Source organism: Sphaerisporangium cinnabarinum (assembly GCF_055567015.1).
The window spans coordinates 96,745-209,388 of sequence record NZ_JBVHRG010000011.1; the positions used below are offsets into that span (position 1 = coordinate 96,745).

Below are 112,644 nucleotides of genomic sequence, written 5' to 3' on the forward strand. Positions count from 1 at the left end.
CGACGAGGCGTTCGCCGACGTCGCCGCGGCCGTCGGGCCGGAGACCGACCTCGAGGCGCTCGCCACGGGGATCCGCGAGCGGGCGCGCGAGCTGAGCGGCCTGCCCGTCTCGCTCGGGCTCGGGCGGTCCAAGCTCGTCGCGAAGCTCGCCTCGGAGGCCGCGAAGCCGGGCGGCGTCCGGGTCGTCGGGGCCGACGACGAGGACCCTTTCCTGCTCGACCTGCCCGTGCGGGCGCTCTGGGGCGTCGGTCCGGTGTCGGCCGCGCGGCTCGACGAGCTCGGGGTGCGCACGGTCGCCGACCTGCGCCGTCAGCCGCTCGACACGCTGCTCCTCGTCGCGGGCGAGGCGGGCGGCACCAACCTCTACCGGATCGCGCGCGGCTGGGACGACCGCCCGGTCTCCACGGTCCGTGAGCGCAAGTCCGCGGGCGCGGAGCACACGTTCGACACCGACCTCCACGGCCGGTCCGCGATCGCCGCGGCGCTCGATCCCGTGGTCGACGCCGCGCTCGCCCGCCTCGAGCGGCACGCCGTCGCGGCGCGCACCGTCGTGGTCAAGGTGCGCCTCGCGTCGTTCACGACCCTCACCCGCTCGGTCACGCTCTCCCGCCCGACGACCGACGAGGGCGCCCTCCGCGACGCGGCCCACCGCGCGCTCCGCCTCGCGGACGTCACCGAGCCCGTCCGTCTGCTCGGGGTCGCGTTCCACGCGCTGTCGGAGCACGCGCAGCTCATGCTCCCGCTCGGCACGGACGCGCCGGAGGACCCTGCTGGTCCGGTCGCTGCCGGGACGGTGGGTGCTGAGGCGGTGGGCGTCGAGGCTCTGGCCGCTGAGCCAGCCGACGCCGGGGCGACCGGTGCGGAGCAGGTGCTACCGCCGTCCGCCCCGGGGCCCGTCCGGGCGACGGCCGCCCTTCTCGCGCCCGGCCTCGACGTCGCGACCCCGGCCGACGGGCGCGGGTGGGTCGTGCGCGTCGGCGACGACGGCCGCGTCGCGGTCCGCTTCGAGACGGCGCGGACCGGACCGGGCTACCAGCGCTGGGTCGACCCGGAGGCGGAGGAGCTCGCGCTCGTCGAGCCGCTCGGCCCGGACGGCGAGCCCGTGCGCACCTCGCCCGCGGACGACGACGCGTAGCCAGGGACCGCTGCGCCCCTGCACGCGGTGCGCGTCCGCGCACCGTCCGGGCCTGCCGTCCCCGTCCCGGTCCTGCCCGACGCCGGGCCCTCGGCGCGCTGCGGACCTGGCCCCGGGCCGTCGGGCAGCCGCGGGACGACCCCGGCCGCGACGAGGAGGAACGCCGCGCCCACCCAGAACGCGGCCTGCGGCCCGACGACGTCGCTCAACCCGCCCGTCGCGAGCGCGCCGACCGCCTGCCCGCCTGTGAGCGCGACGAAGAGGGTCGCGGTCGCGCGCCCGGCGGCGTGCGGGCGCAGCACGGTGCCCCACGCGATGAGGACGCCGCTCAGGGCGGTGTAGGCGCCGCCGAAGAGCGCGCCCGCGACGGCGACGACGGGCACGCTGCCCGGGGCGAGGGCCAGCGCGGCGGTGCCGGCCGCCGTCGCGACGGCCGTCACGACCCAGGCGCCGTGGAGGCCGAGCACGCGGACGGCGTCGCCGCTGAACGCGCCGAGGACCGCCGCCACGCCGAGGAGGCACCAGAGGGCCGCCGTCGTGCGGCCGGGGAGGCCACCGGTCACGGTGACGAGGTCGCGCCCGAACGTCCAGACGGCCGCGCTGCCGATCCCGGCCACCGCAGCGGCGACGCCGGCGCGCCCGAGCGACCGCCCGCCCGCGCCGCGGGACGCGGGCGGCATCTCGGGGGCCGCGGGCCAGCGCGCACTCCGGTCGACGAGCGCCGCCGTGACGATCGCCCCGACCGCGGCAGCGAACCACGCGGGCCGCCAGACGTCGGGCGCGACGAGCGTCGCGGCGCCCACGAGCGCGACACCCACGCCCGTTCCCGAGTTCACGACGGCCTGCGCGCGCCCGGCCCGACGGCGGTCGACCGTCGAACCGACCGCGGCGACGAGGGCGGGCGACGCCGCACCGGCGGCGCTGCCCGCGACGAGGACGCCCGCCGCGAGGCTCGCGGACGACCACGACAGCCCGACCAGGACCGCCCCGGCCGCGGCGAGCACCGCTGCGGCCCGGACGACCGCGCGCGGGGAGCGTCGGGCCAGCACGCGCTGGGCCCCGAGCGCGGCTGCGCAGTAGGCGGCGAAGCTGCCCGCGGCGATCGCGCCCGCGGTGGCGGACGAGAGACCGAGCTCGCTCGTGAGCGCCGGGAGCTGGAGGCCGTACCCGTAGCGGACGACGCCGTACGTCACCGCGATGAGGCCGGTCCCCGCGGCGACCAGACGACCGGGGGCGGGTGCGGCTGAGTGTAACGATCGTTTCAGCATAGTGATCGTTACGCTATCCCCATGCCCCGGACCGACGCACGCCGACCGGCCCGCGACCGCCTGCTCGATGCCGCGGAAGCGCTGTTCGTCGAGCACGGCATCGCGGCGACCGGTGTCGACGCCGTGCTCCGCCGCGCCGAGGTCTCCCCCGCGACCCTGTACGCGCACTTCGCCGGCAAGGACCACCTCGTCGCGGCCTACCTGGAACGGCGGCACGAGCGCTGGCGCGCTGTCTGGGACGCGGCGCTGGACCGCTGCGGGGACGACGCGGACGCGCGGGCGCTCGCCGTCTTCGACGCGCTCGACGGCTTCCCCACCGCGACGAGCACCCGCGGCTGCGCGTTCCTCGCCGCCGCGGTCGAGGTCACCGACCCCGAGCACCCCGCGTACCGGTGGCTCGCCGCCGACACCCGGCTGCTCGTCGACCGGCTGCGCGACCTCGCCGCCGCGACCGGCGCCGCGGACCCCGACGCCCTCGCGGCCGAGCTCCTGGCGCTCTACGACGCCGCGCTCGCCTCCCGCGCGCGCTGCGCCGTCGCGGGCGACGACGGCCCGACGCCCCTCCCGTGGCGCGACCTCGCAGCCGGGGCGGTCGCGCGCTACCGCGCCTGACCTGCCCGGCGCTGCTGATGCGCTCCCCTGCGCTCGCGACGATCCTGGACGCAGGGCCGCGTCACGACACGAGGGAGGCCCCGTGGAGTCCGTGCAGGGGAACGCGCCGCAGACCGAACCGCCCGAGGACGACGAACCCGCCGTCGACCCGCGGGCCCACGCCAACCGGTGGCGCGCGCTCGTCGTCCTGGCGGTCGCGCTGTCGATGGTCGTCATCGACGGGACGATCGTCGCCGTCGCCGTCCCGGACATCGTCGCCGACCTGAACCTCGGGCTGAGCGAGGCGCAGTGGATCAGCGCCTCGTACGCCGTCGTGCTGGCCGCGCTGCTGCTCTCGTCGGGCCGTCTCGGGGACCGGCTCGGGCGACGACGGCTCCTCGTGGTGGGCGTCGTCGTCTTCCTCGCCGGGTCGCTGCTCGCCGCCGCGGCCGACGACGGCGGCTCGCTCATCGTCGGGCGGCTCGCCCAGGGCCTCGGCGCGGCCGCGATCCTGCCCTCGACGCTGTCGACCGTGAACGCGACGTTCCGCGGCAAGGACCGGGCCGCGGCGTTCGGGGTGTGGGGCGCCGTCATCTCCGGCGCCGCCGCGGTCGGCCCGCTCGCGGGCGGGTGGATCACGACGTCGTTCACGTGGCCGTGGATCTTCCTCGTCAACGTCCCCGTCGGCGCGCTCGTCGTGGTCGGCGCCTACCTCTGGGTACCCGAGACCCGGGCGCACGCGTTCGCCCCCGGGCTCGACCTCGTCGGGCTCCTGCTGTCTGCGCTCGGGTTCGGCGCGCTCGTGTTCGGGCTCATCGAGGGCCAGACGTTCGGCTGGTGGAGCCCGAAGGGTGACGTCGAGCTGCTCGGGGCGACCTGGCCGGCGTCCGCGCCCGTCTCGCCGACCCCGGTCTTCCTCGCGGCCGGGCTGCTCCTGCTCGTGCTCTTCGTCGTGTGGGAGCGGCACCGCGCGCGGGTGCGGCGGTCCGCGCTGCTCGACCTCACGCTCTTCCGCATCCCGACGTTCCGGTGGGGCAACGTCACCGCGACGACCGTCGCCGTCGGCGAGTTCGGCATCATCTTCGTCCTGCCGCTCTTCCTCGTGAACGTGCTCGCGCTGTCCACCATGGGCGCCGGGCTCGTGCTCGCGGCCATGGCGCTCGGCGCGTTCCTCTCCGGCGCGTCGGCGCGTCACCTCGCCGCCGCCGTCGGCGCCCCGCTCGTCGTGGTCATCGGCCTCGCGCTCGAGATCGTCGGGGTCGCCGCCGTCGCGCTCACGGTCACCGCGACCGTCTCCCCGTGGCTGCTCGCGGCCCTGCTCGTCGTCTACGGCGTCGGGCTCGGCCTCGCCTCCGCGCAGCTCACCAGCACGACCCTCGTGCAGGTCCCCGCCGAGGAGTCCGGCCAGGGCTCCGCCACGCAGTCGACGGCGCGGCAGGTCGGCTCCGCGCTCGGGACCGCGCTCGTCGGGACCGCGCTCGCCGTCCTGCTCGGGAGCGCCGTGCCCGCGGCCCTCGACGGCGAGGGCCTGCCCGACGCCGAGGTCACGCGCCTCGCCGACGCGACGAGCGGCTCCGCCGGCGACGTCATCGCAAAGCTGCGCGCCGAGGGCACCCACGGCGAGCTCGGCCCGCAGGAACCCGAGGTCGTCGACGAGCTCGCGTCCGGGTTCGCCGACGCGACCCGCGGATCGCTGCTCGTCGCCGGAGCGTTCCTCGTGCTCGGTCTCGCGTCCGCGACGGCCGTCGTGCGGGCGTCGCGCCGGTCGGTGTGAGGGTCGCCCCGACGCCGGAGCGAGGGTCGAGCCGGCGCGGGGTCACGTCAGGCGGTGCCAGACGCCCTCGGACACGACCTCGACCGCGCCGTCGACCACGAACGCGGTCTCGTCGTCGACCGCGTAGGCCGGCCTGCCCAGGGTGGCCGCCCACCGCCGCGCCGCGGCCTCCGTGTTGTCGGGCAGGTCCGGGTGGCCCAGGTGGGGGAACATCGAGAAGTCGACGAGCCCCAGGGGCGTCGCGTCCTCGCCGTCGAGGGGCTCCCACCCCACGAACTCCTCGCCGATGCGCGGCGTCAGGGCCATGCTGCCGCCGCTCATCCCGACGTAGACCGTGTCGGTGAGCGACGGCACGAGGTCCGCGAACCCCGACCGTCGCATCCAGTACGCCAGGTACCCCGCGTCACCGCCCGCAGCCAGCAGCACGTCCGTCTCCCGGACGAGCGGCACCCAGCGGTCCGCGGGGATGCTCGGCAGCGCCGTCAGCTCCAGCACGCCGACCGACCCCCACCCCAGACCCGCCATGTGGTCCGACTCCCCCGTGATGAAGTCCCGGGCGTTCTTCCCCGGCCCCACCCACGGGTGGCCGTACAACGCCGTCGGGATGCACAGCGCCGAGCACTCACCGATCGGCCGGCCCAGCAGCCCGACGAGCGCCCCCTCGATGGTCGGGTTGGTGACTCCCCCTGACGTGAGCAACAGCTTCATCGCGTCCTCCTTGGCTCCGGCGGTCTGCACGGCAGACCGCGGTGCGGAGGGGAACTCATCGCGCCGCGTCGTTGGCGTACGCCCCAGCGCGACCGGGTACGACGAAGGGCCCCACAGCCGCAGGTTTCTGCGGGTGGGGCCCTTCGGGTGGCGGTAGCGGTGGGATTTGAACCCACGGTGGACTTTCACCCACACACGCTTTCGAGGCGTGCTCCTTAGGCCGCTCGGACACGCTACCTCGCCGGGATACCCGGCCCAGGAAGGATACCTGGTCACACCCCCGGACACCGAATCGGCCGGTCAGCCGGTCCTGCGCCGGGTCACACGCGCCCCGCCCGAGCCCGCGCGAAGCCGGACCACCCGGCCCACGCCGCGTCGTCGGGCCGCACCCGCCGCCGGACCGCGCCGGCGTCGCGCACTCCGTCGGAGGGCACGGGCGTCACTTCCCGGCGAGCGCCTCGGCGAACAGCGGGGTGACGTTGTCGATCGCGTAGATCACGGCCGTGGGCGTGCCGAGCGAGAAGGCGTTGGAGAGGTCCTTGTCGTCGAACACGACGTAGCGGCCGTCGGCGACGGACGGCACGGTCTGGAAGATCGGGAGCGCCTCGACGTCGGCGGCGGTGAAGCCGATGGGCTGGATGACGGTGAGGTCGGCGTCGAGCAGGTCGACGTTCTCGGTGCCCAGCGTCGCGGAGAACTCCTCGCCGGCGGCCTCGTCGATCTCGGGCTTGGTGTCGAACCCGAGGCCCTGCATGAACTCGCCGCGGCTGGAGGTCGAGACGTAGGCGCCGAAGCCCTCGGCCCAGTACGACCCGATGACGGCGGTCTTGCCCGCGAACTCGGGGTGCTCGTCGCGCGCGGCGGCGAACGCGTCGTCGACCTCGGCGAGCAGCTCGTCGCCGGCCTCGCTGCGTCCGAGGGCGGCGGCGATCATGCCGACCTGGTCCTCCATGGGCGTGAGGTAGGCCTCGCCGCCCTCGGGGATGGCGACGGTCGGGGCGATCTCGGAGAGCCGCTCGTACCGCTCGGGGTCGCCGGACGACTTCACGTCGAGGATGACGTCGGGGTCGAGCACGGCGATCTGCTCGTACGACGGCTCGAGGGTGCCGATGATCTCCGGCGACTCGTCGTACGCGTCGGCGAGCCACGGGCCGACGCCGTCGCCGCCGAACGCGAGCCAGTCGCTCGCGCCGACGGGCTGGACGCCGAGCGCGAGGGCGGTCTCGGCGTCGCCCCACCCGAGCGCGACGACGCGCTCCGGCTCCTCGGGGATCTCGACGTCGCCGAACGCGGTGGGGATGGTCACCGGGAAGGTGTCCGCGGCGCCGTCGGTGGTCGCGCTGCCCGAGGGCGACACCTCGGCGTCGCCTTCGCCGGACGAGCACGCGGCGAGCGCGAGGACGGCGAGCGCGGACACGGCCGCGAGCGCGCGGCGGGGACGGGTGGTGCTGGTGCGGTGCATGGGACTCCTCAGTCCTCGAAGATCTGGCCGACGGGCTCGCGCTTCTCCGCCTGGAAGCGGTCCTCCGCGCGGCCGTAGGCCCAGTAGCCGGAGAGCGACAGGTCGGAGCGCGGCACGCCGCGCTCGGTGAAGACGCGGCGCAGGGCCTTCATGGCCCCGCGCTCGCCGTGCGCGAAGACGTGGACGCGGCCCTCGCGCCACGGGAGGTCGGCGACGGCGTCGGGCAGGAGCGTCGTCGTCCCGGCGGGCGCGTCGCCGCGCAGCACCCAGGTGACCTCGACGCCGTCGGGCGCCTCGAGCGGCAGGCGGTCCGCCTCGGTCCCGACCTCGAGCACGGCGTGCCCGACGGCGTCGCGCGGCATGGCCTCGAGCGCGGCGGCGATCGCGGGGAGCGCGGAGTCGTCGCCGGCGAGCAGGTGCCAGTCGGCGGCCGGGTCGGGCAGGTACCCGCCGCCGGGGCCGGAGAGGACGAGGCGGTCGCCGGGCTTCGCGCGCGCGGCCCACGGCCCGGCGAGGCCCTCGTCGCCGTGCACGACGAAGTCGATCGCGAGCCGCTGCGCCGCCTCGTCGACCCAGCGCACGGTGTACGTGCGGGTGACGGGCACGTCCTCGGGCGCGAGCGTGTCGCGCAGCGCCGCGACGTCGTAGGGCGGCTCGAGCCCGAGCTCGGGCTTGGCGAAGTAGATCTTGACGTACTTGTCGGTGTGCTCGTTCGTCGTGAACGCGGCGAACCCGTCGCCCCCGGCCACGACGCGCACGAGGTGCGGGGAGAGCCACGCGGTCTCGAGGACCTCGAGGACCGTCTGGGGGCGGGCGCGCCGCGGGGCGGGCGCGGTGGTGGTCGACATGACAACCTCTCGTCGGTGACTTAGGTGAGGCTAACATCACCGCCTGGGCGCGAGGTCGTGACGCCGGTCACCACCTGTGCCGAGCAGCGTGGATCGCGCGGTCGAGAGGCCCCGAGGGAACTCATACACACGCCCTGTGCCCTCCACAGCGGTCGCACAGGGTCGACCGGCGGAATGGGGGACGTCCTCGACCACGGCGCCCAGCGCCCCGGCACCCGGAGGCCTCGTGTCCCAGCCCGTCCTGTACCTCGTCGACCTCGTCGCGGTCACCGTCCTCGCGTTCGGCCTCTACTTCCCCCGGCACCGCCGCCGCGACCTCGTCGTCGCGTACCTCGGCGTCAACGTGGGGGTGCTCGCGGTCGCGGCGACGCTCGCGACGAGCACCGTCGGCGCCGGTCTGGGGCTCGGGCTCTTCGGCGTCCTGTCGATCATCCGCCTCCGCTCGACCGAGCTCTCGCAGACCGAGGTCGCCTACTACTTCGCCGCCCTCGCGCTCGGCCTGCTCGGCGGCCTCGGCGCGACCACCGGCTGGCTGTCCCTCGCCGGCATGGCGCTCGTCGTCGGGGTGATGGCCGTCGTCGACCACCCGCGCGTCCTGCGCCGCGCGCAGAGCCAGACCGTCGTCGTCGACCGCGCCCTCGCCGACCCGGCCGAGCTCACGCGCTACCTGGAGGAGCTGCTCGGCGCCGAGGTCCGCGGGGTGAGCGTGCAGCGGCTCGACCTCGTCAACGACACGACCTGGGTCGACGTCCGCTGGACCGCGCCGCGTACGCCGCGCCGGGGCACGCGCCCGGCCCGTCCCGCGGTCCTGCCCGACGACGTCCCCCCGCTCGCGGCCGAGGCCGCGCCGCTCCGCGTGGCCGCCACGGCCCCGGACGGTCTCCCCGCCCGGACGGGGGTGCGCGCATGAGCCCGCAGACCCTCCCGGCCGACGACCGCGTGCGCGCCGCCCTGCACCCGCTCGCGGGGGTGGACCTCGACGAGCTCGTCGGGACGGCCGCGCTGCTGACCCGGGTCGACCGCAAGTACGTCCTGCCGGTGGACGACGCGGTCGCCGTGCTCGACGCCCTCGCCCGCACGACCGCCGCGCGCGTCCTCGAGATCGACGGCGCGCGCAGCTCGGCGTACGAGTCGGTGTACTTCGACACGCCCGACCTCGCGTCGTTCCGCCTCACGGCGACGCGCCGCCGTCGGCGCTTCAAGGTCCGCACGCGCACGTACCTCGACTCCGGGACGAGCTTCCTCGAGGTCAAGACGCGCGCCGCGCGCGGCACGACGCTCAAGCAGCGCGTCGCGCACGACTGCCCGACGGCGCTCGACGGCGGGCAGGAGTTCGTCCACCGGACGCTCACCGCCGAGGGCATCGACGGCGTGCCGGAGCACGCGCTGGCACCCGGACTCGTGTCGCGGTACCGCCGCACGACACTCCTGCTCCCCCGGCCCGACGGCGCCGCGCGTGCCACCGTCGACACCGGGCTCACGTGGGAGCTCGACCGGCCCGACGGCGCTCGGCCCCTCTCCTGGCCCGTCACCCAGCTGGCGGTCGTCGAGACGAAGGGCGGCTCGACGCCGTCGGACCTCGACCGGCTGCTGTGGCGGCACGGGCACCGCCCCGAGCGGATCTCGAAGTACGGCACCGGGCTGGCGCTGCTGCGCCCCGACCTGCCCGACGGCCCCTGGCGGCGCGTGATCCGCCGCCACCTCACCCCCTCCCCGGGCAGCACGACGTCCGACCGGACTCCCGACCACCACCTCGCCCGACACCCCGCCCGCACCCCCGGGCACGACGACAGGAGCCTGTGATGCGCATCCGACGACCCCTCACGTACCTCACCGCGGCCGCGGCGGCCGCCGTCCTCGCCGGCTGCTCGGTCCTGGGCAGCGACGCCGCCACGGACGACACGTCCGCGAGCGCGAGTACGACCGCGAGCGACAGGACGACCGCCGCGTCCGACGCCGTCGCCGGCCTCACCCCCGAGGAGTCGCGCGCCGACAACGCCGAGGTGACGGTGGACGACGCCGACCTCGCGGTCGACGAGGCGTCGGCGACGACCGTCGCGCTCGACGGCGGCACCGCCACCGTGGACGGCGACGGCGTGACCGTCGACGGCGCGACCGTCACCGTGACCGCCCCCGGCACGTACGTGCTGAGCGGCACGCTGGAGGGCCAGGTCGTCGTCGACACCGCCGAGGACGGACTCGTCCAGCTCGTGCTCGACGGCGCCGAGATCACCGCGACGACCAACGCCGCCGTGAACGTGCAGGACGCCGAGAAGGTGGCGGTGGTCCTCGCCGACGGCTCGACGAACAGCCTCACCGACGCCGAGACCTCCTCCGACCAGGACGCCGACGGCGAGCCCGACGGCGCGCTGTTCTCGACGGCCGACCTCGTGGTCGGCGGCGACGGCGCGCTCAGCGTGACGTCGCACGCGGACGACGGCATCGTCTCCAAGGACGGACTCGTGGTCGCGGGCGGCGACCTCACCGTCGACGCGGGCGACGACGGCCTGCGCGGCAAGGACTACCTCGTCGTCACGGGCGGGACGCTCGACGTCACCGCCGCGCAGGACGGGCTGAAGTCGACCGAGGACGGCGACGAGACCCTCGGGTTCGTCGACGTGCGCGGCGGGGACGTCACCGTCACGTCCGGCGACGACGGCGTGCAGGCGGTGACGGACGTCGTCGTCTCCGGCGGCACGCTGACCGTCACCGCGGCCGGCGGCGCGGGCGCCGACCTGAGCGAGGACGCCTCCGCGAAGGGCCTCAAGGGCGACGTGGGGGTCGTGGTCGGCGACGACGCGACGGTCACCGTCGACGCCGCCGACGACGCGCTGCACTCGGACGGCGCCGTGTCCGTCTCGGGCGGGACCGTCGAGCTGTCGTCCGGCGACGACGGCGTGCACGCCGACGGCGACGTCACCGTCTCCGGCGGCGATCTCACCGTCACGACGTCCGTGGAGGGCATCGAGGGCGCGACTCTCACGATCTCCGGCGGTGACGTCCGCGTGACGGCGAGCGACGACGGCCTCAACGCGACGGTCGGGTCGACGACCGCCACCGGCGAGAGCGACACGGCAGCGGGCGACAGGTCAGCGGACGGCACGGCAGCGGGTGACACCGCAGGGGGCAGCGCGGCATCGGGCGGCTCGCCCGACGGCACGATGCCGGAGCCGCCGGACGGTGCACCGGGCGGCACGACCGGCGGCACGCCCCCGGAGATGCCGGCCGACGGCGAGCTGCCCGAGCCCCCGCAGGGCGGCGAGCTGCCCGACGGTACGGAGCCGCCCGACGGCGCCGACCTGCCGCAGGGTGGCCCCGGCGGCGGGAGTGGCGGTGCGGGCGGCGGTGCCGGGGGGATGGACGCCGACGACGGCTCGTCGCTGACGATCTCCGGTGGCACGCTCACGATCGACGCGGGCGGCGACGGGATCGACTCGAACGGCTCGCTCACGGTCACGGGCGGCGAGACGGTCGTCCAGGGCCCGACGAACGACGGCAACGGCGCGCTCGACGTGAACGGCACGTTCACCGTCAGCGGCGGCTCGCTCGTCGCGGCGGGCAGCGCGGGGATGGTCGTCGTCCCGGCCACGGACTCCGAGCAGGGCTGGCTCGCCGCCGACGTCTCCGCGAGCGCCGGCGACACCGTCACCGTCACGGCGGCCGACGGCACCGTCGTCGCCGAGCTCTCCGTCACGAAGGCGACGGCGAACGTCGTCGTCTCCTCCCCCGACGTGTCGACCGGCGAGACCTACACGGTGACCACTCCGGCCGGCTCGGTGGCCGCCGTCGCGGGCGAGTGGACCGGCGGCGGCATGGGGGGCCGCCCCACCCGCCCGGGCACGCAAGACGGCACCACGGCCCAGGACGGCACGGCCCAGGACGGCACCGCGGCCCAGGACGAGACCACCGAGTCCTGACCGCGAGTCGTCCGATGCGGGATCCCAGCCCGAGCGCTCTGCCGAGGTAGAGCCCTGGTCCCGCGAGGCAGAGCCGTGGTCCTGCGCAGCAGACCCGTTCTCACGCGAGGTAGAGCCGTGGTCGCGCGAAGTAGAGCCGAGGTCATCCGCGAGAGAACCGCGGCCGGGCACCGGAAGGAGTGCGCCAAGGATCTTTCCCACTCCGGTCCGCGCGGCCTCATGGTCGCGGGGAGCCCTTGCCCTGGTCGTGCCGCGTCCTCGCGTTGGAGCACCGTCGTGCCCGACGGCGGTCGGTCGCCCGCGGTGAGTGCGCCTCAGCCGGCCACCAGCGAGGCGGCACCACCATGCGGACCCGACCCCGCGCCGTCGGGCACAAGACCACGGCTCTACCTCGCGGAACCACGGCTCTACCTCGCGGAACCACGGCTCTACCTGGGCAGGCCTCGGGTCCACCTCGCGGGGCCTCGGGGCTCCCTCGGGGTGACCAGGGCTACCTCGGCGGACCGGGGTTCGTGCGCCGCTCCCGTCGTACCGTGGGAGACGTGCCCACCGACCCGACCGCACCGTCCCCGACCGAACCGACGACCGCCTCCCCCGCGCACGTGGCGACGTCGGCCGCCGACCTGCCGTCCGCCGTCCCGACCCTGTCGTCGCGCCTCGCGTGGCGGCCGAGCCAGCCGCCGGCGGGCGCGGAGCCGGCGCCGCGGACGGGGACGGTCGAGGACGCGGTGGAGCTGCTGCGCGGGCGGCGGGTCACGGCGCTCACGGGCGCGGGCGTGTCGACGGACTCGGGGATCCCGGACTACCGCGGCCCGGACTCCCCGCCGCGGAACCCCATGACGTACCAGCAGTTCGTGCAGGACGAGGCGTTCCGCCGCCACTACTGGGCGCGCAACCACGTCGGCTGGCAGCACGTGCACCGCACGCACCCGAACGCGGGCCACCGCGCGCTGGCGCGGCTGGAGGACGCGGGCGTGCTCGTCGGGCTCATCACGCAGAACGTGGACCTGCTGCACGAGGACGCGGGCAGCCGCAACGTCATCGACCTGCACGGCCGCTACGACCGGGTGATCTGCCTGCAGTGCGGACGCGTCATCTCGCGCGAGCACCTGGCCGAGCGCCTGACCGCCCTCAACCCGGGGTTCCTGGAGAGCGTCGGCGACGTCGGCGACGTGGAGATCGCGCCGGACGCGGACGCGGTGATCGAGCAGACGTCGCACTTCCGGCCCGCGCCGTGCGAGTTCTGCGGCGGGGTGCTCAAGCCGGAGATCGTTTACTTCGGGGAGAACGTGCCGCGCGAGCGGGTCGACCGCGCGTTCGCGATGGTCGACGAGGGCGACGCGCTCCTCGTCGCAGGGTCGTCGCTCACGGTGCTGAGCGGGCTGCGGTTCGTGCGGCACGCGGCGAAGGACGGCAAGCCGGTCGTCATCGTCAACCGCGGCTGGACGCGCGGTGACCCGCTCGCGACGCTCAAGATCGAGGCCGGCACCACGGAGACCCTCACCGCCCTCGCCGAGGCGCTCGCGCGCTGAGGCCACCGACCCACGAGCGGTGGGGAGGAAGGACGGCGCTGGGTCGTGGCGGGCCTGGCGGGAGGCGCCGAGGAACGAGGCGCCGGATGGTAGACCCGGCGCCGTCCTTCCTCCCCACCGCGACCGCGACGACAGGGGGTGCGCTCAGCGCTGCGCGCCGAAGAAGTCGCGGAGCAGCCGCGCGCACTCGTCCTCGCGCACGCCGCCGACGACCTCGACCGCGTGGTTCGCGCGCTGGTCGCGCACGAGGTCCCACACCGAGCCGGTCGCACCGGCCTTCGGGTCCCACGCCCCGAGCACGAGCCGCTCGACGCGCGCCAGCACGAGCGCGCCCGCGCACATGACGCACGGCTCGAGCGTGACGACGAGCGTGCAGCCCTCGAGGCGCCACTCCCCCCACGTCGCGGCGGCCTGACGCAGCGCGAGCACCTCGGCGTGCGCGGTCGGGTCGCCCGTCTCCTCGCGCCGGTTGCGCCCCACGCCGAGCAGCCGCCCGTCCGGCCCGACGACGACCGCCCCCACGGGCACGTCGGCGCTCGCGAGCGCGTGGGTCGCCTCGTGCAGCGCGAGACCCATGAGGGCGTCCCACGTGCGGCGGCGACCCGCGACCGTGTCGGGCGGGAACGCGCCCTCCGTCGCGGGGAGCGCGAGCCCGCGCGGCACGGTGCCCGACGCCGTCCCCTCCTCCGGGTGCACGGGGTCACCCCGGTGCGCGGGATCGCCCGAGCGGGCGGGGCCGCCCGGGTGGGCCGGCTCGCCGGGGTGGGCGACGTCGTCGGGCACGGGACCTCCGGTCGGTAAGGGCGGGCCGCACCAGGCTAGCGACCGGGCGCCTGCCCGCGCGCGGATCCGTTACCGGCCGGTACGGCAGACGGCCCGCGGTCCGATACCGTTGTCACCATGCGCCTGCACGTCGCCGACCACCCGCTCGTGGCCCACAAGCTGACCGTCCTGCGGAACAAGGAGACGACGTCCTCGACGTTCCGGCTCCTCGTCGACGAGCTGGTCACGCTCCTCGCGTACGAGGCGACGCGGGACGTGCGCGTCGAGCCGCACGAGATCGAGACGCCCGTGACCACGACGGTCGGCGTCCGCCTCGCGGAGCCGCGCCCCCTCGTGGTGCCCATCCTGCGCGCGGGCCTCGGCATGCTCGACGGCATGACCCGCCTCCTGCCCACCGCGGAGGTCGGGTTCCTCGGGATGCAGCGCGACGAGGAGACGCTCGAGGCGGTCACGTACGCGAACCGTCTCCCCGACGACCTCACGGGCCGCCACGTGTTCCTGCTGGACCCGATGCTCGCGACGGGCGGCACGCTCGTCGCCGCGATCGACTACGTCTTCGCGCGCGGTGCGCGCGACGTCACGGCCGTGTGCCTGCTCGCCGCCCCGGAGGGCATCCAGGTGCTGGAGCAGGCGGTCGGCGAGCGCGTCGACGTCCAGCTCGTGGTCGCCGCGGTCGACGAGCGGCTCGACGAGAAGGCGTACATCGTGCCCGGGCTGGGCGACGCGGGCGACCGCCTGTACGGCGTCGTCTGACGCTCCCACCTGCACCGACGCTCGCCGGGACGCCCCGGCACCCGCTCAGCACGACCGGAACGCGAGATCGCCCCGGTCCGCATGCTGAGAACTTCCGCGGCTCCTCTTGGCGTGCCGTGCGCTCCGCTGCCATGCTCGCTCCCGTGAGCACCTCGACCCGTCCCGTCAGCGCGCCGTCCGGCGTGCTCCCGGGCGCGGTCGTGTGCGTCTGTTGTCAGGCCTGAACCCTCTCCCGCACCTCGGTTCAGCCCTCGACCCCTGCCGACCCGCCGGATGTCCGGCGTCGCCGTCGGCCCGACGCACCCGGAGCCACCCATGACGCTCACCGCTACCCGTCCCGCCCGCCGTACGCCGTCGGCCCGCGTCCCCGCCCCCCGGGCGGCCACGCCGCGCCCCGCGACCCCCCGCCCCGCCCCGGCGCCCCGCCCGGCAGCACCCGAGCCCGCCGCCCCGCGGCGCAACCCCGGCTTCGTGCTCTACGTGGGCGTCGACGCCGCCCCGGGCGAGCAGCCGCAGGCGCAGCTCGTCGAGCTCGCCGAGGCCCTGGGCGAGCTCGCGCGCGACTGGCTGCCGAGCGCCGAGACGTACACGGCGCTCGCGCTCGCCGAGCCGACGACCGCGACGACGTCGCCCGTCCAGGACATCGCCGCGTTCCGCGAGCGGCTCGCGACCCTCTCGCCCGTGCCGCGCGTCGTCATCGACCCGGCCGGGCGCACGGTCACCGTCGAGGGCCGCTCGGCGCGCCTGACGTCCCGCGAGCTCGAGCTGCTGTCGTACCTGGCGCGCACGGCGCACCGCGTCGTGACGCGGGCCGAGCTGCTGGAGACCGTGTGGGCCGACCACGAGGTCGCGAGCGGCAGCCGCACCATCGACGTCCACGTGCGACGCCTCCGCGAGAAGCTCGGGCTGGAGCACGTCATCACCACGGTCCGCGGGCTCGGCTACCGGTTCGACCCGCAGACCCCCGTCGTCCTCGGCGGCTCGGGGGACGCCGCCTGAGGACCGCGCTGCCGGGCCGCGGTCGACGTGGGGGTACGTGGGGGACCACGCGCCCGGCAGCGCAACCCCTCCTGTGACGACCCTCGCACGCGGCCCGCTCGCCGGGCGCGGACGCCCCCGCGGCGATACGTTCGGCCCATGCGCACAGTCATCGCGGGAGGTCACGGCCAGGTGGGCCGTCGCCTGGCCCGGACGCTGGTGGAGCGCGGGGACGACGTCGTCGCCTTCGTGCGGTCCGCCGCGCAGATCACGGATCTCACGGAGCTCGGCGCGCACGTCGCGCTCGTCGACCTCGAGAAGGACGACGCCGTCGCGGTGTCGTTCGAGCTCGAGGGCGCGGACGCCGTCGTGTTCGCCGCGGGCGCCGGACCCGGCAGCGGCGCGCCGCGCAAGGACGCGGTCGACCGCGCGGGCGCGGCCCTCCTGGCGGACGCGGCCGAGCGCGCCGGGGTGGGCCGCTACGTCCTCGTGTCGTCGCGCGGCGTCGAGGCGGCGCGCGCCGACGAGCGCCCGGACGGCGTCGACGACGTCTTCTGGGCCTACCTGCGCGCGAAGGCCGCCGCGGAGGACGACCTGCGCACGCGGGCCGACCTCCGGTGGACGATCGTCCGGCCCGGCCGCCTCACCGACGAACCGGGCGTGGGCCTCGTGGCGCTCGCCCCCGTGGGCGACGGCGACAAGCCCCGCGGCAAGCGGCGCAAGCCCGGTGCCGCGGTGGGCGAGCGGTCCGACGTGACGCGCGACGACGTCGCGCTCGTGCTCGCGGCGGTGCTCCACGAGCCCCGATCGGCCGGACTCGTGCTCGACCTCGTGGGCGGCGACCGCCCGGTCGAGGACGCGCTCGCCGACGTCCTGCCCTGACCGCCCGGCCCGACGACCGCCGTCGGGCGCGTCAGGACCCGCAGCGGGACCCGCGCTGCCAGAACACCCCGAGCGGGTCGCGGTCCGGCCGCACGAGGATGTTCGCGATCCGCGCCGTGTAGTTCCACCCGTCGTAGGACACCTGGTCCTCGTAGCCGTACCACTCGCCGGACTTCCATGCGGCGTAGCACGGGGGCGTCGCGCTGAACGGGTCGACCGCGAGCTGCTCCGACCAGGACCCGGCGTGGAGGACGTACTTCGCACCCGTCCCGGGGGCCTCGCCCAGCTCGACCGTCCGGCGCTCGCCCGCCGCGAGGTCCCACTGCCCCTTCGCCTGACCCGTGATCCGGAAGGTCAGCGGGACGTTCGAGCCCGCGTTGTCGAGGACCACGGACACGGTGCGGAACGACGCGCCGCGCCGGGCGTCGTAGTACGGGTCACCGAGGACGAGGCTCGCGTCGGGAGCCGCGACCGCACAGTCGAGCGCGTCGAACCGGGCCGTCACCGTCTCGGTGAACGGGGTGCCGAGGACCGTGCGCGAGAGCTCGAACGTGACCGCACCGGGCCGCACCGCGAGCGCGCCCGCCGGCAGGTCGACGCTCGCGCTCGCACCGGGCGCGACCTCACCGAGGTCGCGGGTGCCGAAGGGGGTGCGGACGACGACGCGGGTCGGCTCGTCGGCGTCGTTGCGCAGACCGGTCGTGAGGACCACCCCGCCGGCGCCGGGCGCGCACTGCGTCGTCGCCGTGAGCGTCGCCGCCCAGTCGGGCACGTACGCCGCACCCCGGTAGGTGGCCGCGAGGGTGGAGTCCTGGAACCCCTTCCCGAGCACCCAGCGGTACTGGCGGAAGGTCACCTTCCCGGCCTTGACGTCGAGCGCGCCCGTGTCAATCGTGAAGGTCGCCGTCTCCCCCGGCCTGATGCCGCTCACCGGGGCCGAGTCACCGACCGCGCCGCCGAGCATCCGGGCGTCGAGCGTCTCCGCCGTGTCGTTCGTCAGGGTGCCGACGAGCCGGATCGAGCCGTCCTGCCAGCGCGCCTCGACCGTCGCCGTGCGTGCCCAGGACGGCGCGTAGGTCGTCGCGGCGTACGACGCGGTCACCGTGCTCGCCGCCAGGCCGGGGGCGTGCGCCCGCTCGACCGCGAACGTGACGGTCCCGGCCGGGACGTCGCGCAGGCGGGTGTCGACCGCGAGCGTCGCGGTCGCGCCCGGGGCGACCTCCACGGGCGCGGCGCCGCCGTAGGGCGTCGTCATCGCGACCCGCAGCGTCGTCGCCCGGTACGGGTTGTGGAACGTCCCACGCACGACCGACGAGCCCGCGCCCGCGCCGTCCGGCACGACCCACGTGGCGGTCGCCGACGCGGCGCCGTCCGCGGCGGACCAGTCGAAGCAGTCGACACCCGGGACGTCGTGGCTCGCGAGGGCCGCGCCGTCGGCGAGCACGTCCAGCGTCAGCGACGCCTCCCCCACGCCGCCCGGCACGTCGACCACCACGTCCCGGCCGCCGTCGACCGTGCGCGTCAGGTCGTCGCGACCGGCGACGGCGAACACCACTGGGACGGTCGAGCGCGTGTTGTCGTAGCGCAGCGTGACCGGGGCGGACGACCGCTCGGTCGCCGGGTCGAGCACGCACGCCCCGACGGTCGGCGCGTCCACCGCGGGCGCGTGCCGCACGGCGTCGTAGGTGGCGGTCACGACGTGCGTCCGGCCCGATCCGTCGAGCCGCGAGACCCGGAACGCGACCTCTCCCGCGGCGACCTGCCGGGACCCGGTGTCGAGGGTCAGCACGGCCTCGGTGCCGGGGGCGACGTCGACCGCGCGCGTCGTGCCGAGCTCGCCGCCGTCCAGGGCCACGCGCAGCGTCGCCGCCGCGTGGTCGTTGCGGAAGGTCCCGCTCACCACCACGGAGCCGCCGCCCTCGGTGGGCGCCCACTCCGCCGTCGCCGAGCCCTCGACGTCCCACGTGAAGCAGTCGACGCCGTCGACCACGTGCCGCGCGACGGTCTCCCCGTCCGCGACGACCGTGAACGTCGCGTCCCGCGCGCCGACGCCACCGGGCACGACGACGTCGCGCACCTCGCCGCCCGCGAGCGTCGCGGTCAGGTCGTCACGACCGACGACCGAGAACGTCACCGGCACGGTCGACGACCCGTTGTCCAGGTGCAGCGTCACCGGCGCGGACGACGTGTCCGTCGCCGGGTCGAACACGCACGCACCGACCGTGGGCTCGCGCGACGCCGACGGCGCGTGACGCGCGGCGTCGAACGACGCCCGCACCTGGTGCGGCTCCGCACCGGGCGCACCGACGCGCACAGCCCGGAACGTCACCGACCCCGCCGCGACGTCCCGCGAACCCGTGTCGACGACGAACGACACCTCACCGCCCGGGGCGACCTCGACGGTCTCCGCAGCACCGTGCCGACCCGCGGACAAGGAGACGCTCAGCGCCGCCACCGCGTGGTCGTTGCGGAACGTGCCCTCGACGACGAACGACCCCGTCTCCGGCGACCAACGCGTCGTCGCTGAACCCTCGACGCGCCACTCGAAGCAGTCGACGCCGTCGACCACGTGCCGCGCGACGGTCTCCCCGTCCGCGACGACCGTGAACGTCGCGTCCCGCGCGCCGACACCGCCGGGCACGACGACGTCGCGCACCTCGCCGCCCGCGAGCGTCGCGGTCAGGTCGTCACGACCGACGACCGAGAACGTCACCGGCACGGTCGACGACCCGTTGTCCAGGTGCAGCGTCACCGGCGCGGACGACGTGTCCGTCGCCGGGTCGAACACGCACGCACCGACCGTGGGCTCGCGCGACGCCGACGGCGCGTGGCGCGCGGCGTCGAACGACGCCCGCACCTGGTGCGGCTCCGCGCCCCGGGCGCCGACGCGCGTGGCACGGAACGTCGCGGACCCCGCCGCGACGTCCCGCGAACCCGTGTCGACGGCGAACGACGCCTCCGCGCCCGGGGCGACCTCGACGGTCTCCGCAGCACCGTGCCGGCCTGCGGACAGGGAGACGCTCATCGCCGCCACCGCGTGGTCGTTGCGGAACGTGCCTTCGACGACGAACGTCCCGGTCTCCGGCGACCAGCGCGTCGTCGCGGAGCCCTCGACGGCCCACTCGAAGCAGTCGACGCGGTCGACCACGCGCGAGACGAGCGGGTCGCCGTCGGCCCGGACCGCGTAGGTCGCGGCCGCGGCGCCCGCCTCGGGGAGCTCGACCTCGGCGCGGGCGTGCGCCGGGACGGTCTGCGCCAGGCCCGGGTGCCCGTCGACCGCGAACGCGACCGGGAGGGTCGAGGCCGAGTTGTCGTAGGTCAGGGTCGCGCCGGCGGACGACGTGTCCGACTTCGGGTCGAACACGCACTGCGCGACCGCCGCCTCCGGGACGACGGGCGCGATCGTCTGGCCGTCGAGCGCGAGCGCGACCCCGCTCGGCGGCCGCGAGACGACCGCCTCGCCGCCCGACCCCACGAGCAGCCGCTCCTGCGAGAGCACGAGCATGCTCGCAGGCACCGCGGGCGCGTTGACGTCGACCACGAGCGAGGCGCTCTCGCCCACGCTCGTGCGCCCGGGGAGGTCGGCCGCGTGCCACGCGGGCGTGTCCGGCGCGGCGAGGCCGACCGTGACGGGCGCACCCGTCCCGTTCGCGACGTCGGCGGTGTACCGCACCGTGCCGTCCGCGTTCTTCGCGCGGACCTGGACGTCGTCGGCCCCGAGCCACGCGAGCGGCACCGCCGCGCTGAGCGTGCGGCTCGCGGTAGCCGCCTGGTCGTCGGCCCCGGCCCGCACCTCGACGGGGACGGCCGCGGGGAGCACGCGGAGCGCGCCGTCGTCGCGCTGCTGGACCTCGGGCACGAACGAGCCGTCCGCGCGGAGCTGCACGGCCAGGTCGACCGCCGGCCCGGCGGACGCGCCGCGCGCCGGCGCGGGCAGCACGGTGTCGCTCGCGCACTCGAGCGCGGCGCCGTCGCCCGGGGTGGTGCAGGTCCAGTCGTCGTCCACAGGGCGGAGGGACAACCCCTCCGGCAGCGTGGGCACGGTGAAGCGCACGCCGCTGGCGTCGCGGTCGCCGGTGTTGGCGGCCGTGAACGTGAGCGTCGCGGTCCCGGGGTTCGCCGCGAGCGTCACGCGCTCGTCGTCGAGCCGGACCTCCGCGCCGACGTACTTCAGGGGCGGCGGCGTGAGGTTGCGCTCCACCGTCCGCAGCCCTTCCGCCTTCACACGTGCGGGGAACTCGTAGACACCGCCGCCGCGGGCCGTGACCGTGACGACGAGGTCGCGGGCCTCGCCCGGCGCGAGCACGCCCACCGCGCACGCGAGCGTGCCGCCCTCTGCGGCGGGGCCGCACGGGAGCGCGGCCGTGCGCAGCACGGGGGCGACCGACGCGCCCCGCGCGACGACCGACGACGTGACGGCCTCCACGCCGGCCGGCAGGTCGACCTCGACCGTGACGTTCTGCGCCGCCTTCCCGCCCGAGTTCGACACCGTCAGCCGCACGTCGGCGGGCTTGCGCGCCTCCATCTCGATACCGGTCCCGAGCGCGACATCGAGCGCGGCCGGTGCAGGCTCCGGCGTCGGGTCGACGGGCGTCGGCTCGCCGGTCCCCGGGTCGGTGGGCCCGACGGGTGCGGGGTCGACGGGGGCGGAGCCGACCGGGCTCGTGTCGCCGGGCGGCGTACCGCCGGCGGGCGGAGTCGCCCCCGCATCAGGCGTGGTCGGGTCCGTCGGCGCCGGCGGGATGTTGGTGGGCGACGTCGGGTCCGTCGTGGGGTCGGACGTCGGAGCGGTCGTCCCCGCGCTCGGCGAGGGCGCCGGAGACGGCGACGAGCCGGACGGCGACGGGGACGACTGCGAGGACGGCGACGGCGTCGGCTCGGGGGTGAAGGCCCCGAGCGCGCCCGCGACGCCCAGCCCTGCGACGGCGAGGACGCCCACGGTGACCGCCGCCGCGGCGATCGGCGCGGACGCGACCAGCGCGAGCAGTCCCCCGGCCCCGGCCGCGGCCAGGGCGCCACCGCCCGCCGCGGCACCGCCGACGGCTGCCGCTCCGCCCACCGCCGCAGCCCCGGCACCTGCACCGGCCCCGGCACCGGCCGCGCCTCCGGCGACGCTGCCCGCGGCGCCGACGGCTCCCGCCGCCGCGCCGGCACCACCGATCACCCCGGTCCCGGCGGCACCCGCGCCGGCGCCGCCGCCGACGCCCGCACCGGCACCGGCACCGGTCGCCGCACCGGAACCGCCCGCCGCACCCGAGCCACCTGCCGCACCCGAACCGCCGGCCGCGCCGGACCCGCCGGCGCTCGAGCCTCCGGCACCCGACCCGCCCGCGCCACCCGAACCACTTGCGCCCGAGCCACCCGCACCCGCGCCGCTCGCCGACCCGCTGCCGGACGCGCCCTGGAGCGCGGCCGCGACGCCGCCGGCGACGGCTGCGCCACCCGTGGTCGGCAGGGCCGTCCCGACGAGACCGAGCGCGCCCACGCCGAGCACGAGCGGGGCGATGACGGCGCGCATGCCGTGGGACACGTCGCCCAGCTCGAGCACGAGCCCGCGGCAGTCGTCGCAGCCCTCGAGGTGCGACTCGACGCGCGCCGTCTCGCGCTTGGCGAGGCCCCCGCGCACGTAGGACCCGAGGAGCGCGTTGACCGTGCGGCACTCCTCGGCGGGGACAGACGTCAGGTGCTGCTGGAGGTACGCCTGGCGCAGCCCCTCGCGGGCGCGGTACGCGAGCGCGGAGACGCCGTTCGCGGTGAGGCCGAGGAGCGGGGCGATCTCGGCCGGGGACAGGCTCTCGACCTCGGTGTACCAGAGCACGGCACGCCACCGCTCCGGCAGGTCCTGGTAGGCGCGCGTGACCGTCGAGCGCTCGAAGCCCTCGAGCGTCGGGTCCTCCGTCGAGGCCATCGGGCCGAACGCCGACTCGAACGTGCGCTCGTCGTCGGTCGGCTGCGTGCGCCGGGCGCCGTTCACGAGGTCGTACGACAGCCGGCGGACGACGGTGAAGAGGTAGGCGCGGAAGGTGACGTCCGGGCCGCCGCCGCTCTGCAGCACAGAGAGCGTGCGAGCGAACGCGTCCGACACCACGTCGTCGGCGTCGGCGCTCGAGCGGACGTACTGGCGCGCGACCGTGCGCGCGGCACCGGCGTGCCGTTCGTAGAGCACCCCGTAGGCGCCCGTGTCTCCCGCACGCACGGCGGTGATGAGCTCGGCGTCGCTGAACGCCTCGCTCTCCACCCGTTCCTGTGCCTGCGTCATCGTCACCCGCCCCGGAGACCGCCCCGAACCGAGGCTACGGTGGCCATAGTAGACGCCCGTCCATCTCACGGGCAGAGGCATCCCGCCACCGGAACGAAAGGAGTCGCACTTCCTCCGGTTCGCCCCTTTTCACCCGGGACGCGAGGTCCTGGAAACTTCCCGCGGTTCTCGCGTCATGGATCCCGCGGCCGCACGTCTCATCTACATGGACCACCTCCCGGGGTACGCCGTGCCCGCGACCGACGCCGTGCGCGAGCGGTGGCGGCGCGCGAGCGCCGACAGCGTCTGGCTACGGCCGGGCGACTGGTACCACCCTGCCGTCGACGCGCTCGTCGAGGCGTTGTGCGAGGAGCGGGACGCGACGCCCGCGGCCGAGCGGCTCGGCCGTGTCCGCGCCGAGGCCGGGGTCGGGATCGGCGAGGCCATCGACGACGTCGTCTGCCTGTACCGCGCGCACGACCGCGAGCCGGTCCTCGACCTCGTCCGCGGCGTGGCGGTCGGCTGGTCCGAGGGGTACGAGGCCAATCCCGTGGCACCCGAGGTCCTGGACCCGGAGTCCGGTCTCGCCACGACCCAGTACCTGGTGCACCGGCTCCGCGAGACGTACGGTGCGGCCGAGCGCGCGGGCCTCGACGCGACCCGGACCCACGGGCTGCTCGTCGTCGACGTCGCGCTCGACGACCTCACGGGGTGGCAACGGTTCGCGCGGTCGGCCGCGATGGGCCGCGCGCTCACCCACACGTTCGGCGAGGGCCACCCCATGGCGTCGATGGGCAACGGGCTCTTCGTCGTGCTCGGCGAGCGGGACGCGGACGACGACGTCCTGCGCACCGTGCTCCGCCACAACATCGAGCGCACGGGCCTCGCGCTGGGGGTCACGGCGATCCTGCGCCGGCCGCCGCGCGTCTGGCTCGAACCGCTCCCGCGCACGCACACGGCCGCCGTCCAGCTCCTCGACACGCTCCAGCGCTGACACGACGACGCCCCGTCCCACGCGGGCGAGCACGTGGTCCGGGGCGTCCGGGGGCGTCTGCGGCTGGCAGGTGACCGACCGCCCGCGAGCAAGGCGGCGACCGCGTGTCAGCGCGGCGTGAAGGTGAGGCAGTCGGCCCGGTCCTCGCCGGACGCGCCCGCCCCGACGCGGATCGACGGCGCGGAGCACTCGAGCGAGGCGTTGTGCACGCACTCCGTGCGCTGGCAGGCCCCGACGTGCGCGAGCACCTTCTCCAGCCCGCCCTTGGTGCCCAGCGGGATGAAGGTCGCGCACTCGGCGTCGCCCGTGTGGCCGGCGATCGTCACGGCGCCCGCGTGGCACCCGTGGTCGTGGTTGTAGCCGCAGCCGTCGATGGAACACTCGACGACCTGGGGCATCTCCGTGAGGCTGCTCATCGCGATCTCCTGTCTCCGAGGACCCCTCGTGGGTCGGTCTCCGCGTTCCACGGTATTCCGGGAATTCCTCGGTGTATAGCAAGGAAGGCCTTGCTCAGAAATGCAGGAATGCGCAGCAATTACCGCACGGCATTCTTGCGGAAATGCTTCGTCGCAGGTCAGTTGTCGGTGCCGTCGGCCCGGGGCCGCCAGATGACGAGCGCGCGCGCCTCGCCGTGCTCGACGAGCGTCTCGCGCAGCGCCTCCTCGACCCCACGCCGCACGCTGCGCCCGCGGGGCACCACGACGACGTCGCCGCTCGCCGCGGCGGCGAACACGCGGCCGCCCGGCTCGACGCGCGCCGAGAGCGCCTCGATGCGCCGCTCGAGCCGCTCGACCTGGGACTCGAGGGCCAGGATCCGCTGGATGCCGGCGAGGTTGATGCCCTCGTCGTGGCTGAGGCGCTGCACCTCGAGCAGCTTCGCGACGTCGCGCAGCGAGTACCGCCGCCCCCGGCCCGCGGTGCGGCGCGGCACCACGAGGCCGAGGCGGTCGTACTGGCGCAGCGTCTGCGGGTGCATGCCCGCGAGCGCCGCGGCCTGCGAGATGACGAGGACGGGCGCGTCCTGGTCGACGTCGGGCGTCACGTCCGGACCCGTCCGGGCGTCGTCCGTGCGGTACGCGGTCATCCGGGCCTCCTTCCCGAGCCGGCGCCCCGGGCGCCGGTCACTCCGCGGCCTGGCGGACCAGGTCGGCCCGCACGTCCTGACCGTCGGTCGCGGCGGCGAACGTCTCGACCGCCTCGCGAGCGGCCTTCGAGAGCTTCTGCGGCACCGCGACCTGGACCGTGACGAGCAGGTCGCCGGTCGACTTCGCGGTCTTCACGCCCCGGCCCCGGACGCGCAGCGTGCGCCCCGACGGCGTGCCGGCCGGCACCTTGACCTTGACGGTCGAGCCGTCGAGCGTCGGCACGGCGATCGTCGCGCCGAGCGCGGCCTCGGGGAAGGTCACCGGGACCGTGATCCGCAGGTTGTTCCCGTCGAGCGAGAACACCGGGTGCGGGGTGACGTGCACGGTGACGACGAGGTCGCCGTCGGGCCCGCCCGCCGTGCCCGGGCGGCCCTTGCCGCGCAGGCGGATCTTCTGGCCGTCGCGGACGCCCGGCGGGATGCGCGTCGTGACCGTGCGGCCGTCGACGGTGAACGTCACGGTCGAGCCCTCGACCGCCTGCCGGAAGGGCAGGGTCGTGGCCGCCGCGAGGTCCGCGCCGGCGCGGGGCCGGGGGCCGCCGAACTGCTGGCCGGCCCCGCCACCGCCGAACATCGAGCCGAGGATGTCCTCGAAACCGCCCGCGCCCTGGCCGCCGGTCGAGTAGCGGACCCGGGTGCCGCCCGGGCCCCCGCCGCCGAACATGCCGCCGAAGACGTCCTCGAAGCCCGCTCCCCCGGCGCCGCCGGGGCCCGCGGAGAAGCGCGCGCCCCCGCCCGCCATCGCCCGGATCGCGTCGTACTGCTCGCGCTCCTTGGGGTCCGACAGCACGGCGTACGCCTCGCCGATCTCCTTGAACTTGGCCTCGGCGCTCGCGTCGCCCTGGTTCTGGTCGGGGTGGTACTTGCGGGCGAGCTTGCGATAGGCCTTCTTGATCGCGGCGTCGTCGGCGTCCTTGGGGACGCCGAGCGCGGCGTAGAAGTCCTTCTCCATCCAGTCCTGTCCGGTCACGGCGCCTCCCTCCTGTCGGTGGTCGTGGTCCTGGTCCTTCGTTCCATGGCTGCTGCCGGTGGGTCTGCTGCTGGTGATCCTCGCGTGCCCGACGGCGGAGCGCACCTCCGCGCGGGAGGTGCGCCCGCGCCGTCGGGCACGAGGAAGGGGTGGCTACTGCGGGCCGACGACCGAGACGCGCGCGGCGCGCACGACCCGCTCCCCGATCCGGTAGCCGGGCTCGATGACGAGGTTCACCGTGGTGGCGGTGGCCTCGGGGTCGGGCTGATGCATGAGCGCCTCGTGGACGGTGGGGTCGAACTCGTCGCCCACCGCGCCGTAGCGCTCGATCCCGAACTTCTCGAGCGACGCGTCGAGCTTGTCGGCGATGGCCGCGAACGGCCCCGTCAGCTCGCCGTGCTGCCGCGCGCGGTCGATGTCGTCGAGGACCGGGAGGAGCGCGGTGAGCACGTCCTCGATCCCCTTCGTGCGCGCGGCCTCCTGGTCGCGCAACGACCGGTTGCGGTAGTTCGTGAAGCTGGCCCGCTCACGCTGGAGCGCGTCGAGGTGCTCCGCGGCCTCGGCCTTCGCCGCGAGGACCGCGGCGTCGACCCCGGCCTCGTCGGACGGCTCGAAGTCGAGGCCCGCGAGCGGGTCCGTCTCCGCGTCGTCGCCCGCGGAGCCGCCGGCCTCGCCCTCGGGGCGAGGCCGACCGCTCTCCGGGTCGACCTTGCGCTTGTCCGTGAACTGGAAGGGCTTGTCGTCGGAGCCCTGGCCGGGCTCGCGCCCGGCCTGCTCCTCGGGGCCCTGCGGGTCGGTCGGTCCGTCGGCCGTCACTTGCGCTCGTCCTCCTCGTCCACGATCTCGGCGTCGACGACGTCCTCGTCAGGGGCGGACGTCGCGCCCGCCGCGGCGGTCGCGTCGTCCTGCGCGGCGCCGGGGTTGCCGGCGGCCTGCTCCTGCTCGGCCGAGGCGTAGAGCGCCTGGCCGATCTTCTGCGAGGACGCGACGAGCTTCTCGTGCGCGGTCTTCACGGCGTCGGCGTCCTCGCCCTCGAGCGCGGACTTCACCGACGCGATGTCGGCCTCGACCTCGGTGACGACGTCGGCGGGGAGCTTCTCCTTGTTCTCGGAGACGAGCTTCTCGGTCGAGTAGACGAACGCCTCGGCCTGGTTGCGGGTCTCCGCGTCCTCGCGACGCTTCTTGTCCTCGGCCGCGTGCTCCTCGGCCTCCTTGACCATGCGGTCGATGTCCTCCTTGGGCAGCGCCGAGCCACCCGTGATGGTCATCTTCTGCTCCTTGCCGGTGCCGCGGTCCTTCGCGCCGACGTGGACGATGCCGTTCGCGTCGATGTCGAAGGTGACCTCGATCTGCGGCACGCCGCGCGGGGCCGGCGCGATGCCGGTCAGCTCGAACGTGCCGAGCGGCTTGTTGTCGCGCGCGAACTCGCGCTCGCCCTGGAACACCTGGATGAGCACCGACGGCTGGTTGTCCTCGGCCGTCGAGAAGATCTCGCTGCGCTTGGTCGGGATGGCCGTGTTGCGCTCGATGAGCTTGGTCATCACGCCGCCCTTGGTCTCGATGCCGAGGGACAGCGGGGTGACGTCGATGAGCAGGACGTCCTTGCGGTCACCGGAGATGACGCCGGCCTGCAGGGCCGCGCCGACGGCGACGACCTCGTCCGGGTTGACGCCCTTGTTCGGCTCCTTGCCGCCCGTGAGCTCCTTGACGACGTCGGTCACGGCCGGCATGCGGGTGGAACCACCCACGAGCACGACGTGGTCGATGTCGGAGACGGAGACGCCCGCGTCGGAGATGACCTTGTGGAACGGGGCCTTCGTCCGGTCGAGGAGGTCCTGCGTCATCTGCTGGAACTGGGCGCGCGTGAGCTTCTCGTCCAGGTGGATGGGGCCGTTCTCGCTCATCGAGAGGTACTGCATCGAGATGGTGGTGCTCGTCGCGGACGAGAGCTCCTTCTTCGCCTGCTCGGCGGCCTCGCGCAGACGCTGGAGCGCGATCTTGTCCTTCGACAGGTCGACGCCCGAGCTGTTCTTCACCTGCTTGATGAGGTGCTCGACGATGCGGTTGTCCCAGTCGTCGCCACCCAGGCGGTTGTCGCCCGAGGTCGCGCGGACCTGGATCGTGGAGAAGTCGTCCTCGTCCTTGCCGACCTCGAGGAGCGAGACGTCGAACGTGCCGCCGCCCAGGTCGAAGACGAGGATGAGCTCGTCCTCCTTGCCCTTCTCCAGACCGTACGCGAGCGCGGCCGCGGTGGGCTCGTTGACGATGCGGGTCACGTTGAGGCCCGCGATCTGCCCGGCGTCCTTGGTCGCCTGGCGCTCGGCGTCGTTGAAGTACGCCGGGACGGTGACGACCGCGTCGGTGACGGGCTCGCCCAGGTACTCCTCGGCGTCGCGCTTGAGCTTGCCCAGGATGCGCGCGGAGATCTCCTGCGCGGTGTACTTCTTGTCGTCGATCTCCACCGACCAGTCGGTGCCCATGTGGCGCTTCACCGAGCTGATGGTGCGGTCGACGTTCGTGACCGCCTGGCGCTTGGCGACCTCGCCGACGAGGACCTCGCCGGTCTTGGAGAAGGCGACCACCGACGGCGTCGTGCGCGACCCCTCGGCGTTCGCGATGACCGTGGGCTCTCCGCCCTCGAGGACGGCGACCACCGAGTTGGTGGTGCCGAGGTCGATCCCGACTGCTCGTGCCATGTGTGTGCCTCCGTCGTTCTGGGTGCCCGACGGCGCTGCTGCGCCTCGGCACACCGGGTTGAGTCTGCTTCACTCAAGGTAGATCCGTGGTCGGTGCTCGCGCAACCTCACCCGGCTCAACTTGAGTCCATCAGGCTCAACCTTCACGCGACCCGCACTATTCCCCGCTCGCGGCCGCCCGGGACCGCGCCTGCTGGCGCGCCCGCTGCTGCGCGTAGCCCTCCTGCCAGTCGGCGGCGAGAGCCATGTCGCGGCGGCGGACCTCGTCGACCGTCAGCTCGACGGGGAAGCCCCAGGTGTCGGCGAGCACGAACAGGTGGTCGCCCGTGACGGTCGTGCCCCGGAGCCTCTCGAGCTCTCGGAGGCCCCGGTGCACCGTGCGCCGGAAGCGCGACTCCTCGTCCCGGAGCACGCCGCTCAGCTCCTCGCGCCGGCCGACCAGGCGCGGGTAGGCGTCGCGGTACGTCTCGGCCACGACCGCGACGAGGTCGTCGACGAACCGGTCCTCCAGGCCGAGCCCGAGCGCGTGCACCACGGCCCGACGCACGAGGCGCCGCAGCACGTACCCGTGGGCCTTGTTGCTCGGCCGCACGCCGTCCGCGGCGAGGAACGTCGCGGCGCGCACGTGGTCCGCGATCACGCGGAACGGGCGCGGATCGTCCTCGTACGTGCGACCGCTCAGGTCCTCGAGCCGGTCGACCAGGGGGCGCAGCAGGCTCACGTCGAACACGTCGGGGGTCGCCGTCGCGGCGGCGGCGATGCGCTCGAGCCCGCCCCCGAAGTCGATGCTCGGCTCGTCGAGGAGGACGAAGCCCTCGCCCGTGCGGCGGTAGCGCATGAACACCTGGTTGCCGATCTCGACGAACCGTCCCCCCTCGCTCGCCGGGTGCGGCTCGCCGACGGACGGGTCGTGGAGCTCCGGGCCCAGGTCGTAGAAGACCTCCGAGTCCGGCCCGCACGGGTCGCCCACGGGCGTGCCCTCCAGGCCGCCGCCCCGGCTCCACCAGTTCTCCTCGGCGTCGTAGAGGAAGACGCGGCCGCCGCGCATGCCGTCGCGGTCGCCGTCCGCACGCGACCCGACGTCCACGACCGGCGCCTCGATGCCGTGCTCGGCGAACACCGTGACCCAGGCCTGGGCCGCCGCGTCGTCCCGAGGGATGCTGTGCTCGGACGACCCGCGGAAGCACGTGACGTAGAGGCGCGAGAGGTCGACGCCCACGAGCGCGAGGAACTCGGCGAACCACCGGACCTGACGCTCCACGTCGGCGGTCCCGAGACTCCAGTTCCCCAGCATCTCGAAGAACGTCGTGTGCCGTCGGTCGCCGACCTCGTCGATGTCCTGCGACCGCAGGCACGGCTGCGAGTCGACCAGGAGCCGCCCGGCGGCGTGCGGTCGCACGCCGAGCAGGTAGGGCATCAGCGGCTGCATGCCCGCGCCCGTGAACAGGGTCGTCGGGTCCTCCCGCAGCACCAGGGGCGCTCGCTCGATCACGGCGTGCCCCCGGGTGGCGAAGAAGTCGAGGTAGGCCGAGCGGATCTCCTGGGCGTCCATCCGTCGACCCTAGGGACGGGGACCACCGACTTCCAGGGCAATCCCCCGGCGCCCGGCGAGGACGACCGCGCCCCGCCGCCCCTCGCTCAGATCAGCTCGACGCCGTCGGCCTGCGGCCCGCGGTCGCTCTGCCGGATCTTGAACCGGACCCGGTCGCCCTCCTCGAGCTCCTCCCCGCCGCGCACGACGGACACGTGCACGAACAGGTCCTCGCCGCCGGCGTCGGGCGTGATGAAGCCGAAGCCGCGGTCGGCGTCGTACCGCGCGACCGTGCCCTCGCCGCCGCGCACGCGCCCGCCGGACGCCGGACGACCGCGGTCCGAGCCCGGGCGGCCGCGGTCGGCGCCCGGTCGGCCGCGGTCCGGCCCCGGGCGCCCGGAGCCGCCCACGAGCTGCACGTTCCGGGCGTTCGGGCCCTTGTCGCCCTCGACGACGTCGTACGTCACGCGCGCGCCCTCGGCGAGCTCGGTGAGCCCGCGGCCCAGGGCGCTGACGTGCACGAACACGTCGTCGCCGCCGCCGTCGGGAGCGACGAAGCCGAAGCCCTTGACGTCGTCGTACCAGGACACGGTGCCGTCGGCGCCGTCCGCCGCGGGCTGCGCGGCCTGCGCGCCGAGCGGCAGCAGGTGGTCCGCCTGCGGACCCTTCTCGCCCTCGACGACGAGGAACGCCACGCGCTGCCCCTCCGTGACGACGCCGCCCCCGACGATCGCCGAGCTGTGCAGGAAGATCTCGTCGCTGCGCCCGTCGGGCGTGACGAAGCCGTAGCCCTTGGCCGGCTCGTACCAGACGACGGTGCCGAGCACGCCGAGGGGCGCGTCGGCGGCGCGGTCGCCCGTGACGCGGACGCGCCGCGCCTGCGGGCCGCGGTCGCCGGTGCCCATCTCGAACTCGACGACCTGCCCCTCGCGGAGCTGCTTCGGGCCGTCGTCACCGACGATCTCGGACGCGTGCACGAACAGGTCCTCGGCCTCGTTCCCGAGGTCGATGAAGCCGAACCCTCGGTCGGCGTCGAACCATCGGACTGTTCCCTGGGGCACCTAGGACTCCTTGCATCGACAGACAGTGCTGCTCCTAGTGTCCCCGACGACGCCGCGCCCCGGCGCCGCGGGACCGCTCGGCCGGGCCTCGGCCGCGACCCGCAGCTACGGCGTCGCGGCGGGGACGGGCTTCCCCTCGTCCGCCGGGTCGTCCGCCGGGTCGTCCGTCGAGCCCTCCGCGGGGTCCGCCACGGCCGGGCGGACGTCGTGGTCCGCGGCGGACTCCTCGACCGGGACGCGCTGTGCGGCCGCCGCACGACGGCGGCGCACCACGAGCACGACCGCACCGGCGAGCGCCGCGACGACGAGCAGCACCGCGCCGATCCCCACCCACGGCGCGACGGCGGCGCGCGACGACGCGTCGTCGGCCGCGGCGGCGGCGTCGTCGAGGCGACCGGCGTCGAGCGCCGCGCGCGCGTCCGCGTTCGAGCCGTCGACGTCCAGCAAGAGGCGGCCGAGGTCGGCGAACGGGCCGCCGCCGGTGCTCGCGGCGACCGCGTCGCCGACCGTCCCGACGACCTCGACCGTGCGCGGCAGCACGGTCGCGAGCGCCGCGTACTCCTCGGCGGTGCGGGCGCCCTCGTACTGCGCGCGGACGGCGGCCGGGTCGGGCAGGCCCGCGTCCTCGGCGGCCTGCTGGACCTGGCCGGCGGTCGCGGCGGCGTCGGGCCCGATCGCCTCCCGAGCCGCGTCGGCGTCCGCGAACGCCCAGTCCGTCATCGCGGTGCGCAGCCCCGCGGGCGGGAGCCACGCGCCGTCGGCCGCGTCGAGGGCGACGTAGGCCTCGCGGGCCGGGCCCCGCGCGTCGAGCAGGGCGGTCTCCTCGGCGTCGGCGACCCAGGTGCGGTACGCCGCCTGGGCGTCGGGGACCTCGCCGCGCACCTCGACGAGGTCGAGGAAGCGACGACCGTCGGTGAGGCCGGGGCGCCCGGGCTCGCCGGGGGCGGCGTACGCGCTCTCCCCCGCGTACGCGGCCGCGACGAGCGACCCGAGCGCCTCGTCGTCGAGCCCGCCGACGAGCGCGGACACGGCGGTCCACGCCGCGGCGTACGCGTACTCCTCGGTGGCGTCGGTGCCGTCCTGCACGTCGACGTCCGCCCAGGCGACGAGCGGGAGCGCGTCCGCCGCGTCGCGCGCGGGGGCCGGGAACGTCTCGGTCGGGCCGCCGGTCTGCGCGGCCACGCGCTCCCCCACGACCTCGGCCAGACCCTCGGACACCCACCGGTCCACGAACCGGTCCCCGGCGAGCCACGCGTGCGAGAGCTCGTGGAAGAGCAGCCCGGCATCGAGGTCCTCGGGGATGACGATCTCGCCGGAGCCGCGGTCGAACCACGCGTACCCCAGCACCTCGGGCGACACGTCCTCGCGGATGCGCTCGAGGTTCCCCGGCCACGGCATCCCGACCACGCGCTCGAGCGCGGGCAGCCCGGCGGCGACCTGCTCCGCGACGAAGGCGCTCCACTCGGCGTCGCCCGGGAAGCTCTCGAGCACGAGCTCCGTCCCCGCCGCGTCGACCGTCGTCGTGTCCACCTGCGCCGGGTCCCGGAGCGAGACGAACGACCACGTGCCGAGGTCGTCGGTGCTCTCCGTCGCGCGGTGCGTCCGCGTCGTGCCCTCGAGGATCGGGGTGAACCCGTCCCACGTGCTGTCGAAGTCCATGGACGTCGGGGTGACGATCTCGACGGTGACCTGGCCCGGGTCCCCGGGCGCGCCGACGGCGAACGTCGCGTACCCCGGCCCGACGCGCGTGTACCCCTCCGAGCGGATCGGCTCGCCCGGGATCGTGTACGCCCACTCCACGGTCCGCTCGCGGCCGTAGTTGAGCGGCGAGAACGAGACCCGCGCGGCGCTCGTGGCCGGGTCCTCGGTCGGCTCGAGCGTCACGGGGAGCGTGGCGCCGCCGCTCGTCGCGGTGACGTCCGTCGCGCCCGCCGGCACGGGGATGCCGTAGGCGTCCCAGTAGTAGAAGTACTGGCCGCTGTCGGGCTGCTCGTTGCGCAGCGTGGTCGTCACCCGGACCCGGACCGGGCCGGTGCCGTCCACCTCGTAGCGCGTGTGCGACGTCTCGGACAGCCCGTTGGCCGGGTCCGCGCTCGCGACCGCCGGCACCCCCACCACGACCGCGCCCGCGAGCACGCCGACGAGCACGGCGCACGACGCCGTCCGCCCCGCACGCCGCCCGTCGCCGGACCCTCCTGAGACCACCCCTGCACCGCCGTCCTCGCCGAAGCGCACAGCCCGTCGCCCCCCGTTCGTCGGGACCGGTCGACGACGACCGGGACGGGGCACCGGCGGGAACTGTACCGGCTCCCGGGGACGCTCCCTGCCACGCCCGGGGCCGGTGCCGGGGCCGCCGTCGGACACCTCGTGGACACCTGGTCCTGGCACGCTGTGCGGGTGACCACCGCTCCCGGCCAGCCGTCGCTCGCCCGCCGTCTCGGCACGACGGACGCCGTCGTCGTCGGGCTCGCGTCCATGGTGGGCGCGGGCGTGTTCTCGGCGTTCGCGCCCGCCGCGGCCGCGGCGGGGACGGGCCTGCTCGTCGGGCTCGCCCTGGCCGCCGTCGTGGCGTACGCGAACGCGACGTCGTCGGCCCAGCTCGCCGCGCAGCACCCGACGTCCGGCGGCACGTACGTGTACGGGCGCGAGCACCTCGGCCCCTGGTGGGGCTACGTCGCGGGGTGGGGCTTCGTCGTCGGGAAGACGGCGAGCTGCGCCGCCATGGCGCTCGTCCTCGCCGCGTACGCCGCGCCGCCCGGGTGGGAGCGTCCCGCGGCCGCCGCGGCGGTCGTCGTGCTCACCGCGGTCGGCTACCGCGGCGTGACGCGCACGGCCCGCGTCGCGCGCGGGATCGTCGCGGTCGCGCTGCTCGCGATCGCGACCGCGGTCGTCGCGAGCCTCGCGGGGACGACGCCGCGGTGGTCCGCCGTCCTCGACCCCGACGGCGCGCACGGCGGCTGGTACGGCGTCCTCCAGGCCGCCGGGCTGCTGTTCTTCGCGTTCGCCGGGTACGCGCGCGTCGCGACGCTCGGCGAGGAGGTGCGCGACCCGCGCCGCACCATCCCGCGCGCGGTGCTCGTGTCGCTCGGGACGGTCGTCGTGCTCTACGCCGTCGTGGCGGTCACGCTCCTCGCCGTGCTCGGGCCCGCGCGGCTCGCCGCGTCCGCCGCGCCGCTCGCCGACGCCGTCGCCGCCGGGTCGTGGTCGTGGGCGGGACCGGTCGTGAGCGTCGGCGCGGTCGCCGCGAGCGCCGGCGCGCTCCTCGCCCTGCTGGCCGGGGTGAGCCGCACGGGGCTCGCGATGGCCCGCACCGGCGACCTGCCGGGGTGGTTCGCCGCGGTGCACCCCGTGCACCGGGTGCCGCACCGCGCGGAGCTCGCCGTCGGGGCGGTGGTCGTGGCGCTCGTGCTCACGACGGACCTGCGCGGCGCGATCGGGTTCTCGTCGTTCGGGGTGCTCGTGTACTACCTCGTCGCGAACCTCTCGGCGCTGCGCCAGACCGCACCGCACCGCTTCTACCCGCGTGCGCTCCCGGTGCTCGGCGCGCTCGGGTGCGTCGCGCTGGTCGTCACGCTCCCCGTCCCGAGCATGGTCGCGGGGGTCGTGGTGCTCGCGGTCGGCGTCGTCCTCCGGGCCGTGCGCGTCCGGTCGTAGCCTTCCGCGCTGCTCACCGTCCGGCTGCAAGACCCGCGGGCCCCGGGACACGAGCGAGGTATGAGCGGACACCGGACCGTGCGTGCGTCCGCGGCGACGATCGCCACCCTCCTGGCGGTCGGTGTCGCCGTGGGCTGCGGCGCCCCCGACAGCACGACCCCCGGGGCGCCGGGCGCGTCCGGGTCGGACCCCGTCGGGCTCGTCGGGATGTGGCGGGTCTCGGGGGCCGACGGCGAGGGCCCCGACACGTGGCTGCGGCTCGACGCCGGGCAGTACATGCTGTGGGGCGAATGCGACGCGTACGTCGAGGGCGGCTGGGAGGCGGCAGGCCGGGCCTTCGTCGCCTCGGACCCGTACGCCGCCGCGGCGGCGTGCGGTGCGGCGGGGATACCCGAGATCCCGTGGCTGCGCACGGTGGTCGCTTACGAGCCCGACGGCGAGGGCTGGCGACTGCTCGACGCGGACGGCACGGTCGTCGCCGGGCTGCAGGTCGACGGCGCCCCGGCCCCGATCCCCGACGCCGCGGAGCACTTCGCGGAAGCCCCCGAGGTGACCGACGACGTGCGGGCGGCGTTCGACGCGCCCGCTGCGCTGCCGCGCGGCCTCGCGCCTGCGGAGGTGCGGGACCTCGTCGGGCGGTGGGAGCCGGCCGGGCGCTCCTCCACCGACCCGCACGTCGTCTTCCACGAGGACGGGACGTGGTCCGGCTCCGACGGGTGCAACGGCGGGGGCGGCGCGTGGGCCCTGGACGACGGCGGTCGCCTGCTCGCGACGACGGGCCTCCAGACCCTGATGTGGTGCGAGGGAGAGAGCGTCCCGGGCTACGTCGCCTCGGCCGCCCGTGCCGGTCTGGACGGCGGCCGGCTGGTGCTCGTCGGCTCGGACGGCGCGGAGATCGCCCGTCTCGTCCGAGGCTGAGCCCCGCGCCGTCGCGAGATCGGCCCGCGCGTCCGAGATCGACCGTCAGGAGGTCGACCCGGCGACGGGCGGGCCGATCTCGGCGTCAGGACTCGGGCTCGGGCTCCGGGGGCGTGCCCGTGGCGTCGTCGGACTCGACGACGCGCGACGACTCGCCCTCCTCGCCCGCGGGCGGCAGGCCGCGCTCGTCGGGCTCGTAGTAGCGGCCGGTGTAGCGGGGGCGCAGGAAGTTCTCCGTGGTCAGCACGGCGTCGACCTGTTCGGCCGTGAGCAGGCCGTGCGCGACCACGACGTCGCGCACGGAGGCCCCGGTCCGGGCGGCCTCCGCGCCCACGAGGTCGCCGTTGCGGTGGCCGATGATCTCGTTGAGGTACGTGACGATGCCGATGGAGTCGAGCACGTGCCGGCGGCACACCTCGACGTTCGCCGTGATGCCCGTGACGCACTTGGTGCGCAGCGCGACGCACGCGTTGGTCAGCAGGTGCAGCGACTCGAACATCGACTGCGCGAGCCCGGGCTCCATGACGTTGAGCTGGAGCTGCCCGGCCTCGGCGGCGTGCGTGATCGTCACGTCGTTGCCCATGACCTTGAAGCAGACCTGGTTGACGACCTCGGGGATGACCGGGTTCACCTTGGCGGGCATGATCGACGAGCCGGCCTGGAGCTCGGGCAGGTTGATCTCGCCGAGGCCCGCGCGCGGCCCCGACGACAGCAGGCGCAGGTCGTTGCAGATCTTCGACAGCTTGGCCGCGAGCCGCTTGAGCGCGGAGTGGACGGCGAGGTAGGCGCCGTTGTCGTAGGTCGCCTCGACGAGGTTCTCGGCCGGGACGGTGTGCAGGCCGCTCACCTCGGCGAGCCGGCGCGTCGCGACCTTCGGGTAGCCGGGCGGGGTGTTGAGCCCGGTGCCGATCGCGGTCGCGCCGAGGTTGACCTCGAGCAGCAGCTCGCCCGCGACCTCGAGCCGGCGGATCTCCTCCCCGACGTTCACGGCGAACCCGGCGAACTCCTGGCCGAGGCTCATGGGGACCGCGTCCTGGAGCTGGGTGCGGCCCATCTTCAGGACGTCGGCGAACTCCGACGCCTTCTCGTCGAACGCGCGCTCGAGCCGCCGCACCTCGTGCTGGAGCCGCACGACGAGCTCGTGGACCGCGAGCCGGAACCCCGTGGGGTAGGCGTCGTTCGTCGACTGCGAGCGGTTGACGTGGTCGTTCGGGTTGATGACGTCGTAGCGGCCCTTCTCGAACCCGGCGAGCTCGAGCGCGAGGTTGGCGACGACCTCGTTGGTGTTCATGTTGACGCTCGTCCCGGCGCCGCCCTGGAACACGTCGACGGGGAACTGGTCGAGGCACCGACCGTCGCGCAGGATCGCGTCGCACGCGGCGACGATCGCGTCGGCGACGTCGCGCTGGATGGTGCGCAGCTCACGGTTCGCGAGCGCCGACGCCTTCTTGACCATCACCATGCCGCGCACCATCTCGGGGACGTCGCTCACCGTCGTCCCCGAGATGCGGAAGTTCTCCATGGCGCGGACCGTGTGGACGCCGTAGTAGGCGTCCGCCGGGACCTCCTTCGGTCCCAGCAGGTCCACCTCGGTGCGTGTCCGTTCGCTCGACATGCCCCGACCGTAGCCCGGCCGCGCGCTCCCGCACGCCCGGGCGGCGCGTCAGCCCACCGGCTCGTACACGAACCGCTCGACGCGCACGGCGGACGCGCTCGGGCGGCCCTCGCTCGTCGCGTGCACGCCGAGCCAGAGCCCGAGGAACCCGCCCGCGGCGGCGCTGTCGAGCGTGCGCCCGTCGACCGTCGCGACGTCCACGACCGGCCCGTCCGCGGGCCCGGCGACGAGCCCGTAGTCCTGCCCGCGCACGCGCAGCCCGACGACGACCGGCTCCCCGGGGGCGGCAGTCACCGTCGTCTCCCCGACCACCGCGTCCGTGCCGCCGCGCCGGTGCACCGCGACGACGCGCCGCTCGTCCCCCGGGCCGCCGTCGACGAGGAGCCGCACGTGGTCGTCCTCGGACTGCCGCACGACGACGCCCGCGCGCTCCCCCGCCACGGCCGGGGCCTGCAGGGTGACCGTCACGTCGACGTCGCGGTGCTGCTGGCGCACGCCGAGGAACGCGGGCGCGCCCGGCTCGGCGAGCGTCGTCGGGCGCACCGGGAGGTCCCAGCCCTCGCCCGCCGGGGTGGCGACGTCGCGCGGCAGGGCGCGCACCGCCGTCCAGCGCGGGTCGTCGGGGCGGACGACGCCGCTCGCCCCGCCCTGGACCTCCGTCCGGGGTGCCGGGCTCGCGAACGGGACCTCGACGGCGTCGGGCACGCGGCCCTCCCCGGGCGCGAGGACGGGCCAGCCGTCCTCCCACACGACCGGGACGAGGAACGTCTCGCGGCCGAGCGGGTAGTGGTAGCCGCCGTAGACGCGCATCGCGAGCAGCACGGCCCACCACGAGCCGTCGGGCGCCTCGACGAGGTCGGCGTGGCCCACGCCGACGACGTCCACGCCCCGCCCGAGGTGCCTGTGCGTGAGCACGGGGTTGGCCTTGTTGCCCTCGTACGGCCCCGTGACCGACGACGCGCGCGCGACGGACACCGCGTGGTGGAAGTCCGTCCCGCCCTCGGCCGCGAGCAGGTAGTACGTGCCGTCGACCTTGTACAGGTGCGGGCCCTCGGCCCACACCGCGCCGCGCACGGCCCCCGTCCACACCACGTGCTCGGGGCCGACGAGCGTGCACGTCGCGGGGTCGAGCTCGCGCACCCACACCTCGGTCTGGTGGAACCACTCCGGCTCGGGCGCGAGGCGCGTGCCGTGCAGCCAGACGCGGCCGTCGTCGTCGAAGAAGATCGACGGGTCGATCCCCGCGACCCGCTCGCCGTCCTCGACGCGCAGCCACACCGGGTCGGACCACGGCCCGGCCGGGGCCGTCGCGGTCATGACGAAGTTGCCGCCGCGGGTGTCGTCGTCCGGGTCCACGAGCGTGCACACGAGCCAGAACGTGCCGTCGTGGTGCCGCAGCGTCGGGGCGAACAGGCCGCCCGACGACCGGATGCCGTCGTAGTCGAGCTGCCCCGACCGGTCGACGACGTCCCCGACGTGCTCCCACGTCGCGAGGTCGCGGCTGCGCAGCACCGGCAGGCCGGGCAGGTACTCGAACGTCGAGGTGACGAGGTAGAAGTCGTCGCCGACGCGGCACACCGACGGGTCGGGGTTGCACCCGGGCAGCACCGGGTTCTGGACGCGCGTCATGCGCGCTCCCCCGCCTCGACGCGTGCGGACACCTCGACGGCGACGAGCCGCTCGTCCGCGGCCGTGACCTCGTGCACGGGGCCCGTGACGGCGAGCGTCGCACGCGCGGTCGCGGCGCCCGGCACCACGTGCCGCGCGGCCGGCGCGGACTCGTTGACGATCGCGCCGCCGGTCGTCGACCCGAGGTCGCCCGCACCGGGGGCGGAGTCGACGGCCGCCGCGTGCGCGCCGACCCAGACCTCGACGTCGCCCGGCTCGACCACGCGCACGAGGCGGCGGTCGGAGAACGCGAGGCGCGTCGTCGGGACGCGGAACGTCACGCGGCGCGACTCGCCCGCCGCGAGGTCGACGCGCGCGTAGCCGAGGAGCTGCGCGACGGGCCGCGGCACCGAGCCGACGACGTCGCGCGCGTAGAGCTGCACGACGTCCGTCCCCGCCGTCGCGCCCGTGTTGGTCACGGTGACCGCGGCGCGGAACGTCCCGCCCGCGGCGACGGCCGTGTCGACCTCGAGGTCCGCGTACGCGAACTGCGTGTACGACAGCCCGAACCCGAACGGCCGCACCGGCGTCGGGTCGGTGGACGTCACGTCGGACGGCCCGCCGAGCACCGGGTGGAGGTAGGTGTACGGCTGCGCGCCGCCCGCGCGGGGCAGCGACACGGGCAGGCGGCCCGACGGGTTCACCGCGCCGACGAGCACGTCCGCGACGGCGCGGCCGCCCTCCTCGCCGGGGAAGAAGCCCTGCACGACGGCGGCCGGCACGCCGCCGCGCGACGACGCCGCGTCGAGCGCCCAGCCGATCGCGTAGGGGCGGCCGGTGAGCAGCACGAGCACGACCGGCGTGCCCGTCGCGACGACCTCCTCGACGAGCCGCCGCTGCACGCCCGGCAGCTCGAGCGACTCGACGTCGTTGCCCTCGCCGACGGTGCCGCGCCCGAACAGCCCGGCCTCGTCCCCCACGACGACGACCGCGACGTCCGCGTCCCGCGCGGCGTCGACCGCGGCCGGGATCTCCGTGACGTCGTCGCCCTCGACCGCGCACCCGCGCACGTACGTCACGTCGGTGCCCGCCCCGGCGAGCGCGTCGCGCAGCGACTCGAGCACCGTCGGCAGCTCGATGCCCGCCGGGGTGCCCGGGTGGTGCGCGAGCACGTGGTTGACGAACGAGTAGCAGCCCATGAGCGCCTCGGCCGAGTCGGCGTCCGGCCCGACGACGGCGACGCGCCGCGGGGCGGCCGGCGCGCCGTCGGCCCCGGGCCGCACGAGCGGGAGCACGCCGTCGTTCGCGAGCAGCACGAGCGACTCCTGCGCGAGGCGGCGCGCGGTCGCGCGCTGGCGCGGGGTGTCGAGGTCGACGGCGGTCGGCGGCTCGTCGGCGTAGGCGCCGGGGTCGAGCAGGCCGAGCTCCTCCTTCTGGGTGAGCAGGCGCAGCACGGCGCGGTCGACCCACGCCTCGTCGAGCGCCCCCGACCGCACGCGCTCGGCGAGCGGCGCGAGGTACGCGTCGCCCGTCGGCAGCTCGACGTCCAGGCCCGCCCGGAGCGCCTGGGCCGCCGCCTCGCCGCGGTCGGCCGCGACGCGGTGCATCACCTCGAGGAACGCGACGCCGAAGTAGTCGGCGACGACGACGCCGTCGAACCCCCAGCGCCCGCGCAGCACCTCGGTGAGGTGCTCGGTGCTCGCGTGCAGCGGGACGCCGTCGACGTCGACGTACGACGCCATGACGGACCGGGCGCCGCCGTCGCGCACCGCCATCTCGAACGGCGGGAGGTAGACGTCGGCGAGCTCGCGCGGGCCCGCGCTCACGGGCGCGTGGTTGCGCCCCGCGCGGGAGCCCGAGTACCCGACGAAGTGCTTGAGCGTCGCGTGCACGCCCGCGTCCTGGAGACCGCGCACGTACGCCGTGCCGACCGTGCCGACGAGGTACGGGTCCTCGCCGACGCACTCGTCGACGCGCCCCCAGCGCGGGTCGCGCACGACGTCGAGCACGGGCGCGAGGCCCTGGTGGACGCCGAGCGTGCGCATCGACTCCCCGACCTCGCGCGCCATCTCCTCGACGAGGTCCGGGTCGAACGACGCGCCCCACGCGAGCGGCGTCGGGTACGTCGCGGCCTGCCACGCGGCGAGGCCCGTGAGGCACTCCTCGTGCACGATCGCCGGGATCCCCAGCCGCGTCTCGGTCCGCAGCCGCCGCTGCTCCGCCCACAGCCACGCCGCGCGCTCCGCCGGGTCGACGGGGCGCGTGCCGTACACGCGCGTGTAGTGCCCGATCCCGTGCTGCGTGATCTCCGCGAGCCGGCCGCCGTCGGCCTGGCCGGCCGTCATCTCCGACTGCATCGGGGCGACGGTGCCGTTCTGGTCGAGCCAGTAGCCGACGAGCTGCGCGAGCTTCTCGTCGAGCGTCATGCGGGCGTGGAGCGCGCGCACGCGCTGGGAGACGGTGGGCATCTGCGGGGGTGCGGGGCGCGGGGTCGGCGCGGGGTCGGTGCCCGGGGTCGGGCTGCCGAGGGGTGCCGTCGGGACGGCAGGGACGACGTCGGTCACGGGACCGTTCTCCTTCGGTGGTGGCCCCGTCCCGCGCACGGCGCGGGACGGGGCAGGGTGCGGACGGGCGTGGTCAGCCCTTCACGGCGCCGGTGAGGCCGCCGACGATGCGCCGCTCGAACAGCGAGAAGAAGACGAGCGCGGGGATCATCGACAGGGACGTGAAGGCGAGCACGCGGGCGGTGTCCACGGAGTACTGCGACGCGAACGCCTGCACGCCCAGCGGGAGCGTGTACGACGTCTCGTCGTTGAGGATGAAGAGCGGGAGCATGTAGCTGTTCCAGCTCGCGACGAACGCGAGGATCCCCACGGTGATGACGCCCGGCAGGGACAGCGGCACGACCATCCGGAAGAAGAAGCCGAGGCGGCTCGCGCCGTCGATCGACGCGGCCTCCTCGATCTCGCGCGGGATGGCGCGCAGGAACGGCACGAGGATGATGACGGTCGTCGGGAGGGCGAACGCGATCTGCGGGAGCACGAGGCCGCCCACGGAGTTCATCAGCCCGAGCGAGCGGATCATGATGTAGAGCGGCGTGATCGCGACCGTCATGGGGAACATCAGGCCCGCCGCGAACAGCGCGTAGAGCGCCCCGCGCCCCACGAACGAGTAGCGCGCGATGACGTAGCTCGCCATGAGGCCGAGCACCACGACGCCGAGCGTCGTCAGGAGCGCCGCGACGAGCGAGTTCCCGAGCTGCTGCCAGAACAGCGAGCTCGACAGGACCTCGACGTAGTTGACGACCTGCCACGGGTCGGGCAGGCCCGACGGGTCGGCCGTGATCTGCGCGTTGGTGCGGAACCCGCCGACGACGATGTACGCGATCGGCGCGAGGCACACGCCCACGAGCAGCCACGCGACCACGTAGGTCAGCGGGCCGCCCCGGCCGATGCCGGAGCCGCGCGGCTCCTTCGGGGTCTTGACGCCGGCGGCACGCTCGGGCGCGGGTACGGCGGTGACGGTGGCCATCACTTCTTCCCTTCCGTGATCGCGCCCTCGGTGTCACGGCGCAGGACGTACCGCTGGTACACGAGCGCCACGGCGAGGGAGATGAGGAACAGGACGACCGCGACCGCGCTGCCGTACCCGTAGTTCCCCGCGTTGCGGCCGTTCGCGACCATGTACGTCGCCATGGTCGACGTGCCGGCCGTCGAGGCCACGTACTGGCCCCAGATGATGTAGACGAGGTCGAACAGCTGGAGCGAGCCGATGATCGACAGGAACGCCCAGATCCGGACCGTCGGGCCCAGCAGCGGGAGCGTGACGTAGCGCTGCGCCTTCCAGTACGACGCACCGTCGATCGCGGCGGCCTCGCCCAGCTCGTCGGGGATGCCCTGGAGGCCCGCGAGGAAGAGGATCACGGCGAAGCCGATGTACTTCCACGTGATGATGAGCAGCAGGGTCCAGATCGCGACGTCGGGGTCGGCGAGCCAGTCGACCGAGAGGAACCCGAGGCCGATCTTCTCCAGCAGGTCGTTCACGGCGCCGGTCGTCGAGAGCATGAGGCTGAACCCCGTGCCGACGATCACCTCGGACACCACGTACGGCACGAACACGAGCACGCGGACCACCGAGCGGCCGCGCATGCGCCGGTTGAGCATGAGCGCGACGACCACCGCGACCGGGCCCTGGAGCACGAGCGACATGAGCACGATGAACCCGTTGTGCCGCAGCGCCGCGAGGAACTCGGGGTCGCGGAAGATCGTGAGGTAGTTCTCGAACCCCACGAAGTCCGTCGGCGGGCCGAAGCCCTTCCACTTGAAGAACCCGTAGTACGCCGCCATCAGCACGGGGACGATGACGAACGTGAGGAAGACGACGAGCGCCGGCCCGGCGAGCACCGCGATCTCGGCTCGCTGGCCCCAGCGGCCGCGGCGCGGGCGGCGGGCCCGCGCCGCGGCGGCCGGGGGCGGCCCTGCCACGGCGCCAGCGCCGCCCCCGGCCCGGTCCTCGGGCGTCGTCGTGCTCGGCGAGGTCTCGCCCTGGGACACGGTCATGGCTCCGGCTACTCCTTGGCCGCTGCGGCGTTCGTCGTGTCGACGATGTCCTGCGGCGTGCCCTTGCCGGCGAGCAGGTTGACCACGGAGGTGTTGAGCGCGTTGCCGACGTTCTGCCCGAACAGCGTGTCCAGCCAGACGGTGACGTACGGCGCCTCGTTGTAGGCCTCGAGGATCGAGACGAGCGCGGGCTCCGTCACGACGCCCTGCGCCTCCTTGCTCGCGGGCAGGGTGTGGAACGCGGTGGCGTACGCCTCCTGCGACTCCTTCGACATGATGAAGTTGAGGAACTCCGCGCACTCGGCGGGGGCCTGGGCCGAGCAGGAGAAGCCGTCGACGCCGCCCATCATGGCGCCGGGCTCGCCGTCACCGCCCTCGACCGCCGGGAACGGGAACCACTGCAGGTCCGCGAGCGGCTTCTCGTCCGGCGTGAGCGACGCGATGACGCCGGGGTTCCACGCGCCCATGAGCTCCATGGCCGCCTGGTGGTTCGCGATGAGGCCCGCGGACGAGCCCGCGCCCTGCTGCGCGGAGGTCGTGAGGAAGCCCTGGTTGAAGGGCTCGGTCTCGGCGAAGGCCTGGAGGTCCTCGCCGGCCTTGAGCCAGCACGGGTCGTCGAAGCTGCGCTCGCTCGCCGCCGTGTTGATGGTGTCCTGCGAGCACTCGCGCAGGGCGAAGAAGTAGTACCAGTGGGCGGCCGGCCACGCGTCCTTCGCGCCCAGCGCGATCGGCGCGACGCCCGCCGTCTTGAGCTGGTCGACGACGCCCTCGAGCTCGTCGACCGTCGTCGGGTTCGCCGTCACGCCGGCCTGCTCGAACAGGTCCTCGCTGTAGTAGACGCCGCCCGGCAGGATCGAGACCGGCATCCCGTAGACCTTGCCGTCGACCGTGAAGGCGCTGAGCGCCGCGTCGCCCACGGCCTCGCGCGTGGTGTCGTCGATCGCGTCGGTGAGGTCCATCGCCTGGCCGGCCTCCACGACGTCGGCCAGCTTGCCGCCGCCGCGCGCCATGAAGATGTCGGGCGCGTCGCCCGAGTTGAGGGCCGTCTGGAGCTTGCCGTCCATGTCCTCGTTCTGGATGGCCTGGATCTCGATCGTGACGCCGGGGTTCGCCTCCTCGAACGCCGCGACCGTCTCCTCCCAGTAGGCCTTGCCCTCACCGGTCGTGGAGTTGTGCCAGAAGGTCATCGAGACCGAGCCGTCGTCCGAGCCGGAGTCGCCTCCGCCTCCGCAGGCCGTGAGCACGAGCGTGCCCGCCAGGGCGACGGCGGTCGCCGTCAGGAGCTTTCGAGCCTTCATCGTTCCGTCCTCTTCGTCGAGTCGCACCGGGGCGCACGCTGCCTCGAGCGCGCCGGGCCGCCACCGCTGTGGGGCCGCCGGTAGCGACTCTGGCAGCCGCGACCCGGTCGTGTCAATCGTTATCGATAACGTTTTACATACGACGTGGCACGGGCCTCCGACGGCGCCCGCCAGGGGCTACTGTCATCCCCATGCGCTCCACGGGAAGAGTCACGATCGGCGACGTCGCGCGCACCGCCGGCGTCTCCGTCGCGACCGTCTCCAAGGTGATCAACGGTCGCTACGGCGTCGCGCCCGAGACCTCCCGCCACGTCCAGGCGGTCATCGACGACCTCGGGTACGAGTCGTCGATCGTCGCGAGGAGCCTGCGGAGCAGCAGGACCAACGTCATCGGGATCCTCGTCGCCGAGTTCGAGCCGTTCTCGACCGAGCTCCTCAAGGGCATCTCCGAGGCCGTCGACGGGACCGGGTACGAGCTCCTCGCCTACTCCGGCGGGCTGCGCCGCGACGACCGCGTCGGCTGGGAGCAGCGCTCCCTGTCCCGCCTCGGTGGCACCCTCATCGACGGCGCCATCCTCGTCACGCCCACCGTCGTCGCGCCCGGCAGCTCGATCCCCGTCGTCGCCGTCGACCCGCACCGCGGCCCGTCCGACCCCCCGACCGTCGACTCCGACAACCTCGCCGGCGGCCGCACCGCGACGCAGCACCTCCTCGACCTCGGCCACCGCCGCATCGGCTTCCTCGCCGGCCGCCCCGACCTCGAGTCAGCGCGCCTGCGCGAGCAGGGGTACCGCGAGGCGCTCGCCGACGCGGGCATCGCCTTCGACCCCGACCTCGTGCGCGTCGGCGGCTACCGCCCCGACCTCGCGGACTCCCCCGCGCACGAGCTCCTCTCGCTCCCCGAGCGTCCCACCGCGATCTTCGCCGCCAACGACCTGTCCGCGATCCGCACCATGGAGGTCGCCGCCGAGCTCGGCCTCCGCGTGCCCGACGACGTCTCCGTCATCGGCTTCGACAACGTGCCCGAGTCCGCGCTCACCACCCCGCCCCTGACGACCGTCGACCAGCCCATCCACCGCATGGGCACCGAGGCCCTGCGGCTCATCGTCGACCTCGTCGAGGGCCGGACGCGCGAGCCGCACGTCCGCCTCCCCACGACCCTCGTCGTCCGCGGCACCACCCGCGCCGTCTGACCCATCGGCCCGCAGGACGGCGCCGCCATCGCGCGGGAGAGCCGTGGTCCCGCGAGGTAGAGCCCTGGTCGGCCGAGGTAGAGGCGAGGTCCCGCCGAGGTAGATCCGTGGTCCCACGGGGTAGAGCCCTGGTCGGCCGAGGTAGAGCCCTAGTTCCGCGGTAGAGCCGTGGTCACACCCGACGCCGCGGGCTCGCCGCAGCATCCAGGCTGGCCGTGCCCGACGTCGGCCGGGCACCCGGGGCGGCCAGGTCGCCCGTCGGGACCGGGGGTGGGCCGACCAGGTCATCCGGGCAGCGCGAGCAGGCGGTTCCGGCGCGTCCGTCGGCCAGGACGCACCCGATCCACCTGCTCGGCACGACGGCGGTCGGTCCGCGCCCGGCGACCGTGGCGCCGCCGCGGGAGGTCGCCCGGGCGGTTCTCGCCTGCGAGAACACGAAAGGCGGGGCGACCCCCGCCGTCGGCCCGGCGACCCGGGCTCTACCTCGCGGGACCACGGCTCTACCCCGCGGGACCACGGCTCTACCCCGCGAAGCCAAGGCCCTACCTCGGCGGGGCGGCGGCGTTGGAATCCTGGGCGCCCCGTCGTCGTTATGTCATCAGTACCACTGTCGACAGACCTTGAGGAGGTCAGGTGGCCCGCCTCGCACGCCGCGTCCAGGTCGAGAACGACTTCGGCGAGATCATGCACTACGACCGTCACACCGGCGGCGGCTTCGTGTCGCCGCACGCCCGCGTCCCCGAGTCCGTGCCCGTCGGGTGGGGCACCTACGTCGAGAAGGGCGCCGTGGTGGGTCACGGCTGCCGGCTCGGCGACGGGACCTGGATCGACCGGGACGTCGTCCTCGGCCGCGACGTCCGCGTCGGCGACAACGTCCGCATCGCCCCCGAGGCACGCGTCGGCGACCGCGCCCGCGTGGGCAGCGGCGCGCGCGTCGGGCGCCGGGTGCTCGTGGAGGCCGGCGCCGTCGTCCCGCCGGACGAGATCGTGCCCGACGACGCGACCGTCCGCCGCCGGGGCGGCCTCCGCTCCGGGTACGACGTCGCCGCGTAGCCCCACTTCTCCCGGCGGGCCCCACCACCGCGGGCCGGCGGGCGTCGTCCGCCACGGCGTCCCCGGCGACGCCTCCGAGCGCGCCGCGTCGCGCGGCGCGCCGGGCGGACGCCTTCCCGCGCCGCCCGCCGGGTGCGTAGCCTTACCGCCCGTGACCTTCCCGCCGCACGGCCCGGCCGTCCCCCCGCCCCAGCAGCCGCCGCACCCGCTGGGCCCGGCGGGTGCCGCCGTCCCGCTCGACCCGCGCGCCGTGCTCGAGGGCCGGCCGCCGGGCCGCGCGCGCGTCGGCGCCATCGTGACGATCGCCGTCGCGAGCCTGTGCCTGCTCGTGGGCCTCGTGCTCGCGGCGCTGTCCGGGGTGGGCACGTTCACGGTCGGGCTGCTGCTCGCGCTCGTGCCGCTGGGCATCTGGGTGCCCGTCGTGCTCGCGCTCGACCGCCTGGAGCCCGAGCCGCCGAGCGCGCTCGTCGTCGCGTTCCTCTGGGGCGCGGGGATCGCGACGCTCGTCGCGGGGATCCTCAACACGCTCGGCCTCGAGCTGCTCACCGCGCCGCTGTTCGGCGAGGAGGTCGGCTGGTACGTCGTGGCGTCGTTCGGCGCGCCGTTCGTCGAGGAGATCCTCAAGGGCGCGGTGCTGTTCGGGATGCTCTGGTTCCGGCGCCACGAGATCGACGGCTGGACCGACGGCGTGATCTACGCCGCGATGGTCGCCCTCGGGTTCGCGGCGGTCGAGAACGTCACGTACTTCATCATGGCCGCGCAGGACGGCACGCTCGGCCCGACGTTCGTGCTGCGCGCGATCGTCACCCCCCTGCTGCACCCGCTGTGCACGGCGCTCACGGGCCTCGGCGTCGCGAGCGCGGCCACGAGCCCGCCCGGGCCGCGCCGTGTGCTCGCGCCGCTCGGTGGTCTCGCCGCGGCCATCGCCCTGCACATGCTGTGGAACGCCTCGACCGGCTTCGGCCCGCTCGCGCTCGGGGTCGCGTACCTCGCCGGGCTCGGGGTGCTGGTCACGCTGGTCGTCCTGCTCGTCCGGGACCGACGCCGCACGGTCGCGACGATCCGACGCCAGCTCGTCCCGTACGTGCCGACGGGCCTCGTGACGCCCGCCGACCTCGCGATGCTCTCGACGCTCGCCGCTCGCCGTCAGGCGCGCGACTGGGCGCGTCGCACCGGTGGCGCGGGGGCCGCGCACGCGATGCGCGACTACCAGCAGGCCGCGACGGAGCTCGCGCTGCTCCACGACCGGGTCGAGCGCGGCGCGGTCGAGGCGTGGCGCGTCGAGGGGCAGCGGCGCGCGCTGCTGCAGCTCATGCTCACGGCGCGCCAGGCGTTCCTGGTGCGGGCTCCGCAGCCGCCGCCGGCGCCGTGGTCGCCGGGTGCGCCGTCGGGGTTCACGTCCGGCGCGTGGGCGCCGAGGGCCGGCCTGCGGTAGCGGACCGTCCGCCGCGCGGCGGGGTGCGGATGACGAGCACCGCGTCCACGGGCGCGCCGTCGAGCGCACGGTAGGAGTGCTCGGCGTCCGACACCCAGCGCAGCCCGTCCCCCACGGTCACCACGGCCTCGGCACCACGACGGCCCGCGCGCACGCGGCCGGAAGTCACGAGCAGGTGCTCGACGACGCCCGGCCCGTGCGGCGGCGACGTGCGGTCCGCGGACGCCGCGAGGTGCAGGTGGTAGACCTCGACGGCCGTGCCGTCGGGCAGGTGGTGGGCGTCGAGGAGGCGGGCCCGGACGCCCTCGGACGACACCTCCGAGCCCGGCCGCTCGGCGAGGAGCGTCGCGAGCGGGACGCCGAGCGCCCCGGCGAGCGCGTAGAGCGTCGCGAGCGTGGGGTTGCGCGCGCCGTGCTCGATCTCGGAGAGCGAGCCCTTGCCGACGCCCGCCGCCGCCGCGAGCGCCGACAGCGACAGCCTGCGCTCGGCCCGCAGCGCCCGGATCTGGGCGGCGACCGCGGCGAGGGTCTCGTCCCCGCGGCGGTCCGACGGCGCGGGGGCGCCACCGCCCGGGCCGTCGTCCGACCCTGCGCTCGCCCCCGTGCTCGCCCGCGCTCCCCCGTCGCTCACGCGCGGCAGCCTACCGGCAGCGTCGCGGGCCGCTCTGGTAACGTTCCGCAAACAGAACGGCTCGGCACGTCCGCTGGAGCAGCATGGAACCCGACCCGGAGCGCCTGCGCCCCGTCCTCGCCGGGCTCGTCACGGCCCTCGTCGGCTTCACGAGCTCGTTCGCCGTCGTGCTCGCGGGCCTGCGCGCCGTCGGCGCCACGCCCGACCAGGCCGCGTCCGGGCTGCTCGCCCTGTGCGTGACGCAGGCCGTCGGCATCCTCTTCCTGACGACGCGCCACCGCACCCCGCTCACCCTCGCCTGGTCCACGCCCGGGGCCGCGCTGCTCGTCAGCACGGGCGCGGTCGCGGGCGGCTGGCCCGCCGCGGTGGGCGCGTTCTGCGTCGTCGGCGGACTCGTGCTGCTCACCGCGCTCTGGCCGCGGCTCGGCGACCTCGTCGCCGCGATCCCCACCCCGATCGCCCAGGCGATGCTCGCGGGCGTCCTGCTCACGCTGTGCCTCGCGCCCGTCCGCACGTTCGTCACGACGCCGCTGCTCGTCGCGCCCGTCGTGCTCACGTGGCTCGTGCTGCTGCGGGTCGCGCCGCGCTGGGCCGCGCCGGCGGCGCTCGCGGTCACGCTCGCGATCGTCGGGTACGAGGCCGTGGGGAGCGGCAGCGTCGCCTGGGCCGACGCCGTCCCCCGCCTCGACCTCACCGCCCCGACGCTGTCGTGGCAGGCGGTCGTCGGGCTCGCCGTGCCGCTCTACGTCGTGACGATGGCGTCGCAGAACGTCCCGGGCGTCGCGGTCATGGCCTCGTTCGGCTACCGCGTGCCGTGGCGCGAGACCATGACCGTCACCGGCCTCGCGACCCTCGCGGGCGCCGCTGCGGGCGGGCACGCGATCAACCTCGCGGCGATCTCCGCCGCGCTCGCGGCGGGCCCCGAGGCGCACCCCGACCCCCGACGGCGATGGGTCGCCGCGCACACCGCGGGATGGGCCTACCTGGTGCTCGCCGTCGGCTCGGCCGGGCTCGCCGCGCTGGTCGCGGCCGCGCCCGCCGGGCTCGTCGAGGCGGCCGCCGGCCTCGCGCTCGTCGGGACGCTCGGCGCCGCCGTCGCGGGCGCGGTCGCCGAGCCACGGGGCCGTGAGGCGGCCGTCGTGACGTTCCTCGTCGCCGCGAGCGGGACGGTCGTCGCGGGCATCGGCGCCGCGTTCTGGGCCGTGCTCGCGGGCCTCGCCGTCCACGCGGTGCTCACCGTGCGCCGTCGGGCACGCACCCCCGCCACCCCCGAGGCGGCACCCCGACAGCGCGAGGTAGAGCCCCGGTAGCGCGAGGTAGAGGCGTGGTCGTGACCACGCCTCGACCTCGGCGGACCGGGGCTCTACCTCGGCGGGACGACGGCGCCCGTCGGCTCGTCCGTCGGGTGCGGCCCGAGGACGGGCAGGTTGTCGCGGAAGACGTTCGTCGGGTCCACGCGGCGCTTGACCTCGCGCAGCCGCTCCAGGGTCGCGGGCGGGAACGCGTCCGTCACCCGCTCGGTGCGCAGGTCGGTGTCGAAGCTGAGGTACGTGCCGTCGAACAGGTCGGCGAGCGCGTCCCACCGCGCGTCGAGACGGGACCGGCTCGCCCCCATCGCGACGACCGAGAAGTTCGCGGATCGGTGCGCGTACGCCGTCGCGTCGGCGGGGACGTCCGACGCCGCACCGCCCGTCGAGCGGATCTGGAAGAAGTACGTGTCCCCGCTGGCGACGAGGCCCGCGAGCCGTGCCGACGCCTCCGGCGTGAGGTGCTCCAGCAGCCCGGACCGCGACACGGGCTCGCCCTGCCCGCCGTGCGGGCCGGGCGGGGGCGCGGAGACGACGGCGTCGTACGGCACGATCTGCGCCGTCGCCCGGGCGAGCAGCGGGGAGATCGCCGCGAACGGCTGGAGCCGCGCGAGGACGGTGTCCGGGTCGTCCGAGTCGACCATCGTCATCGACTGCGCGACGACGGGCTGCCCGGGCCGCGGCCGCCCGACGACGAGGAAGCTCGTCGTGTCCCGCGGCGAGGCCTCCACCGTGGCGCCCCAGCGCTCGAGGAACCCGGCGAGGTCCGACGCGTCGTGCACCATCTGCGCGAACCCCACCGCGGACACCTCGTCCGCGACGAGCTCGAACGACGTGACGATCCCGACCTGCGCCCCGGCGCCGCGCACGGCCCAGAACAGGTCCGCGTTCTCGTCGTCGCTCGCGCGCACGACCGAGCCGTCCGCGAGGACGACCTCGACCGCGCGCACGTGGTCGATCGTCAGGCCGTGCGCCCGGCCGAGGAAGCCGATGCCGCCCGCCGTCGCGAGACCGCCCACCCCGACACCGCCGGAGTCGCCCGACGTGATCGCCCAGCCGCGCGGCGCGAGCGCCGCGGCGACCCCGCCCCAGCGCGCGCCCGGACCGACGCGCACGAGGCGCGCGGCGTCGTCGAGCACCTCCACGTGGTCGAGGGCGGCGAGGTCGAGGACGATGCCGCCGTCGTTCGTGGAGCGCCCGCTGATGCCGTGCCCGCCCGAGCGGACGGACAGCGGCACCCGGCGCGTCACCGGCTGGGCGCGCGCGAACGCGAGCGCCTCGACGACCTCCGCGGTGTCGCGCGGGCGCAGCACGAGGCCCGGCGAGCCGCCGCGCAGGTAGTTCGAGCGCACCCCCGCGTACGTGGCGTCGCCCGGCTCGACGGCGCGCTCCGCGAGCGAGGCGGGGACGTCGTCGTACGCGATCCCGTCGCGACGCGCGGCCCGCACGGCGAGCGGCACGACGCGCGACGTGTCGGTGCCCCGCTCCGCGCGCGCGGCGTCGACGGCGTCGCGCAGGGCGGGCGCGACCTCGTCCGCGAACCGGCGGGTGGTGCGCTCGTCGTCGGTCGCGAGGATCAGCGTGGAGACGCCCTCGTCGAGGACGAGCGGCAGGAGCCGCTCGACCCAGGCCGCGGGCGGCCCGGAGAGGTCGGGGGCGCCCCCGAGGCCGGACGCTCCGGCGTCCGCCTCGAACGTGCCCGACACGTTGAGCAGCCGCGTCACCTCGCGCGGGTCGCGCCCGACGGCGGCCGCCGCCTCGTCGATGCGCGCGTTGCCCGCGCGCAGCCCGTCGAGGCCCACGCGGCCCAGCGACGGGAGCCAGCCGTCGGCCTTCTCTCCCACGAGGCGCAGCATCCGGGGGCCGAGCGCGCCCAGCCACAGGGGGATGCGGCGCGTGGTGCCCGGACCGGGCGTCGCGCCGTCGAGCCGGTGGTGCCGACCCGGCACGAACAGCTCGCCGTCGCCGTCCTCGCCCCAGATCGCGCGGATCACCTCGATGGCCTCGGCGAGCGCGTCGACGGAATCCCCCGGCGTGAGCCGGCGCGTGCCCATCGCCGCCATGGCGTCCCAGAAGGCCCCCGCTCCGAGGGCGAGCTCGACGCGACCGTCGGAGAGCAGGTCCAGGCTCGCCGCCGCGCGCGCCAGGACGGCGGGCGGACGCATCGGGACGTTGACGACGTCGGGCGCGACGTGGATGCGCTCCGTCGCGGACGCGACGTACGACAGCAGCGTCCACGTGTCGAGGAAGCGCGGCTGGTACGGGTGGTCCTGGAAGGTCACGAGGTCGTAGCCGGCGTCCTCCGCGAGGCGCGCGAGCCCGACCGTCGCCTCCGGGTCCTGCGCCGACGGCGTGACGAACGTGCCGAACCGGAGCGGGTGGCCGTAGTCGGTCATGCGCGGGCCCCGCCGTCGGTCGGTCCGACCGGTGCCGCGCCGCCGGTCGTGCCGCGGGCCGCGGCGACGAGCTCGCGCGCCGCGGGCGCGACCTCCTGGCCCACGACGGCGAGCGTCGTCGGGTCGTCGCCGCCGATGATCCACGTGGACACGCCGTGCTCGAGCGCCACCTCCGCGACCTGCTCGGCCCACTGCCGCGGCGACCCCTGGAGGAACCCGGCGCCGCCGTCGGCGGTGAACCGCCCGCCGACGTTGAGGAGCCGACGCACCGCGCGCGGATCGCGGCCCGCCTCCTGCGCGGCGGCGTCGATCGTCGCGTTGCCCTGCGCGAGCGCCTCGAAGCTCTGCAGGTACGCGAGCGACGGGAGCCAGCCGTCGGCCTGCGCACCGACGACGCGCAGCATGCGGGGCTTGAGCGCCCCGACCCAGATCTCGACGTCGTGCGCGGGGGCGGGACCCCGCTTGGCGCCGTCGACGTGGTGGTACGCCCCGCCCACGTCCAGGCGCTCGCGCGTGGACGTGTCCCACAGCCCGCGGATGACGTCGATGCCCTCGGAGAGCGCGTCGACGGACTGCCCCGGCGTGAGTCGCTCGCCGCCCATCGCGACGATCGGGTCCCAGAACCCGCCCGCGCCGAGGCCGAGCTCGACGCGCCCGCCCGACAGCCGGTCGAGGCTCGCGACGGCGCGCGCGAGCACGGCCGGCGGGCGCAGCGGCAGGTTGAGCACGTTGCCCGCGAGGCGGATGCGCTCGGTGCGCGCCGCGACCCACGACAGCAGGGTCCAGGTGTCGAGGAACGCCGCCTGGTACGGGTGGTCCTGGAAGGTCACGAGGTCCAGGCCGACCTCCTCGGACAGCTGCGCGAGCGCGACCGCCTGCTGCGGCGCTGCGGCGGTGGGCGTGACGAAGGACCCGAAGCGCAGGTCGTGGCCGTAGTCGGGCATGGCTCCTCGCGATCTCAAGATACGTTGTTGAGCAGAACATATCGAGAACAGATAGGTGGTGCAACCGCATTCCCGCGGTACCCTGAGCGGATGAGCACGAGCGCGACGACCGCCGCACCCACCGGCCCGGCCGAGCTCCCCGGCCGCCTCGAGGACCTCGGCTGGCACCTCGGCGTCCTGCTGCGCGCCTACCGCGCGACCGTCGAGCAGGCGCTCGACGACGTCCCGCACGGCACGCGCGGCTACCAGGTCCTCGTGACCGTCGCGCAGGGCGACCACCCCACGCAGCTCGCGCTCGCCGAGCACCACGGCATCGACCGCACCGTCATGACGTACCTCGTCGACGACCTCGTCGCGTCCGGCCTCGTCGAGCGGCAGCAGAACCCCGCCGACCGCCGCGCCCGCCGCGTCGTCGCGACGCCCGAGGGCCGCCGTCGTCTCGCGGGGTGGGCCGCCGCCGTGCACGACGCCGAGGAGCAGCTCCTCGACATGCTCGCGCCCGACGAGCGCGGCACCTTCCGCACCCTCATGCGCCGCGTCGCGTGCGACCTCCGCGACATCGACGCCGGCACCGACCCGTGCACCGTCGCCGAGCACACCCTCCGCGGCACCACCACCCCGCCCAGGTAGAGGCAGGGCCCGCCGAGGTAGAGCCAGGGTCCGCCGAGGTAGAGCCGTGGTGCGCCTCGCGCGCAACCACGGCTCTACCTCGCGTGACCGAGGCTCTACCTCGCGCGACTACGGCTCTACCTCGCGTGACCGGGGCTCTACCTCGGCCGACCGGGGCTCTACCTCGCGGGGCGGGGGGCTACCTCGGGAGGGGGTCCGCGGCGGTGGGTGACGCGTCGGCGTCGGCGAGGGCGGCGTCGGTGCCCTCGGGGTCCCGGCCTCGCAGGGGGTAGAACCAGAAGCACACGAACGCCAGGGCGGCGATGAGGACGGGGACGCCGCCGAGCAGGAGGCGCACGCCCGTCGCGACGCCGTCCGGCTGCACGACGTCGCCCGTGCCCTCGACGTACCCGCTCGCGGAGAGCACGGCCGCGACGAGGACGGCCTGCACGATCACGGACCCGCGCACGACGAACCCGTTCGCGCCGAAGTACATGCCCTCGCGGCGCAGACCGGTACGACGCTCGTCGTCGTCGATGACCTGCGCGAGCGCGACCTCGAGCACCTGCATGAGCCCGGCCACGCCCACGCCGACGGCCAGGCCCGCGAGCGCGGCGCCGAGCACGGTGGTCGGCACGAGGTAGAGGCACGTCGCGAGCCCGTACACGGCGACGACCCACAGCATCGTGGAGCGCGGGCCGATGCGGCGCACGACCCACGACCACCCGACGATCGCCGGGATGGCCGCGACGAAGATCGGCGCGAGGAGGAACGTCGCGTCGGCCTCCGCCCCGCCGAGCACGTAGCGCACGTAGAACGGCACGGCGGCGAGCACGATCGCGGTGGTGCTCTGGAGCAGCAGCGACCCGAGCACGTAGGTGACGAACGCACGGTTCGCGAACGTGTAGCGCAGCTGGGCGCCGAGCCCGACGGCGGCCTCGCGCTCGCGCACCGCCGCGACGTCGACGGGACGCTCGACCATGCCGGCGAGGGACCACGCGAAGAACCCGAGGCTCACGACGGCGAGCAGCAGCGCCATCCACGTCCACCCGAGCGTCCCGTACAGCAGCGGGGCGCCGGCGGTGCCGAGGATCATGCCGACGAGGCCGAAGATCTGGCGCGGCGCGTTCCCGCGGGCGCGCTCCGCCGTCGTGCGGAAGATCTCGGGGAACAGCGCGGAGACGTTGAGCACGACGACGACGTACGCGACGTCGTACACGGCGACGACGACGAGGAACCACACGACGAGCCCGGTGGGGCTCAGCGCGGGCGGCACCCACACGAGCGCGAACGCGACGACGAGCGGCACGACGCCGAGCCCGATCCACGGCACGCGGCGGCCCCAGCGGGTACGGCGCCGGTCGGAGGCCGCGCCGACGAGCGGGTTGAGCACCGCGTTGAGGATGCCGTGCGCGACCATGGCGCCCGCGACCCAGCCGGCGGGCACGCCGAGGTGGTCGACGTAGAAGTAGACGACGAACGCGGAGAACGTCTGGAGCAGCAGGTTCGCGGGGAACGCGGACGCGCCGTAGGCGACGGTCTGCGCACGCGTGGCCGCGCCCACCAGGCGGCGGTCCCGCACGCGGGCCAGCAGCCCTCCGGTCGGCGCCCCTCCGCTCGGCGCCGTGCCCGACGGCGTCCCGGCCGGCGCGCTCATCGCTCGCCCCGCTGGACCGCGCGCAGGTCGCGCCAGCCGACGCGGACGAGGCCTTCCTCGGCCACCACGGCCGCGACCGCCGGGTCGGCGAGGAGGCGGCGCTCGAACCCGCGCTTCGGCGCGGCGTAGTCGGCGACGTCGCCGAGCTCGTCGTCGTCGAGCATGGGGTGCAGGTAGATCTCGGTGACGCCGGGCGGCACGCGGCGCAGCAGGTCGAGGAAGCCGTCACGGACGTCCTCGTAGCCCTCCGCGTCGTCCGTGCCCTCGCCGGCGAGCTCGAACGGGTGCGTCCACAGGCGGTCGACGAGCACGACCCCGAGCGCGTCGGCCGCCGCGGTCGCCTCGTCGAGGAGCGGCTGGAAGTCGCCGGGCGGCAGGAGCATCCCGTCGGTCGTGCGCGGCAGGCGGAACGGCAGCCCGTGCCGGGCCGCGAGCTCGAACACCTGCGGCAGGAACGAGCGCCCCGTCTCGAGCCCGTAGACCGAGCCCATGTGGTTGTCGAGGTGCGAGACGTCGACCCCGGCGGCGAGCGCCGCGTCGAGCTGCGCCGCGAGCTCGGCCGCGACGTCCTCGGCGCGCGCCCGCTGCTCGACGGTGCGGACGTCGCGCGGGAAGTACCCCGCGGCGTCGACGAGCGAGGTCCCCGCCCCCGTGAGGGGCCGCCACCGGTAGCGCGTCCACTCGCTCGTGAGCACGAGGTGGACGCCGACGTCGACGGGGTGCGCCGCGGCGAACGCGAGCGCGTCCGGCGCCCAGCCGCACGGCACCATGACGGTCGCGGAGTCGAGGTGCCCCGCGAGGAGCAGCTCGGAGATCGCGCGGTTCGCCGCCCGGCACATGCCGTAGTCGTCGGCGTTGAGGATCACGGCGCGCGCGTCGCCCGCGAGGCCCAGCCGGGACACCAGGTCCGACGGCGGCCCGCCCGCCGCGGGCGTCGTCACGACGCGGCCTCCGCGTGCTCGTCGTCGGCCTCGCCGCTCTCGCCCGGTGCGGAGTGGGCCGCGGCGGCGCGGAACACCTCGTCGCGCAGGGCGTCGCTCGCGGACCGGGCCGCGCCCACGACGACGGCGTCGCTCGTGAGCTCCGACGGGACGACCCGCACGGGCAGCACGGCCAGCTTCTCGCCGAGGAACCGCTGCACGCGCTCGGCGATCGGGGGGCGCGCGGCGTGGTTGGTGAGGACGAAGAGCTCCGGCTCGACGACGAGCGCGACGGCCGCCGCCACGACGCCGATGCGCTCCGCGACCTCGTCCAGCACGTCGCCGGACGCGCCGTCGCCCTGCGCTGCGCGGTCCACGATGTCCTTGACCGCGATGTCGTCCGGGAGGCCGTTCTCCTTGGCGATCGCCGCGATCGACGACGCCCCGAGCGTCTCCGAGCCGAGCGACCGGCCGGGGTGCGGGAGGAACGACACCTCGCCGGCACCGCCCGCCGCGCCGCGGTGCAGACGGCCGTCGAGGACGAGGCCGGCGCCGAACCCGTCGCCGAGCCCCAGCACGACGAACGTCCGGACGCCGGCGGCGACGCCGTCGCGCTGCTCCGCGATCGCCGCGAGGTTGAGGTCGTTCTCGAGCGTCACCGGGCAGCCGAGCGCGTCGACGAGGGCGTCGTGGAGGTCCGTGCCGCCCTTCTCGAAGCCCGGCACCCGGCGGATCGTCGCGTGGTCCGGGCTGATGATCGACGGCACGGCCGCGACGGCGCGCGTCACCTCGACGCTCGCTCCCTCGGGCAGCCGGGCCTCGACGTCGGTGATGCACGCACGCGCGAGCTCGGCCGCGGCGCGGGCGCGCGCCGTCGGGGTCGGCCGGACGTCGCGCCGCTCGGCGCGGGCGCGGACCGCTCCCGTGACGTCGACGAGCGCGACCCGCACGCGGTCGCGCGCGACGTCGATCCCCAGCCCGAACGCGTAGTCCGGGTCGACCCGGTACAGCGTCGCGGCCGGGCCCCGACGGTCCCGGTCGAGTCCCGCCTCCGTGACGACGCCCGTCGCCTCGAGCGCGCGCAGGGTCTGCGCGACGGTCGTCTTCGACAGACCGGTCGCCGCGACGACGTCGGGGCGCGCGACCTGCGCTCCGGTGCCGAGCACGTCGAGCACGGCGCGCGCGTTGAGGGTGCGCAGGAGGGCGGGGGTTCCGGCGGGAGTGGTGTCCATCTGGTCTCCGTCGAGCAGTGGGTGGTCGAGCGGACATGTCCGGTCCGAGCAGGTAGGGCGGGAAGTTTCCTACCCGCCGGAGACTAACCGCGCCGTCTGCGGTTGTCGACGGCGGCCGCCGCGCGTCTCCCACCCTGTAGCGTGTCGTCGTGATCCGCCGAGCCCTCGCCCGCGCCTTCTGGGCGACCAGCCGGTGGAGGCTGCGCTCGCAGCCGTACGACACGAGCCGGCCCACCCTCCTCGTCGGAGCCCCGCACACGTCGAACTGGGACTTCGTGCTCATGCTCGCGATCGCCTGGAGCACGGGCATCCACGTGCGCTGGCTGGGCAAGCACACGCTCTTCGCCGGCCCCGCGGGTCCGCTCATGCGCGCGCTGGGCGGCATCCCCGTGGACCGGCGCGACCCGAGCCGGGTGGTGAACGACGTCGTCGGCCGCCTCCGGGCGGGCGAGGTGTTCTCGCTCGTCGTCACGCCCGAGGGCACGCGCGGCGCCGGGTCGTACTGGAAGTCGGGGTTCTACCGGATCGCGCGCGAGGCGCACCTGCCGGTCACGCTCGGCTACGTGGACCGCACCACGATGACGACGGGCCTCGGCCCGACGATCGACCTCACCGGCGACGTGCGCGCCGACATGGACGTCGTGCGCGCGTTCTACGCCGACAAGTCGGGCCTCCGGCCCGCGCTGCGCACCGAGCCGCGCCTGCGCGAGGAGGACGCGCCCGCCTGACGGGCAGCCCGACGCCCGCGCTCTCGGACGCTCGTCCAGCTTCGGGCCACCGTCACGTCCGGTGCCCCGGCGCCCTACGTAGTCCCCACACTCTTCACCCGCCGGACGGATGCCCCGGGCACCTCGCGGGAGGGTTCTGGACCCCGGTCGAGCCGCACGAAGACGCCCTCCGCAGGACGTCGCGTACGGGACATCCCGTACTCCGGAGCGGCCCTGCGTAGGCGTTGGAGCCTCGTCCTCCACCTGCATACGGTCCCCTCGTCACGGTCGACGGTGCGGGCTCCGCACGACGTCGGCCCTCCCCCGACACAGGAAGCGAGTCCCCCGATGAAGCGACTCCGCGCGGCGCTCCTCGCCGCCGTCGTGGGCGCGACCGCGATCATCGCCCCGATCGCGATCGCCCCCAGCGCCTCGGCGCACGGCTGGATCACCTCTCCCCCCAGCCGGCAGGACAACTGCGCGAAGGGCACCACGTCCTTCGACTGCGGTTCCATCAAGTACGAGCCGCAGTCCGTCGAGGCCCCCAAGGGCTCGATGAAGTGCTCCGGCGGCAGCGGCTACGCGATCCTCGACGACGCGAGCAAGCCCTGGCCCCGCACGACCACGGGCCGCGACGTGACGTTCCAGTGGAACCTCACGGCGAACCACGCCACGAGCGTGTGGGAGTACTTCGTCGACGGCCAGCTCTTCGCGACGTTCGACGGCGGCGGCGTCCAGCCCCCCAAGAACATCTCGCACACCCTCAAGGGCCTGCCGCTCGGCAACCACACGATCCTCGCGCGCTGGAACGTGTCGAACACGGTCAACGCGTTCTACAACTGCGTCGATCTGACCGTCACGGCCGACGGCACCAACCCCGGCGGGGGCACCCCCGGCGGCGGCACGCCTGGTGAGGGCGGCACCCCCGGCGGCGGCACGCCGGGCACCTGCGCGGACCCCGCGTGGGCCGCGACGTCGACCTACACGGGCGGCGCGAAGGTCTCGTACGCGGGCAACGTGTACGAGGCGAAGTGGTGGACGCAGAACAACGTCCCCGGCTCCGAGGCATGGGGCCCGTGGAAGCTGATCGGCGCCTGCTGACCTGCTGAACCCCGCGACGGCGGGTGGTCTCGTCCGACGGGCGAGGCCACCCGCCGTCGTGCGTCGCCGACCCGGCGACGAGGGCGCGCCAGGCGCGCGTACGCGGAAGCACGTACGGGCTTTGCCCAATTGTCCGGCTCTCCGCCCGTTTCGTAGCGTCGAGGTGCCCGATCCGAGAAGCGGCCCGCGAGGAAGCGCGCCGCAGGACCCACGCACCACCGGATGGAGAGCGAGACATCTCATGCGAAGACTGAGAGCGGTACTCCTGGCAGCCGTCGTCGGCGCGGTCGCGATCATCGCGCCCGTGGCCGTCGCGCCCAGCGCGAGCGCGCACGGCTGGATCACGTCGCCGCCGAGCCGGCAGGACCACTGCGCGAGGGGCACGACGTCCTTCGACTGCGGCTCGATCAAGTACGAGCCCCAGTCCGTCGAGGCGCCCAAGGGCTCGATGCAGTGTTCGGGCGGCAGCGGCTTCAGCATCCTCGACGACGCGAGCAAGCCCTGGCCGCGCACGCAGACCGGCACGTCGGTCACGTTCCAGTGGAAGCTCACCGCGGCGCACAACACGAGCACGTGGGAGTACTTCGTCGACGGCGTGCTGTTCAAGACGTTCAACCAGAACGGCGCGCAGCCGCCCAGCAACATCTCCCACACCCTGACGGGCCTGCCCGAGGGCAACCACACGATCCTCGCGCGCTGGAACGTGTCGAACACGGTCAACGCGTTCTACAACTGCGTCGACCTGAAGATCGGCAGCGGCGGGACCGACCCGGGCAACCCGGGGAACCCCGGGAACCCGGGCAACCCCGGCACGTGCTCGGCCCCGGCGTGGTCGGCGAGCGCCGCGTACGTCGGCGGCGCGAACGTCTCGTACTCCGGTCGCAACTACCAGGCCAAGTGGTGGACGACGGGCGAGAACCCGTCGCAGAGCGGCCAGTGGGGCGTCTGGAAGGACCTCGGGGCCTGCTGACGCACTGATCCCGGGAGCCATCCCGACAGCCATCCCGACAGTACTGCCGACGGCCGGCGGACGCGTGCACGCGCGCGACCGCCGGCCGTCGCGCGCGACGGGCGCGGTCCCGGGTCAGAGGCGCCCGGGGGTCAGCCCCGGCCCCGCAGCCGGTCGAGGTCGCGGCGCTCGCGCTTCGTGGGACGGCCTGCGCCGCGCTCGCGGACGGCGACGCGCACGGTGAGCTCGCGGGGCGGCGGGGGCGGGCTCTGGTCGTCGACCGCCTGCGCGGCGAGGGTGGCGGACACCCGCTTCACGAGCACCTTCTCGACGACGAGGATCCGCTCCACGGGACCGCCCCGCACGACGACGCGGTCCTTCACCTTCACGCTCGTCGCGGGCTTCGCGCGCTCGCCGTTGACGCGCACGTGCCCGGCCTTCACGGCGGCCGTCGCCTGCGAGCGGCTCTTGAACACGCGGACGGCCCAGAGCCAGCTGTCGACGCGTGCGCTCGTCGCCTCGGTCGTCACCACCCTCCGAGCCTACGAGACCGCGCGCGGCGCGGTACCGGCGGGGCCGTGCGGCCCGCAGACCGCCGTCGGCGTGCGAGAACCGGGCACCCGTGCCACGGTGGTGCCAGGTCATTCGGGGCAAGAGTCCTTTTGGCCGGATCTGTCCCTACGGGAAACGGAGACGTGACATGGGCATCATCGGCTGGATCCTCATCGGCCTCATCATGGGTGCCATCGCCCGCGCGATCGTGCCGGGCAAGCAGAAGGGCGGCTGGATCGTCACCCTGCTGCTGGGCATCGTGGGCGCCCTGCTCGGCGGGTTCATCGCCTCGGCGGTGTTCGGCACCGACGTCAACGAGGAGTTCTTCGACCTCGGCACGTGGGGCTTCGCGCTCATCGGCTCCATCATCGTGGTGTTCATCTGGTCCTGGTTCACCAACCGCAAGCGCGCCTGACGGCGTCGGCCGCACCGGCGGCCCGCTTCCTCGGACGGCCCGGTCCCCTCAGGGGGACCGGGCCGTCCGTGCGTTCCCGGGGCGTATTGCCGTGGACGCGCCGCCCGTGCGCCGGACACGCTGGACCCATGAGCGCCGTCGCCCCTCCCGTCCCGGACGTCTCTCTCCCGCGCGGGTACACGCTCGTCGAGGCCCCGCACCCCGCGTCGCTCGACGCGCCCGAGGCGTGGGCCTACCTCGCCGTCGCGGACGTCGGCCGCGAGCACGAGCTCGAGGTGCACGGCTACGACGACCTCGCGCTGCCACCCCGCGAGATCTTCACGGGCATGGCCCACCAGGAGTACTCGGCGAAGCGCCGGTTCGTCGTCGTGCGCTCCGCCGCGGCGGCCACGTGGCACGAGCAGGGCGTCCCGCCCGCGGTGCCGGAGGTCGTCGCGCACCTCTTCGTGACGCGCCCGGTCACGAGCAACGAGCACCTGGGCGAGTCCTACGCCGTCGTGCGTCCCGCCGAGCGCGGCCGCGGCGTGGGGGGCGCGCTGCTCGCGCTCGGCGAGCGCCTGAACCTCGACGCGGGGCGCACCGTGCTCTTCTCGGACACGAACCACGGGGAGGAGCCGCCGCCCGGTCCCGGCGCGCTCGAGGCCACGACGGGCGCGGGCCGGGTCCCCGCGGACGCCCCGGGGCCGCGCTTCCTGCTCGCCCACGGGTACGTGCTCGAGCAGGTCGAGCGGCACTCGGTGCTCGACCTCCCGGTCGCGCCCGCGGTCCTCGACACGCACCGCGACGGCTCCCGGGCCGCGGCGGGCAGCGACTACCGCCTGCACACCTGGACCGACGAGGTGCCGGCGGCCTGGGCCGACCAGGTCGCGGTCCTCTTCACGCGCATGAGCACCGACGCGCCGACCGGTGGCGTCGACTACGGCGAGGACCCGTGGGACGCGCGGCGCGTGCGGACGTGGGTGCAGCAGCAGGCCGAGAAGGACGACGCGTTCCTCGTGTGCGCCGCCGAGCACGTGCCGTCGGGCACGCTCGCGGCGTTCACCGTGCTCGTCCACCCGCGCGGGCGCGAGGACTTCGCGATCCAAGAGGACACGCTCGTGCTGCGCGAGCACCGCGGGCGCCGGCTCGGGATGTTCGTCAAGGTCGCCAACCTCGACGCGCTCGTGGCGCAGCGCCCCGGCACCCGACGCGTCCACACGTGGAACGCGCAGGAGAACGACCACATGCTCGCGATCAACGTCGCGCTCGGCTTCCGCCCCGCGGGCGTCTGGGCCGCGTGGCAGCGCAGGACGACCCCGGAGGACGGCGAGTGACCGCACCGCACGCAGGACCGACCATTCCCGCCGCCCGCGACGGGCGCGTGCGCATCGAGCCCGTCCCGGGGCACCTCGACGGGCCCGACGCCTGGGCCGTCCACGGCACGGTCCGGGTGGGCGACGCGATCGACCGCGCGATCCACGGCCACACCGACCTCGTGCTCGACGCGGCCACGGTCGCGTCCACCGTCGCCAGCGCGGGCTACCGCCGCGTGCTGCGGTGGGTCGCGGTGCTCGACGACGCCCCGCTCGGCTCGACCCCCCGGCCGGAGGACGTCGTCGGACGGTCGATGGTGGCGCTCCCGCAGCAGGGCAGCACGCACACGGCGCTCGTCTACGTAGGCGTGGACCCGGCGCACCGGCGCCGCGGCGTCGGCACCGCGCTGTGGGAGGCGGCGCTGGAGGTCGCGCGCGCGGAGGGCCGGCGGGTGATCCAGTCCGACTCGTCGTTCGCCCCGGAGCCGCCGCCCGGCCCGGGTGCGATCGAGGCGCCCACGGGCAGCGGACGCGTCCCGGCGCACGACGACGCCACGACCTTCGCGCTGCACCGCGGCTTCACGCTCGAGCAGGTGATGCGGCACTCCGTGCTCGCGCTCCCGGTGCCGTCGGCCGTGCTCGACCCGCTGCGCGAAGCGGCGACGGCGCGGGCGGCCGGGTACCGCGTGCACGTGTGGACGGACGAGGTCCCCGAGGAGTGGCTCGACCAGCTCGCGGTGCTCGAGACGCGCATGAGCACCGACGCCCCGAGCGGCGGCCTCGACCTGGCGGAGGACCCGTGGGACGCGGAGCGCGTCCGGACCTTCTCCCGGGAGATCCACTCCCGCGGCCAGGGCTACGTCGTCGCCGCGGCGGAGGACACGGCGTCGGGCACGCTCGCGGCGTTCTCGATGGTCGCGTACCCCCGCGACCGGCCGGAGGTCGTGTTCCAGGAGGACACGCTCGTGCTCCGCGAGCACCGCGGGCGCAGCCTGGGCCTGCTCGTCAAGGTCGCCGTGCTCGACGAGCTGGCGCGGAGCCGGCCGTCGGCACGCCGCGTGCACACGTGGAACGCAGAGGAGAACCGGCACATGCTCGCGATCAACGTCGCGCTGGGCTTCGCGCCCGCGGGCGTCGAGGCGGAGTGGCAGCTCGTGCTCGACGCCTCCCCCGGCCCTGCGCCGGGACCGGTGCCCGCACCGGAGCCCGGCAGCGCGTCCTGACCCCGGGGGTCGCCGCGACCCGACCGCTCAGCGGATGCCGTCGAGGAAGCGGATCACCCGCTCGGTGACGAGCGCGGCGGCCTCCGGCTCGTACGACGGCAGGCTCGGGTCCGTGAAGAGGTGGCGGTCGCCGGGGTAGACGAACAGCTCGGCGTCGGGCGTGGACTCCACGAGCTCGCGCGCGGCGTCGAGGTCGCCCTCGCCCGCGAACGACGGGTCCGCGTCCATCCCGTGCACCTGGACGGGCACGGCGTCGGGCCACGCGTCGCCGAACTCGGAGACGGGCACGCACGCCTCGAGGAGCACCGCGCCCTTGGCGCCCGGCTGCGTCTGGGCGAGCATCTGGGCGGGGAGGACGCCGAGGGAGACCCCGGCGTAGACGACGCCCGCGTCGTAGCCGTCCGCGGCGGCCCGGCCGCGCTCCAGCACGGTCCCGAAGCCGAGCTCCTGCACGTGCGCCATGCCCTCGTCGAGGGTCGCGAACGTGCGCCCCTCGAAGAGGTCGGGCGTGTGCACGACGTTCCCCGCGCCGCGCAGCGTCTCCGCGAGCGTCCGCACGCCCTCCGTCAGTCCCTGCACGTGGTGGAACAGCACGACCTCCGCCATGGTCCCTCCTCCGATCGTCGCTCGTGGGCCGTGCGACGGCGTCGCCGCCCGGTGCGCGCCCGACGGCGCACGACCCCCATCGTCGCGCGCCCTGCCCACGCGCGCCCGGGGTCCAGGGACCTGCGACGGCCGTTCGTCAGGCCGCCGGACCATGGACCGCGGGACGGTCGGGGTGGGCGAGGGCCGACGTCGGTCAGTAGTTTGGTGGTCATGACCTCGCAGCCCGTGCCGCCCCCGATCGACCCCACCACCACGCCGTCCTGGACCGCGCTGACCGTGCACCGCGACACCGTGGAGCCGGACCTGCGCACCTGGTTCGCGGCCGACCCGGACCGCGCGCGCCGCCTCACGCACCAGGCGGCCGACCTCACGGTCGACCTGTCGAAGAACCTCGTCACCGACGAGACGCTCGAGCTGCTCGTGCGGCTCGCCGAGGAGGTCCACCTCGACGACCGCCTCGAGGCGATGTTCACGGGCGAGCACATCAACGTCACGGAGGACCGCGCCGTCCTGCACACGGCCCTGCGCCGGCCGACCCCGCTGGGCGACGACGAGCACCTCGTCGTCGACGGTCAGGACGTCGACGCGGACGTGCACGCGGAGCTCGCCAAGGTGTACGCGTTCGCGGACCAGGTCCGCTCGGGCGAGTGGACGGGCGTCACGGGCGAGCGCGTGCGCACGGTCGTGAACATCGGCATCGGCGGCTCCGACCTCGGGCCGGTCATGGCGTACGAGGCGCTGCTCCCGTACAAGCACCAGGACATCGAGGTCCGGTTCGTCTCGAACATCGACCCGACGGACGTCGCGGAGAAGACGGCGGGCCTCGACCCGCGCACCACGCTGTTCATCGTCGCGTCCAAGACGTTCGGCACGCTCGAGACCCTGACCAACGCGCGCCTCGCGCGCGACTGGCTGTGGACGGAGCTCGCGGCGGTCGGCGCGATCGAGGACACGGACGAGGCCCGGCAGGCCGCCGTCGCGCAGCACTTCGTCGCCGTCTCGACCGCGCTCGACAAGGTCGCGGCCTTCGGGATCGACCCGGCGAACGCGTTCGGGTTCTGGGACTGGGTGGGCGGACGCTACTCCGTCGACTCCGCGATCGGCACGTCGCTCGCGATCGCGATCGGGCCGGACCGGTTCGCCGAGCTGCTCGCGGGCTTCCACGCGATCGACGAGCACGTGCGCCGCACGCCGTTCGAGCGCAACGTCCCGGTCCTCATGGGGCTGCTCAACGTCTGGTACGTGAACTTCCTCGACGCGCACACGCACGCCGTGCTCCCGTACGCGCAGTACCTGCACCGCTTCCCGGCGTACCTCCAGCAGCTCACCATGGAGTCCAACGGCAAGCGCGTGCGCTGGGACGGCTCCCCCGTGACCACGGAGACGGGCGAGATCTTCTGGGGCGAGCCGGGCACGAACGGCCAGCACGCGTTCTACCAGCTCATCCACCAGGGCACGCGCCTCATCCCGGCCGACTTCATCGCGGTCGCGAACCCCGCGCACCCCCTCGTCGACGCGGTGGGCGACGGCGGCGCGGTGCAGCCCGGCGCGGACGTGCACGGCCTGTTCCTCGCGAACTTCTTCGCCCAGACGAAGGCGCTCGCGTTCGGCAAGACGGCGGACGAGGTCCGCGCCGAGGGCACCGCGGAGCACCTCGTGAGCGCCCGCACGTTCCCGGGCAACCGCCCGACGACGTCGATCCTCGCGCCCGCGCTCACGCCGTCGGTCCTGGGCCAGCTCATCGCGCTCTACGAGCACATCACGTTCGTGCAGGGCGTCGTGTGGGGCATCGACAGCTTCGACCAGTGGGGCGTCGAGCTCGGCAAGAAGCTCGCGCTCGAGATCGCGCCGGCCGTCGCGGGCGACGAGGACGCCCTCGCCGCGCAGGACCCGAGCACCGCGGCCCTCATCGACCGCTACCTCGACCTGCGCGGCTAGCCTGCGCCCCGCCCGAGCTCGGGGACGACCGTGCTCGGGCGGCTCGCGGGAGCCGTCGCGGCCCCACGGGATCGTGCCCGCGCACCCGCCCGCCCGCGTCCGCGGCCTGTGTCGTCCGCCTCACGCCGCAGACGTGTCGCGAGGTCGCGGCGCCGTGCGCACGACCGCCCCTCCACAGCCGCGCTGCGAGCGCCCCCGCGCTGCGTACACTGGCGGGCGCGCGACCGCCGCGAGCCCGTTCGGCGTCGCTCTCACCGTGGAAGGAACCCCGATGGCCGACGCCGCCACCCCCGAGACTCTTGCTCAGACCCTGATCGAGCACGCCGACGCCGTGCGCAGCGCGTGGCTGGAGGCCGCGGCGCACGAGCTCCACGGCCGCACCTCGCGGGGCGAGCTCGAGCGGGAGCAGGGCGAGATCCTCGACGCGCTCCTCGACGGCCTGCGTGCCGGCGGCGTCTCGCTCGCCGAGCCGGCGTTCGACCAGCTCCGGGGCATCCTCGCGGACGTGTCGTCCGCCCGTGCCCGCCTCGGCTTCACGCCCCGCGAGACCGCGATCGGCGTGTTCGCGCTCAAGGAGGGCCTGTACCGGCTCGACTCCGCGACCGGCGCCGACACGGACGTGACCCCGCTGCTGCGCCTCGTCGACCAGCTCGGGCTCTTCACGTTCGAGACGTTCGCGGCCGCGCGCGAGGGGATCATCGCCGAGCAGGCCGAGCAGCTGCTCGAGCTCTCGACCCCCGTGGTCAAGCTCTGGGAGGGCATCGTCGCAGTGCCGCTCGTGGGGACGCTCGACTCCGCGCGCACCCAGGTCGTCATGGAGAAGCTGCTCAACACGCTCGTCGACACGGGCAGCGAGCACGCGATCATCGACATCACGGGCGTGCCCGCGGTGGACACCCAGGTCGCGCAGCACCTGCTCAAGACGGTCGTCGCGGCGCGTCTCATGGGGGCCGAGTGCACGATCAGCGGCATCCGCCCGCAGATCGCACAGACGATCGTCGCGCTCGGTATCGAGTTCGGCGACATCCGCACGCGCGCGACCCTCGCCGACGCCCTCGTCGACGCGCTGCGCGCGAGCCGGGACACCCGCCGGACCGGGCTCCCCGCATGACCGACGGCGTCCCCATCCTCAAGATCGGCTCGACGCTCCTCGTCTCGATCCAGATCGACCTCCAGGACGACACGGCGCTGCAGCTCCAGGAGGACCTCGCGCAGCGGATCACCGACACCGGTGCGCGCGGCGTGATCATCGACATCTCCGGGCTGGAGATCGTCGACTCGTTCATCGGCCGCATGCTCGCGTCGGTCGCCGGCATCTCGCACGTGCTCGACGCGACGACGGTCGTCGTGGGCATGCGCCCGGCCGTCGCCATCACGATGGTGGAGCTCGGGCTGTCGCTCGGCGACGTCCGCACCGCGCTGGACGTCGAGCGCGGCCTCGCGCTCCTCGCCCCCGAGGAGCGGTCCGCCGAGGACGTGCTCCTGGCCGCCGCCGAGCGCGAGGAGAGATGACCACCACCACCCCGCCGCCGTCGTCGACCGCGGAGCGCGTGCCCGTGCGCACCGACTCCGACGTCGTCAAGGTGCGCCAGCTCGTCCGGTCGCTCGCGCAGCAGGCGCGCCTCTCGCTCGTGGACCAGACGAAGCTCGTGACGGCGGCGAGCGAGCTCGCGCGCAACACCCTCGTGTACGGGGGCGGCGGCGAGGCCGAGGTACAGCTCGTGACGGAGGGAGCGCGGACGGGCGTCCGCGCCGTCTTCTCGGACGAGGGGCCGGGCATCCCCGACCTCGACCTCGCGCTCACCGACGGCTGGACCAGCGGCGGCGGGCTCGGGCTGGGGCTCTCGGGGTCGCGGCGCCTCGTGCAGCACTTCGCGATCGACACCGCGGCGGGCGTGGGCACGCGCGTCGAGATCGCGACCTGGTCGCGATGACCGCGGAGGACACCGACCGTCCCGACGTGCGCCGCACGCTCGTCGAGGACGGCACCTGGTACACCGTGGACCACCCGTCCGCGGTCGGCAGCGTGCGCCGCGGCGCGAGCGTCGCCGCGCGCAACCTCGGCCTCGACGACGAGCGCGCGGCCGAGGTGGGCCTCGTCGTCTCCGAGCTCGCGACCAACCAGTGCCGCCACGCCGGTGGCGGCTCGGTGCTCGTCCGCGTCCGGCGCACCGGCGACGAGGCCGCGCTCGACGTGCTCGCCGTCGACTCCGGCCCGGGCATGCGGGACATCACCGCGGCGATGCGCGACGGGGTCTCGAGCCGGGGCACGCTCGGCATCGGCCTCGGCACCCTGCCCCGTCTCGCGTCGGCGTGGGACGCGTGGACGTCGCCCGGGCAGGGGACGGTCATCGCGGCGACGTTCGTCGCGCACGGCGCGACCACCGACCTCGCGGCCCCCACGGGCGTGACCCGCCCCATGACCGGGCAGGACGTGTGCGGCGACGCCCTCGCGGTGCGCCACGACGACGGCGTGCCGAGTCTCCTCGTCGCCGACGGGCTCGGCCACGGACCGCTCGCCGCGGCGGCCTCCGCGGCCGCGGTGCGGGCCTTCCTCGACGCGCCTCCCGGCAGCCCGGTCGCGCTCCTCGAGCGCGTGCACGGCGCCCTCGGCGGCACCCGGGGCGCGGCCGTCTCGGTCGTCCGGGCGTCGGACGGCGTGCTGCGCTGCGCCGGGCTCGGCAACATCGCCGGGACGGTCCACGGCACGCGGTCGCGCGGTCTCGTGAGCCACCCCGGCATCGCCGGGACGCGCGGCCGGCCGCTGCGCGAGACGACGTACCCCGTCGAGCCGGGCGACGTCGTCGTGCTGCACAGCGACGGACTGACGGCCCGGTGGTCGCTCGCCGACTATGCGGGCCTCGCCGTCCGGTCCCCTCTCGTCGTCGCGGGCGTCCTGCTCCGCGACCACGCCGTGCGCCGCGACGACTCCTGCGTGGCGGTGCTGCCGATCCCCCGGGAGGCCGCGTGAGCACCACCCTCCTCATCACCCAGCTCCGCTCAGACTCCGACGTGCTCGCGCTGCGCCGGGCCGGGCGCGAGATCTGCCGGCTGCTGGGCCTCGACACGCAGGACCAGGTGCGCGTCGCGACGGCGCTGTCCGAGATCGGGCGGTCCGCGGTCGGCTCCGGCACGGCCGACGTCGTCGTGGGCGTCCTGCCCGGGCTCCCGCAGGCCACGCTGCGCGCCGAGATCGTGGCGGGGACGCCGTTCCTCGTCGAGGGCGACTCGAGCGACGGCGGCGTCCCGGCCGCCCGACGGCTCGTCCCCGGCCTGCAGGTCGACCCGACGGGCACGCGCGTGCTGCTCACCAAGGCCCTGCCCGCGACCGCGCGCACGGACGAGGCGACCCTCGCGGGCGTGCGCCGGTCCACCGCCGCCGCGCACGTCGCCGACGCGAGCGACGAGGTGCGCGTGCAGAACGCCGAGCTCGTGCGGACGCTCGACGAGCTGACGCACCAGCAGGACGAGCTGCGGCGCTTCAACGAGGAGCTGGAGGAGACGAACCGCGGGGTCCTCGCGATGTACGACCAGCTCTCGGCGGAGCTCGAGGAGACCAACACCGGCGTCGTCGCGCTGTACGCCGAGCTCGACGAGCGCGGGCGCGAGCTCGCCGCCGCCAACGAGGCGAAGACCCGCTTCCTGCGGAACGTCAGCCACGAGCTGCGCTCGCCCGTGAACTCGATCATCGGCCTCACCTCGCTCCTCGCGGACTCCCACCTCGACGCCGACCAGACGCAGCAGGTCGGGTTCCTGCGCGAGAGCGCGACGACGCTGCTCACGCTCGTCGACGAGCTGCTCGACCTCGCGCGCGCCGAGGCCGGCCACGACGACGTCGAGCCCACGCTCGTCGACCTCGGGGGGCTGCTCGACGAGCTGCGCGGCACCACCCTGCCGCTGGTGCGGTCCGGCGTGTCGCTGCGGGTCGCGGCCGAGCCGGGACTCACGCTCGTCACCGACCGCCGGCTGCTGTCCCGCGTGCTGCGCAACCTGCTGACGAACGCGGTGAAGTTCACGGACGAGGGCGAGGTCGTGCTGCGGGCCGCGGCCGACGGCGACGTCGTGCGGTTCGACGTGCGCGACACGGGTCTGGGGATCCCCGCCGACCAGCTCGACGCCGTGTTCGAGGAGTTCGTCCAGGTGCCGAACCGCCTGCAGCCGACCGTCCGCGGCACGGGCCTCGGCCTGCCGTACGCGCGGCGCACGTCGGAAGCGCTGGGCGGCACGCTCGTCGCGACGTCGCGCCCGGGCGCCGGGAGCGTCTTCACGCTGCGCCTCCCGTCGCTCACGGCGGCTCCCGAGGACGCCCCCGCCGCGCGACCGGAGCCCGAGGAGGCCCCCGTGCGCGACGCCCCGCTCGGGCACGTCCTCGTCGTCGACGACGACCGCGCCTACGCGTCGGTCGTCGCCTCGATGCTCCGCGACGCCGCCGCGCGCGTCAGCGTCGCGCACGACGCCACGCACGCGCTCGCGCTGCTGCACGACGGCCCGGCCGACGTCGCGCTCCTCGACGTGTGCCTGCCCGGCACGGACGGCCTCGCGCTGCGGTCGCGGATCCGCGACGTGCACCCGGGCACCGCGGCCGTGCTCATGTCGAGCGCCCCGCCACCGCCCGGCATCGGCGACGTGCCGTTCCTCGCGAAGTCCGAGATCGACCGCGACCGCCTGGTGGCGGCCCTGGGGCGCGAGGTGCGGAGCCGATGAACGCCGACCGCACCGTGCTCGTCGTCGACGACACGCCCGCGCACCGGTACGTCATGGCGAGCTGGCTGCGGCGGGCCGGGTTCGGCGTCGTCGAGGCCGGGACCGGCCGCGACGCGCTCGAGCACGCCACGACCCCGGTCGACGCCGTCGTGCTCGACGTGAACCTGCCGGACCTCTCGGGCCGCGAGGTGTGCCGGATCCTCAAGAGCGACCCCGCGACCGCGCACCTCCCCGTGCTGCACGTCTCCGCGACCGACGTCGACGCCGCCGCGCGGACGGCCGGGCTGGAGGGCGGCGCGGACGCCTACCTGCCCGAGCCGCTCGACCGGGACGAGTTCCTCGCGACGATCAGCGCGCTGTGCCGGCGCGTCGACGCGCAGCGCGGCGCCGGGCGCACCGCCCGCCGCCTGGAGGCGCTCACCGACGCGCTCGTCCCCCTGCACGAGGCGCGCTCTCCCGAGGCCGTCGCCGACCACGCCGCCCGGGGCGCGTGCGCCGTCCTCGGTCGCGCCGTGATCTCGATGGTCGTCGCGGACGCCGGGGTCGTGCTGCGCTCGGTCTGCGTCGCAGAGGGTGCCGCGCTCGTGCGCGGTCGCGGCCCGACGGCGGTCCTCCCGCCCTCCGGCGCGTCGACAGCCGTGTTCGGCCCCGACGAGGTGCCCGCACCGTGGCAGCCGCTCTTCCGTGAGGCGAGGATCGGACCGTCGGCGTGGTTCACGCTCTGGCTCGAGGACGCCTCGGGGGCGCTCGTCGGCGGCCTGGGCATCGAGGTCGGCGACGAGCCGCTGTCCGAGGAGGAGCAGGAGGCCGCCGCGCGCTTCACGGAGGCCGCGACGGTCGCCCTGTCGAACCTGCGCACGTTCACGGAGGAGCACCGGATCGCCCTCGCGCTCCAGCGCGCGCTCCTGCCGTCCGGGCTGCGGGTGAGCGGCGGCGTCGAGGTCGTCGCGCGCTACGAGGCGTCGGACGCGCGGCTCGACGTCGGCGGCGACTTCTACGACGCGTTCGACCTCCCGGACGGGCGCGTGGCCGTCGTCATCGGCGACGTCCAGGGCCACTCCCTGCGCGCGGCGACCGTGATGGCGGAGGTGCGGGTCACGCTGCGCGCCTACCTGCGCGAGGGGCACGACGCCGCGTCGGCGCTGGACCTGCTCAACGCGGCGCTGCGCGAGGACCACCCCGAGTTCGCGACCGTGTGCGTGTGCGTGCTCGACCCCCGCACGGGCGCCCTCGAGCTCACGGACGCCGGCCACCTGCCCGCGTTCCTCGTGCGCACCGACGGCACGGTCGACCGGGCCAAGGCGGGCTCGCGCCTGCTCGGCGTGCCGAGCCCGCAGGCCCGCCCCGCCCACCACGACGTGCTCGCCCCCGGCGACCTCCTCGTGCTCGTGACCGACGGTCTCGTCGAGCGCCGCGGGGCGTCGCTCGTGGACGCGCTGGACCGGCTGGCCCGGGTCGCGGCGCAGCACGCCGGCGCGAGCCCGACCGTCCTGTGCGAGCGCGTCGTCGCGGCGTTCGACGACCCGGGCCGCGAGGACGACGTCGCGGTGGTCGCCGTCGCGCGTCAGGCGTCTCCGGACGGCACCTTGTCCTTGACGTCGTCGTAGCCGACGTCCCCGGGGACCTCACCCGGGGCGTAGACGAGCCGCACGACGCCCGTCGGGAACGTCTCCGAGCGCAGGAGCGTCAGCGGGTAGAAGGGCTCCCCCTCGTCGAACAGCCGCTCGCCGGTGCGGGCCGCGACGGGGTGGACGAGCAGGCGCAGCTCGTCGAGCAGCCCCGCGGCGAGGAGCTGGCGCACCACCGAGATCGACCCGGCGACGAGCACCTTGCCGAGGCCCGGCTCCTCCTTGAGCGCGCGGACCGCGTCGACGAGGTCGCCGTCGACCCGCTCGACGTGCCGCCAGCCGAGGTCCTGGTCGCCGCGCGTCGCCACGATCTTCCGCAGGTTCCCGAGCCGCGCGGCGAACTCCGCGTCCTCGCCCCCGGCGGTCTCCCGCTCGGGCCACGCGCCGGCGAAGCTGTCGTACGTGACGCGCCCGAGGAGGAGCGCGTCGACGTCCCGGTAGTCCTCGTCCACCGCCGCGGCCATGTGGTCGTCGAAGTAGGGGAAGTGCCACGCCGGGTCGATCTCGGCGACGCCGTCGAGCGAGAGGAACAGGGTGGACACGATCGTCGCGGTCATGGGTGGGCCTTCCGGTCGGGCTGGTGGACGAGGGGGCAGACCGTCATGGCCGAACGAACTCATCGTCGCGCGCCGAGCACGCCCCACGCGACCGCTCAACACGGGGTCAGCGACCAGATCCGGCCGATCCCGGTCGCCGACCCCGTGCCCGACGGGGGTGGGGGCGGGGAGAGGGTGTGGGTGGGGGGCGGGGTTCAGCGGCGGAGGGCCAGCGTCAGGGTCGCGCCCACCGTCAGGTGCTCGACGACGAGCAGGGCCACCGCGCCGGGCGTCACCGCTCCGAGCGGGCCGAGCAGGGAGACGAGCAGCACGACGCCGCACGTCACGAGCCAGGCCCGCCGCCCGCCCGAGCGCAGGCGGCCGAGCAGCGCACGCACGCCCCACCCGACGTACCCGACGACGAGCGTCACGACGACCGCCGCCACGACGCCGACCGTCTGCGTCCCGCTCGAGGTGCGCACCACGGGGTCGACGCCGAGCGCCGTCCCGGCCAGCAGCACGACGGCGGCGAGCACCGCCGCGGCGGGCGGGACGAGCCAGCGCGGGACGCGCCGCCCCGCCCCGACCCCCGGGACGCGGCGACGAGCACGAACCTCGACCTCGGGCTGGTGGACCTGTGCCGCAGGGCCGGGCCCGCCGTCGGGCGCCGACGAGCGGGTACGGTGCGGGACGCGCGGGGTGCCGTCCGAGGTGCCGTCCGAGGTGCCGTCCGAGGTGCTCCGCGTCGTGGACATGACGTTCCTCCTTCGTCGCGCGGCGCGGTGCCGCGGCTCGCGCGACCGGGGCCGCGGCCGGCGGGTGCCGACACCCCACGCTCGCGGCCGGAGCCTCCGTCCCGCACCGGTCGGAGGGCGGCGGCCGGACCGACCGGCGTCGGCTCCCGACCCTGCTGCCGGACGACGACCCCCGACCTTGGTCGGTGGTCCGCCGTCCGGGGGCCGCCTAGCGTCCGGAGCATGACCACCACCGACTGCCCTCCCCTCGCCGGGCGCCCCGTCCTCGCGACGGCCGCCGCGCGCCGCGACGGCACGCGCCCCCTCGTGCCGGGGTGGGTGGTCGCGCTCGCCTGGCTCGCCGTCGCGGTGCTCACGGCGCTCGCGACCGCCGGGATCGTCGCGCAGGACGACGCCGGCGCGGCACCGTGGCTCGACGTCACCGTCGCGGTCCTCGCCCTGGCGGCGCTCCCCCTGCTGTGGTCGCGGACCCCGCGCGACGCCCCGGTGACCGGCGCGCTGGTCCTCGCCTCACTCGCGGCGTGCTCGGGCGCCGCGACGCCCGCCTCGACCGTCGCGACCCTGCAGGTCGCCCGCTGGTACCCGCTGCGCACCGCGCTCCCGGTCGCGGTCGCCGGGTTCCTCGGCCACGCCGCGCAGGCGCTGTGGCGACCGCAGGCGCTGCCGCTCGGCTGGTGGCTCCTGTGCGACCTCGCCGTGCACGCCGCCCTGCTCGGCTGGGGCCAGTACGCGCAGGCGCGCGCCCAGCTGCTCTGGTCGCTGCGGGACCGTGCGCGCCGCGCCGAGCACGAGCAGGAGCGCCGCGTCGCCGAGGCGCGCGTCGCGGAGCGCACCCGGATCGCGCGCGAGATGCACGACACCCTCGCGCACCGGCTCTCGCTCCTCGCCGCCACGGCGGGCGCGCTCGAGTACCGGCCGGACGCCGACCCGGAGCGGCTCGCCCGCGCCGCAGGCCTGGTGCGCGCCGGGGTGAGCTCCGCGCTCGACGACCTGCGCGACGTCGTGCGGGTGCTGCGCACGGAACCCGGGCCCGGCGGGACCGACGCGCTGTCGCCGCAGCCGACGCTCGACGACGTCGAGCGGCTCGTCGTGGAGGCGCGCGACGCGGGCGGCGTGGTGACCTACGAGCGGACCGGGTCGGCCGACGTCCCGCCGACGGTCGCGGTCGCGGCGTTCCGCGTCGCGCAGGAAGGGCTGACGAACGCCCGGCGGCACGCGCCGGGCGGCCCGGTGACCCTCCGCGTCGTCGCCCGGGCGGGCGAGGTCCGGGTCACGGTGTCCGACGGCGGCCCGCGCCACGTCCCCGTCGGCGCGGGCGGTGCGGGGGCGGGGGGCGCCGCGGGCGGTGCCGACGCAGCGAGCGGCTCGGGCGCCGGCTCCGGCACCGGCCTGGTCGGCCTGCGCGAGCGCGTCGACCTGCTCGGCGGGACCTTCGACGCGGGGGCGCACGGCGCGGGGTTCGTGCTCGACGTGCGGCTACCGTGGGACGCGTGACGGAGCAGGGTGGGCGCGGGGACGCCCCGCGCGGGAGCGGCCACCACGACACCGGGGCGGTCCCCCGGGACACCGCGCGCACCCGCCTGGTGATCGTCGACGACGACGCGCTGGTCCGCGCCGGGCTCCGCCTCATGCTCGACGGCGCGCACGGCATCGAGGTCGTCGGCGAGGCCGCCGACGGCGCGGAGGTGGCGACCGTGCTCGACGCGCACCCGACCGACGTCGTGCTCATGGACCTGCGGATGCCGCGCGTCGACGGGATCGAGGCCACGCGGCGCGTGCGGTCACGGCCGGACGCGCCCGCCGTCGTCGTGCTCACGACGTTCGACACGGACGAGGAGGTCGTCGGCGCCCTGCACGCCGGTGCGTCCGGCTACCTGCTCAAGGACATGCCGCCGGAGCGGATCGTCGCCGCCGTGCGCGCTGCCGCGACGGGCGAGCCCGTGCTGTCGCCGGAGATCGCGCGGCGTCTCATGACGTCGGTCGCCGACGCGGGCGGCCAGCGCGAGCGGGCCCGGGCCGCGCTCGACGCGCTCACCGGGCGCGAGCGCGACGTCGCGGTCGAGCTCGGCCGCGGCGCGACGAACGCGGACATCGCCGCGCGCCTGTTCCTCAGCGTCCCGACGGTCAAGGCCCACGTGTCGAACGTGCTGCTCAAGCTCGGGCTGGAGAACCGGACGCAGGTCGCGCTGCTCGTCCACGCCGCGGGCCTCGACTGACCGTCAGTCGCCGGGCCACTCCCCCGTCCAGCGCTCGAACGCGCGCGCCCCGCCGCGGTCGATGAGCGCCTTCACGACCGCGTAGACCGCGCCCTGCAGGAGCGCGGCGAGCACGATCTCCTTGAGCGGGTACTCCGACTGCAGGGGTGTCGGGGCGTCCTTGCGGTGGCCGGGCGAGACCCGCTTGTAGATCTGCTTGAACACCTGCCCGGCGACGAGCCCGCCCACGACGGAGCTGACGATGCCGACGGGGCGGTACAGGATCTTCGCGGACTTGCTGCCGTTCTTCTCCGGGGGGTGGTCACCGGTCGTCACGTCGTCCATCCCCCGACGCTAGGTCGGCTGCGGCGCTCTCGCTCGTCGCACGGCCCCGGGCGGCCCGCCGGGGGCCAGGCCGGGACGTCAGGCCGGGACGACGGCGCACCCCGCCGGGTCGACGACGACCCGCACCCGGTCGCCCGGCTCCGCGACCGACGGGGCGCCCGCGAGCGCCACGAGCCGGGCGGGCGCACCGCCGTCGGCGCGGGGCAGGTCGACGTCGACGGTCACCTCGACCGCCCCGCGGCGGAAGACGCTCCCGACGACCGTCGCGTCCCACGCGTCGTCCGACGCCGGCACGCCCTCGGTCGTGAGGCGCAGGCCGCGCGGGCCGACCGCGAGCAGGTTCGCGGGCCCGTGCGGGACGAACGCCTGGTAGCCGAGGAACTCCGCGACGCGGCGCGACGCGGGCGCGCGCCAGAGGTCCTCGGGCGGCGCGACCTGGAGGAGCCGGCCCGCGTCCATGACGGCGACGCGGTCGGCGACGGTGAACGCCTCGTCGTGGTCGTGGGTGACGAAGACGGCGGTCGTGCCGGTGGCGCGCAGGGCCTCGCGCAGGTCGAGCGCGAGGCGCTCGCGCAGCCCCCGGTCGAGCGCGGAGAGCGGCTCGTCGAGCAGGAGCAGCCGGGGGCGCGGCGCGAGCGACCGCGCGAGCGCGACGCGCTGGCGCTCGCCCCCGCTGAGCGTCGCGACCGCGCGCCGCTCGTACCCGGCGAGCCCGACGACGTCGAGCAGCTCGGTCACGCGCGCGTCCCGCGCGGCGCGCGGCAGCCCCGCGATGCCGTACGCGACGTTGCCCGCGACGTCGCGGTGCGGGAAGAGCTGGCCCTCCTGGAACATGAGCCCGTACCCGCGGCGGTGCACGGGGACGCCCGTGAGGTCGCGGCCGTCCCACGCCACGGAGCCCGCCGCGACCGGCTCGAGCCCGGCGACGGCGCGCAGCAGGCTCGACTTGCCGCACCCGCTCGGCCCGAGCAGGGCGAGCACCTCGCCGGGCGCGACGTCGAGCGTGACGCCCGCGACCGCCGTCGTGCCGGGGTCCGTGCGCGCTCCCCCGGCGCCGCGGCCGCCGTACCGCACGACGACGTCGCGCACCGCGAGCCCGGCGGCCTCCCCCGGGCCGGGGCGCGACGGCTCCGGCGCGCCCGTGCGCGCGGGGGCGGGGTCGGTCTGCACCATCAGAACTCTCCTCCGGGTCGGTCGCCGCGCAACCGCTCGGCGAGCAGCATCACGGTCGCGGTGAGCAGCGCGAGCACGACGCTCGCCGCGAGCGCCATGCCGTAGTTCTCGGCACCCGGGCGGCCGATGAGCCGGAAGATCACGACCGGCAGGGTCGCGCTGTCCGGGCGGGCGAGGAACGACGTCGCGCCGAACTCCCCGAGCGAGACGGCGAACGCGAACCCGACCGCCAGCCCGAGCGACCGGGCGGCGATCGGGCCGTCGACCGTGCGGAAGACGCGCCCGGGCGCGGCGCCGAGGGTCGCGGCGGCCTCGCGCAGGCGCGGGTCGATGGCGCGCAGCGTCGGCAGGACCGTGCGCACGACGAGCGGCGTCGCGACGACCGCCTGCGCGATCGGCACGAGGAGCCCCGACGTGCGGAGGTCGACGTCGAGCCCGAGCGGCCGGTCGAGCGTGACGAGGAACCCGAACCCGACCGTCACGGCGGAGACCCCGAGCGGGAGCATGAACACCGAGTCGAGCACCGAGATCGCGCGCCGACCCGCGCGCGAGCGCGGGCGCCGGGACACGACGAGCGCCACGAGTCCACCGACCACGACGGCGAGCACGGTCGCGAGCGCGGCGGTGCGCAGCGAGTTGCCCGCCGCCTCCCACACGGTGACGGACAGGGCGTTGCGCCCGCCCGTGGTGCCGAGGTTCGCGTAGTTGTCGAGGCCCCAGCCGCCGCCCGGGACGCGGAACGAGCGCACCACGAGGGTGCCGAGCGGGAGCCCGACGAGCACGACGACCACGGCCGCGGTGAGCGCCGCGGGCGCCAGGTCGCCCGTCGGGCGGCCGTCGCGCCACAGGCGCAGCGGGTGCGCGGACGACGCCGAGGACGACAGGTTCAGGGCCCGCTCGCGCCGGGCCCGCGTGCGGTTCGCGACGGTGAGCGCCGCAGCGACGACCACGAGCTGCACGACCGACAGCACCGCCGCGGTGCGCAGGTCGAGGAACTGGGTCGTCTGGATCCAGATCTCCGTCTCGATGGTCCCGTAGCGGATGCCGCCGAGCACGAGCACGACGCCGAACGCCGTCGCGCAGAAGAGGAAGACGATCGACGCGGCGCTCGTGATCGCGGGCGTCAGCGCCGGGAGCGTCACGGTGCGGAACGCGCGCCACGGCGTCGCGCCGAGGGCGCGCGCGGCCTGCTCGGCGCGCGGGTCGAGGTGCTCCCAGAGCCCGCCGACCGTGCGCACCACCACGGAGTAGTTGAAGAACACGAGCGCGACGACGATCGCCGCGAACGTCTCGTCGAGCTGCAGGAACCCCAGCGGGCCGCCCTGCACGAGCAGCGACCGGAACGCGACGCCGACGACGACGGTCGGCAGCACGAACGGGACCGTGACGAGCGCGCGCACGACCCGCCGCCCGGGGAACCGGCACCGGTACAGCACGTACGCGCCGGGCACGCCGAGCAGCAGCGACAGCGCCGTGCCGAGCACGGCCTGCCAGAGCGTGAGGCCGACGATCCGCCACGTGCGGGGCTCGGAGAAGACCTCCGCGAACCCCGAGAGGTCGAGGCCGCCGTCGTCCCCGACGAACCCGCGCGCCACGAGCGTGACGACCGGCCACGCGAAGAACACCCCGAGGAACGCGAGCGGCACGGCCGCCGCCAGACCCCACAGCACCCCGCGCCCGACGCCGCCCCGCCGGACCTCCCGACCCCTCACCACGGCTCTCCCCCGCGCGACCAGGGCTTCCCCTCGCGTGACCACGGCTCTACCCCGCGAGGTAGAGCCGTGGTCGCCCGGGGACCGGGGGTCAGTCGACGACCGTCGCCGTCCATGCCTTGATCCACTCGTCGCGGTGCGCCGAGACGTCCGCGGGCGCGACCTCGAAGGGCTCGTCGGCGAGCGGCGCGAGCTCGGCCCAGCCGTCGGGCAGCGCGACGGAGTCGTCGGCCGGGTACATGTACATCTGGTCCGCGACGTCGGCCTGGAACGTCTCGCTCACGAGGAAGTCGAGGAACTGCTGCGCGCCCTCGGGGTTCTTCGCGTTCGCGAGCACGCCCGCGTACTCGACCTGGCGGAAGCACGTGTCGAGCAGGGCGCCCGTGGTCGACGCGGAGCCGTCCTCGGTGAGCGTGAACGCGGGCGACGTCGAGTACGACAGCACGAGCGGGCGCGGGCCCGCGCCCTCCGAGCCGGAGAAGTCCACGTAGTACGCGTCCGACCAGCCGTCGACGACCTTCACGCCGTTGGCGCGCAGGTCCGCCCAGTAGTCCTCCCAGCCGTCCTCGCCGAACGCCCCGACGGTCGCGAGGAGGAACGCGAGGCCCGGCGACGACGTCGCGGGGTTGGTCACGACGAGGAGGTCCCGGTACTCGGGCTTCGCCAGGTCCTCGAGCGTCACGGGCTCGGGGATCCCCGCGTCGGCGAACCACGTGTGGTCCACGTTGACGCACACGTCCCCGAGGTCGACGGCGGTGAGCTCGCCGCCGTCGCCGACCGCGTACGACGCCGCGGACTCCGAGACGTCCGCGGGCGTGTACGGCTCGAGGACGCCCTCGTCGATGGCGCGCGACGCGAAGGTGTTGTCGATCCCGAACACGACGTCGCCGAGCGGCGAGTCCTTCGTGAGGATCAGCTGGTTGACCAGCGCACCGCCGTCTCCGGGCGCGACCTGCTCGACCGTGAGCCCGCTCTCCTCCTCGAACGCGGCGAGCACGTCGTGGCTCACCGCGAAGGAGTCGTGGGTCACCAGGGTGACCGTGCCCCCGCTGCCCGACGACGCGCCGTCGCCCCCGGCGCCGTCGCCGCCCGAGCAGGCCGCGAGGGCGAGGAGCGCGAGCGTCGCGCCCACGCCGGTCGCGAGGGCCCGGCCGCGGCGGCCGACGGTGGTCGTGTGCTGCATGTGTCCTCCCTGGACGTTCAGGAGGGGTCCACCAACCCGACGAGCCGCGCGCCGGGTGGGCGCGACGGACCGCGCGAGCAGGTGATCGAGATTCCCGACTTCCTCCACCGGTGCTAACCGGATCAGGTTCGAGGGTCTGCGGTGGTCCGCACTCTCAGCTCCTCCAGGAGCTCCCCTGTCGTTCACCGCGAGCCTACACCGGCCCCTCACCCCGAGAGTCCCCTGAGAGGACCCTGAGCACGGGCGACCGCGGACCAGGGGCGGCTCGGGGCTCGTCCCCGATGCCGCGGGCGTGCGCGTCGCGGGAGGGTCGGTACGGCCGCCGGGAGCCCGGCGGCCACCAGGACACGACGCGGCGCGGTGAGCCACGACGCGCCGGCAGGGGCACGACGAGAGGACGGACGAGGACGTGACGACGACAGGTGCGGCACAGCGGAGCACCCCGCGCGAGGGCCCGCCCGCTGAGAGCGCTGAGGGCGCTGAGGGCGGTGCGCGACCCGCGATCGCGACCGCGCGCGGGCTGGTGAAGACGTACGGGCGCGGCGAGGCCGCGGTCCGGGCGCTCGACGGCGTGGACGTGGACGTCGAGAAGGGTCGGCTGACCGCGATCATGGGCCCGTCCGGGTCCGGGAAGTCCACGCTCCTGCACTGCCTCGCAGGGCTCGACTCCCCCACGGCGGGGACCGTCGTCGTCGACGGAGAGACCGTCTCCGCGATGAGCGAGCGCCGGCTGACGCGCCTGCGGCGCACGCGCCTGGGGTTCGTCTTCCAGTCGTTCAACCTCGTGCCGACGCTCACGGCGGAGGAGAACATCGTGCTGCCGCTCGCGATCGCCCGCCGTCCCGTCGACCGGGAGTGGTTCGACCGCGTGGTCGACGCCGTGGGCCTGCGCCCCCGCCTGGGGCACCGGCCCGCCGAGCTGTCGGGCGGGCAGCAGCAGCGCGTCGCGTGCGCGCGGGCGCTCGTGTCGCGTCCCGCGATCGTGCTGGCGGACGAGCCGACGGGGAACCTCGACTCGCGCGCCGCCGCGGAGGTCCTGGGCTTCCTGCGCGCGTCCGTGGACGACCTCGGCCAGTCCGTCGCGATGGTCACGCACGACCCGACCGCCGCGTCGTACGCCCACCGGGTGCTCTTCCTCGCGGACGGCCGCCTCGTGACCGAGCTCCACGACCCGACGCCGCAGGCGGTCCTCGACACGCTGGGCGCCCTCACGCCCGCCGCGCCGTCGCCGGCGCACGCGCCCGCGGGCGCCGCCGGGGTGCCGACGACGGCGGCCGCCCGATGATGGGCCGGATCGCGCTGCGCGGCGTGCGCGCGCACGGCGCGCAGCTCGTCCTCTCGGTCCTCGCGGTGACGATCGGCGTCGCGTTCGTGACCGGGACGTTCGCCCTGCGTGCGATGCTCGCCACCACGTTCGACGGCATCGTCGCCTCGTCGGTCCAGGCGGACGCGTACGTGCGCGGCGCGTCGTCGGCCGGGGACGCGCTGATGTCGGCGTCGGCCCAGGTGGGCGGTGCGCGCAGCCTCGTCCCGGCGGACCTGGCGCGCGACCTCGGCGCGCGCGACGACGTCGCGCTCGCGCTCCCGGACGTGAGCGGTCCCGCGGTGCTCGTGGGCGCGGACGGGACCGCGGTCCTCGGCAGCCAGGCGCCGAGCATCGGCGTCGCCTACGACCCCCGCGACCCCGGCCCGCAGGTGGTCGACGGCCGCGCACCCCGCGACGGTGGCGAGGTCGCGCTCGAGTCGGCGACGCTCGCGTCGTCGGGCCTCGCGGTGGGCGGCACGACCGACGTCGTGCTGGGCGACGCCGTGCGGCCCGTGCGCGTGGTCGGCGAGGTCTCGCTGTCCGCGCCGATGGCGGGCGCGACGATCGTCCTGCTCGACGCCGGGACCGCCGCCGCGACGTACGCGCCCGACGGCCTCGTCCCGTCGGTCGCTCTGTACGCGGCCGACGACGTCTCCCCGGAGGCGCTGCGGGACGCCGTCGCGACCGCGCTCCCCGCGGGCGCCGAGGCGCTGACGGGGGCGGAGCTGCGCGCCGAGACGAGCGAGGCGATCACCGACCAGCTCGGGTTCGTCTCGACGTTCCTGCTGGTGTTCGCCGCGCTCGCGCTGTTCGTCGGCACGTTCATCATCACCACCACGTTCTCGATGCACGTCCGACGCCGCACGCGCGAGCTCGCGCTCCTGCGCGCGGTGGGCGCGTCGCCCGGGCAGGTGTTCGGCTCCGTGGTAGGGCAGGCGGCGGTCGTCGGGGCCGTGGGCGCGCTGCTCGGCGTCGGGGCGGGGTTCGGCCTCGCGGAGCTCGCCCGGACCGGCCTGGGCGCGGTCGGCATGGAGCTGTCCGGCACGCTGCCCGTCACGACCGCGGGGGTCGTCGTCCCGCTCGTGGTCGGCATCGTGGTCTCGGTGCTCGCCGCGGCCCTGCCCGCGCGGCACGCCGCGCTCGTGCGCCCGGTGGAGGCGATGCGCGCCGACGTCGTCCGGCCCGCCGGGACCGGTCGGGTCCGTGCCGCCGTCGGGACCCTCGCGCTGCTCGCGGGCGTGGGGCTCGTCGTCGCGGCGGCCGTGGCCGGCAGCGGGGGCGCGCCCCTCCTCGGGCTCGGCGCGGCCGGCGTCGTCGCGGGCGTGCTCCTCCTCGCCCCGCTCGCGGTCGGCCCGGTGCTGACCGTCCTCGCCGCGCCGTTCGTCGCGCTGGTCCGCCCGCTGGGCGGCCTCGCACGCGGCAACGTCACGCGCCAGCCGCGGCGGACCGCGGCGACCGCGGGCGCGCTCGTCGTCGGGATGGCGCTCGTCTCGACGACGTCCGTCCTCGCGCTGTCGGCGCGGACCTCCGTGCAGGACATCGTCGACCAGGAGACGGCGGCCGACCTCGTCGTCCGCTCGGCCACGCCGTACCTCCCCGACGGGGTCGCGGGCGACGTCCGCACCGTGCCGGGCGTCACGGCGGTCGACGTCACGACGTACGGGCAGGTCGTCGTCGACGGCGAGCCGCAGCTCGTCGTCGGCTTCCCCGCCGAGGGCTTCGGCCGCTCCGTGCGCACGACCGCGACCGAGGGCGACCTCGCCGCGTACGCGCGGGGCGAGGCCGCGGTCATGGCGGACGCGCTCGACGAGCACGGCTGGGCGCTGGGCGACGTCCTGACGCTCGCCGACCCGGCACGGCCCGACCTCCCGGCCCGGGAGGTGCGCATCGGCGCGGTGGTCGACTCGCACGCGTTCTCCGTCGACCTGCTCCTGCCGCCCGACGTGGCGGCCTCCGTCGGCGCGACGACGACGGAGATGCTCTTCCTCGACACCGAGCCCGGCGCGGACCTCCCGGCCGTGCGGGCCGCGGTGACCGACGCCGTCGCGCCGTACGTCGTCGCGTCCGTGCTCGACGCCGACGAGTTCGCCGGGGAGGTCGCGGGACAGGTCGAGTCGGTCCTCGCGATCGTCTACGCGCTGCTCGGGCTCTCCGTGCTCGTCGCCGTGCTCGGCATCGTCAACACGCTCGCCCTGTCCGTCGCGGAGCGGACGCGCGAGATCGGGCTGCTGCGCGCCGTCGGGCTCGGGCGGGCCCAGCTCGCGACGACGATCGTCATCGAGTCCGTGCTCGTCGCCGTGTTCGGCACGGCGGTCGGGCTCGTGGTCGGGACCGGGCTCGCCGCCGCGCTCCCGTCGGTGCTCGCGGACGAGGGCTTCACGACCCTCGCCGTGCCGTGGGCCCAGCTCGGCGCGATGCTCGTGCTCGCGGGCGTCGTGGGCGTCGTCGCCGCGGTGTGGCCCGCGGTGCGCGCCGCACGCCTCCCCGTCCTGGACGCGGTGAGCCACGACTGAGCCGGGCGAGCGCGCCGGGCGAGCGCGCCGGGCGGCGCGTGGGCGGCGACTTCGCACTACGGTGGTCGTGCGAGCACGCCCGGCGCCGCCCGGCGCCCCGACCGACGGAGGACCCCTCGTGGCCGACACGAACGAGACCGAGCAGACCCTGGCCCTCAAGGTCGGGACCGTCGCCCTGACCTTCGCCGCGGGCTGGGCCGCGCAGAAGCTCGTGACGTTCGTCTGGGCCAAGGTCACCGGGCACGACGCCCCGAAGGACCTCGACGACGAGGAGGTCGGCGTCGTCCAGGCCGTGACCTTCGCGGCCGTCGCCGCGGGCGTCGGCGTCCTCGCCCGCCGCTTCGCGGGCAAGGAGGCGAAGCGCGTCGTCGCCCGCCTCGCCTCGCGCGCCTGACGTCCGGCCCGGCCTCCCTCCGCGCGAGGGAGGCCGGGCCGCCCGGTAGCCTGGCGCGCGTGACCGCCCCGCCGGCGAGCCCGACGCCCCCTCAGGACCCGATGCTGCGCGCCGGCCTGCGCGTCCTCGCCGACGCCGGCCGGCTCCTGGCCCGGCACTGGCCCGCGCTCGTCGCGGTCGCCGTCCTCGCGCAGGTGCTGCACGAGCTCGCCCTGCGGGCCGCGCTCGCCGTCGCGCCGTCGTCGGGCGTGCTGGGCCTCCTGGTGCTGTGCTTCTCGCCGCTCGCGACGGTCGTCGGGATCGTCGTCATGCTGCACGTGCTGCGGCGGGAGCCGCGCACGGAGCGGGACCGGCTCGAGGTCCGGGCGCTGCTCGGATCGATCGCCTCGGTCCTCGTCCCCTACCTCGTCATCTACGAGTTCTACGGCGGTCTGTCCTCCGACTGGCAGGCGTACATCGACTCCGCCGCGCTCGACCACGCGTTCGCGGCGGGGGCGGGGATCGAGACCGCCAGCCCCGTCCCCGAGGGCTTCGGGCTCACCGTCGTGCTCGTCGTCGCGGGCGCGCTGCTCGCCCGCACCCTGCTGGAACGCCTCGCGCGGCGCCTCGACCGCGGCGCCTCCGCGCGCGACGACGACGCCCGGCGCAGCGCCCGCTCCGCCGCGGTGCGCATCGCGGCGGGCTACTGCGAGGTCGTGTGGATCGTCGTCGGCGCGTTCACCGTCACGGCACTCGTCGGTCGCGTCCGCGAGTGGTGGTCGACGCGCGTCGTCGTCGTCGAGGTGACGACCTGGTGGGACGGCGTGGTCGCCCGCGTGGACGCGCTCAAGCCGCTCGTCGAGGCCGTGGGTCCGACGACGTCCCTCCTCGTCGCGGGCGTCGTCACCGGGCTCGTGGTCCCGCTCGCGTGGCTCACGCTCGGGACGATCGTGTACGGCGTGGAGGCGATCGACGTCGTCGACCCCGCCCACGCGGCGCCCAGCGACGGCGACGCGACCGGACGGACGGCCCGCGCCGTCGACCGGTTCAACCGGACGCTCGGCGAGAGCGGTGCCCAGCGGGCCTGGGCGCTGATGCTCGACCCGGGCCGGCGGTTCGGCGGCCTCGTCGGCGCGCTCGGGATGCTGTGGCGCAGCCGCTGGAGCGCGGTGCTGCTCTTCTGCGTCGCGTTCGCGCTCCTCACGCTCACCGAGCAGGTCGTGCTCACCGCCGCGCAGGCGGTCGTCGGCCAGCCGGGGATCGTCGCGTGGCGCGCGCTCGTCGGCCCGCTGGAGACGGTCGGGACCGTCGTCGTGCAGGTGCTCACGACCGTCCTGCTCGCCGCCGCGGCCGACGCGCTGCTCGCGAGCCTGGGCCTGCCGTCCGCGCTGCGCACGCGGCGCGCGGCGCGGCGGGCCGAGCCGGGCCCCGTGGTCGACACCGGGACGGAGAGCGCGCCGACCGCCGTCGGCGCGGCCGCGGCCCGCTGACGCGGCACCCCGCCGGGCGGCGGTCAGCCGACGTCAGCGACGGGGAGGGACCAGTACGCCGGCAGGAGGCTCGGCTCGACGAGACGCACCTCGGCGGGCTCGGCGTCGTCGGGGGTGAGGAAGTACTGCGTGCTGCGGCTGGAGACGGCACCCGTGCAGCCCGGCGCCTCGGGGTACGGCATGCCCGCGAGCGCCGACGCGCCCGCCGCGAACTCCCGGCCGGCCGTGTCCCGGAGCAGCACCTCGCACGACGAGAAGGTCTCCTCCGCGCCCTCGGGGGCGGGCGGCGCGTCGGAGCGGAGCGACACGTCGGCCGCCCAGAGCGTGTAGCCGTCGGGCGCATCGATCCGGCCGCCGTACCCGTCGTCGAGCCCGTCGACCGCCTCGAGACCCGCGAGCCGGGCCCGCACGTCCCCGACCTGGGCCCACCCCTCGGCGTCCGCGGCGTGCGCGACGCGCGGCTCGCCCGACCACCAGGCCTGTACCTCGTCCGACCGCCAGGTCAGCCAGCCCAGGGCTCCGAGCGCGACGACGAGCACCGGCAGCCACCAGCGGTTGGTCCGCCACCAGCCGGCGCTCACGCGTCCCACCCGCCCGGGACGAGCGCGGGACGCACCGTCTCCACGGAGTCCCCCGCGGCGGGCGGCGCGACGCGGCCGAGGTCGACCTCGGCGATCGCCTGGGGACGGTCGAGGTCCGCGTCCTGGTGCTCCGTGAGCACACGCAGCACGAGGCCGCCCTCCAGCGCCCGCGCGGGCACCTCGACGGCGACGGTCCCCGCCTCGGGGACGTCCGGGTCGGCGAACGTGCTCAGCACCTGGTTGCTCACACGGTGCGACGCCTCGTGGTCCCGTCCGACGGCGTCGCGCAGCTCGACCACGTCGACGCTCGCCTCGCCCGTCGTCCCGGACACCGCGAGGTCCACGACGACCCAGACGCCGTCGGTCGTCAGCGGGCCGGCGCCGTCGTCGAGCGTCGTGCCGGTGCGGACGTCGTCGACCCGCACGCGCACCGGACCCGCGGTCACGACCTCGCCCACGGCGCCCCGCGACGTCGTCGGCGTGAGCGTGGGCCACCACGTGTCGACGCGCGACACCGCGGCCCCCGCCCCCACCGCGAGGACGAGCAGGGCCACGGTCACGGCCCGGCCGGTCCGCCGCGAGCGCGCGTCCGGCGCCTCGGGCCCGACCGCTGCCACGGCGGTCGCCTCCTCGGTCACCAGCCGTCCTCCGTCTCGGGCGGGTCCACGATCTCCGGCGGGACGTCCCCGGCCGGCACGTCCACGAGCGTGACGGCGCCCGTCTCGGCCCACCGCCGGCCGCCGCCGACCGTCATGTCGCGGTACCGGAACGTCGGGACGGTCACGGTCAGCAGCTCGTCGGGCGTCGCGACCACCGCACGGCCCTGCCCCGGCACCGTCACGGGCCACAGGAGCGCGACGTCGTCGGCGAGGCCCGGCGACAGCACCGGGTACGCGGACGCGTCACGCACGAGCAGCGTCGGGTCCGGGCGGTCGGGCTCCGCGTCGCCCGCGAGCGCCAGACCACCGGGCAGCTCGTCGGGGAGCGTCACCGCGGTGCGGTCGAGCCGCCGCGACTCGCGGTCCGTGTCGAGCGCGCCCACCACCATGACGAGCCACGCGTCCGCCCCGGAGTCCTCCAGCGCGGAGACCTGGACGGTGTCCGTCACGGACCACGAGCGCACGGTGAGGTCGAACGGTCCCGTGGCGACGGGCTCCCCCGCGGCAGCCCGGGCCGGCCCCGCGTCGGCGGCGTCGTGGCGGGCGAGCCCGCCGGCCGCCGTCGTGCCGACGACGGCCCCCAGGACGACGGCGAGCGCCACGCGGCGCGGCCACGTGCCCACGACGGCGCGGAGCAGCGGCACGCCCCGGGCGGCCTTCGGCGCGGTCGACGTCACGGCGCGCATCCTACGGGCCGCCACGGGACCGTCGCTGGACCGCCACGGGCCGTCAGGCCCCGCGCACGAGGAGCGTCGTGACCGGGCCCATGACGATCGCGTACATGACCGCGAAGAACAGCGTGTGCAGGAGCACGAAGAGCAGCGCGTCCAGCGCGGCGCCGCGCGCCCGGAAGTGCCGCACGAGCTTGCGCACGAACTGGACCGGGTGGACGAGGTCCCAGCTGTTGAACCGCACGTACCGGCCGAGGTAGATCCCGACGGAGACGAGCGCCAGCACGACGAGCACCACGACCCACGACACGGGCCGGCGGAACGGGGCGTCGTCGTCCGGGTAGAGCACGATCGCGAGCAGCGCCTGCGCGAGGAACACGTTGACGAGCGTGTTCATCACCCCGGACAGGGCGAGCGTCAGCACGGCCACGATGTCGTACCAGAGCGGGACCTCCTCGCCCTCCTGGCGGTGGCTGTAGTTCAGCTCCGTGACGAGGTAGCCCGCGTTCGGCAGGAGCAGCAGCCAGACGCCGAACCCGAGGACGGCGCACGCCACGACCGCCCACGACGGGGCACCGCCCGCGATGAGCACCGCGTCGACGACGACCACGATCCCCAGCACGATGACGGGCGCGATCGAGAGCCCGATGTTGAGGAGCATGGGCCGGTACAGGCGCGTGCGGTACAGCGGTGCGCGCAGCACCACGAGGGCGAGCGCGTACACGTTGAGCAGGGCCACGCCCCCGAAGAGCCAGTCGAGCACGCCCCCACGGTACGGGGGGTTCCCCGCGCGCGGCGCGGGGAGCGTCGTTAGCGTGGAGGTGCTCGACGCAACGACCTCCCCCGTGCCCGACGACGGGCACCTCCCCCCAGGAGTCGCCATGGCGCAGCAGGACGCGGGCAGGGCCGCCGGACCCGCCGCGACGACGACGTCGACGTCCACCTCCCCGACCCTCATGCTCGTCCTCGCGACCATCGGCTTCGCGGTGAACTTCTGGGCCTGGGCGCTCATCAGCCCGCTCGGCGCGGCGTACGGGCAGCAGTACGACCTCACCGACGTGCAGGTGTCCGTGCTGGTGGCCGTCCCGGTCGTCGTCGGGTCGCTCGGCCGCATCCCCGTGGGAGCGCTCACCGACCGGTACGGCGCGCGCATCATGTTCCCCCTGGTCAGCGCGCTGACGATCCTGCCCGTGCTGTTCGTCGGGCTCGTCGCGGACAGCTTCGTCTGGCTGATCGTCGGCGGGTTCTTCCTCGGTCTCGGCGGCACCGCGTTCGCCGTCGGGGTGCCGTTCGTCAACGCGTGGTACCCGCCCGCGCGGCGCGGCACCGCCGTCGGGATCTTCGGCATGGGGATGGGCGGCACCGCGATCTCCGCGTTCACCACCGTCCGCATCCGCGACGCGTGGGGCGACGCCGCCCCGTTCCTCCTCGTCGCCGCCGTCCTCGCGGTGTTCGCCGTCGTGTCGTGGCTGCTGCTGCGCGTCCCGCCCGGCCGCGCGGCCGCCCCCGCAGGCGGGTTCTGGTCCCGCACCTGGGCGACGTTCCGCCTCCCCGCCACCCTGCAGCTCTCCTGGCTGTACGCCGTCGGGTTCGGCGGGTTCGTCGCGTTCTCCGTCTACCTGCCGACGTTCCTCGTCAACGCCTACGACCTCACCGCGTCCGACGCCGCGGCCCGCACCGCCGGGTTCGTCGTGCTCGCCGTCGTCATGCGGCCCGTCGGCGGCGCGCTGTCCGACCGGTTCGGCGGCGTGCCCGTGTCCGTCGTGTGCTTCGCCGTCGTCACGGCGCTCGCCGCGGTCGTCGCGTTCCAGCCGTCGCTCGTGCCGGTCGGGACGATCGCGTTCCTCGGCCTCGCCGCCGCGCTCGGCGCGTCGTCGGGCGCGACGTTCGCCCTCGTCTCGAAGGTCGCGCCGGTCGAGAAGGTCGGTGCGGTCACCGGCCTTGTCGGTGCGGCGGGCGGCCTCGGCGGGTTCATCCCGCCGCTGCTCATGGGCGCCGTCTACCAGCTCGAGGGCACCTACGGCCTCGGCTTCGGCCTGCTCGCCCTCACAGCCCTGCTGACCCTGCTGTTCACCCTCGGCCCCGTCCGTCGGGGCGTCCGGGCCCGCGCCTCCGCGTCGTCCTCCTGACCCTCCGCGAGAGGCCGTGGCCAGACGAGGTAGAGCCATAGTCACGCGAAGTAGAGCCGTAGTCACGCGAAGTAGAGCCGTGGACACGCGGGCTAGAGCCGTGGTCATGCCCGACGGCGCGTGGTCGTCCTGGGTGGGCAGGGTGGGTGGTGGTGCCGCGTCTACCATCCGCCGCTCGTTCCTCGCGGCTCTCGCCAGGCCCGCCACGACGCGGCACCCCCACCCACCCCGCCCGGCGTCGTCTCACCTCTGGGTCTCCCCTTCTCGAGCGACTGCCCGCGGTGTCACGTGCGCTCGCACCGCACCGCCGACCGGTCACCGCGCTCACGTCGGAACTCGGTGGCGAGCAGGTGATCTGGGCTCGTCCTGGTCGACCTACGGGCCACAATCACCTGCTCGCCGGAGGCCGCGGCCCATGGTGGACAGTGGGTGTCGCTCGGCCCTCCGGCCCGGCGCGGGGCGGCCGGGGGACGGCGCCCGGCTCCACCACGGTCTCCGCGATTGACCACGGCTCTACTTCGCGTGACCACGGCTCTACCTCAGCGAACCACGGCTCTACTTCGCGTGACCACAGCTCTACCTCGCGCGACCGGGGCTCTTCCTCGCGCGAACCACGGCTCTGCCTCTCTACCTCGTGTGGCGAGAGGTCGTGATCGCGGGGTCAGGGGGAGGCGGGAGAGGACGGGTCGCGGGCGACGAGGCGCGGGAGGACGAACCAGAGGCCGACGAGCAGCACGAGCGTGCAGCCGCTCGACCACAGGGCCGCGGTCCGGTCGACGACGACGTCGACGACGAGCAGCACGGTCCCGGTGACGACGAACGCGAGGACGAGCACGCCGAGCCGCGCGATCCGGTCGCTCAGGGTCACGAGCGTCGTCTTGCGGTGCCGACGGAAGAGCGTGCGGTGCAGGCTCACCGGCGTCACGAACAGGCCGGTGGACAGCACGGCCAGCGCGACGAGCGCGAGGTAGACACCGGTCTGGACGGTGTCGAGGTCGCCGAAGCGCTGCTGGAAGGGCAGCGTGAGCAGGAAGCCCGTGAGGATCTGCACACCCATCTGCATGACGCGCAGCTCCTGGAGCAGCTCCGCCCAGTTCCGGTCGGACCGTTCCTCGGCCGACTCGTCCCGCCCGTCGCTGACCTGCGTGGTCATGGTTTCCTCCCTCGCGCCGACGCTGGGATAATCTTCACTCTGCTGGGGTCAGGAATCGGCTCCGTCCTGCTCGATCTCCGGGGACCCCCATCGATGGACGCTGCCCTGCCCGCCGACGCCACCGAGCCCGACGACGTCGTCCCGCCCGCTCTCGCCGACCTCCTCGCCGCCCTCGGCCCGGGTGACCCCCAGCCGGTCGGCCGCTTCCGCGTGGACATCGCCACCGACACGTGGTGGTGGTCCGACGAGGTGTACGAGATGCACGGTTTCGCGCCGGGCGAGGTCGTACCGACGACCGCCCTCGTGCTGTCGCACAAGCACCCCGAGGACCGGGAGCGGGTCGCGAGCGAGCTCGCGCAGGCCGCCCGGACCGGGGAGCCGTTCGGGTCCATGCACCGCATCGTGGACGCGACGGGCGCTACTCGCACGCTCGCCGTCGCGGCGCAGGGGAAGAACCCGGGCGGGGAGCTGCCCTGGGCGCACGTGGTGGGCTACTTCGTCGACCTGACGACGGCTCACGCCGAGGCCGCGCGGCGCGCGGCGACCGCGTCGATCCGGGCCGCGGACGCGTCGCGCTCGGTGATCGAGCAGGCCAAGGGCGTGCTCATGGCGGCGCTGCGCACGGGGCCCGACGACGCGTTCGAGGTGCTGCGCCGCCGCTCGAACGACGTGAACGTCCCCGTCCGCGAGCTCGCCCGGCGCCTCGTGGAGGGCGTGGTCGGCGGCGCCGAGACGGCCGGGCCCCTGCTCGACGAGTCGGTCCGACGCCGGGTCGACGCGCTGCTCGAGGCGCCGTGCGCCGACGAGCCGGCCACCGGCGGCTGAGCGCCGGGGCTCAGTCCCCCACGGGCGCGCCGACGCCGGGGATGCGCCGCGTCTCGACGATCTCGCGGGCGACGTCGACGAGCTTGATGTTCGCGTCCTGGGACACGCGACTCATCACGGCGAACGCGCGGCCGGGGGTCAGGGAGTACCGCTCCATGATGATGCCCTGGGCCTGCCCGATGAGCGTGCGGGTCTGGACGGCGGACTGGAGCTGCTCCTCGGTCCGCGCGGCCGAGATCGCCGCGGCTGCGACGGCGGCGAACGTCGACGCGAGGTGGTGGGAGTCCGGACCGAACGCGGCCCGCGACCCCGAGTACATGTTGAGCGCGCCGTGCGCGTTCTCCGACGTGTAGAGCTGCACGCACAGCATGGAGCGGACACCGAGCTCGCCCGAGACGCGCGGCGCCCACCGCGGCCAGCGCGGGTCCGCCGCGACGTCCCCGGACTCCACGAGCGCGTGCTCGCGGATGGCGTCGAGGCACGGGCCCTCGTCGAACTCGTACTGGAGCGCGTCCCCGCGCGCGACGACCGGGTCCGACACGGCCGCGCTCTCGATGCGGCGGCGGGTCACGAGCGAGATGCCGGCCTCGTCGCACCCGTCGACCATCGCGACGGCGAGCTCGACGACCCGGTCGAGGGTCTGCTGCAGCGTAGGTTCGTCGGCCAGGGCGCGGGCGGCGTCCGCCACGAGGCCCGCGACCGTCGCTTCCTCCGCCATCAGGTCGACGACGGGGACCTCGGTCAGCGGCGCTCCGGATCCTCCCGGGGTCGGCTCGGCGCTCGTTCTGCGATCGATGCTCATGGGTGCTCTCCTTGTCTCCGCGGCAAGCCTACGTCGCGGAGAACCGGGGCACGTCGTGCCGGAGGCCCCGCCCGGGCGTCACCGGGGCGGGGCGGGGGCGGCGGCCGTCTCGCCCGCACAAGGCGTGGCGGCTGGTGACCCTCTCACGGGCGCCGTCGCTCTCGCGACGGACCCGCCCCCGGGCGGGCGCGGACGCCCACCCTCCGACCCTTCCCGAGCGAGACGCGGCCCTCGGCCGAACCGTCCGCGCCTCCCCCGGTGAGGATGGCGCCCGTCAGAACACGGGCTTGCCTCCCGTGACACCGAGGACGGTGCCGGACACGTAGCTCGCGTCCGTCGGGGAGGCGAGGAAGACGAACGCCGGGGCGACCTCCGCGGGCTGGCCCGCGCGCCCCAGCGGGGTGTCCTTCCCGAACTGCTCGATCTTCTCCTCGGGCTGGGTAGCCGGCTGGAGCGGCGTCCAGATCGGTCCCGGCGCGACGGCGTTCACGCGGATGCCGCGCGGGCCGAGCTCGGCCGCGAGGTTCACCGTGAGGTTGTTGATCGCCGCCTTCGTCGACGCGTAGTCGAGGAGCGACGTCGACGGCTGGAACGCCTGGATCGACGAGTTGTTGACGATCGCCGCCCCCTCGCCCAGGTGCTCGAGCGCCGACTGCGTGATCCACAGCAGCGCGTAGAGGTTCGTCTTGAGCACCCGGTCGATCTCGTCGGTCGTGACGTCCTCGATCGACTCGCGCCGCGCCATCTGGAAGCCGGCGTTGTTGACGAGCACGTCGAGCCCGCCGAGCTCGGACGCGGCGCGCCCGGGCAGGGCCCGTGCCGTCGCCTCGTCGGTGACGTCGCCGGGCAGGAGGGCGCACGTGCGGCCCGCCTCGCGGACCCAGCGCGCCGTCTCCTCGGCGTCCTCCTGCTCCTCCGGCAGGTAGCCGATGGCGACGTCGGCGCCCTCGCGCGCGAACGCGATGGCGACGGCGCGGCCGATGCCCGAGTCGCCGCCCGTGATCAGCGCCCGACGGCCCTCGAGCCGCCCGGTGCCGCGGTACGACTGCTCCCCGTGGTCGGGCACCGGGTCCATGCGTCCGGTGAGGCCCGGGGGCTCCTGCTGCTGGGCCGGGAAGGTGGTCTCGTCGGTCATGTGGTTCCTCCTTCTCGTGTCGTTCTCGTCGTGCGCGGGACCGCCCGGCTCAGGAGCGGGCCGGCTCGCGACGGCGTGCGAGCTGCGCCTCGTGGGCGCGGGGCCGCGCGACCGGGCGGACGGCGGCGAACGCGCCCGCGACCGTGGCCTCGGCCGTCGGGCCGACCCCGCCGGCCTTGCTCAGCGCGCGCATGACCTGCGCGGCCGTCTCCTGGACGGGGACGCCGGCCTCGCCGGCCGCCTCCGCGAGGAGCTGGCCCGCCGCGACGTCGTCGACGCCGTGCACGGCCATGAGCACGCCCTTGACCTGCTCGACGGCCGCCTGCGTGACGAACGCGCGCGTGACCGCGCGCTGCGACTCGCGCTCGAGCGCCTCCTTGTGCGTCGGGGTGACGTCGACGACGTACCCCGCGATCTCGACGACGCGACCGCGCGCGTCCCGTCGGCCCTGTCCCGTCACGACGACGGACCGGGCCTTGCCGTGCCCGTCGACGATGCGGTGCGCGCACGAGAACGGGCGTCCGGAACGGATCGCCTCCGTGGCGGCGCGCACGACGCGGGCGCGGTCGTCCGGGTGCTTGCGCGAACGCAGCGCGTCGAGGCTGGGCTGGACGTCCCCCGGCGCCCAGCCGTGCATGGTGTACACCTCGTCCGACCACCACCACGTCCCGGTGCCGAGCTCGACGCGGTACTGCCCCACGAGGAGGTGCGTGCCCACGGCAAGCACCTCCGCGAGCGCTGCGGGGCGCACGGGCGCCGTCTGGTCGGGGCTGAGGGTGGTCACGGGGATCGAGGCCATGTCGTCCTCCCAAGGTTCGGGGGGCTTCGGGCCGCTTCATGACTCCGGTGCCCAACGTAGCCCACCCTCCCGAGGTCGGCACCCGGGCTCGGCTACGGTGCGGGCATGACGCGCGACCCGAGTCGGACGATCGTCCAGCACACCGCGGACGCGCTCGCGCTCGTCCGCCCGACGGCGCCCGCGGACACCCCGCTGGAGGACGCCGTGGGGGCCGTCCTGGCCGCCGACGTCGTGTCCGCGCTGGACGCCCCCGCGTTCGACGCGTCCGCGATGGACGGGTACGCGGTGCGCGCGCAGGACGTGGCGGGGGCGACGCCGTCGGCGCCCGTGGTGCTGCGCGTCGTGGGCGACGTCGCGGCCGGGGACGCGGGCCCGCCCGGGCTCGACGGCGGTCTGGGGCCGGGCGAGGCGGTCCGGATCATGACGGGCGCGCCCGTGCCGCCCGGGGCGGACGCCGTCGTGCCCGTCGAGCGCACGTCGACCGGTCGCTTCACGCCGGGCGCGGCCGGGAGCGGGCCGACGACGGTCGCGGTCCACGACGCCTCGCGCACCCACGTGCGGACCCGCGGGGAGGACGTGCGCCGGGGGGACGTCGTCGTCGCGGCAGGCGCCGTGCTCACGGCGCGGCACGTCTCGGTCGCGGCGTCCGCCGGGCACGCGACCGTGCGCGTGCACCGCGCGCCGCGCGTCGCGGTGCTCTCCACCGGCAGCGAGCTCGTGGCGCCGGGGACCACGCCGGGACCGGGGCACCTCCCGGACTCCAACTCCGTCCTGCTCGCCGAGGCGGCCCGCACGGCGGGCGCGCACGTGGTCCGGCGCGGGGCCGTGGGCGACTCCGCGGCGGCGCTCGTCGCGACGCTGGACGGGCTGCTCGACGCGTTCGACGGCGCCCCGCCCGACCTGCTCGTCAGCACCGGCGGGGTGAGCGCGGGGGCGTTCGACGTCGTGCGCGAGGTGCTCGACCCCGCGACCCGCGCGGGCACGCCGTGGCAGGACGCGGTCACCGACGCCCGGCTCGTCGCGGTCGGCATGCAGCCCGGCCGCCCGCAGGGTCTCGGACGCTGGCGGGGTGTGCCGTGGCTCGCGCTGCCGGGCAACCCCGTGAGCGCGTACGTGTCGTTCGAGCTGTTCGTGCGGCCCGTCGTGGACCGGCTGCGCGGCGTGCCCGGCACGGGCCGCCCGCTCGTCCGGCGCGTCGCCGCCGCGGGGTGGTCCTCGCCGCCTGGGCGCGAGCAGCTCGTCCTCGTGCGCCACACCGAGCCCGACGGCGCGCGCGTCGTCCCCGCGGGCCGTCGCCCCGAGGAGGACGCGACGGCGCGCGGCTCCGGCTCGCACCGCCTGAGCGCGCTCGCGCACGCCGACGCGCTCGCCGTCGTCGGGGCCGACGTCACGGCCGTGGCGCCGGGTGACCCCGTGCAGGTGCTGCTGCTCTGAACCCGGGGCCGGCCGCGGTCACTTCGCCGGGGGCGGCGGGTGGCCCTCCGACGCCTGCACGACGACGATCCCGCGCCCCGAGAGCGCGAGCTGGTACGCCTCGCCGGACCCGCGCCCGATCGCGGCACCGAGCTTCGCCGTCTTGCGGATCGAGGACTGCAGCGACGTCGACCACAGCACCGCGGCCTGCATGTCGACGAAGGTGGGGACGTCGACGTCGAGCACGACGGGCGTGCCGAACGCGGTGACGGCCAGCGCCCCGGTCCCGGTGAACGTCGTGTTGAACAGGCCGCCGCTGAGCATCGACGCGCCCTCGACCCGGTTGATGTCCCACGCGAGCGAGCTCTCGAACGCGAGCACGTTCGCGCCGTTGACCGTCACGCCCTCGTCCTCCAGGTGGAGCACGAAGACCTGGTCCGCGTCCTGCGCGAGGAAGACGTCGCCGCTGCCCGAGACCTTCATGAGCGACATGCCCTCGCCCGTGAACGCCTTCTTGAACATCTTGCCGAGACCGCCGCTGCCCTCGTACGCGAAGTCGACGTCGCCCTGGTAGGCGACCATCGAGCCCTGCTTCGCGAAGAAGAACCCGCCCGTGCCGCGGAGGTCGACCTTGAGCATGCGGTCGTTCTGGAGCTGGAAGCTGCCGGGCTCGACGGAGCGCTCGGCGTGGTCGAGGAGTGAGCTGCGCATGGGTCGATCCTCGCGGTCGCGGGCCGCGAGCGCACCCGAGCCCGCGACCGACCCCGGGCGTGGCGCCGCGCGCTGCCCCGCGTGCGAGAGTGGCGGCATGAGCTTCACGCACCTCGACGAGCGCGGGCACGCGCGCATGGTCGACGTCACCGCCAAGCAGCCCACCGTCCGCTCCGCGACGGCGACCGGGACCGTGCGGTGCTCGCCGGAGATCGTCGCCGCGCTGCGCGACGGGACCGTCCCCAAGGGCGACGTGCTCGCCGTCGCGCGCATCGCCGGGATCGCGGGCGCCAAGCGGACGTCCGAGCTCCTGCCGCTCGCGCACGTCATCGGCGTCCACGGGGCGGTCGTCGACCTCGTCGTGGGCGACCACGGCGTCGACGTCACCGCCACCGTCGGGACGGCGGACCGCACGGGCGTCGAGATGGAGGCGCTCACCGCCGTCGCGGTCGCGGGCCTCGCGGTCGTCGACATGGTCAAGGGCCTCGACAAGTCCGTCGAGCTCACGGACGTGCGGCTGGTCGCGAAGACCGGGGGCAAGTCCGGCGACTGGCACCGCGAGCCGTGACCTCCCGCCCCGACCACGGGTCGGCACCCGACGGGCCGGGTCGGCACCTCGGGCTGCCGATCCGCGCACGGGGTGCCGAACCGTCCCTCCCGTTCGACGCCGTCGTGCTGGCGGGAGGGCGGGCGGAGCGGCTGGGGACGCCCAAGCCGGGGCTCGTCGTCGGGGGTCGGCCCCTGCTGGAGCACGCGCTCGCGGCGACCGTGGGGGCGGCGCGGACGGTCGTCGTCGGGCCGGACGAGCTCGCCGCCCCGGGGCGCTACGTCCGCACGCGCGAGGACCCGCCGTTCGGAGGGCCCGTCGCCGGGATCGCGGCCGGGCTCGCCGCCCTGCCCGACGACGGCCGCGCGCCCTGGGTGCTCGTGCTCGCGTGCGACGTCCCCCGCGCCGCCGAGGCGGTACCCGCGCTGCTCGCCGCCGCCCGCCGCCGGAGCGGCGAGGTCGCCGTCCACGCGGTGCGCGACGGACGCGCGCAGTGGCTCGTCGGGCTGTACGAGCGCGCGGCGCTCGACGCCGCGCTCGACGCGCTGCCGACCGTGCAGGGCGCGTCGGTGCGGCGGCTCCTCGCCGGTCTCCCCGCGATCGGCGTCCCCGACGACACGGGCGCCACCGACGACGTGGACACGTGGGAGGATGCCCGCGAGCAGGAGCGCCGCCTGGCCGCAGGCGCGCCCGCGGTGCCCGGCGCCCCGCCCGCCGGCACCCCCGACGACGGCAGGAGGCCACGATGACGAACCTCGAACGCTGGGTCGACGCGCTCGCGCAGGACCTCGACCTCGACCCGGAGGTCGTCGACATCGGCGCGGTCCTCGACCTCGCGCGCGACGCCGCGCACGGCATCGAGCGTCCCGCCGCGCCTCTCACGACGTTCGTCGCGGGCTACGTCGCCGGGCTCGCCGTGCACGACGGGTCGGGCCGCAGCGTGCAGGACGTGCTCGACCGGGCGACCGAGCTCGCGCTCGCGTGGACGCCCGAGCCCGAGCTGCCCGGCACGGCGGCCCCGGCCGGGGCGCAGGACTGAGAGATGGCGACCGTCCGCTACTTCGCCGGCGCGCGCGACGCCGCCGGCACCGAGACCGAGACCGTCGACGCGACGACGGTCGGCGAGCTGCACGCCGCCGTCGTCGCCCGGCACGCGGCGCTCGCCGACGTGCTCCCGCGCTGCTCGCTCCTCGTGGGAGGCGTCCGCGCGGCGAGCGACGACACCCCGGTCGCCGCGGACGAGACGGTGGACGTCCTCCCCCCGTTCGCCGGCGGCTGACCCCGCCCGACTGACCCCGCCCCGTTCCGAGCAGGCGGTCCTGGCTCGTCACGGTCCCGGGACCCGCCGCGACCGCCTGGTCGGCGCGCCCCGACGGCCTGGTCGTCAGTGGTCGCCGCCGTCGAGCTGCGCGAGGACGTGCGGCAGGAGCGGCTCCAGGACGGCCCAGCCGTCGCGCACCCCGCCCGTGGAGCCGGGGAGGTTGACCACGAGCGCGCGCCCGTGCGGACCGGGCGCGACCCCCGCGACGCCGCGGGACAGCACCGCCGCGGGGACGTGCTCCGCGCCGCGCCGACGCAGCTCCTCCGCGATGCCCGGGATCTCCTGCGCCAGCACCTCGCGGGTGCCCTCGGGCGTGAGGTCGCGCGGCCCGACGCCGGTCCCCCCGGTCGTGAGCACGACCCGCGCTCCCCCGGCCACCGCCCGGGCGACCGCGTCGCGGACGGGGGCGACGCCGTCGGGCACGAGGTCGGTGACGACCGCCCAGCCCGACGCCGCGAGCAGCCCCGCGAGGAGAGGTCCCGAGCGGTCCTCCGCCTCGCCGCGCGAGCAGCGGTCGGACACGGTGACGACGGCGACGGTCGCGTCCGCGGGCCGTCCGGTGGGTGCGGTCATGGCGCCACGGTAGCGAGCCCGGCCCGGCCCGGCGGGGACGGGACCACGGCGTGCGCTCACCGCGCACGATCCAGGCGACCTGGGCATAGTGGCTGTGGACCGACCGCCGCACCTGCTCGCCCAGGAGGCTCGTATGTCGTACCTGTCCGTGCCGTCGTCGCCGCCGGCGCGCCACCCCTGGTGGTGCCCGGTGGTCCCCGCCGCCCCGGGGGGCGGGAGCGCCGCATGACGACGACGTCGGAGGGCCCGGTCGAGGACGCGCTGCTGCGGCTCGGCAAGCACCTCAAACGCGGGACGGTGTCCGACGACCTGCGGCAGGTGTTCCTCACGGGCGGCCGCCAGGGCGACGTGTTCTACCGCGACCGCTGGTCCCACGACAAGGTCGTGCGCTCGACCCACGGCGTGAACTGCACCGGGTCGTGCTCGTGGAAGGTGTACGTCAAGGACGGCATCATCACGTGGGAGACCCAGCAGACCGACTACCCCTCCGTGGGGCCGGACTCGCCCGAGTACGAGCCGCGCGGCTGCCCCCGCGGCGCCGCGTTCTCCTGGTACACCTACTCCCCCACGCGCGTGCGCTACCCCTACGTGCGCGGCGCGCTGCTCGACGCCTACCGCGCGGCCCGCGCCGCCACGGGCGACCCGGTGCTCGCGTGGCGCAAGGTCACGACGGACCCCGCCACCGCCCGCGCCTACAAGGCGGCGCGCGGCAAGGGCGGCCTCGTGCGCGCCACGTGGGACGAGGCGGCGGAGATCGTCGCCGCGGCGCACGTGCACACGATCGCGGCGTACGGGCCCGACCGCATCGCGGGGTTCTCCCCGATCCCCGCCATGTCGATGGTCTCCCACGGGGTGGGCGCGCGGTTCGTCCAGATGCTCGGCGGCACCATGCTGTCGTTCTACGACTGGTACGCCGACCTGCCCGTCGCGTCCCCGCAGGTCTTCGGCGACCAGACCGACGTCCCGGAGTCCGCGGACTGGTGGAACTCGACGTACTGCATCATGTGGGGCTCGAACGTCCCCGTGACCCGCACGCCCGACGCCCACTTCATGACCGAGGCGCGCTACCGCGGCCAGAAGGTGATCGTCGTGTCGCCCGACTACGCGGACAACACGAAGTTCGCCGACGAGTGGCTCGCCCCGCACCCGGGCACGGACGGCGCGCTCGCCCAGGCCATGGGCCACGTGATCCTCACGGAGCACTACGCGCAGCGCCGCACCCCGCAGTTCGCGGAGTACGCGGCCCGCTTCACGGACCTCCCCCACCTCGTCGTGCTCGAGGAGCACGACGACGGATCGGGCACGACGTACGTGCCCGGGAAGTTCCTCACCGCGGCGGACCTGCCCGACGGCGTCGGGCGCCCCGGCGACGACGGCGCCGACTCGGCGAACGCGCGCTTCAAGACCGTCGTGCTCGACGCGGACGGCACCCCGCGCGTCCCGCACGGGAGCCTCGGCCACCGCTACGGCGAGGCCGACGCCGGGCGGTGGAACCTCGACCTCGGCGACATCGACCCGCTGCTCTCGGTCGCCGACCCGCACGGCGTCTTCTGGGGCTCCCCCCAGACGCCTCCCAGCCGCGACACCGTCCCCGAGCGCCCGCTGTCGCCCGACCAGGGCTCTACCCCGGCCGACCAGGGCTCTACCCCGGCGGACCCGGGCTCTCCCTCCGCCGACCACTCGTACGAGACGGTCGCCGTCGGGCTGCCGCGGTTCGACCTCGACCCGGCCCCGGGCGACGACGCGGGCGCGCACCTGGGCGGTGCGGGCGTCGTCGTGCGTGGCGTGCCGGCGCGTCGCGTCGGCGGGCGGCTCGTCACGACGGTGCTCGACCTGCTGCTCGCGCAGTACGGCGTGAACCGGCCGGAGCTCGGCCTGCCGGGCGAGTGGCCCGCCGGCTACGACGACGACGCGACGCCCGCCACCCCGGCGTGGCAGGAGCGGTTCACAGGCGTCCCGGCCGCGGCCGCCGCACGCATCGGGCGCGAGTTCGCGCAGAACGCGCTCGACTCGGGCGGGCGCTCGATGATCATCATGGGCGCGGGGACGAACCACTGGTTCCACTCGGACACGATCTACCGCGCGATGCTCGCGCTGACCACCCTCACCGGCTGCCAGGGCGTGAACGGGGGCGGGTGGGCGCACTACGTGGGGCAGGAGAAGTGCCGTCCCGTCACGGGGTGGGCCCAGTACGCGGGCGGCCTCGACTGGTCACGACCGCCGCGCCAGATGATCGGCACCGCGTTCTGGTACCTCGCGACGGACCAGTGGCGCTACGACGGCCTGCCCGCGGACGCGCTCGCGTCGCCGCTCGCGCAGGGCCAGTTCTCCGGACGCACGACGGCGGACACGCTCGTCGAGTCCGCGCAGCGCGGCTGGATGCCGAGCTACCCGACGTTCGACCGCAACCCGCTCGACCTCGTGGACGAGGCCCGCGCGGCGGGCAAGGAGCCGGCGCAGCACGTCGTCGACGAGCTCAAGGCCGGGAACCTCCGGTTCGCGTGCGAGGACCCCGACGACCCGGCGAACTTCCCGCGCGTCGTCACGGTGTGGCGCGCGAACATCCTCGGGTCGTCGGGCAAGGGCAACGAGTACTTCCTCCAGCACCTCCTGGGGACGGACGCCGCGGTCAACGCCGCGGAGTCCGGCCCCGAGCGGCGCCCGCGGTCGATGACGTGGCGCGAGGAGGCGCCGCGCGGCAAGCTCGACCTGCTCGTCACGCTCGACTTCCGGATGACGTCGACGACGCTGTTCTCGGACGTCGTGCTCCCCGCCGCGACCTGGTACGAGAAGCACGACCTGTCCTCGACGGACATGCACCCGTTCGTGCACTCGTTCAACCCGGCGATCGACCCGCCGTGGCAGACGCGCACGGACTTCGACATCTTCCACACCGTCGCGGCGAAGGTCTCCGAGCTCGCGGTGACGCACCTCGGGGTGCGGGAGGACCTCGTCGCCGCCCCGCTCGCGCACGACACCCCGGACGAGATGGCCGTCCCGCACGGCGCGCTCACCGACTCGGGGCAGCCCGTGGCCGAGCGCGAGCTCGTGCCGGGCGTGACGATGCCGAAGCTCGTGGTCGTCGAGCGCGACTACCCGGCGTTCGCCGCGCGCATGGCCGCGCTCGGCCCCCTCACCGAGAAGGCGGGCATGGCGACCAAGGGCGTGCAGTTCTCGCCCGGGCCGGAGGTCGCGGACCTCGGCCGGCGCAACGGCCTCGTGCCCGACGGCCCCGCCGCCGGACGTCCGCGCCTCGACCGCGACACGCACGCGTGCGAGATGATCCTCGCCCTCTCGGGCACGACGAACGGTCGCCTCGCCGTGCAGGGCTTCGAGCACGTCGAGCGACGCACGGGCACGCCCCTGGCGGACCTCGCCCGGGGCGAGCAGGGCAAGCGCGTGACGTTCCCGGACGTCCAGTCCCGCCCGACGCCGGTCATCACCTCGCCCGAGTGGTCGGGCTCGGAGCACGGCGGGCGCCGGTACTCGGCGTTCGTCGTCAACGTGGAGCGGCTCAAGCCGTGGCACACCCTCACGGGTCGGCAGCACTTCTACCTCGACCACGACTGGATGATCGAGCTCGGCGAGCACCTGCCGGTCTTCCGGCCGCCGCTCGACATGCACCGGCTGTTCGGCGACTCGCCCGTCGTGGGCGACACCTCGCCGTCGGGCTACCCGGGGTCCGCCGGGCACGCGGAGGTCGCGGTGCGGTACCTGACCCCGCACAACAAGTGGGCGATCCACTCGGAGTACCAGGACAACCTCTTCATGCTGTCGCTCTCGCGCGGCGGGCCGGGCATCTGGATGAGCCCGGCCGACGCGGCCAAGATCGGCGTCGCGGACAACGAGTGGGTCGAGGCGTACAACCGCAACGGCGTCGTGGTGGCGCGCGCGATCGTCAGCCACCGGATGCCCGAGGGCACGGTCTACATGTTCCACGCGACCGACCGCACGATCGACGTCCCGCTCGCCGAGACGTCGGGCCTGCGCGGCGGGATCCACAACTCGCTCACGCGCATCCTGCTCAAGCCGACGCACCTCGCGGGCGGGTACGCCCAGCTGTCGTACGCGTTCAACTACCTCGGGCCCACGGGGAACCAGCGCGACGAGATGACGGTCGTCCGGCGCCGGAGCCAGGAGGTGCGGTACTCGTGACGCGGACGGACGCAGCAGGCGGCCTCGGGCCGGCCGGCCGGGAGGGGGTGGCGTCGTGCGGGTGATGGCGCAGATGTCGATGGTCATGAACCTCGACAAGTGCATCGGGTGCCACACGTGCTCGGTGACGTGCAAGCAGGCGTGGACGAACCGCACGGGCGTGGAGTACGTGTGGTTCAACAACGTCGAGACGCGTCCCGGGCTCGGGTACCCGCGCACCTACCAGGACCAGGAGCGCTGGCAGGGCGGCTGGGTGCGGACGAAGAAGGGCCGGCTCAAGCTCCGCGCCGGCGGCCGCCTGAAGAAGCTCGCGACGATCTTCTCCAACCCGAAGCTCCCCTCGATCCACGACTACTACGAGCCGTGGACCTACGAGTACGACATGCTGCTCTCGTCGCCGCAGGGGCAGCACACGCCCGTCGCCCGGCCGAAGTCGCTGCTCACGGGCGGTGACATCAACATCTCGTGGTCCGCGAACTGGGACGACGACCTCGGCGGCTCGACCGCGACCATGCAGGACGACCCCGTGCTCCAGCACATGTCGGAGCACGTGGCCACCGAGCTCGACAAGACGTTCATGTTCTACCTGCCGCGCATCTGCGAGCACTGCCTCAACCCGGCGTGCGTCGCGTCGTGCCCGTCGGGCGCCATGTACAAGCGGGCCGAGGACGGCATCGTGCTGGTCGACCAGGACCAGTGCCGGGGCTGGCGCATGTGCGTCACCGGGTGCCCGTACAAGAAGGTCTACTTCAACCACAAGACCGGCAAGGCCGAGAAGTGCACGCTCTGCTACCCACGCATCGAGGTCGGCCTGCCGACCGTGTGCTCGGAGACGTGCGTCGGGCGCCTGCGCTACCTCGGCCTCGTCCTCTACGACGCCGACAAGGTCACCGAGGCCGCGAGCGTGGAGGACGAGCACGATCTCCTCGCCTCGCAGCGCGCCGTCTTCCTCGACCCGAACGACCCCGAGGTCGTGGCCGCCGCGCGTGCCGAGGGCATCCCCGACGACTGGATCACGGCCGCCCAGCGCTCGCCGATCTGGGACCTCGTCTCGCGCTACGAGGTCGCGCTGCCCCTGCACCCCGAGTACCGCACCCTGCCGATGGTCTGGTACATCCCGCCGCTGTCCCCCGTCGTCGACGTCGTCGCCGCCTCCGGGAACGACGGCGAGGACGGGCGTACGCTGTTCGCCGCGATCTCGAAGATGCGCATCCCGCTCGAGTACCTCGCGGGGCTGTTCACCGCGGGCGACACCGCCCCGGTCGAACGCGTGCTGCGCCGCCTGGCCGCCATGCGGTCGTACATGCGCGACATCAACCTCGGCCGCGAGGCCGACGAGCAGACCGCGGCCGCGGTCGGCATGACCGGTGCCCAGGTCCAGGAGATGTACCGCCTGCTCGCCGTCGCGAAGTACGAGGACCGGTACGTCATCCCGACCGCGCACACCGAGATCGCGCGCGAGCTCGACGAGCTCGGCAGCCGTGACGAAATGTCATGTTCCCTCGACTACGACGGCGGCCCCGGCATGGGCGGCATGGGCCTCACGGGCGGCGGACCGTTCGGCGAGACGTCGGGCAGCCCGGTACCGGTCGCGGTCGAGAACTTCCACGTGCTCCAGGCGCGGCAGACGGCGGACTCGCCCTACGGGCCGTCGACCCCCGGTCGCGTCAACCTCCTCAACTGGGACGGCAACGGGCGACCGCCCGGCCTCTTCCCGCCGGGCGAGGGGCCGGAGCCGGGCGACGTCTCGGGCGCGCCCGGCGGCGTCACGCCGGGCGGCCCGGGCTCGTTGCCGGGCGGGCGCCAGGACGCGCGGCACGACACGATCCCCGGTCCCCCGACGCCCGGTGGGCCGGCGCCCGGCGGGCCGGCGGGCGGTCCCGCGCCCGGGAGCGGTCCTGGCGTCGAGCCCGACGGAGGCACCCGATGAGGGCGCGCTCCCTGCTCCCGACCCCGGCGCTGCGGCCCGGGGCACGGCCCCGGGGGCCGCGGCCCGACCACCTGGCACCGGTCGCGACGACGGCCGCCCAGCGCCGCACCGCCCACATGGCCGCGTCGCTGCTGCTGGCCTACCCGGACGAGGACGTGCTCGCCGCGGTCGACGCCGTCCGCGCGTCCGCCCCGGGCCTGCCCGCCCCCGTCCGCGAGCGCCTGGAGGCCTTCTGCGACGTGCTCACGGCGCCGGGCGCGCCGGGCCTGCGCGAGCTCCAGGCGCGGTACGTCGCGACGTTCGACCTCAAGCGGAAGTGCTCGATGTACCTGTCGTACTACGCGGCGGGCGACACGCGCCGGCGCGGGACGGCGCTCGTCGCGTTCGTCGAGGCGTACCGCGCGGCCGGGTGGGAGGTCACGGGCTCCGAGCTCCCCGACTACCTCCCGACGGTGCTCGAGTTCTCGGCCCGGACCACGGGGGACGACGCGACGATCGCGGCCGGTCTGCTCGCGTCCCACCGCGACGGCATCGAGGTGCTGCGCACGGCGCTCGAGAGCGCGCGCAGCCCGTGGACAGGGCTCGTCGAGGCCGTGTGCCTCACGCTGCCGCCGCTCGACGAGCGCACGCAGCAGCGGTACGTCGAGCTCGTGACGGCGGGGCCGCCCGCCGAGCTCGTGGGCATGGAGCCCTTCGCGCTCGAGCCGTACGGCACGGGCACGCCGGACCGGACGGGAGGTGCGGTGCGATGAACGGGGTGAGCACCGGAGAGGTCCTGCTGTGGGTCGTGTTCCCGTACGTGACGTTCGCGGTGTTCGTCGTGGGCTCGGTCTGGCGGTACCGGTACGACAAGTTCGGCTGGACGACGCGGTCGAGCGAGCTCTACGAGAAGCGGCTGCTGCGCCTCGGCTCGCCGCTCTTCCACTTCGGCCTGCTGTTCGTCATCCTCGGGCACCTGCTGGGGCTCGTCATCCCCGAGTCGTGGACGGAGGCGGTGGGGATCCAGGAGGTCGCCTACCACTTCGTCGCGACCTACATGGGGTCGGTCGCGGCCGTCGTGCTCGTCGCGGGCCTGCTCATCCTCGTCTACCGCCGCCGCACGTCCGGCCCCGTCTTCCGGGCGACGACGCGCATGGACAAGACGATGTACGTGTTCCTCGCGGCGTCGATCCTGCTCGGGTCGTGGGCCACGGTGCAGACGCAGCTCCTCGCCGACGGCCTCGGGTACGACTACCGCCAGACCATCTCGCCGTGGTTCCGCTCGCTCTGGTACCTCCAGCCGCAGCCGGAGCTCATGGCGGGCGTGCCCGCGGCGTTCCAGCTCCACATCGTCGCGGCGAACCTGCTGTTCATCCTCTGGCCGTTCACGCGGCTCGTGCACGCGTTCTCCGCCCCCGTGCCCTACGTGTTCCGCCCGTACGTCGTGTACCGCTCGCGCGACGCGTCGGTCGCCGCACGCGCCCCGCGGCCGGGCTGGGACCCCTCGGAGCGCCCGCGCTCGCGCTGACCTCCGGGGTCCCGTCCGGCTGGTCCGGGTGACCCGGGTCGGCGCCCGCCGGCGGGTGAATTCGGCCCGACGCCGTCCCCAGGACGCCCTGCGACGCCCTCCTTCCCGGGGCGGTCAACCCCGACCGCGACCGTCCCTGGAAGAGGTTCCCGCATGTCCACCACCGCCCCGACGACCGCCGGTCGTCCCCGCGCCACCCGCCCGTCCGTGCCGTCGGCGGCGGACGCCACGCCCGCCCGCCGCCGTCGCGCCGCCCTCGTGCCCGCACGTCTCGCGGGCCGGGCGGACGCCGCCCTCGCCGCGACCGCGCGCGTCCTCACCCGCTGGTCCGTGCCCGCCCTGCGCGTCGCCCTCGGTCTCGTGTTCCTCGGGTTCGGCGTCCTCAAGCTCGTCCCCGGCGCGAGCCCGGCGGCCGCGATCGCGGCACGCACCGTCGAGACGCTCACGCTCGGCCTCGTCGGCGGGACCGCGGCCGTGGTCCTCACCGCGGTCCTGGAGACGTTCATCGGCCTGACGCTCCTCACCGGCCGGCTGCTCCGCGCGGGGCTGCTCGCGCTCGCCGTCGCGATGGCCGGGATCCTCTCGCCGATCGTGCTGTTCGCGGACGAGCTGTTCGGCCACGGCATGACCCTCATGGGCCAGTACGTGCTCAAGGACCTCGTCCTCGTGACCGGCGCGGCCGTCGTCGCCGCCGTCGCCCTCGGGGCGCGCCTGAAGCTCGACGCATGACCCCTCGGCGCTCCCACGCCTTCCCTGACCCGACCCCGAGGACCCCGTGACCGCTCCGGTCACGGGGTCCTCGTCGCCTGCGGGCGACGAGCGATGAGTCCCGGCCGCCCCACCGGTCCTCCCTCTCGACGCGGGCGTCGCACGACGCCCCCACCCCGACGGAGGACGTCCATGACCGCCACGCACAGCACCCCGACGACCGCGCTGCCCGGGCGCCCGCCCGTCGTCGACCTGGCCACCTGGCAGGTCGCGCGGGACGAGCTCCTGGTCCGGGAGAAGGCGCACACCCGTGAGGGCGACGCCCTCGCTGCCGCCCGCCGTCAGCTGCCGATGGTGGAGATCGACGGCACCGTCGCGGTCGTCGGCCCGGACGGGCCGATCCCGTTCGTCGACCTCTTCGAGGGCCGCGAGGAGCTCGTGGTCTACCAGCACATGTGGCACGACGGCGCCCCGCACCAGGGCCAGTGCGAGGGCTGCACGTGGACCGCCTGGCACCTGCGGGACGCGGTCTACCTCAACGCGCGCGGCGTCTCGTTCGCGATCCTCACCGTGGGCCCGTGGGACGAGGTGGAGCCGTTCGTGGAGTTCATGGGCTACACCCAGCCCTGGTACTCGGTGCGCGGGCTGGACGAGCCGGTCGGCGGCGAGATGGGCTACCTCAGCGTCTTCCTGCGCGACGGCGACCGGGTGTTCCTCACGTACCGCTCGACGGGCCGCGGGACCGAGCCGACCAACCCCGCGTTCGCCCTGCTCGACCGGACGCCCTACGGCCGTCGCGAGGCGTGGGAGGAGACCCCCGAGGGCTGGCCCGAGGGGAACGATGCCGGCTGGTTCTGGCGCACGGACGCGGACGGCGTCGCCGGCTGGAGCCCGACCACGCGTCCCGCCCCGCAGTGGACCCGTCCCGGTGCGACCCCGGTCGAAGCCCTCGGTCGGCACGAGCACCACCACTGACGCGCGAGGCGCCTCAGAGGGCGAGCGTCAGGTACGCGCTGCGGGGGTCGTCGGTGTAGTCGGCGAACGGCGCGCACGGCACGAACCCGTGGCGCGCGTACAGCCGCCGCGCCGCCGCGAAGTAGTCCTCGGTGCCCGTCTCCAGGCTCACACGGTCCAGGCCGCGGTCGCGCGCGACGTCGAGCAGGTGCGCGAGAACCGTGGCGGCGACGCCCCGGCCCCGGGCGGCCGCCGTCGTGCGCATCGACTTGAGCTCGCCCGACGTCGCGTCGTGCTGCTTCAGCGCGCCGCACCCGAGGAGCGCGCCGTCCGCCGACCGCGCGGTGACGAACGTGATGTCCGGCGCGCGCAGGCGCTCGACGTCGAGCGCGTGCACGCTCTCCGGCGGCGACGTCGCGTGCATGTCGTCCAGGTGCTCCTGCAGCAGCGCCAGCACGTCCAGGGTCGTCGGGTCCTCCACGACGACGCGGACGCCGTCCCGGGTGGTCGTCTCGCTCACGCGCCGAGCGTGCCACACCCGGCGCAGGAGACGACGCGTGGCGCCTGATCGCAGGCGGCTCGCCAGCCACCACGAACCCGTTCTGCGCGTCCGGGTCGGGGCGCCGTGGGCGGCATCGGAGCGGGAGAGGCGGCGGCGCGGACGACGGCTGCCGAGCCTGGTGCCGACCACCGCCGGAGCGGCGAGTGTGAGAGGTTGGGAGCCGACAGTGTTCCCGCGTCGGCCGGCCTCAACGGAAAAAGGCACCCGCATGGCTCACGAGAGCGACCCGGCCACGTATCCTCCCGTCCCGTTGCACGGAGGCCTGCGATCCAGCCCCGACTCGTGGGAGCTGTGGGGCGAGATCGACTACGCCGTCGTCGAGTCCGCGCAACCTCGCCCGAGCCCGGCCCATGGGGCGCTGCACATCGATGCCTCGCGCGTCACGTTCCTGGACTCCGCCGGTGTCAGCCTCCTCCTGCTTGCCGCCAGCGCACCTCTGCGGCCGATCATCCTGGGCTGCAGCGACTACGCCCGAGACGTGCTCGAGCTCGCAGGAGCGTCGGACCTCTTCGTGTGGAGCACCACGCGACCCTCCGCGTAGCCGATCGACCATGCCACGCCCGACCAGCGTCGCCCAGCCGTCAGTCCTGACGACGGCACGTCCCGTGATCGCGCTTCGCCCGACGACCCGCTTGCTCGATACCGCGAGGAACGACGGCGGTCTCACCCACGCTGCACCGCCCAGCGCTGCGAGGACCGACGGTCGGGCGCGCTCCCCCGGTTGACGTCTTCGCGACCGACGTGCTCCACCTGGAGCTCGAGCACCAGGCGGTGCGTCAGGCTCGCGGTCACCGAGGTGGTGGCTGGATGGCTCCCACACGCTGGTTCCATGCGGCGACGGCCGTGTCGAGGCGCGCGCGTGCGGCGACGTAGAGGACGAGCTCGACGGGCGCCCCCTGGTCGACGACCGAGATGACGTCTTCCATCTCGCGCTGGGAGGCGTCGATCTCGCCCACGAGGTCGGCGGGTCGGTGGATCGAGGTCTCTCGGTCGTCGGTCATCGTGCGCCGCGGTGCTAGACCTGGCGTGCGAGGCGTCGGCGGAGCTGGTGGATGCGCAGGGTGCCGACGACGAGGGCGACGATCCCGACGCCGATGCCTGCGATGAGCAGGGCCAGGGCGAGCGGGACGGAACCTTGCCAGCCGAGGAAGGAGACGATCACGAGTTGGGTGTTCTGGAGCATGAACACGATGAGTGCGACCAGGACGAGGGCGGCGACGCACAGGCCGACCCAGGTGGCTCCGGTGCGGGTTCGGGGAGTTCTTGTCGGGTTGCCCGACGTGCGGGACACGCGTGAGTCGGGATGGCTGCCTGACACGGCGGCGGTGGGCTGTCCGTTCGTCGCGGAGCTGAGCGGGGTGGTGGCCATGGTGGCCTCCTTGCGGTTCCGGGCCCGCGCACCTCAGATGGGGCACGTTCGCCGCGGATAGCCCGACCCTACGCTCCCAACCTGGGAACGAACCTGGGAGCGGCTGTACGCGCGGGCCAGGTGTTCCTAGCGGCCGAGGCTGGCGGCCAGGGGGCAGGAGAACGGTTCGCGGGCGCGTCCGGGGACGTCGTTGAGGTACTGGACGACGATCCGGTAGGAGGTGAAGAACCCGACCTCGGTGTAGGTCACGCCGAGCTGGGAGCAGTACTCGCGCACGAGGGGCTGGACACGCTTGAGGTTCGGGCGCGGCATGCTCGGGAACAGGTGGTGCTCCACCTGGCGGTTGAGACCGCCCATGAAGAAGTCGACGACCGGGCCGCCGCGGATGTTGCGGGACATGAGGACCTGGCGGCGCAGGAAGTCGACGTCCGCGGTCGCCGGGACGATCGGCATGCCCTTGTGGTTCGGTGCGAACGCGCCCCCGAGCAGGATGCCGAAGACCGCGAGCTGCACGGCGAGGAACGCCGCCGCGAGGGTCGGGGGGAGCAGGAAGCCGAGCACCACCAGGTAGAGGACGAGCCGTAGGAGCAGGACCGGGACCTCTACGCCCCGGTGCGGCACGGGCCGGCGGCCGAGCACCCGGCGTACGCTCGCGACGTGCAGGTTGAGACCCTCCAGGGCGAGCAGGGGGAAGAAGTACCAGCCCTGCCGATGTGCCAGCCACCCTCGCCAGCCGTGCCGGCTCGCGATGACGGCGGGCGTGAACGCGATCACGCCCGGTGAGATGTCCGGGTCATGGCCCTCCTGGTTCGGGGCGGCGTGGTGGGCGTCGTGCTTCGTCGTCCACCAGGCGTGGCTGAGCCCGACGAGCGCGTTCGCGAGGATGCGAGCGGTCCAGTCGTTCCAGGCCCGCGACCGGAACATCTGCCGGTGGGAGCTGTCGTGGCCCAGGAACGCGAGTTGGGCGAGAACGAGGGCGAGCACCACGGCCAGCAGGAGCTGCCACCAGGAGTCGCCCATGAGGACGATCCCGGCCCAGACGGCACCGAACGCGGCGACCGTCAGGACGAGCCGGGTCCAGTAGTAGCCGTACCGCCGACGCAGCAGCCCGGACTCGCGCACGATCTTCGCCAGCACCGAGTAGTCCCGA

The 112,644-nt window shown here is 75.3% G+C and carries 99 protein-coding genes, 1 tRNA gene, 2 pseudogenes and 1 riboswitch (2 of these 103 cut by a window edge); of the genes and pseudogenes, 51 read left to right on the forward strand and 51 right to left on the reverse strand.

Annotated features, from left to right (window positions below; all coding sequences use genetic code 11):
• Positions 1 to 1,135: the 3' portion of a DNA polymerase IV gene (locus tag ACZ4MO_RS15960; protein WP_186810450.1), read on the forward strand. It extends 347 nt beyond the left edge of the window; 1,135 of the gene's 1,482 nt are visible here — the last part of the coding sequence; its start codon lies beyond the left edge, outside the window; it ends in the stop codon at positions 1,133 to 1,135.
• Here ACZ4MO_RS15960 and ACZ4MO_RS15965 read toward each other — a convergent pair.
• A complete protein-coding gene (locus ACZ4MO_RS15965) occupies positions 1,030 to 2,403 on the reverse strand; it encodes an MFS transporter (RefSeq protein WP_175009281.1) in 1,374 nt (457 codons plus the stop codon). The genes ACZ4MO_RS15960 and ACZ4MO_RS15965 overlap by 106 nt on opposite strands.
• A 21-nt stretch (positions 2,404 to 2,424) precedes the next feature.
• Here ACZ4MO_RS15965 and ACZ4MO_RS15970 point away from each other — a divergent pair, with 21 nt between their 5' ends.
• Together ACZ4MO_RS15970 and ACZ4MO_RS15975 are read left to right on the forward strand one after the other, a co-directional pair.
• Entirely contained in the window at positions 2,425 to 3,015 is a 591-nt protein-coding gene (locus ACZ4MO_RS15970) for a TetR family transcriptional regulator (protein ID WP_175009282.1), read from the forward strand.
• Positions 3,016 to 3,097: 82 nt separating this feature from the next.
• Positions 3,098 to 4,768: a DHA2 family efflux MFS transporter permease subunit gene (locus ACZ4MO_RS15975; RefSeq protein WP_175009283.1), complete on the forward strand. Its 1,671-nt coding sequence runs from the start codon at positions 3,098 to 3,100 to the stop codon at positions 4,766 to 4,768.
• A gap of 42 nt (positions 4,769 to 4,810) precedes the next feature.
• Here the strand turns inward: ACZ4MO_RS15975 and ACZ4MO_RS15980 are convergent, their stop codons facing one another.
• The 4 genes from ACZ4MO_RS15980 to ACZ4MO_RS15995 form a co-directional block, all read right to left on the reverse strand.
• Entirely contained in the window at positions 4,811 to 5,476 is a 666-nt protein-coding gene (locus ACZ4MO_RS15980; RefSeq protein ID WP_175009284.1) for a Type 1 glutamine amidotransferase-like domain-containing protein, read from the reverse strand.
• A gap of 148 nt (positions 5,477 to 5,624) precedes the next feature.
• Positions 5,625 to 5,714: transfer RNA gene (locus ACZ4MO_RS15985), tRNA-Ser, on the reverse strand.
• A 201-nt stretch (positions 5,715 to 5,915) separates the two neighbouring features.
• The gene (locus ACZ4MO_RS15990; RefSeq protein ID WP_175009291.1) at positions 5,916 to 6,938 is read right to left on the reverse strand and encodes an ABC transporter substrate-binding protein; all 1,023 of its coding nucleotides are present in this window, start codon (positions 6,936 to 6,938) and stop codon (positions 5,916 to 5,918) included.
• Between the two features lie 8 nt (positions 6,939 to 6,946).
• The gene (locus ACZ4MO_RS15995; protein ID WP_175009292.1) at positions 6,947 to 7,786 is read right to left on the reverse strand and encodes an SIP domain-containing protein; all 840 of its coding nucleotides are present in this window, start codon (positions 7,784 to 7,786) and stop codon (positions 6,947 to 6,949) included.
• A gap of 226 nt (positions 7,787 to 8,012) precedes the next feature.
• Here ACZ4MO_RS15995 and ACZ4MO_RS16000 point away from each other — a divergent pair, with 226 nt between their 5' ends.
• The 4 genes from ACZ4MO_RS16000 (at position 8,013) to ACZ4MO_RS16015 (ending at position 13,235) form a co-directional block, all read left to right on the forward strand.
• On the forward strand, positions 8,013 to 8,696 hold the full coding sequence (locus tag ACZ4MO_RS16000) for a DUF4956 domain-containing protein (RefSeq protein ID WP_175009293.1): 684 nt from the start codon (positions 8,013 to 8,015) through the stop codon (positions 8,694 to 8,696).
• Complete coding sequence (locus tag ACZ4MO_RS16005) at positions 8,693 to 9,589, forward strand: VTC domain-containing protein (protein ID WP_175009294.1); 897 nt, start codon at positions 8,693 to 8,695, stop codon at positions 9,587 to 9,589. Before ACZ4MO_RS16000 ends, ACZ4MO_RS16005 begins: the two co-directional genes overlap by 4 nt.
• Positions 9,589 to 11,703 (forward strand): carbohydrate-binding domain-containing protein, encoded by a 2,115-nt coding sequence (locus ACZ4MO_RS16010; RefSeq protein WP_175009295.1) that lies wholly within the window; start codon positions 9,589 to 9,591, stop codon positions 11,701 to 11,703. Before ACZ4MO_RS16005 ends, ACZ4MO_RS16010 begins: the two co-directional genes overlap by 1 nt.
• 728 nt (positions 11,704 to 12,431) lie before the next feature.
• Complete coding sequence (locus tag ACZ4MO_RS16015; protein WP_255437295.1) at positions 12,432 to 13,235, forward strand: NAD-dependent protein deacetylase; 804 nt, start codon at positions 12,432 to 12,434, stop codon at positions 13,233 to 13,235.
• Positions 13,236 to 13,379: 144 nt separating this feature from the next.
• Here the strand turns inward: ACZ4MO_RS16015 and ACZ4MO_RS16020 are convergent, their stop codons facing one another.
• Positions 13,380 to 13,811, reverse strand: coding sequence for a nucleoside deaminase (locus ACZ4MO_RS16020; protein WP_074804208.1), 432 nt, complete (start codon positions 13,809 to 13,811; stop codon positions 13,380 to 13,382).
• Positions 13,812 to 14,135: 324 nt separating this feature from the next.
• Between ACZ4MO_RS16020 and upp the strand changes: the two genes are divergently transcribed.
• From upp to ACZ4MO_RS16035, 3 genes are all read left to right on the forward strand, one after another.
• Positions 14,136 to 14,771: a uracil phosphoribosyltransferase gene (gene upp / locus ACZ4MO_RS16025; protein ID WP_175009296.1), complete on the forward strand. Its 636-nt coding sequence runs from the start codon at positions 14,136 to 14,138 to the stop codon at positions 14,769 to 14,771.
• 315 nt (positions 14,772 to 15,086) lie between these two features.
• On the forward strand, positions 15,087 to 15,770 hold the full coding sequence (locus tag ACZ4MO_RS16030; RefSeq protein WP_175009297.1) for a winged helix-turn-helix domain-containing protein: 684 nt from the start codon (positions 15,087 to 15,089) through the stop codon (positions 15,768 to 15,770).
• Between the two features lie 138 nt (positions 15,771 to 15,908).
• Complete coding sequence (locus ACZ4MO_RS16035; RefSeq protein WP_175009298.1) at positions 15,909 to 16,631, forward strand: NAD(P)H-binding protein; 723 nt, start codon at positions 15,909 to 15,911, stop codon at positions 16,629 to 16,631.
• 31 nt (positions 16,632 to 16,662) lie between these two features.
• Here ACZ4MO_RS16035 and ACZ4MO_RS16040 read toward each other — a convergent pair whose 3' ends face one another.
• Positions 16,663 to 22,890 (reverse strand): sigma-70 family RNA polymerase sigma factor, encoded by a 6,228-nt coding sequence (locus ACZ4MO_RS16040; RefSeq protein WP_186810451.1) that lies wholly within the window; start codon positions 22,888 to 22,890, stop codon positions 16,663 to 16,665.
• Positions 22,891 to 23,065: 175 nt separating this feature from the next.
• On the opposite strand from ACZ4MO_RS16040, the gene ACZ4MO_RS16045 reads away from it, so the two are divergent.
• Positions 23,066 to 23,863, forward strand: a complete 798-nt coding sequence (locus ACZ4MO_RS16045) for a hypothetical protein (RefSeq protein WP_255437283.1) — start codon at positions 23,066 to 23,068, stop codon at positions 23,861 to 23,863.
• A 107-nt stretch (positions 23,864 to 23,970) separates the two neighbouring features.
• Here ACZ4MO_RS16045 and ACZ4MO_RS16050 read toward each other — a convergent pair whose 3' ends face one another.
• The 10 genes and pseudogenes from ACZ4MO_RS16050 to ACZ4MO_RS16095 form a co-directional block, all read right to left on the reverse strand.
• The gene (locus ACZ4MO_RS16050; protein ID WP_021482763.1) at positions 23,971 to 24,279 is read right to left on the reverse strand and encodes a DUF1540 domain-containing protein; all 309 of its coding nucleotides are present in this window, start codon (positions 24,277 to 24,279) and stop codon (positions 23,971 to 23,973) included.
• Between the two features lie 158 nt (positions 24,280 to 24,437).
• On the reverse strand, positions 24,438 to 24,947 hold the full coding sequence (locus tag ACZ4MO_RS16055) for a heat shock protein transcriptional repressor HspR (protein WP_083384591.1): 510 nt from the start codon (positions 24,945 to 24,947) through the stop codon (positions 24,438 to 24,440).
• A gap of 37 nt (positions 24,948 to 24,984) precedes the next feature.
• Positions 24,985 to 25,977, reverse strand: coding sequence for a DnaJ C-terminal domain-containing protein (locus ACZ4MO_RS16060; RefSeq protein WP_175009300.1), 993 nt, complete (start codon positions 25,975 to 25,977; stop codon positions 24,985 to 24,987).
• 153 nt (positions 25,978 to 26,130) lie between these two features.
• Entirely contained in the window at positions 26,131 to 26,793 is a 663-nt protein-coding gene (grpE, locus tag ACZ4MO_RS16065) for a nucleotide exchange factor GrpE (RefSeq protein ID WP_051028412.1), read from the reverse strand.
• Positions 26,790 to 28,673 carry a molecular chaperone DnaK gene (gene dnaK, locus ACZ4MO_RS16070; RefSeq protein ID WP_021479837.1) on the reverse strand — a complete coding sequence of 628 codons (1,884 nt, stop codon included), beginning with the start codon at positions 28,671 to 28,673 and terminating at the stop codon, positions 26,790 to 26,792. The genes grpE and dnaK overlap by 4 nt, the downstream gene beginning before the upstream one ends.
• Before the next feature lie 157 nt (positions 28,674 to 28,830).
• Positions 28,831 to 30,225 carry an alanine--tRNA ligase-related protein gene (locus ACZ4MO_RS16075; RefSeq protein WP_175009301.1) on the reverse strand — a complete coding sequence of 465 codons (1,395 nt, stop codon included), beginning with the start codon at positions 30,223 to 30,225 and terminating at the stop codon, positions 28,831 to 28,833.
• An 86-nt stretch (positions 30,226 to 30,311) separates the two neighbouring features.
• Positions 30,312 to 30,623, reverse strand: a complete 312-nt coding sequence (locus ACZ4MO_RS16080; protein WP_228485447.1) for a cold shock domain-containing protein — start codon at positions 30,621 to 30,623, stop codon at positions 30,312 to 30,314.
• Positions 30,621 to 30,848: pseudogene (locus tag ACZ4MO_RS16085) on the reverse strand (cold-shock protein); the annotation flags it as partial. The gene ACZ4MO_RS16080 and the pseudogene ACZ4MO_RS16085, both read right to left, overlap by 3 nt.
• A 12-nt stretch (positions 30,849 to 30,860) precedes the next feature.
• Positions 30,861 to 31,265, reverse strand: a pseudogene (locus ACZ4MO_RS16090) (cold-shock protein); the annotation flags it as partial.
• A 105-nt stretch (positions 31,266 to 31,370) separates the two neighbouring features.
• The gene (locus ACZ4MO_RS16095) at positions 31,371 to 33,470 is read right to left on the reverse strand and encodes a hypothetical protein (protein WP_499279222.1); all 2,100 of its coding nucleotides are present in this window, start codon (positions 33,468 to 33,470) and stop codon (positions 31,371 to 31,373) included.
• A 192-nt stretch (positions 33,471 to 33,662) separates the two neighbouring features.
• On the opposite strand from ACZ4MO_RS16095, the gene ACZ4MO_RS16100 reads away from it, so the two are divergent.
• Together ACZ4MO_RS16100 and ACZ4MO_RS16105 are read left to right on the forward strand one after the other, a co-directional pair.
• Entirely contained in the window at positions 33,663 to 34,919 is a 1,257-nt protein-coding gene (locus tag ACZ4MO_RS16100) for an APC family permease (protein ID WP_342779591.1), read from the forward strand.
• Between the two features lie 60 nt (positions 34,920 to 34,979).
• The gene (locus ACZ4MO_RS16105) at positions 34,980 to 35,837 is read left to right on the forward strand and encodes an META domain-containing protein (protein ID WP_175009304.1); all 858 of its coding nucleotides are present in this window, start codon (positions 34,980 to 34,982) and stop codon (positions 35,835 to 35,837) included.
• An 85-nt stretch (positions 35,838 to 35,922) separates the two neighbouring features.
• On the opposite strand, the gene aspA is transcribed toward ACZ4MO_RS16105, so the two are convergent.
• The 6 genes from aspA to ACZ4MO_RS16135 all read right to left on the reverse strand — a co-directional run bounded on the left by aspA (position 35,923) and on the right by ACZ4MO_RS16135 (position 44,917).
• A complete protein-coding gene (gene aspA, locus ACZ4MO_RS16110; RefSeq protein WP_175009305.1) occupies positions 35,923 to 37,452 on the reverse strand; it encodes an aspartate ammonia-lyase in 1,530 nt (509 codons plus the stop codon).
• 48 nt (positions 37,453 to 37,500) lie between these two features.
• Positions 37,501 to 39,081, reverse strand: a complete 1,581-nt coding sequence (locus ACZ4MO_RS16115; RefSeq protein ID WP_175009306.1) for a family 43 glycosylhydrolase — start codon at positions 39,079 to 39,081, stop codon at positions 37,501 to 37,503.
• Positions 39,078 to 41,624, reverse strand: coding sequence for a beta-xylosidase/alpha-l-arabinosidase (locus ACZ4MO_RS16120; protein WP_499279224.1), 2,547 nt, complete (start codon positions 41,622 to 41,624; stop codon positions 39,078 to 39,080). Before ACZ4MO_RS16120 ends, ACZ4MO_RS16115 begins: the two co-directional genes overlap by 4 nt.
• Before the next feature lie 73 nt (positions 41,625 to 41,697).
• Positions 41,698 to 42,591, reverse strand: a complete 894-nt coding sequence (locus tag ACZ4MO_RS16125; RefSeq protein ID WP_021482535.1) for a carbohydrate ABC transporter permease — start codon at positions 42,589 to 42,591, stop codon at positions 41,698 to 41,700.
• The gene (locus ACZ4MO_RS16130) at positions 42,591 to 43,619 is read right to left on the reverse strand and encodes a carbohydrate ABC transporter permease (protein ID WP_108050371.1); all 1,029 of its coding nucleotides are present in this window, start codon (positions 43,617 to 43,619) and stop codon (positions 42,591 to 42,593) included. The genes ACZ4MO_RS16125 and ACZ4MO_RS16130 overlap by 1 nt, the downstream gene beginning before the upstream one ends.
• An 8-nt stretch (positions 43,620 to 43,627) precedes the next feature.
• The gene (locus tag ACZ4MO_RS16135; RefSeq protein ID WP_175009307.1) at positions 43,628 to 44,917 is read right to left on the reverse strand and encodes an extracellular solute-binding protein; all 1,290 of its coding nucleotides are present in this window, start codon (positions 44,915 to 44,917) and stop codon (positions 43,628 to 43,630) included.
• 191 nt (positions 44,918 to 45,108) lie between these two features.
• On the opposite strand from ACZ4MO_RS16135, the gene ACZ4MO_RS16140 reads away from it, so the two are divergent.
• The 3 genes from ACZ4MO_RS16140 (at position 45,109) to ACZ4MO_RS16150 (ending at position 48,598) form a co-directional block, all read left to right on the forward strand.
• On the forward strand, positions 45,109 to 46,110 hold the full coding sequence (locus ACZ4MO_RS16140; protein ID WP_074803276.1) for a LacI family DNA-binding transcriptional regulator: 1,002 nt from the start codon (positions 45,109 to 45,111) through the stop codon (positions 46,108 to 46,110).
• Positions 46,111 to 46,743: 633 nt separating this feature from the next.
• Complete coding sequence (locus tag ACZ4MO_RS16145; RefSeq protein WP_034652356.1) at positions 46,744 to 47,163, forward strand: LbetaH domain-containing protein; 420 nt, start codon at positions 46,744 to 46,746, stop codon at positions 47,161 to 47,163.
• Between the two features lie 151 nt (positions 47,164 to 47,314).
• Complete coding sequence (locus ACZ4MO_RS16150) at positions 47,315 to 48,598, forward strand: PrsW family intramembrane metalloprotease (protein WP_255437285.1); 1,284 nt, start codon at positions 47,315 to 47,317, stop codon at positions 48,596 to 48,598.
• Here ACZ4MO_RS16150 and ACZ4MO_RS16155 read toward each other — a convergent pair.
• The gene (locus tag ACZ4MO_RS16155; RefSeq protein ID WP_175009308.1) at positions 48,558 to 49,229 is read right to left on the reverse strand and encodes a helix-turn-helix domain-containing protein; all 672 of its coding nucleotides are present in this window, start codon (positions 49,227 to 49,229) and stop codon (positions 48,558 to 48,560) included. The two genes, ACZ4MO_RS16150 and ACZ4MO_RS16155, sit on opposite strands and share 41 nt — an antisense overlap.
• Before the next feature lie 83 nt (positions 49,230 to 49,312).
• On the opposite strand from ACZ4MO_RS16155, the gene ACZ4MO_RS16160 reads away from it, so the two are divergent.
• Positions 49,313 to 50,539 (forward strand): benzoate/H(+) symporter BenE family transporter, encoded by a 1,227-nt coding sequence (locus ACZ4MO_RS16160; protein WP_175009309.1) that lies wholly within the window; start codon positions 49,313 to 49,315, stop codon positions 50,537 to 50,539.
• Positions 50,540 to 50,592: 53 nt separating this feature from the next.
• On the opposite strand, the gene ACZ4MO_RS16165 is transcribed toward ACZ4MO_RS16160, so the two are convergent.
• Positions 50,593 to 52,932, reverse strand: a complete 2,340-nt coding sequence (locus tag ACZ4MO_RS16165) for an LLM class flavin-dependent oxidoreductase (protein ID WP_175009310.1) — start codon at positions 52,930 to 52,932, stop codon at positions 50,593 to 50,595.
• Positions 52,929 to 53,876: an LLM class flavin-dependent oxidoreductase gene (locus ACZ4MO_RS16170; protein ID WP_175009311.1), complete on the reverse strand. Its 948-nt coding sequence runs from the start codon at positions 53,874 to 53,876 to the stop codon at positions 52,929 to 52,931. Before ACZ4MO_RS16170 ends, ACZ4MO_RS16165 begins: the two co-directional genes overlap by 4 nt.
• Positions 53,877 to 53,966: 90 nt before the next feature.
• Between ACZ4MO_RS16170 and ACZ4MO_RS16175 the strand changes: the two genes are divergently transcribed.
• Positions 53,967 to 54,506 carry a MarR family transcriptional regulator gene (locus tag ACZ4MO_RS16175; protein ID WP_175009312.1) on the forward strand — a complete coding sequence of 180 codons (540 nt, stop codon included), beginning with the start codon at positions 53,967 to 53,969 and terminating at the stop codon, positions 54,504 to 54,506.
• A gap of 178 nt (positions 54,507 to 54,684) precedes the next feature.
• Here the strand turns inward: ACZ4MO_RS16175 and ACZ4MO_RS16180 are convergent, their stop codons facing one another.
• The 3 genes from ACZ4MO_RS16180 to ACZ4MO_RS16190 are packed head-to-tail and all read right to left on the reverse strand — an operon-like array spanning position 54,685 to position 58,294.
• Positions 54,685 to 56,142, reverse strand: a complete 1,458-nt coding sequence (locus tag ACZ4MO_RS16180; RefSeq protein WP_175009313.1) for an MFS transporter — start codon at positions 56,140 to 56,142, stop codon at positions 54,685 to 54,687.
• Complete coding sequence (locus tag ACZ4MO_RS16185) at positions 56,139 to 57,083, reverse strand: polysaccharide deacetylase family protein (RefSeq protein WP_255437286.1); 945 nt, start codon at positions 57,081 to 57,083, stop codon at positions 56,139 to 56,141. The genes ACZ4MO_RS16180 and ACZ4MO_RS16185 overlap by 4 nt, the downstream gene beginning before the upstream one ends.
• Positions 57,080 to 58,294 (reverse strand): ROK family protein, encoded by a 1,215-nt coding sequence (locus ACZ4MO_RS16190; RefSeq protein ID WP_175009314.1) that lies wholly within the window; start codon positions 58,292 to 58,294, stop codon positions 57,080 to 57,082. The genes ACZ4MO_RS16185 and ACZ4MO_RS16190 overlap by 4 nt, the downstream gene beginning before the upstream one ends.
• Before the next feature lie 149 nt (positions 58,295 to 58,443).
• On the opposite strand from ACZ4MO_RS16190, the gene ACZ4MO_RS16195 reads away from it, so the two are divergent.
• From ACZ4MO_RS16195 to ACZ4MO_RS16205, 3 genes are all read left to right on the forward strand, one after another.
• Complete coding sequence (locus ACZ4MO_RS16195) at positions 58,444 to 59,022, forward strand: 1-acyl-sn-glycerol-3-phosphate acyltransferase (RefSeq protein WP_175009315.1); 579 nt, start codon at positions 58,444 to 58,446, stop codon at positions 59,020 to 59,022.
• Between the two features lie 327 nt (positions 59,023 to 59,349).
• Positions 59,350 to 60,102 (forward strand): lytic polysaccharide monooxygenase, encoded by a 753-nt coding sequence (locus ACZ4MO_RS16200; RefSeq protein WP_128957721.1) that lies wholly within the window; start codon positions 59,350 to 59,352, stop codon positions 60,100 to 60,102.
• A 241-nt stretch (positions 60,103 to 60,343) separates the two neighbouring features.
• Positions 60,344 to 61,072, forward strand: coding sequence for a lytic polysaccharide monooxygenase (locus ACZ4MO_RS16205; RefSeq protein WP_175009316.1), 729 nt, complete (start codon positions 60,344 to 60,346; stop codon positions 61,070 to 61,072).
• Positions 61,073 to 61,203: 131 nt separating this feature from the next.
• On the opposite strand, the gene ACZ4MO_RS16210 is transcribed toward ACZ4MO_RS16205, so the two are convergent.
• Positions 61,204 to 61,584, reverse strand: coding sequence for an RNA-binding S4 domain-containing protein (locus ACZ4MO_RS16210; protein WP_499279230.1), 381 nt, complete (start codon positions 61,582 to 61,584; stop codon positions 61,204 to 61,206).
• 167 nt (positions 61,585 to 61,751) lie between these two features.
• Here ACZ4MO_RS16210 and ACZ4MO_RS16215 point away from each other — a divergent pair, with 167 nt between their 5' ends.
• From ACZ4MO_RS16215 to ACZ4MO_RS16225, 3 genes are all read left to right on the forward strand, one after another.
• Complete coding sequence (locus tag ACZ4MO_RS16215) at positions 61,752 to 62,018, forward strand: GlsB/YeaQ/YmgE family stress response membrane protein (protein ID WP_009865881.1); 267 nt, start codon at positions 61,752 to 61,754, stop codon at positions 62,016 to 62,018.
• Positions 62,019 to 62,146: 128 nt separating this feature from the next.
• On the forward strand, positions 62,147 to 63,331 hold the full coding sequence (locus tag ACZ4MO_RS16220) for a GNAT family N-acetyltransferase (RefSeq protein ID WP_175009317.1): 1,185 nt from the start codon (positions 62,147 to 62,149) through the stop codon (positions 63,329 to 63,331).
• On the forward strand, positions 63,328 to 64,533 hold the full coding sequence (locus ACZ4MO_RS16225; RefSeq protein ID WP_209828745.1) for a GNAT family N-acetyltransferase: 1,206 nt from the start codon (positions 63,328 to 63,330) through the stop codon (positions 64,531 to 64,533). Before ACZ4MO_RS16220 ends, ACZ4MO_RS16225 begins: the two co-directional genes overlap by 4 nt.
• A 27-nt stretch (positions 64,534 to 64,560) precedes the next feature.
• Here ACZ4MO_RS16225 and ACZ4MO_RS16230 read toward each other — a convergent pair whose 3' ends face one another.
• Positions 64,561 to 65,139, reverse strand: a complete 579-nt coding sequence (locus ACZ4MO_RS16230; protein WP_074803313.1) for a dienelactone hydrolase family protein — start codon at positions 65,137 to 65,139, stop codon at positions 64,561 to 64,563.
• A gap of 210 nt (positions 65,140 to 65,349) precedes the next feature.
• Between ACZ4MO_RS16230 and pgi the strand changes: the two genes are divergently transcribed.
• The 7 genes from pgi (at position 65,350) to ACZ4MO_RS16265 (ending at position 73,388) form a co-directional block, all read left to right on the forward strand.
• Positions 65,350 to 67,077, forward strand: a complete 1,728-nt coding sequence (pgi, locus tag ACZ4MO_RS16235; protein WP_175009319.1) for a glucose-6-phosphate isomerase — start codon at positions 65,350 to 65,352, stop codon at positions 67,075 to 67,077.
• 271 nt (positions 67,078 to 67,348) lie between these two features.
• On the forward strand, positions 67,349 to 68,188 hold the full coding sequence (locus tag ACZ4MO_RS16240) for an STAS domain-containing protein (RefSeq protein ID WP_175009320.1): 840 nt from the start codon (positions 67,349 to 67,351) through the stop codon (positions 68,186 to 68,188).
• Positions 68,185 to 68,589, forward strand: a complete 405-nt coding sequence (locus ACZ4MO_RS16245; protein ID WP_021483159.1) for an STAS domain-containing protein — start codon at positions 68,185 to 68,187, stop codon at positions 68,587 to 68,589. Before ACZ4MO_RS16240 ends, ACZ4MO_RS16245 begins: the two co-directional genes overlap by 4 nt.
• Complete coding sequence (locus ACZ4MO_RS16250; RefSeq protein WP_175009321.1) at positions 68,586 to 69,011, forward strand: ATP-binding protein; 426 nt, start codon at positions 68,586 to 68,588, stop codon at positions 69,009 to 69,011. The genes ACZ4MO_RS16245 and ACZ4MO_RS16250 overlap by 4 nt, the downstream gene beginning before the upstream one ends.
• On the forward strand, positions 69,008 to 70,048 hold the full coding sequence (locus ACZ4MO_RS16255; protein ID WP_175009322.1) for an ATP-binding protein: 1,041 nt from the start codon (positions 69,008 to 69,010) through the stop codon (positions 70,046 to 70,048). Before ACZ4MO_RS16250 ends, ACZ4MO_RS16255 begins: the two co-directional genes overlap by 4 nt.
• On the forward strand, positions 70,045 to 71,781 hold the full coding sequence (locus ACZ4MO_RS16260; RefSeq protein WP_175009323.1) for an ATP-binding protein: 1,737 nt from the start codon (positions 70,045 to 70,047) through the stop codon (positions 71,779 to 71,781). Before ACZ4MO_RS16255 ends, ACZ4MO_RS16260 begins: the two co-directional genes overlap by 4 nt.
• Complete coding sequence (locus ACZ4MO_RS16265) at positions 71,778 to 73,388, forward strand: SpoIIE family protein phosphatase (protein WP_175009324.1); 1,611 nt, start codon at positions 71,778 to 71,780, stop codon at positions 73,386 to 73,388. The genes ACZ4MO_RS16260 and ACZ4MO_RS16265 overlap by 4 nt, the downstream gene beginning before the upstream one ends.
• Here ACZ4MO_RS16265 and ACZ4MO_RS16270 read toward each other — a convergent pair.
• Both ACZ4MO_RS16270 and ACZ4MO_RS16275 read right to left on the reverse strand, forming a co-directional pair.
• Entirely contained in the window at positions 73,346 to 73,966 is a 621-nt protein-coding gene (locus ACZ4MO_RS16270; protein WP_175009325.1) for a dihydrofolate reductase family protein, read from the reverse strand. The genes ACZ4MO_RS16265 and ACZ4MO_RS16270 overlap by 43 nt on opposite strands.
• Positions 73,967 to 74,160: 194 nt before the next feature.
• The gene (locus tag ACZ4MO_RS16275) at positions 74,161 to 74,700 is read right to left on the reverse strand and encodes a DUF6069 family protein (protein ID WP_186810452.1); all 540 of its coding nucleotides are present in this window, start codon (positions 74,698 to 74,700) and stop codon (positions 74,161 to 74,163) included.
• Between the two features lie 222 nt (positions 74,701 to 74,922).
• Here ACZ4MO_RS16275 and ACZ4MO_RS16280 point away from each other — a divergent pair, with 222 nt between their 5' ends.
• Positions 74,923 to 76,194, forward strand: a complete 1,272-nt coding sequence (locus ACZ4MO_RS16280; protein WP_175009326.1) for a histidine kinase — start codon at positions 74,923 to 74,925, stop codon at positions 76,192 to 76,194.
• 86 nt (positions 76,195 to 76,280) lie between these two features.
• The gene (locus ACZ4MO_RS16285) at positions 76,281 to 76,916 is read left to right on the forward strand and encodes a response regulator transcription factor (protein ID WP_286185638.1); all 636 of its coding nucleotides are present in this window, start codon (positions 76,281 to 76,283) and stop codon (positions 76,914 to 76,916) included.
• 3 nt (positions 76,917 to 76,919) lie between these two features.
• Here the strand turns inward: ACZ4MO_RS16285 and ACZ4MO_RS16290 are convergent, their stop codons facing one another.
• From ACZ4MO_RS16290 to ACZ4MO_RS16305, 4 genes are all read right to left on the reverse strand, one after another.
• Complete coding sequence (locus tag ACZ4MO_RS16290; protein WP_061267789.1) at positions 76,920 to 77,240, reverse strand: DUF4235 domain-containing protein; 321 nt, start codon at positions 77,238 to 77,240, stop codon at positions 76,920 to 76,922.
• 78 nt (positions 77,241 to 77,318) lie between these two features.
• Positions 77,319 to 78,413 (reverse strand): ATP-binding cassette domain-containing protein, encoded by a 1,095-nt coding sequence (locus ACZ4MO_RS16295; RefSeq protein WP_175009328.1) that lies wholly within the window; start codon positions 78,411 to 78,413, stop codon positions 77,319 to 77,321.
• Positions 78,413 to 80,125, reverse strand: coding sequence for an ABC transporter permease (locus tag ACZ4MO_RS16300; RefSeq protein ID WP_342779594.1), 1,713 nt, complete (start codon positions 80,123 to 80,125; stop codon positions 78,413 to 78,415). The genes ACZ4MO_RS16295 and ACZ4MO_RS16300 overlap by 1 nt, the downstream gene beginning before the upstream one ends.
• Positions 80,126 to 80,216: 91 nt before the next feature.
• Complete coding sequence (locus ACZ4MO_RS16305) at positions 80,217 to 81,308, reverse strand: thiamine ABC transporter substrate-binding protein (protein WP_175009330.1); 1,092 nt, start codon at positions 81,306 to 81,308, stop codon at positions 80,217 to 80,219.
• An 82-nt stretch (positions 81,309 to 81,390) separates the two neighbouring features.
• A riboswitch (TPP riboswitch) is annotated at positions 81,391 to 81,495 on the reverse strand.
• Between the two features lie 315 nt (positions 81,496 to 81,810).
• Between ACZ4MO_RS16305 and ACZ4MO_RS16310 the strand changes: the two genes are divergently transcribed.
• The 4 genes from ACZ4MO_RS16310 to ACZ4MO_RS16325 all read left to right on the forward strand — a co-directional run bounded on the left by ACZ4MO_RS16310 (position 81,811) and on the right by ACZ4MO_RS16325 (position 86,990).
• Positions 81,811 to 82,593: an ATP-binding cassette domain-containing protein gene (locus ACZ4MO_RS16310; protein ID WP_175009369.1), complete on the forward strand. Its 783-nt coding sequence runs from the start codon at positions 81,811 to 81,813 to the stop codon at positions 82,591 to 82,593.
• Complete coding sequence (locus ACZ4MO_RS16315; protein WP_342779595.1) at positions 82,590 to 85,127, forward strand: ABC transporter permease; 2,538 nt, start codon at positions 82,590 to 82,592, stop codon at positions 85,125 to 85,127. Before ACZ4MO_RS16310 ends, ACZ4MO_RS16315 begins: the two co-directional genes overlap by 4 nt.
• A gap of 118 nt (positions 85,128 to 85,245) precedes the next feature.
• Positions 85,246 to 85,521 carry a DUF4235 domain-containing protein gene (locus tag ACZ4MO_RS16320; protein ID WP_163188741.1) on the forward strand — a complete coding sequence of 92 codons (276 nt, stop codon included), beginning with the start codon at positions 85,246 to 85,248 and terminating at the stop codon, positions 85,519 to 85,521.
• 59 nt (positions 85,522 to 85,580) lie between these two features.
• Complete coding sequence (locus ACZ4MO_RS16325; protein WP_175009331.1) at positions 85,581 to 86,990, forward strand: hypothetical protein; 1,410 nt, start codon at positions 85,581 to 85,583, stop codon at positions 86,988 to 86,990.
• Between the two features lie 23 nt (positions 86,991 to 87,013).
• On the opposite strand, the gene ACZ4MO_RS16330 is transcribed toward ACZ4MO_RS16325, so the two are convergent.
• Genes ACZ4MO_RS16330 through ACZ4MO_RS16345 form a run of 4 tightly spaced genes read right to left on the reverse strand, consistent with a single transcriptional unit; the run spans position 87,014 to position 89,664 of the window.
• On the reverse strand, positions 87,014 to 87,571 hold the full coding sequence (locus tag ACZ4MO_RS16330) for a hypothetical protein (protein ID WP_175009332.1): 558 nt from the start codon (positions 87,569 to 87,571) through the stop codon (positions 87,014 to 87,016).
• Complete coding sequence (locus ACZ4MO_RS16335; RefSeq protein WP_175009333.1) at positions 87,568 to 88,209, reverse strand: DUF4352 domain-containing protein; 642 nt, start codon at positions 88,207 to 88,209, stop codon at positions 87,568 to 87,570. Before ACZ4MO_RS16335 ends, ACZ4MO_RS16330 begins: the two co-directional genes overlap by 4 nt.
• A complete protein-coding gene (locus tag ACZ4MO_RS16340) occupies positions 88,206 to 88,907 on the reverse strand; it encodes a hypothetical protein (RefSeq protein WP_175009334.1) in 702 nt (233 codons plus the stop codon). The genes ACZ4MO_RS16335 and ACZ4MO_RS16340 overlap by 4 nt, the downstream gene beginning before the upstream one ends.
• Positions 88,908 to 88,959: 52 nt before the next feature.
• Positions 88,960 to 89,664: a DUF1361 domain-containing protein gene (locus ACZ4MO_RS16345; protein WP_186810454.1), complete on the reverse strand. Its 705-nt coding sequence runs from the start codon at positions 89,662 to 89,664 to the stop codon at positions 88,960 to 88,962.
• Between the two features lie 118 nt (positions 89,665 to 89,782).
• On the opposite strand from ACZ4MO_RS16345, the gene ACZ4MO_RS16350 reads away from it, so the two are divergent.
• Positions 89,783 to 91,030: an MFS transporter gene (locus tag ACZ4MO_RS16350; RefSeq protein WP_175009336.1), complete on the forward strand. Its 1,248-nt coding sequence runs from the start codon at positions 89,783 to 89,785 to the stop codon at positions 91,028 to 91,030.
• A gap of 661 nt (positions 91,031 to 91,691) precedes the next feature.
• Here the strand turns inward: ACZ4MO_RS16350 and ACZ4MO_RS16355 are convergent.
• Entirely contained in the window at positions 91,692 to 92,183 is a 492-nt protein-coding gene (locus tag ACZ4MO_RS16355; protein ID WP_175009337.1) for a DUF6328 family protein, read from the reverse strand.
• A 93-nt stretch (positions 92,184 to 92,276) separates the two neighbouring features.
• On the opposite strand from ACZ4MO_RS16355, the gene ACZ4MO_RS16360 reads away from it, so the two are divergent.
• Positions 92,277 to 93,008 (forward strand): ANTAR domain-containing protein, encoded by a 732-nt coding sequence (locus ACZ4MO_RS16360; protein WP_175009338.1) that lies wholly within the window; start codon positions 92,277 to 92,279, stop codon positions 93,006 to 93,008.
• A gap of 10 nt (positions 93,009 to 93,018) precedes the next feature.
• Here ACZ4MO_RS16360 and ACZ4MO_RS16365 read toward each other — a convergent pair whose 3' ends face one another.
• The 3 genes from ACZ4MO_RS16365 to ACZ4MO_RS16375 form a co-directional block, all read right to left on the reverse strand.
• Positions 93,019 to 93,810 carry a GAF and ANTAR domain-containing protein gene (locus ACZ4MO_RS16365; RefSeq protein ID WP_255437287.1) on the reverse strand — a complete coding sequence of 264 codons (792 nt, stop codon included), beginning with the start codon at positions 93,808 to 93,810 and terminating at the stop codon, positions 93,019 to 93,021.
• A gap of 274 nt (positions 93,811 to 94,084) precedes the next feature.
• Positions 94,085 to 94,945 (reverse strand): SDR family oxidoreductase, encoded by an 861-nt coding sequence (locus ACZ4MO_RS16370; RefSeq protein ID WP_074803377.1) that lies wholly within the window; start codon positions 94,943 to 94,945, stop codon positions 94,085 to 94,087.
• 49 nt (positions 94,946 to 94,994) lie between these two features.
• On the reverse strand, positions 94,995 to 95,744 hold the full coding sequence (locus ACZ4MO_RS16375) for a PAS and ANTAR domain-containing protein (RefSeq protein WP_074803380.1): 750 nt from the start codon (positions 95,742 to 95,744) through the stop codon (positions 94,995 to 94,997).
• Between the two features lie 105 nt (positions 95,745 to 95,849).
• Here ACZ4MO_RS16375 and ACZ4MO_RS16380 point away from each other — a divergent pair, with 105 nt between their 5' ends.
• Entirely contained in the window at positions 95,850 to 97,178 is a 1,329-nt protein-coding gene (locus tag ACZ4MO_RS16380) for a molybdopterin-binding protein (protein ID WP_175009339.1), read from the forward strand.
• An 18-nt stretch (positions 97,179 to 97,196) separates the two neighbouring features.
• Here ACZ4MO_RS16380 and ACZ4MO_RS16385 read toward each other — a convergent pair whose 3' ends face one another.
• The gene (locus ACZ4MO_RS16385; protein WP_175009340.1) at positions 97,197 to 97,868 is read right to left on the reverse strand and encodes an AIM24 family protein; all 672 of its coding nucleotides are present in this window, start codon (positions 97,866 to 97,868) and stop codon (positions 97,197 to 97,199) included.
• A 97-nt stretch (positions 97,869 to 97,965) separates the two neighbouring features.
• Between ACZ4MO_RS16385 and moaC the strand changes: the two genes are divergently transcribed.
• Genes moaC through ACZ4MO_RS16405 form a run of 4 tightly spaced genes read left to right on the forward strand, consistent with a single transcriptional unit; the run spans position 97,966 to position 99,694 of the window.
• A complete protein-coding gene (gene moaC, locus ACZ4MO_RS16390; RefSeq protein WP_175009341.1) occupies positions 97,966 to 98,436 on the forward strand; it encodes a cyclic pyranopterin monophosphate synthase MoaC in 471 nt (156 codons plus the stop codon).
• On the forward strand, positions 98,433 to 99,164 hold the full coding sequence (gene mobA, locus ACZ4MO_RS16395; RefSeq protein ID WP_255437288.1) for a molybdenum cofactor guanylyltransferase: 732 nt from the start codon (positions 98,433 to 98,435) through the stop codon (positions 99,162 to 99,164). Before moaC ends, mobA begins: the two co-directional genes overlap by 4 nt.
• A complete protein-coding gene (locus ACZ4MO_RS16400; protein ID WP_061267805.1) occupies positions 99,161 to 99,454 on the forward strand; it encodes a DUF6457 domain-containing protein in 294 nt (97 codons plus the stop codon). Before mobA ends, ACZ4MO_RS16400 begins: the two co-directional genes overlap by 4 nt.
• Positions 99,455 to 99,457: 3 nt before the next feature.
• Entirely contained in the window at positions 99,458 to 99,694 is a 237-nt protein-coding gene (locus ACZ4MO_RS16405) for a MoaD/ThiS family protein (protein ID WP_114553347.1), read from the forward strand.
• A 105-nt stretch (positions 99,695 to 99,799) separates the two neighbouring features.
• On the opposite strand, the gene ACZ4MO_RS16410 is transcribed toward ACZ4MO_RS16405, so the two are convergent.
• Entirely contained in the window at positions 99,800 to 100,309 is a 510-nt protein-coding gene (locus ACZ4MO_RS16410; protein WP_186810455.1) for a molybdenum cofactor synthesis domain-containing protein, read from the reverse strand.
• 225 nt (positions 100,310 to 100,534) lie between these two features.
• On the opposite strand from ACZ4MO_RS16410, the gene ACZ4MO_RS16415 reads away from it, so the two are divergent.
• From ACZ4MO_RS16415 to ACZ4MO_RS16440, 6 genes are all read left to right on the forward strand, one after another.
• Positions 100,535 to 104,464: a nitrate reductase subunit alpha gene (locus ACZ4MO_RS16415; RefSeq protein WP_255437289.1), complete on the forward strand. Its 3,930-nt coding sequence runs from the start codon at positions 100,535 to 100,537 to the stop codon at positions 104,462 to 104,464.
• A gap of 64 nt (positions 104,465 to 104,528) precedes the next feature.
• Positions 104,529 to 106,394, forward strand: coding sequence for a nitrate reductase subunit beta (gene narH, locus ACZ4MO_RS16420; RefSeq protein WP_499279245.1), 1,866 nt, complete (start codon positions 104,529 to 104,531; stop codon positions 106,392 to 106,394).
• A complete protein-coding gene (gene narJ / locus ACZ4MO_RS16425) occupies positions 106,391 to 107,146 on the forward strand; it encodes a nitrate reductase molybdenum cofactor assembly chaperone (protein ID WP_175009343.1) in 756 nt (251 codons plus the stop codon). The genes narH and narJ overlap by 4 nt, the downstream gene beginning before the upstream one ends.
• Positions 107,143 to 107,901, forward strand: coding sequence for a respiratory nitrate reductase subunit gamma (gene narI / locus ACZ4MO_RS16430; protein ID WP_114553968.1), 759 nt, complete (start codon positions 107,143 to 107,145; stop codon positions 107,899 to 107,901). Before narJ ends, narI begins: the two co-directional genes overlap by 4 nt.
• 153 nt (positions 107,902 to 108,054) lie before the next feature.
• Positions 108,055 to 108,630 carry a DoxX family protein gene (locus tag ACZ4MO_RS16435; RefSeq protein WP_222592401.1) on the forward strand — a complete coding sequence of 192 codons (576 nt, stop codon included), beginning with the start codon at positions 108,055 to 108,057 and terminating at the stop codon, positions 108,628 to 108,630.
• A gap of 171 nt (positions 108,631 to 108,801) precedes the next feature.
• Complete coding sequence (locus tag ACZ4MO_RS16440; protein ID WP_114553881.1) at positions 108,802 to 109,584, forward strand: DUF899 family protein; 783 nt, start codon at positions 108,802 to 108,804, stop codon at positions 109,582 to 109,584.
• Between the two features lie 13 nt (positions 109,585 to 109,597).
• Here the strand turns inward: ACZ4MO_RS16440 and ACZ4MO_RS16445 are convergent, their stop codons facing one another.
• On the reverse strand, positions 109,598 to 110,083 hold the full coding sequence (locus ACZ4MO_RS16445; protein WP_255437291.1) for a GNAT family N-acetyltransferase: 486 nt from the start codon (positions 110,081 to 110,083) through the stop codon (positions 109,598 to 109,600).
• A 250-nt stretch (positions 110,084 to 110,333) separates the two neighbouring features.
• On the opposite strand from ACZ4MO_RS16445, the gene ACZ4MO_RS16450 reads away from it, so the two are divergent.
• Positions 110,334 to 110,666 (forward strand): STAS domain-containing protein, encoded by a 333-nt coding sequence (locus tag ACZ4MO_RS16450; protein WP_043652484.1) that lies wholly within the window; start codon positions 110,334 to 110,336, stop codon positions 110,664 to 110,666.
• Between the two features lie 247 nt (positions 110,667 to 110,913).
• Here the strand turns inward: ACZ4MO_RS16450 and ACZ4MO_RS16455 are convergent, their stop codons facing one another.
• The 3 genes from ACZ4MO_RS16455 to ACZ4MO_RS16465 all read right to left on the reverse strand — a co-directional run.
• A complete protein-coding gene (locus ACZ4MO_RS16455) occupies positions 110,914 to 111,126 on the reverse strand; it encodes a hypothetical protein (protein WP_114553883.1) in 213 nt (70 codons plus the stop codon).
• A gap of 14 nt (positions 111,127 to 111,140) precedes the next feature.
• Positions 111,141 to 111,494, reverse strand: a complete 354-nt coding sequence (locus ACZ4MO_RS16460; protein ID WP_171468444.1) for a LapA family protein — start codon at positions 111,492 to 111,494, stop codon at positions 111,141 to 111,143.
• 126 nt (positions 111,495 to 111,620) lie between these two features.
• Positions 111,621 to 112,644, reverse strand: the 3' portion of a protein-coding gene (locus ACZ4MO_RS16465; protein WP_222592402.1) for a fatty acid desaturase family protein. Its footprint extends 74 nt past the window's final position; only the last 1,024 of its 1,098 coding nucleotides appear in the window; the start codon falls outside the window, past its right edge — the gene reads right to left on this strand; the stop codon is at positions 111,621 to 111,623.

Bases quoted from the DNA above. Each gene is read 5' to 3' on its own strand.
- ACZ4MO_RS16180 (WP_175009313.1), bottom strand. From the start codon at position 56,142: ATGAGCGCGCCGGCCGGGACGCCGTCGGGCACGGCGCCGAGCGGAGGG.
- ACZ4MO_RS16140 (WP_074803276.1), top strand. From the start codon at position 45,109: ATGCGCTCCACGGGAAGAGTCACGATCGGCGACGTCGCGCGCACCGCC.
- ACZ4MO_RS16165 (WP_175009310.1), bottom strand. From the start codon at position 52,932: ATGACCGACTACGGCCACCCGCTCCGGTTCGGCACGTTCGTCACGCCG.
- ACZ4MO_RS16440 (WP_114553881.1), top strand. From the start codon at position 108,802: ATGACCGCCACGCACAGCACCCCGACGACCGCGCTGCCCGGGCGCCCG.
- ACZ4MO_RS16160 (WP_175009309.1), top strand. From the start codon at position 49,313: ATGGAACCCGACCCGGAGCGCCTGCGCCCCGTCCTCGCCGGGCTCGTC.
- ACZ4MO_RS16455 (WP_114553883.1), bottom strand. From the start codon at position 111,126: ATGACCGACGACCGAGAGACCTCGATCCACCGACCCGCCGACCTCGTG.
- ACZ4MO_RS16230 (WP_074803313.1), bottom strand. From the start codon at position 65,139: ATGGCGGAGGTCGTGCTGTTCCACCACGTGCAGGGACTGACGGAGGGC.
- ACZ4MO_RS16220 (WP_175009317.1), top strand. From the start codon at position 62,147: ATGAGCGCCGTCGCCCCTCCCGTCCCGGACGTCTCTCTCCCGCGCGGG.
- ACZ4MO_RS16045 (WP_255437283.1), top strand. From the start codon at position 23,066: ATGGATCCCGCGGCCGCACGTCTCATCTACATGGACCACCTCCCGGGG.
- ACZ4MO_RS16255 (WP_175009322.1), top strand. From the start codon at position 69,008: ATGACCGCGGAGGACACCGACCGTCCCGACGTGCGCCGCACGCTCGTC.
- ACZ4MO_RS15990 (WP_175009291.1), bottom strand. From the start codon at position 6,938: ATGCACCGCACCAGCACCACCCGTCCCCGCCGCGCGCTCGCGGCCGTG.
- ACZ4MO_RS16290 (WP_061267789.1), bottom strand. From the start codon at position 77,240: ATGGACGACGTGACGACCGGTGACCACCCCCCGGAGAAGAACGGCAGC.
- ACZ4MO_RS16360 (WP_175009338.1), top strand. From the start codon at position 92,277: ATGGACGCTGCCCTGCCCGCCGACGCCACCGAGCCCGACGACGTCGTC.
- ACZ4MO_RS16035 (WP_175009298.1), top strand. From the start codon at position 15,909: ATGCGCACAGTCATCGCGGGAGGTCACGGCCAGGTGGGCCGTCGCCTG.
- ACZ4MO_RS16400 (WP_061267805.1), top strand. From the start codon at position 99,161: ATGACGAACCTCGAACGCTGGGTCGACGCGCTCGCGCAGGACCTCGAC.
- ACZ4MO_RS16305 (WP_175009330.1), bottom strand. From the start codon at position 81,308: ATGCAGCACACGACCACCGTCGGCCGCCGCGGCCGGGCCCTCGCGACC.
- ACZ4MO_RS16295 (WP_175009328.1), bottom strand. From the start codon at position 78,413: ATGGTGCAGACCGACCCCGCCCCCGCGCGCACGGGCGCGCCGGAGCCG.
- ACZ4MO_RS16365 (WP_255437287.1), bottom strand. From the start codon at position 93,810: ATGAGCATCGATCGCAGAACGAGCGCCGAGCCGACCCCGGGAGGATCC.
- ACZ4MO_RS16375 (WP_074803380.1), bottom strand. From the start codon at position 95,744: ATGGCCTCGATCCCCGTGACCACCCTCAGCCCCGACCAGACGGCGCCC.
- ACZ4MO_RS16175 (WP_175009312.1), top strand. From the start codon at position 53,967: ATGAGCACGAGCGCGACGACCGCCGCACCCACCGGCCCGGCCGAGCTC.
- narH (WP_499279245.1), top strand. From the start codon at position 104,529: ATGGCGCAGATGTCGATGGTCATGAACCTCGACAAGTGCATCGGGTGC.
- ACZ4MO_RS16075 (WP_175009301.1), bottom strand. From the start codon at position 30,225: ATGGACGCCCAGGAGATCCGCTCGGCCTACCTCGACTTCTTCGCCACC.
- ACZ4MO_RS16355 (WP_175009337.1), bottom strand. From the start codon at position 92,183: ATGACCACGCAGGTCAGCGACGGGCGGGACGAGTCGGCCGAGGAACGG.
- moaC (WP_175009341.1), top strand. From the start codon at position 97,966: ATGAGCTTCACGCACCTCGACGAGCGCGGGCACGCGCGCATGGTCGAC.
- ACZ4MO_RS16050 (WP_021482763.1), bottom strand. From the start codon at position 24,279: ATGAGCAGCCTCACGGAGATGCCCCAGGTCGTCGAGTGTTCCATCGAC.
- ACZ4MO_RS16115 (WP_175009306.1), bottom strand. From the start codon at position 39,081: ATGACGCGCGTCCAGAACCCGGTGCTGCCCGGGTGCAACCCCGACCCG.
- aspA (WP_175009305.1), bottom strand. From the start codon at position 37,452: ATGTCGAGCGAACGGACACGCACCGAGGTGGACCTGCTGGGACCGAAG.
- ACZ4MO_RS15965 (WP_175009281.1), bottom strand. From the start codon at position 2,403: ATGCTGAAACGATCGTTACACTCAGCCGCACCCGCCCCCGGTCGTCTG.
- ACZ4MO_RS16055 (WP_083384591.1), bottom strand. From the start codon at position 24,947: ATGACCGCGTACCGCACGGACGACGCCCGGACGGGTCCGGACGTGACG.
- ACZ4MO_RS16125 (WP_021482535.1), bottom strand. From the start codon at position 42,591: ATGGCCACCGTCACCGCCGTACCCGCGCCCGAGCGTGCCGCCGGCGTC.
- ACZ4MO_RS16240 (WP_175009320.1), top strand. From the start codon at position 67,349: ATGGCCGACGCCGCCACCCCCGAGACTCTTGCTCAGACCCTGATCGAG.
- ACZ4MO_RS16460 (WP_171468444.1), bottom strand. From the start codon at position 111,494: ATGGCCACCACCCCGCTCAGCTCCGCGACGAACGGACAGCCCACCGCC.
- ACZ4MO_RS16005 (WP_175009294.1), top strand. From the start codon at position 8,693: ATGAGCCCGCAGACCCTCCCGGCCGACGACCGCGTGCGCGCCGCCCTG.
- ACZ4MO_RS15980 (WP_175009284.1), bottom strand. From the start codon at position 5,476: ATGAAGCTGTTGCTCACGTCAGGGGGAGTCACCAACCCGACCATCGAG.
- upp (WP_175009296.1), top strand. From the start codon at position 14,136: ATGCGCCTGCACGTCGCCGACCACCCGCTCGTGGCCCACAAGCTGACC.
- ACZ4MO_RS15995 (WP_175009292.1), bottom strand. From the start codon at position 7,786: ATGTCGACCACCACCGCGCCCGCCCCGCGGCGCGCCCGCCCCCAGACG.
- ACZ4MO_RS16450 (WP_043652484.1), top strand. From the start codon at position 110,334: ATGGCTCACGAGAGCGACCCGGCCACGTATCCTCCCGTCCCGTTGCAC.
- narJ (WP_175009343.1), top strand. From the start codon at position 106,391: ATGAGGGCGCGCTCCCTGCTCCCGACCCCGGCGCTGCGGCCCGGGGCA.
- ACZ4MO_RS16135 (WP_175009307.1), bottom strand. From the start codon at position 44,917: ATGAAGGCTCGAAAGCTCCTGACGGCGACCGCCGTCGCCCTGGCGGGC.
- ACZ4MO_RS16380 (WP_175009339.1), top strand. From the start codon at position 95,850: ATGACGCGCGACCCGAGTCGGACGATCGTCCAGCACACCGCGGACGCG.
- ACZ4MO_RS16250 (WP_175009321.1), top strand. From the start codon at position 68,586: ATGACCACCACCACCCCGCCGCCGTCGTCGACCGCGGAGCGCGTGCCC.
- ACZ4MO_RS16170 (WP_175009311.1), bottom strand. From the start codon at position 53,876: ATGCCCGACTACGGCCACGACCTGCGCTTCGGGTCCTTCGTCACGCCC.
- ACZ4MO_RS16410 (WP_186810455.1), bottom strand. From the start codon at position 100,309: ATGACCGCACCCACCGGACGGCCCGCGGACGCGACCGTCGCCGTCGTC.
- ACZ4MO_RS16280 (WP_175009326.1), top strand. From the start codon at position 74,923: ATGACCACCACCGACTGCCCTCCCCTCGCCGGGCGCCCCGTCCTCGCG.
- ACZ4MO_RS16385 (WP_175009340.1), bottom strand. From the start codon at position 97,868: ATGCGCAGCTCACTCCTCGACCACGCCGAGCGCTCCGTCGAGCCCGGC.
- ACZ4MO_RS16405 (WP_114553347.1), top strand. From the start codon at position 99,458: ATGGCGACCGTCCGCTACTTCGCCGGCGCGCGCGACGCCGCCGGCACC.
- ACZ4MO_RS16020 (WP_074804208.1), bottom strand. From the start codon at position 13,811: ATGGGTCTCGCGCTGCACGAGGCGACCCACGCGCTCGCGAGCGCCGAC.
- ACZ4MO_RS16435 (WP_222592401.1), top strand. From the start codon at position 108,055: ATGTCCACCACCGCCCCGACGACCGCCGGTCGTCCCCGCGCCACCCGC.
- ACZ4MO_RS16275 (WP_186810452.1), bottom strand. From the start codon at position 74,700: ATGTCCACGACGCGGAGCACCTCGGACGGCACCTCGGACGGCACCTCG.
- ACZ4MO_RS16265 (WP_175009324.1), top strand. From the start codon at position 71,778: ATGAACGCCGACCGCACCGTGCTCGTCGTCGACGACACGCCCGCGCAC.
- ACZ4MO_RS16130 (WP_108050371.1), bottom strand. From the start codon at position 43,619: ATGACCGTGTCCCAGGGCGAGACCTCGCCGAGCACGACGACGCCCGAG.
- dnaK (WP_021479837.1), bottom strand. From the start codon at position 28,673: ATGGCACGAGCAGTCGGGATCGACCTCGGCACCACCAACTCGGTGGTC.
- ACZ4MO_RS16350 (WP_175009336.1), top strand. From the start codon at position 89,783: ATGGCGCAGCAGGACGCGGGCAGGGCCGCCGGACCCGCCGCGACGACG.
- ACZ4MO_RS16245 (WP_021483159.1), top strand. From the start codon at position 68,185: ATGACCGACGGCGTCCCCATCCTCAAGATCGGCTCGACGCTCCTCGTC.
- narI (WP_114553968.1), top strand. From the start codon at position 107,143: ATGAACGGGGTGAGCACCGGAGAGGTCCTGCTGTGGGTCGTGTTCCCG.
- ACZ4MO_RS16415 (WP_255437289.1), top strand. From the start codon at position 100,535: ATGACGACGACGTCGGAGGGCCCGGTCGAGGACGCGCTGCTGCGGCTC.
- pgi (WP_175009319.1), top strand. From the start codon at position 65,350: ATGACCTCGCAGCCCGTGCCGCCCCCGATCGACCCCACCACCACGCCG.
- ACZ4MO_RS16040 (WP_186810451.1), bottom strand. From the start codon at position 22,890: ATGACGCAGGCACAGGAACGGGTGGAGAGCGAGGCGTTCAGCGACGCC.
- ACZ4MO_RS16205 (WP_175009316.1), top strand. From the start codon at position 60,344: ATGCGAAGACTGAGAGCGGTACTCCTGGCAGCCGTCGTCGGCGCGGTC.
- ACZ4MO_RS16200 (WP_128957721.1), top strand. From the start codon at position 59,350: ATGAAGCGACTCCGCGCGGCGCTCCTCGCCGCCGTCGTGGGCGCGACC.
- ACZ4MO_RS16010 (WP_175009295.1), top strand. From the start codon at position 9,589: ATGCGCATCCGACGACCCCTCACGTACCTCACCGCGGCCGCGGCGGCC.
- ACZ4MO_RS16190 (WP_175009314.1), bottom strand. From the start codon at position 58,294: ATGGACACCACTCCCGCCGGAACCCCCGCCCTCCTGCGCACCCTCAAC.
- ACZ4MO_RS16215 (WP_009865881.1), top strand. From the start codon at position 61,752: ATGGGCATCATCGGCTGGATCCTCATCGGCCTCATCATGGGTGCCATC.
- ACZ4MO_RS16105 (WP_175009304.1), top strand. From the start codon at position 34,980: ATGAGCGGACACCGGACCGTGCGTGCGTCCGCGGCGACGATCGCCACC.
- ACZ4MO_RS16270 (WP_175009325.1), bottom strand. From the start codon at position 73,966: ATGACCGCGACGATCGTGTCCACCCTGTTCCTCTCGCTCGACGGCGTC.
- ACZ4MO_RS15970 (WP_175009282.1), top strand. From the start codon at position 2,425: ATGCCCCGGACCGACGCACGCCGACCGGCCCGCGACCGCCTGCTCGAT.
- ACZ4MO_RS16030 (WP_175009297.1), top strand. From the start codon at position 15,087: ATGACGCTCACCGCTACCCGTCCCGCCCGCCGTACGCCGTCGGCCCGC.
- ACZ4MO_RS16315 (WP_342779595.1), top strand. From the start codon at position 82,590: ATGATGGGCCGGATCGCGCTGCGCGGCGTGCGCGCGCACGGCGCGCAG.
- ACZ4MO_RS16370 (WP_074803377.1), bottom strand. From the start codon at position 94,945: ATGACCGACGAGACCACCTTCCCGGCCCAGCAGCAGGAGCCCCCGGGC.